The sequence below is a fragment of the Hyphomonas sediminis genome (assembly GCF_019679475.1).
Classification (GTDB): domain Bacteria; phylum Pseudomonadota; class Alphaproteobacteria; order Caulobacterales; family Hyphomonadaceae; genus Hyphomonas; species Hyphomonas sediminis.
On sequence record NZ_JAIEZP010000001.1, the window covers coordinates 3,319,140 to 3,420,000 of the forward strand.

The 100,861-nt window shown below is 62.2% G+C and carries 90 protein-coding genes, 1 tRNA gene, 2 rRNA genes and 1 other RNA gene (2 of these 94 only partly in view); 49 read left to right on the plus strand and 45 right to left on the minus strand.

Translation table 11 applies throughout. The annotated features are described in order from the left end of the window. On the minus strand, positions 1-5 hold the 5' end (the start) of the coding sequence (locus K1X12_RS16005; protein WP_220988604.1) for a phosphatidylglycerol lysyltransferase domain-containing protein. Its footprint begins 1,708 nt before the window's first position; 5 of the gene's 1,713 nt are visible here — the first part of the coding sequence; its start codon is at positions 3-5; the stop codon falls past the left edge of the window. 111 nt (positions 6-116) lie between these two features. Between K1X12_RS16005 and K1X12_RS16010 the strand changes: the two genes are divergently transcribed. Beyond that, positions 117-755, plus strand: a complete 639-nt coding sequence (locus K1X12_RS16010; RefSeq protein ID WP_220988605.1) for a DUF1345 domain-containing protein — start codon at positions 117-119, stop codon at positions 753-755. Here K1X12_RS16010 and K1X12_RS16015 read toward each other — a convergent pair. Together K1X12_RS16015 and K1X12_RS16020 are read right to left on the minus strand one after the other, a co-directional pair. Continuing rightward, the gene (locus tag K1X12_RS16015) at positions 739-1,620 is read right to left on the minus strand and encodes a lipid A-modifier LpxR family protein (protein ID WP_220988606.1); all 882 of its coding nucleotides are present in this window, start codon (positions 1,618-1,620) and stop codon (positions 739-741) included. The two genes, K1X12_RS16010 and K1X12_RS16015, sit on opposite strands and share 17 nt — an antisense overlap. A gap of 326 nt (positions 1,621-1,946) precedes the next feature. Then, positions 1,947-3,815 carry a ribonucleoside-diphosphate reductase subunit alpha gene (locus K1X12_RS16020; RefSeq protein WP_220988607.1) on the minus strand — a complete coding sequence of 623 codons (1,869 nt, stop codon included), beginning with the start codon at positions 3,813-3,815 and terminating at the stop codon, positions 1,947-1,949. 258 nt (positions 3,816-4,073) lie between these two features. Between K1X12_RS16020 and K1X12_RS16025 the strand changes: the two genes are divergently transcribed. Then, entirely contained in the window at positions 4,074-4,460 is a 387-nt protein-coding gene (locus K1X12_RS16025) for a hypothetical protein (RefSeq protein ID WP_220988608.1), read from the plus strand. Continuing rightward, a complete protein-coding gene (locus tag K1X12_RS16030) occupies positions 4,445-5,071 on the plus strand; it encodes a YiiX/YebB-like N1pC/P60 family cysteine hydrolase (protein WP_220988609.1) in 627 nt (208 codons plus the stop codon). The genes K1X12_RS16025 and K1X12_RS16030 overlap by 16 nt, the downstream gene beginning before the upstream one ends. A gap of 10 nt (positions 5,072-5,081) precedes the next feature. Here the strand turns inward: K1X12_RS16030 and ffs are convergent. Next, positions 5,082-5,174, minus strand: an RNA gene (ffs, locus tag K1X12_RS16035) — signal recognition particle sRNA small type. A gap of 149 nt (positions 5,175-5,323) precedes the next feature. Between ffs and K1X12_RS16040 the strand changes: the two genes are divergently transcribed. Next, complete coding sequence (locus K1X12_RS16040; RefSeq protein ID WP_220988610.1) at positions 5,324-7,408, plus strand: S9 family peptidase; 2,085 nt, start codon at positions 5,324-5,326, stop codon at positions 7,406-7,408. An 84-nt stretch (positions 7,409-7,492) separates the two neighbouring features. Here the strand turns inward: K1X12_RS16040 and K1X12_RS16045 are convergent, their stop codons facing one another. The 5 genes from K1X12_RS16045 to K1X12_RS16065 form a co-directional block, all read right to left on the minus strand. Next, a complete protein-coding gene (locus tag K1X12_RS16045; RefSeq protein ID WP_220988924.1) occupies positions 7,493-9,040 on the minus strand; it encodes an acetolactate synthase large subunit in 1,548 nt (515 codons plus the stop codon). Positions 9,041-9,322: 282 nt separating this feature from the next. Next, the gene (locus tag K1X12_RS16050; protein WP_220988611.1) at positions 9,323-11,191 is read right to left on the minus strand and encodes a feruloyl-CoA synthase; all 1,869 of its coding nucleotides are present in this window, start codon (positions 11,189-11,191) and stop codon (positions 9,323-9,325) included. Positions 11,192-11,318: 127 nt separating this feature from the next. Next, complete coding sequence (locus K1X12_RS16055; protein WP_220988612.1) at positions 11,319-12,728, minus strand: M20/M25/M40 family metallo-hydrolase; 1,410 nt, start codon at positions 12,726-12,728, stop codon at positions 11,319-11,321. A gap of 92 nt (positions 12,729-12,820) precedes the next feature. Next, on the minus strand, positions 12,821-13,411 hold the full coding sequence (locus K1X12_RS16060) for an HD domain-containing protein (protein WP_220988613.1): 591 nt from the start codon (positions 13,409-13,411) through the stop codon (positions 12,821-12,823). Next, entirely contained in the window at positions 13,408-14,748 is a 1,341-nt protein-coding gene (locus K1X12_RS16065) for a dihydroorotase (protein ID WP_220988614.1), read from the minus strand. Before K1X12_RS16065 ends, K1X12_RS16060 begins: the two co-directional genes overlap by 4 nt. Positions 14,749-14,870: 122 nt before the next feature. On the opposite strand from K1X12_RS16065, the gene K1X12_RS16070 reads away from it, so the two are divergent. From K1X12_RS16070 to K1X12_RS16095, 6 genes are all read left to right on the plus strand, one after another. Beyond that, the gene (locus K1X12_RS16070; protein ID WP_220988615.1) at positions 14,871-15,422 is read left to right on the plus strand and encodes a biotin transporter BioY; all 552 of its coding nucleotides are present in this window, start codon (positions 14,871-14,873) and stop codon (positions 15,420-15,422) included. 9 nt (positions 15,423-15,431) lie between these two features. Further along, on the plus strand, positions 15,432-16,250 hold the full coding sequence (gene ygfZ, locus K1X12_RS16075) for a CAF17-like 4Fe-4S cluster assembly/insertion protein YgfZ (RefSeq protein ID WP_220988616.1): 819 nt from the start codon (positions 15,432-15,434) through the stop codon (positions 16,248-16,250). Beyond that, positions 16,243-16,824 (plus strand): DNA-3-methyladenine glycosylase I, encoded by a 582-nt coding sequence (locus K1X12_RS16080; protein ID WP_220988617.1) that lies wholly within the window; start codon positions 16,243-16,245, stop codon positions 16,822-16,824. Before ygfZ ends, K1X12_RS16080 begins: the two co-directional genes overlap by 8 nt. Then, on the plus strand, positions 16,821-17,030 hold the full coding sequence (locus K1X12_RS16085; protein WP_220988618.1) for a hypothetical protein: 210 nt from the start codon (positions 16,821-16,823) through the stop codon (positions 17,028-17,030). Before K1X12_RS16080 ends, K1X12_RS16085 begins: the two co-directional genes overlap by 4 nt. Next, positions 17,027-17,305 carry a hypothetical protein gene (locus K1X12_RS16090; protein WP_220988619.1) on the plus strand — a complete coding sequence of 93 codons (279 nt, stop codon included), beginning with the start codon at positions 17,027-17,029 and terminating at the stop codon, positions 17,303-17,305. The genes K1X12_RS16085 and K1X12_RS16090 overlap by 4 nt, the downstream gene beginning before the upstream one ends. 139 nt (positions 17,306-17,444) lie before the next feature. Continuing rightward, positions 17,445-18,563, plus strand: coding sequence for a beta-ketoacyl-ACP synthase III (locus tag K1X12_RS16095; protein ID WP_220988620.1), 1,119 nt, complete (start codon positions 17,445-17,447; stop codon positions 18,561-18,563). A gap of 68 nt (positions 18,564-18,631) precedes the next feature. Here the strand turns inward: K1X12_RS16095 and K1X12_RS16100 are convergent, their stop codons facing one another. Then, positions 18,632-18,781, minus strand: a complete 150-nt coding sequence (locus K1X12_RS16100) for a hypothetical protein (protein WP_220988621.1) — start codon at positions 18,779-18,781, stop codon at positions 18,632-18,634. A gap of 193 nt (positions 18,782-18,974) precedes the next feature. On the opposite strand from K1X12_RS16100, the gene K1X12_RS16105 reads away from it, so the two are divergent. After that, a complete protein-coding gene (locus K1X12_RS16105; RefSeq protein ID WP_369426143.1) occupies positions 18,975-19,604 on the plus strand; it encodes a YfbR-like 5'-deoxynucleotidase in 630 nt (209 codons plus the stop codon). Further along, entirely contained in the window at positions 19,601-20,548 is a 948-nt protein-coding gene (locus tag K1X12_RS16110) for an NUDIX hydrolase (RefSeq protein WP_220988622.1), read from the plus strand. The genes K1X12_RS16105 and K1X12_RS16110 overlap by 4 nt, the downstream gene beginning before the upstream one ends. 331 nt (positions 20,549-20,879) lie before the next feature. Here K1X12_RS16110 and K1X12_RS16115 read toward each other — a convergent pair whose 3' ends face one another. The 12 genes from K1X12_RS16115 to K1X12_RS16170 all read right to left on the minus strand — a co-directional run bounded on the left by K1X12_RS16115 (position 20,880) and on the right by K1X12_RS16170 (position 34,288). Next, positions 20,880-22,274, minus strand: coding sequence for a M16 family metallopeptidase (locus tag K1X12_RS16115; RefSeq protein WP_220988623.1), 1,395 nt, complete (start codon positions 22,272-22,274; stop codon positions 20,880-20,882). Beyond that, entirely contained in the window at positions 22,274-23,632 is a 1,359-nt protein-coding gene (locus tag K1X12_RS16120; protein WP_220988624.1) for a M16 family metallopeptidase, read from the minus strand. The genes K1X12_RS16115 and K1X12_RS16120 overlap by 1 nt, the downstream gene beginning before the upstream one ends. Before the next feature lie 58 nt (positions 23,633-23,690). Then, complete coding sequence (locus K1X12_RS16125; RefSeq protein WP_220988625.1) at positions 23,691-24,188, minus strand: DUF3035 domain-containing protein; 498 nt, start codon at positions 24,186-24,188, stop codon at positions 23,691-23,693. Between the two features lie 32 nt (positions 24,189-24,220). Next, positions 24,221-24,757, minus strand: a complete 537-nt coding sequence (gene lspA, locus K1X12_RS16130) for a signal peptidase II (RefSeq protein WP_220988626.1) — start codon at positions 24,755-24,757, stop codon at positions 24,221-24,223. Between the two features lie 178 nt (positions 24,758-24,935). After that, the gene (gene ileS, locus K1X12_RS16135) at positions 24,936-27,968 is read right to left on the minus strand and encodes an isoleucine--tRNA ligase (RefSeq protein WP_220988627.1); all 3,033 of its coding nucleotides are present in this window, start codon (positions 27,966-27,968) and stop codon (positions 24,936-24,938) included. Between the two features lie 202 nt (positions 27,969-28,170). Next, complete coding sequence (locus tag K1X12_RS16140) at positions 28,171-28,740, minus strand: type III secretion system chaperone family protein (protein ID WP_225908010.1); 570 nt, start codon at positions 28,738-28,740, stop codon at positions 28,171-28,173. A 149-nt stretch (positions 28,741-28,889) separates the two neighbouring features. Continuing rightward, the gene (ribF, locus tag K1X12_RS16145; RefSeq protein ID WP_220988628.1) at positions 28,890-29,816 is read right to left on the minus strand and encodes a riboflavin biosynthesis protein RibF; all 927 of its coding nucleotides are present in this window, start codon (positions 29,814-29,816) and stop codon (positions 28,890-28,892) included. Next, positions 29,816-30,247 carry a MaoC family dehydratase gene (locus tag K1X12_RS16150; RefSeq protein WP_220988629.1) on the minus strand — a complete coding sequence of 144 codons (432 nt, stop codon included), beginning with the start codon at positions 30,245-30,247 and terminating at the stop codon, positions 29,816-29,818. The genes ribF and K1X12_RS16150 overlap by 1 nt, the downstream gene beginning before the upstream one ends. Positions 30,248-30,350: 103 nt before the next feature. Further along, positions 30,351-31,202 (minus strand): TIGR01459 family HAD-type hydrolase, encoded by an 852-nt coding sequence (locus tag K1X12_RS16155; protein ID WP_220988630.1) that lies wholly within the window; start codon positions 31,200-31,202, stop codon positions 30,351-30,353. Between the two features lie 33 nt (positions 31,203-31,235). Further along, complete coding sequence (locus tag K1X12_RS16160; RefSeq protein ID WP_220988631.1) at positions 31,236-31,772, minus strand: hypothetical protein; 537 nt, start codon at positions 31,770-31,772, stop codon at positions 31,236-31,238. Between the two features lie 107 nt (positions 31,773-31,879). Then, entirely contained in the window at positions 31,880-33,109 is a 1,230-nt protein-coding gene (locus K1X12_RS16165; RefSeq protein ID WP_220988632.1) for an EAL domain-containing protein, read from the minus strand. Positions 33,110-33,454: 345 nt separating this feature from the next. Then, on the minus strand, positions 33,455-34,288 hold the full coding sequence (locus K1X12_RS16170; RefSeq protein WP_220988633.1) for a fumarylacetoacetate hydrolase family protein: 834 nt from the start codon (positions 34,286-34,288) through the stop codon (positions 33,455-33,457). Between the two features lie 110 nt (positions 34,289-34,398). Between K1X12_RS16170 and K1X12_RS16175 the strand changes: the two genes are divergently transcribed. After that, on the plus strand, positions 34,399-36,060 hold the full coding sequence (locus K1X12_RS16175; protein ID WP_220988634.1) for a DUF262 domain-containing protein: 1,662 nt from the start codon (positions 34,399-34,401) through the stop codon (positions 36,058-36,060). Between the two features lie 18 nt (positions 36,061-36,078). Here K1X12_RS16175 and K1X12_RS16180 read toward each other — a convergent pair whose 3' ends face one another. Continuing rightward, the gene (locus tag K1X12_RS16180) at positions 36,079-36,603 is read right to left on the minus strand and encodes a YciI family protein (protein WP_220988635.1); all 525 of its coding nucleotides are present in this window, start codon (positions 36,601-36,603) and stop codon (positions 36,079-36,081) included. 390 nt (positions 36,604-36,993) lie between these two features. On the opposite strand from K1X12_RS16180, the gene K1X12_RS16185 reads away from it, so the two are divergent. From K1X12_RS16185 to K1X12_RS16205, 5 genes are all read left to right on the plus strand, one after another. Next, positions 36,994-37,761, plus strand: a complete 768-nt coding sequence (locus K1X12_RS16185; protein WP_220988636.1) for an SDR family oxidoreductase — start codon at positions 36,994-36,996, stop codon at positions 37,759-37,761. After that, positions 37,761-38,132, plus strand: a complete 372-nt coding sequence (locus tag K1X12_RS16190) for a tRNA-binding protein (protein WP_220988637.1) — start codon at positions 37,761-37,763, stop codon at positions 38,130-38,132. The genes K1X12_RS16185 and K1X12_RS16190 overlap by 1 nt, the downstream gene beginning before the upstream one ends. Next, a complete protein-coding gene (locus K1X12_RS16195) occupies positions 38,129-38,602 on the plus strand; it encodes a PaaI family thioesterase (RefSeq protein WP_220988638.1) in 474 nt (157 codons plus the stop codon). The genes K1X12_RS16190 and K1X12_RS16195 overlap by 4 nt, the downstream gene beginning before the upstream one ends. Before the next feature lie 211 nt (positions 38,603-38,813). Next, a complete protein-coding gene (locus K1X12_RS16200; RefSeq protein ID WP_220988639.1) occupies positions 38,814-39,338 on the plus strand; it encodes a hypothetical protein in 525 nt (174 codons plus the stop codon). Between the two features lie 21 nt (positions 39,339-39,359). Then, positions 39,360-39,845 carry a hypothetical protein gene (locus tag K1X12_RS16205; protein ID WP_220988640.1) on the plus strand — a complete coding sequence of 162 codons (486 nt, stop codon included), beginning with the start codon at positions 39,360-39,362 and terminating at the stop codon, positions 39,843-39,845. Here K1X12_RS16205 and K1X12_RS16210 read toward each other — a convergent pair whose 3' ends face one another. Together K1X12_RS16210 and K1X12_RS16215 are read right to left on the minus strand one after the other, a co-directional pair. Further along, on the minus strand, positions 39,846-40,733 hold the full coding sequence (locus K1X12_RS16210; RefSeq protein ID WP_220988641.1) for a DUF1499 domain-containing protein: 888 nt from the start codon (positions 40,731-40,733) through the stop codon (positions 39,846-39,848). A gap of 127 nt (positions 40,734-40,860) precedes the next feature. Further along, positions 40,861-42,486 carry a long-chain-fatty-acid--CoA ligase gene (locus tag K1X12_RS16215; protein WP_220988642.1) on the minus strand — a complete coding sequence of 542 codons (1,626 nt, stop codon included), beginning with the start codon at positions 42,484-42,486 and terminating at the stop codon, positions 40,861-40,863. Positions 42,487-42,606: 120 nt separating this feature from the next. Here K1X12_RS16215 and K1X12_RS16220 point away from each other — a divergent pair, with 120 nt between their 5' ends. Continuing rightward, entirely contained in the window at positions 42,607-43,590 is a 984-nt protein-coding gene (locus K1X12_RS16220) for a glycerophosphodiester phosphodiesterase family protein (protein ID WP_225908011.1), read from the plus strand. Positions 43,591-43,989: 399 nt separating this feature from the next. After that, the gene (locus K1X12_RS16225) at positions 43,990-44,355 is read left to right on the plus strand and encodes a hypothetical protein (RefSeq protein WP_220988643.1); all 366 of its coding nucleotides are present in this window, start codon (positions 43,990-43,992) and stop codon (positions 44,353-44,355) included. A gap of 72 nt (positions 44,356-44,427) precedes the next feature. On the opposite strand, the gene K1X12_RS16230 is transcribed toward K1X12_RS16225, so the two are convergent. Beyond that, positions 44,428-44,811 carry a DUF4345 domain-containing protein gene (locus K1X12_RS16230; RefSeq protein WP_220988644.1) on the minus strand — a complete coding sequence of 128 codons (384 nt, stop codon included), beginning with the start codon at positions 44,809-44,811 and terminating at the stop codon, positions 44,428-44,430. A 274-nt stretch (positions 44,812-45,085) separates the two neighbouring features. On the opposite strand from K1X12_RS16230, the gene K1X12_RS16235 reads away from it, so the two are divergent. Then, positions 45,086-45,535: a glyoxalase superfamily protein gene (locus K1X12_RS16235; protein WP_220988645.1), complete on the plus strand. Its 450-nt coding sequence runs from the start codon at positions 45,086-45,088 to the stop codon at positions 45,533-45,535. A 31-nt stretch (positions 45,536-45,566) separates the two neighbouring features. Here the strand turns inward: K1X12_RS16235 and pdxH are convergent, their stop codons facing one another. Beyond that, on the minus strand, positions 45,567-46,226 hold the full coding sequence (pdxH, locus tag K1X12_RS16240) for a pyridoxamine 5'-phosphate oxidase (RefSeq protein WP_220988646.1): 660 nt from the start codon (positions 46,224-46,226) through the stop codon (positions 45,567-45,569). A gap of 84 nt (positions 46,227-46,310) precedes the next feature. Here pdxH and aroC point away from each other — a divergent pair, with 84 nt between their 5' ends. After that, on the plus strand, positions 46,311-47,402 hold the full coding sequence (aroC, locus tag K1X12_RS16245) for a chorismate synthase (RefSeq protein ID WP_220988647.1): 1,092 nt from the start codon (positions 46,311-46,313) through the stop codon (positions 47,400-47,402). 74 nt (positions 47,403-47,476) lie between these two features. Here aroC and K1X12_RS16250 read toward each other — a convergent pair whose 3' ends face one another. The 3 genes from K1X12_RS16250 to K1X12_RS16260 all read right to left on the minus strand — a co-directional run bounded on the left by K1X12_RS16250 (position 47,477) and on the right by K1X12_RS16260 (position 49,975). After that, positions 47,477-47,977: a porin family protein gene (locus tag K1X12_RS16250; protein ID WP_220988648.1), complete on the minus strand. Its 501-nt coding sequence runs from the start codon at positions 47,975-47,977 to the stop codon at positions 47,477-47,479. Between the two features lie 238 nt (positions 47,978-48,215). Further along, the gene (locus tag K1X12_RS16255; RefSeq protein ID WP_220988649.1) at positions 48,216-48,716 is read right to left on the minus strand and encodes a porin family protein; all 501 of its coding nucleotides are present in this window, start codon (positions 48,714-48,716) and stop codon (positions 48,216-48,218) included. A 161-nt stretch (positions 48,717-48,877) separates the two neighbouring features. Further along, a complete protein-coding gene (locus K1X12_RS16260) occupies positions 48,878-49,975 on the minus strand; it encodes a class I SAM-dependent methyltransferase (RefSeq protein ID WP_220988650.1) in 1,098 nt (365 codons plus the stop codon). A gap of 124 nt (positions 49,976-50,099) precedes the next feature. On the opposite strand from K1X12_RS16260, the gene K1X12_RS16265 reads away from it, so the two are divergent. Together K1X12_RS16265 and K1X12_RS16270 are read left to right on the plus strand one after the other, a co-directional pair. Continuing rightward, positions 50,100-50,864 (plus strand): glycine zipper domain-containing protein, encoded by a 765-nt coding sequence (locus tag K1X12_RS16265; protein ID WP_220988651.1) that lies wholly within the window; start codon positions 50,100-50,102, stop codon positions 50,862-50,864. Between the two features lie 94 nt (positions 50,865-50,958). Then, positions 50,959-51,525, plus strand: a complete 567-nt coding sequence (locus K1X12_RS16270) for a copper chaperone PCu(A)C (RefSeq protein WP_220988652.1) — start codon at positions 50,959-50,961, stop codon at positions 51,523-51,525. 3 nt (positions 51,526-51,528) lie between these two features. On the opposite strand, the gene K1X12_RS16275 is transcribed toward K1X12_RS16270, so the two are convergent. Further along, positions 51,529-52,281, minus strand: a complete 753-nt coding sequence (locus K1X12_RS16275) for a TlyA family RNA methyltransferase (protein ID WP_220988653.1) — start codon at positions 52,279-52,281, stop codon at positions 51,529-51,531. A gap of 142 nt (positions 52,282-52,423) precedes the next feature. On the opposite strand from K1X12_RS16275, the gene K1X12_RS16280 reads away from it, so the two are divergent. From K1X12_RS16280 to K1X12_RS16290, 3 genes are all read left to right on the plus strand, one after another. Then, positions 52,424-53,917 (plus strand): amidase, encoded by a 1,494-nt coding sequence (locus tag K1X12_RS16280; protein ID WP_220988654.1) that lies wholly within the window; start codon positions 52,424-52,426, stop codon positions 53,915-53,917. 163 nt (positions 53,918-54,080) lie between these two features. After that, complete coding sequence (locus K1X12_RS16285; RefSeq protein WP_220988655.1) at positions 54,081-55,157, plus strand: efflux RND transporter periplasmic adaptor subunit; 1,077 nt, start codon at positions 54,081-54,083, stop codon at positions 55,155-55,157. After that, positions 55,154-58,381, plus strand: a complete 3,228-nt coding sequence (locus tag K1X12_RS16290) for an efflux RND transporter permease subunit (protein WP_220988656.1) — start codon at positions 55,154-55,156, stop codon at positions 58,379-58,381. The genes K1X12_RS16285 and K1X12_RS16290 overlap by 4 nt, the downstream gene beginning before the upstream one ends. 10 nt (positions 58,382-58,391) lie before the next feature. Here K1X12_RS16290 and K1X12_RS16295 read toward each other — a convergent pair whose 3' ends face one another. Both K1X12_RS16295 and K1X12_RS16300 read right to left on the minus strand, forming a co-directional pair. Then, positions 58,392-58,673 carry a hypothetical protein gene (locus K1X12_RS16295; RefSeq protein ID WP_220988657.1) on the minus strand — a complete coding sequence of 94 codons (282 nt, stop codon included), beginning with the start codon at positions 58,671-58,673 and terminating at the stop codon, positions 58,392-58,394. Positions 58,674-58,758: 85 nt separating this feature from the next. Then, positions 58,759-59,184: a hypothetical protein gene (locus K1X12_RS16300; RefSeq protein ID WP_220988658.1), complete on the minus strand. Its 426-nt coding sequence runs from the start codon at positions 59,182-59,184 to the stop codon at positions 58,759-58,761. 186 nt (positions 59,185-59,370) lie between these two features. Here K1X12_RS16300 and K1X12_RS16305 point away from each other — a divergent pair, with 186 nt between their 5' ends. Further along, entirely contained in the window at positions 59,371-60,351 is a 981-nt protein-coding gene (locus K1X12_RS16305; protein WP_220988659.1) for a Gfo/Idh/MocA family protein, read from the plus strand. Here K1X12_RS16305 and K1X12_RS16310 read toward each other — a convergent pair whose 3' ends face one another. Then, positions 60,352-62,241 carry a DUF4332 domain-containing protein gene (locus tag K1X12_RS16310; RefSeq protein ID WP_220988660.1) on the minus strand — a complete coding sequence of 630 codons (1,890 nt, stop codon included), beginning with the start codon at positions 62,239-62,241 and terminating at the stop codon, positions 60,352-60,354. It lies immediately after the preceding gene. 251 nt (positions 62,242-62,492) lie between these two features. Between K1X12_RS16310 and K1X12_RS16315 the strand changes: the two genes are divergently transcribed. Further along, entirely contained in the window at positions 62,493-63,857 is a 1,365-nt protein-coding gene (locus K1X12_RS16315) for a tryptophanase (protein WP_220988661.1), read from the plus strand. Between the two features lie 28 nt (positions 63,858-63,885). Here K1X12_RS16315 and K1X12_RS16320 read toward each other — a convergent pair whose 3' ends face one another. Both K1X12_RS16320 and K1X12_RS16325 read right to left on the minus strand, forming a co-directional pair. After that, the gene (locus tag K1X12_RS16320) at positions 63,886-64,800 is read right to left on the minus strand and encodes a class I SAM-dependent methyltransferase (protein ID WP_220988662.1); all 915 of its coding nucleotides are present in this window, start codon (positions 64,798-64,800) and stop codon (positions 63,886-63,888) included. 216 nt (positions 64,801-65,016) lie between these two features. Further along, on the minus strand, positions 65,017-66,357 hold the full coding sequence (locus K1X12_RS16325) for an acyl-CoA dehydrogenase family protein (RefSeq protein ID WP_220988663.1): 1,341 nt from the start codon (positions 66,355-66,357) through the stop codon (positions 65,017-65,019). A 252-nt stretch (positions 66,358-66,609) separates the two neighbouring features. Between K1X12_RS16325 and K1X12_RS16330 the strand changes: the two genes are divergently transcribed. From K1X12_RS16330 to K1X12_RS16345, 4 genes are all read left to right on the plus strand, one after another. Then, positions 66,610-66,903 carry a DUF8200 family protein gene (locus tag K1X12_RS16330; RefSeq protein WP_220988664.1) on the plus strand — a complete coding sequence of 98 codons (294 nt, stop codon included), beginning with the start codon at positions 66,610-66,612 and terminating at the stop codon, positions 66,901-66,903. A gap of 124 nt (positions 66,904-67,027) precedes the next feature. After that, positions 67,028-67,444: an NUDIX hydrolase gene (locus K1X12_RS16335; protein WP_220988665.1), complete on the plus strand. Its 417-nt coding sequence runs from the start codon at positions 67,028-67,030 to the stop codon at positions 67,442-67,444. Positions 67,445-67,747: 303 nt separating this feature from the next. Continuing rightward, the gene (locus K1X12_RS16340) at positions 67,748-68,962 is read left to right on the plus strand and encodes a hypothetical protein (protein ID WP_220988666.1); all 1,215 of its coding nucleotides are present in this window, start codon (positions 67,748-67,750) and stop codon (positions 68,960-68,962) included. 28 nt (positions 68,963-68,990) lie between these two features. Next, positions 68,991-70,637 (plus strand): ShlB/FhaC/HecB family hemolysin secretion/activation protein, encoded by a 1,647-nt coding sequence (locus K1X12_RS16345; protein ID WP_220988667.1) that lies wholly within the window; start codon positions 68,991-68,993, stop codon positions 70,635-70,637. Here the strand turns inward: K1X12_RS16345 and K1X12_RS16350 are convergent, their stop codons facing one another. After that, on the minus strand, positions 70,638-71,807 hold the full coding sequence (locus tag K1X12_RS16350) for an aminotransferase (RefSeq protein WP_220988668.1): 1,170 nt from the start codon (positions 71,805-71,807) through the stop codon (positions 70,638-70,640). A gap of 392 nt (positions 71,808-72,199) precedes the next feature. On the opposite strand from K1X12_RS16350, the gene K1X12_RS16355 reads away from it, so the two are divergent. The 5 genes from K1X12_RS16355 to K1X12_RS16375 all read left to right on the plus strand — a co-directional run bounded on the left by K1X12_RS16355 (position 72,200) and on the right by K1X12_RS16375 (position 77,922). Further along, a complete protein-coding gene (locus K1X12_RS16355; RefSeq protein ID WP_220988669.1) occupies positions 72,200-73,792 on the plus strand; it encodes a phosphoenolpyruvate carboxykinase in 1,593 nt (530 codons plus the stop codon). 160 nt (positions 73,793-73,952) lie between these two features. Continuing rightward, a complete protein-coding gene (locus K1X12_RS16360) occupies positions 73,953-75,161 on the plus strand; it encodes an acetyl-CoA C-acyltransferase (protein ID WP_220988670.1) in 1,209 nt (402 codons plus the stop codon). Positions 75,162-75,314: 153 nt separating this feature from the next. Next, complete coding sequence (locus K1X12_RS16365; protein WP_220988671.1) at positions 75,315-76,052, plus strand: TlpA family protein disulfide reductase; 738 nt, start codon at positions 75,315-75,317, stop codon at positions 76,050-76,052. A gap of 4 nt (positions 76,053-76,056) precedes the next feature. Beyond that, positions 76,057-76,572, plus strand: coding sequence for a hypothetical protein (locus tag K1X12_RS16370; RefSeq protein ID WP_220988672.1), 516 nt, complete (start codon positions 76,057-76,059; stop codon positions 76,570-76,572). A 150-nt stretch (positions 76,573-76,722) separates the two neighbouring features. After that, positions 76,723-77,922, plus strand: coding sequence for a hypothetical protein (locus tag K1X12_RS16375; protein WP_220988673.1), 1,200 nt, complete (start codon positions 76,723-76,725; stop codon positions 77,920-77,922). Positions 77,923-77,932: 10 nt separating this feature from the next. On the opposite strand, the gene trhO is transcribed toward K1X12_RS16375, so the two are convergent. The 5 genes from trhO to K1X12_RS16400 form a co-directional block, all read right to left on the minus strand. Beyond that, the gene (gene trhO, locus K1X12_RS16380) at positions 77,933-78,871 is read right to left on the minus strand and encodes an oxygen-dependent tRNA uridine(34) hydroxylase TrhO (RefSeq protein ID WP_220988674.1); all 939 of its coding nucleotides are present in this window, start codon (positions 78,869-78,871) and stop codon (positions 77,933-77,935) included. 75 nt (positions 78,872-78,946) lie between these two features. After that, on the minus strand, positions 78,947-80,374 hold the full coding sequence (locus K1X12_RS16385) for a Do family serine endopeptidase (protein WP_225908012.1): 1,428 nt from the start codon (positions 80,372-80,374) through the stop codon (positions 78,947-78,949). A 90-nt stretch (positions 80,375-80,464) separates the two neighbouring features. Further along, positions 80,465-81,910 (minus strand): MFS transporter, encoded by a 1,446-nt coding sequence (locus K1X12_RS16390; RefSeq protein ID WP_220988675.1) that lies wholly within the window; start codon positions 81,908-81,910, stop codon positions 80,465-80,467. Between the two features lie 37 nt (positions 81,911-81,947). Then, positions 81,948-83,171 (minus strand): acyl-CoA dehydrogenase family protein, encoded by a 1,224-nt coding sequence (locus K1X12_RS16395; RefSeq protein ID WP_220988676.1) that lies wholly within the window; start codon positions 83,169-83,171, stop codon positions 81,948-81,950. Positions 83,172-83,186: 15 nt separating this feature from the next. Then, on the minus strand, positions 83,187-83,477 hold the full coding sequence (locus K1X12_RS16400) for a putative quinol monooxygenase (protein ID WP_220988677.1): 291 nt from the start codon (positions 83,475-83,477) through the stop codon (positions 83,187-83,189). A 197-nt stretch (positions 83,478-83,674) separates the two neighbouring features. On the opposite strand from K1X12_RS16400, the gene K1X12_RS16405 reads away from it, so the two are divergent. The 11 genes from K1X12_RS16405 to K1X12_RS16455 all read left to right on the plus strand — a co-directional run bounded on the left by K1X12_RS16405 (position 83,675) and on the right by K1X12_RS16455 (position 97,779). Continuing rightward, positions 83,675-84,727, plus strand: coding sequence for a glycosyltransferase family 2 protein (locus K1X12_RS16405; RefSeq protein WP_225908013.1), 1,053 nt, complete (start codon positions 83,675-83,677; stop codon positions 84,725-84,727). A 68-nt stretch (positions 84,728-84,795) separates the two neighbouring features. Then, positions 84,796-85,707 (plus strand): metallophosphoesterase family protein, encoded by a 912-nt coding sequence (locus tag K1X12_RS16410; protein WP_220988678.1) that lies wholly within the window; start codon positions 84,796-84,798, stop codon positions 85,705-85,707. 68 nt (positions 85,708-85,775) lie between these two features. Then, the gene (locus tag K1X12_RS16415) at positions 85,776-86,363 is read left to right on the plus strand and encodes a polysaccharide biosynthesis/export family protein (RefSeq protein ID WP_220988679.1); all 588 of its coding nucleotides are present in this window, start codon (positions 85,776-85,778) and stop codon (positions 86,361-86,363) included. Between the two features lie 351 nt (positions 86,364-86,714). Then, entirely contained in the window at positions 86,715-87,410 is a 696-nt protein-coding gene (locus tag K1X12_RS16420) for a sugar transferase (RefSeq protein WP_220988680.1), read from the plus strand. A 116-nt stretch (positions 87,411-87,526) separates the two neighbouring features. After that, positions 87,527-88,441 carry a family 16 glycosylhydrolase gene (locus K1X12_RS16425; protein WP_220988681.1) on the plus strand — a complete coding sequence of 305 codons (915 nt, stop codon included), beginning with the start codon at positions 87,527-87,529 and terminating at the stop codon, positions 88,439-88,441. A 132-nt stretch (positions 88,442-88,573) separates the two neighbouring features. Then, positions 88,574-89,266 carry a prepilin peptidase gene (locus tag K1X12_RS16430; protein ID WP_220988682.1) on the plus strand — a complete coding sequence of 231 codons (693 nt, stop codon included), beginning with the start codon at positions 88,574-88,576 and terminating at the stop codon, positions 89,264-89,266. Between the two features lie 168 nt (positions 89,267-89,434). Next, positions 89,435-90,046, plus strand: a complete 612-nt coding sequence (locus K1X12_RS16435; RefSeq protein ID WP_220988683.1) for an RNA polymerase sigma factor — start codon at positions 89,435-89,437, stop codon at positions 90,044-90,046. Between the two features lie 51 nt (positions 90,047-90,097). Continuing rightward, positions 90,098-91,111 carry a FecR family protein gene (locus tag K1X12_RS16440; RefSeq protein WP_220988684.1) on the plus strand — a complete coding sequence of 338 codons (1,014 nt, stop codon included), beginning with the start codon at positions 90,098-90,100 and terminating at the stop codon, positions 91,109-91,111. 126 nt (positions 91,112-91,237) lie between these two features. Continuing rightward, a complete protein-coding gene (locus K1X12_RS16445; RefSeq protein WP_220988685.1) occupies positions 91,238-93,661 on the plus strand; it encodes a TonB-dependent receptor plug domain-containing protein in 2,424 nt (807 codons plus the stop codon). A 14-nt stretch (positions 93,662-93,675) separates the two neighbouring features. Further along, positions 93,676-94,968 carry an aminotransferase class V-fold PLP-dependent enzyme gene (locus tag K1X12_RS16450; RefSeq protein ID WP_220988686.1) on the plus strand — a complete coding sequence of 431 codons (1,293 nt, stop codon included), beginning with the start codon at positions 93,676-93,678 and terminating at the stop codon, positions 94,966-94,968. A 144-nt stretch (positions 94,969-95,112) separates the two neighbouring features. Beyond that, the gene (locus K1X12_RS16455) at positions 95,113-97,779 is read left to right on the plus strand and encodes a TonB-dependent receptor (RefSeq protein WP_220988687.1); all 2,667 of its coding nucleotides are present in this window, start codon (positions 95,113-95,115) and stop codon (positions 97,777-97,779) included. A 260-nt stretch (positions 97,780-98,039) separates the two neighbouring features. Here K1X12_RS16455 and K1X12_RS16460 read toward each other — a convergent pair. From K1X12_RS16460 to K1X12_RS16470, 3 genes are all read right to left on the minus strand, one after another. Further along, positions 98,040-98,116, minus strand: a tRNA-Met gene (locus K1X12_RS16460). 183 nt (positions 98,117-98,299) lie between these two features. Next, positions 98,300-98,414: ribosomal RNA gene (rrf, locus tag K1X12_RS16465) — 5S ribosomal RNA — on the minus strand. A 90-nt stretch (positions 98,415-98,504) separates the two neighbouring features. Then, a 23S ribosomal RNA gene (locus tag K1X12_RS16470) occupies positions 98,505-100,861 on the minus strand (it continues 417 nt past the right edge of the window).

The window sequence follows — 100,861 nt, forward strand, 5'->3', positions numbered from 1 at the left end:
GCCATCCTGAAAGCTCCCTCACCGGCGGGCAGTTTATCGCCGGGCGCGGCCTGTTCCATCCTGAAACTTCAGGATAACCTCGGCTGAGCCGACGATAGAGCCGAAGGGGGCGCGCAATGAACCGGCTGCCACACCCGCGTTTTACAAGCTTCCTGCTGATCTTTGCATTGGTGGGCACGCTTGCCCTTCCGGTGCTGCCGCCCGAGCGCGCGCTGATTGCCGGCTTCGACCTGGCCGCCACGGCGTTCATCTTTTCCTGCATTCCGCTCTGGTCCGAACGCGACCCGGCGGCGGCGCGCCAGCGCGGCGCGCGCGACGATGGCGGCCGGGTGCTGCTGCTGATCGTATCGACGGCGGCCTTCCTGAGCGTGCTGATTGCCACGGGCATGTTGCTGTCAGGCAACTCCCGGCTGGAGGCGGCAGACTTTGCCATCTGCGTGGTGACGCTGGTGCTGGCATGGATCTTCTCGAACCTGATCTTCACCTTCCACTATTCCCACCTGTTCTACGATCAGGCGGGCGGCAAAGACCTGCAGGGCCTCGTTTTTCCCGATACGGAAGAACCCGACTTTGCCGATTTCTGCTACTTCGCCTTCGTCATCGGCATGACGTTTCAGGTTTCCGATGTGGTGGTAAACGACAGGCGGATGCGCCAGACCGTGCTGGCGCATGGCGTGCTCGCCTTCTTCTTCAATCTGGGAGTTCTGGCGCTGGCCGTGAACCTGGCAGCGGGCCTGCTCAGCGGCGCATCGTGAAGGAAATGCCGGCGAAGTCTTCCGTATCCTGAAGCGACCCGTTGCGATCGCTGAACTTCATTTCGCGGCGGATATAGGAGAGCGACAGCTCTCCTCCGGCCCGCTGGATGGAAACACCGGCCTGAAGATCGCCTACGGTGACCTGATCAGTGACCTGGACATCGAACACATCGCCCAGGCTGGGCGAGGAATCGGTATCCCAGACGAGCGCTTCGCCATCGGCGCCGACAAAGAAATACCAGCCTTGCGGCTGCCCCTTCTTGTCGAGCAGGTTCAGCCCCTGACCGAGTCGGAGCTCACCCCCGAGACGCTGGCTGGTAAGATCGCCGTCATCCCGGATGCTGACGCGCGGCGCGAGGCCGACATCGAAGCCGAGGCCGGTGGCCTCACCCGAAGCGGCGAACGAGACGCCGAGGGACATGTTCTGCGTGACATCCACCGGCTGGCCGGCGGCGCGGCGAACGGACAGTTCGGCCGCGACACGCGCGAGGGCGGAACTGCCGCTCCAGCCGAGATTGGCATCCACGAGCGAGGGAACGCTGGCGCCGGAGCCGGTGAGGCTGAACGCCTGCGGCGGGCCGGACACGGCGACGACGCTGATCGGCGCATCGGGGCTGGTGAGCTGGGTAATCACGGTGCCGGACGGCAGGGCCGAGGAAGAGAGTTCCGAGGACGCCTGCGCGGAGGGCGCATTCATCGGGCCGCCCCCAAGGAGGCCTGGCACGGCCAAGGTCATTCCACGAGAGGGTTCGGCAGCAGCGGAGACCTGATAGTAGGCATCGTCGAAGTATGCGCTGCCGGATACGCAGCCCTGACAGGCTAGAGACGCCAGACTTGTCGCAAACGCCATCATCATGAACTTCACGCCTCTCAAGGTCGATCCTCGCCATGTTTATGAAACGAGGTTCTGCCTGATCAGTTCCAATATCATGAATGCAAAACCCGCCCAACACGGATTCTGGCCGCAAATGATTAACAGACCGAAGGGTTCGCCGGATGCGCTCAATTGCACGCAAGAACCTGATTTAAATCAGTTTTCCATCCCCATTTCTGAATAGGCCAACGCCTTGTTTTTATTAACGGGAAAAGAAAATTGTTCAAAACATGGCAAGCTGCCTGTTTACCGGGCAACAAAAAAGCGCCCACCGGGACCGGCGGGCGCTTTCGGGAACTTTCTGGCCTGAGACCGGGTTATTGGCAGGCAAGGCACTCGTCATAGTCGGTGCGCTCGACCTTCATTTCGCCCGCTTCGGCTTTCTCCGAACCGGCAAAGGCTGCGCGCTGAACCGACTTGGAACGGCAATAGTAGAGCGATTTCAGACCCTTCTCCCACGCCGTCCAGTGCAGCATGTGGAGGTCCCACTTGTCGATGTCGCCGGGCAGGAAGAGGTTCAGCGACTGCGACTGGCAGATATAGGGTGTGCGGTCGGCCGCAAGCTCGACGATCCAGCGCTGGTCGAGTTCGAAGGCCGTCTTGTAGATGTCCTTCTCATGCTCATCCAGGCAATCGAGGTGCTGGACCGACCCCTCATGCTCGAGGATCGAGGTCCAGATCTCGTCGGTGTCGAGCTCTTTCGAGCGGAGCAGTTCCTGCAGCTGCTTGTTCTTCACCGTGAAGGAGCCCGACAGGGTCTTGTGGGTGTAGACGTTGGCCGGGATCGGCTCGATGCCGGCCGAGGTGCCGCCGCAGATGATCGAGATCGACGCGGTGGGCGCAACGGCGAGCTTGTTCGAGAAGCGGGCCATCATGCCGACATCGCGGGCGTCTTCGCAGGGGCCACGCTCCTTGGCGAGCTTCACCGACGCAGCGTCGGCACCCTGGCGGATGTGCTTGAAGATCTTGAGGTTCAGGGCTTTCGCCGTGGCGCTTTCCAGCGAGACATTCATCGCCTGCAGGAAGGAGTGGAACCCCATCACGCCGAGACCGACAGAGCGCTCGCGCTTGGCCGAGTAGACGGCGCGGGCCATTTCTGGCGGGGCGCGCTGGATGAAGTCTTCCAGCACGTTGTCGAGGAAGCGGAAGATGTCCTCAAGGAACATCGGCTCTTTCGACCACTCAAGGAAGGTTTCAGCGTTGACCGAAGACAGGCAGCAGACAGCCGTACGGTCCGTTCCGCGATGGTCCACGCCGGTCGGCAGGGTGATCTCGGAGCAGAGGTTGGACTGCGTGACCTTGAGGCCAAGGCGCTTCTGGTGGGCCGGCATGGCGTTGTTCACGGTGTCGGTGAACAAGAGGTAGGGCTCGCCGGTCTGCATGCGCAGCTCGAGGATCTTCTGCCACAGCTTGCGGGCGTTGACGTATTTCAGCACTTCGCCGGATTTGGGCGAGATCAGCGGGAACTCTTCATCATTGCGGACGGCTTCCATGAAGGCGTCGGTGATGTTGAGGCCGTGGTGCAGGTTCAGGGACTTGCGGTTGAAGTCGCCCGAAGCTTTGCGGATTTCGAGGAACTCCTCGATTTCCGGGTGGTGGATGTCGAGATAGCAGGCCGCCGAGCCGCGGCGCAGCGAGCCCTGGCTGATCGCCAGCGTCAGCGAGTCCATCACGCGGATGAACGGGATGATGCCCGAGGTCTGGCCGTTCTGACCGACTTTTTCGCCGATCGAGCGGACATTGCCCCAATAGGTGCCGATGCCGCCGCCATTGGAGGCGAGCCAGACGTTCTCGGTCCAGGTTTCAACGATGTCGTCGAGCGAGTCGCCGACCTGGTTCAGGAAGCAGGAAATCGGCAGGCCGCGCTCTGCCCCGCCATTCGACAGGACGGGCGTGGCCGGCATGAACCAGAGTTTCGAGACATAGTCATAGATGCGCTGCGCATGGTCGGCGTCATCCGCGAAGGCGGTGGCAACGCGTGCGAACATGTCCTGATAGGTCTCGCCCGGCAGCAGATAACGGTCATCAAGGGTCTTCTTGCCGAACTCGGTCAGCAGCGCATCGCGCGATGGGTCCGTCTTCACCTGGGTGACCGGAACGAGCGATACTTTCGCATTGCTGCCAGCTTTCGGCTTGCCTTTGCGAGCCTGATCAGCGGCGACAGATTTTGCGTTGGTTGCCGACATGGCCACCCTCCTCGATCTTCCTGCATATATAGGGATATTGCTGAAGTTCAACCAGATGTGGTCTCACCCCTTTGCCCCGACACAAGATATAGTGTCCGAAGGTTAATTTCCGGTCAACGGGCGTTTTCGCAAATCCGTTAAGAAGACCGTGGAAATCGGGTAAACAAACGGTTAACGCGATGCCCCTGTTCCAGTGATTGCAGGCGATTCAGCGCCATTGTAGCCTGCCTTCACGGACGCATGAAAGGGCTAGATCCAATGAAATATCTCGTTGCCGCCATACTATCTGTGGGGATCGCGATCCCGGCGCTGGCACAAGTTACCCAGACCCACAAAGACCAACAGGCCCGCGCGCAGAATGCCTGCCCCGGCCTTATCAAACGGCACGATGCGGCCGTCGCGGCAGGGCTTTCGAGCTACTACGCGCCCGCTGAAGACTGCGCCTGCATGGTCAACGTGATCACCGAGCAGGGCTGGGATGACTACAATATGGAGTATACTGGCCAGTATATGTCGCAGGCCGATGCGATTCTCGTCGCCGACACGATTTCCTCCGCCGGATCGATCGATGACGCGGTTTCCCTGATCTATGATTCGATCTCGACCGACGGATCGGCGGTGCTTTCCAATTGTTTCGGCAAGTAAGTGCCGCGCTGATCCTGGCGCCCTGCCTGTTCTTCGGGCTGCTGGTGGGCGCCAGGGAGGCAGGGGCGGAAATTCTGCCCGCTGCCCTGCCCGCGCTGGCGCCCGGAGACCTTCTGTTCAAGGGCGCCGATACGGGCGCAGGCACGCAGCTGGCAGTCGCCTGGTCGCTGGGCGACAAACGCTGGGGCCATGTGGGGATCGTTGTGGGCAATCCGGATGGCAGCCTCGCTGTGATCCACGCAGACACCGGCGCGCGCCGGGAGATTGGCCATGTACGCCGTGTCTCGCTGGCCGAATACCTCTCCGACGTGTCTGGCCTTGGCGTCTATGGCATCGACCTCGAGGGCAAGGCGCGGGCGGACTATCTCGCCTATGCCGAGTCGGCGGTGGGGCGCCCCTTCGACAAGGCGTTCTCCATCGAGTCGGAAAACAGCCTCTATTGTTCCGAGTTGGTCTGGCGGGCGATGTCCGCCGGCCTCGGCGAGGACGCCATTCCCGAAAAGAGCGAGCGGCTGGGCCGCATCTATGTCTCGGTCTCCGACCTGGCAGACCACCCCCGCGTGCATGAGCGGGCCGTCATCAAAGCGGCAGCAGCAACAGCGTCACATTGAGGGGAAAGGGTGGAGACAGGCAAACGACCCGAGCTGAAGCTCGTTAGGGCTGCTCGGTTCCCCGCCTGACCCGATTGGCGAGCGGCTCGTCCGCCACCTGCCTCCGAGGGCTATATGCGTTCGCGCCTTTGCCGGTGCAAGCAAAAGAATCTGCGGCCCGTCGCCCCTTGCCCGCCCGATTCGTTCTGCTTTTCCCTCTGCCGCCAGCATGTTACGCCAAAGGCACAAAAAAATGCGGATGGAGGGGAAATCATGATCTGCCGCACTCTGGCCCTTGCCGGGCTTTCTCTGCTGCTGGCCGGAACACCGGCGATTGCAGACACCGCCAAAGACAAAGCAAAATCCAAGCGCTTCACTGCTGAACGCGTGTTCGACATGGAATACGCCTCCGATCCGCAGCTTTCGCCGGACGGCAAGACGCTGGTTTATGTGCGCCGCTCGATGGACAAGCTGAGCGACCGTGATGTGGGCCAGCTGTGGAGCATCGACACAGGCACGGGCACGCACCGCCCGCTGGTGGTCAGCCCGGAAGGCGCCTCCAATCCGCGCTGGTCGCCAGATGGCTCGCGCCTGATCTATTCGACCTCTGCCGCCGGCAAGGCGGAAATGCGCGTCTTCTACCCCGACACGGGGCGCAGCCACCCGTTGGCCCAGTTCGAGCAAGGCCCCTCGCAGGCCGTATGGTCGCCGGATAGCAAATACATTGCCTTCTCGATGTTCGTACCCGGCGAAACGCCGAGCTTTGCCAAGGCCCCGGCAACGCCCGAAGGCGGCAAATGGAACGCGCCGGTAAAAGTGTTCGACCGGATGCAGTTCCGGTTCGACGGCGCAGGCTATCTCAAGGATGGCACGACGCAGGTGTTCGTTCTGCCCGTGGATGGCGGCACGCCCCGGCAGGTGACTTTCGAGGATGCTGACCTCGGCGGCCCGGCATGGCTGGGCAATTCCACGCTGCTGGTTTCCGGGAACCTGGCCGAGGACGCAGACCTCGACCCGGTGGAAAGCGAAATCTATGCGGTAAGCCTCGCCGACCTTTCCATCCGCCCCCTGACGAGCCGCGATGGCCCGGACTATGGCCCGGTGGTTTCGCCCGATGGCAAGACGATTGCCTATCGCGGATTTGACGACAAGGTCCTCTCCTTCCAGCAGGACAATCTTTACCTGATGAATGCCGATGGCAGCGGCGCGCGCGAACTGGCCGCCGACTTCCCCGGCAGCATTGGGCAGACCGTGTGGACGCCCGATGGCAAGAGCCTGCTGGTATTGTCTGAAGACTATGGCGTGCTGAGCCTGTTCCGCATTGGCCTTGACGGCAAGGCGACGAAGGTCGTCACCAATATCGGCGGCGCCTCCATCGGCCGGCCGTATGCGGAAGGCAGCTTCTCCGTCGGCGGCGGGCGCAAGCCGATGGTGGCCTACACCGCCGGCTTTACCGAGAAGCCTTCGGAAGTCGGTATGGCGGCGATTGACGGCAAGGACGCGAAAGTGCTGACCGCCCTCAATGACGATGTGCTGCCCTATCTGGAGATGGCGCGCGTTGAGGAGATCAAGGTGGCCTCCAGCCATGACGGCCTTGAGATTGAAGCCTGGGTGGCCCTGCCCCCGGACTTCAAGGCCGATGGCAGCTTCCCGATGATCCTGGAAATCCATGGCGGCCCTTACGCGATGTATGGCCCTTTCTTTGCCAGCGAGATCCAGCGCTTTGCGGCTGAAGGCTATGTCACCGTCTGGTCCAACCCGCGCGGCTCGACCGGCTATGGCGAAGACTTCGCCCTGGCCATCGACCGGGCCTATCCGGGCAATGACTATGATGACCTGATGACGGTCGTCGACGAACTGGTGAAGCGCAACTATGTGAGCAAGGACCGGTTGTTCGTGACCGGAGGATCGGGCGGCGGCATCCTGACCGCCTGGATTGTGACCAAGACCGACCGCTTTGCCGCAGCCGCCTCGGTCAAGCCCGTGATCAACTGGATGACGATGGCGCTGGCCGCCGACATCGCCCAATATGTGCGCCGCCACTGGATACGCGAAGACCCGTGGTCCAACCCGGAAGCCTTCCTTGAGCGCTCGCCGATCCGCTATGTCGACAAGGTGAAAACACCGACGCTGATGATGGTGGGCGAGCAGGACTGGCGCACGCCCGCCTGGGAAGCCGAGCAGTTCTACACCGGCCTCAAGATGAACGGGGTCGACACGGCGCTGATCCATGTGCCGGACTCGCCACACTACATCGCCTCACGCCCGAGCCGCCTGATTGCCAAGACGGACAACATCATGGGTTGGTTTGCGAAATACGATCCGGCGAAGAAGAAGGACGAGGCAGAGGAGGAATAAACCGCCCGGCCCTGCTTGAAACAGGAAAGCCCCGGAGCGCGCTCCGGGGCTTATTCAGTTCTGGTGTCCGGTTTGGCGGCGCGATCAGCGGGCCGGGACATGGGCGGCGATCAGATGCGGCCCCGGCTCGGAGAAGGCGCGGGCGAGCGCGGCATCAAACTCTTCCGCCGTCGTTGCATTGACGGCCTGAACGCCCTGCGCTTCGGCAAGCTTCACCCAGTCGATCTCCGGCCGGCCCAGGCCGAGCAGGTCTGCCGCGACGCGGCCCGGATTGCCGGCGCCGGTCCGCGCCAGCTCGATATTCAGGATACGGTAGGAATGGTTGACGAATACGACGTTGACCACATCGGCGCCCTCGCGCGCCATGCTCCACAGCGCCTGATTGGTATACATGCCCGCGCCATCGCCCGAGAGGCAGAGCACCTTGCGGCCCTTGGCGCCGATGGAGGCGCCGAGCGCCAGCGGCATGCCCTGGCCAATCGCGCCGCCGGTCAGCATCATCCAGTCATGCGGGCGGGCGCGGCCCGTCATCAGGAAGCTCGGCAAGCCATTGGAAACGCCATCGTCGGAGACGAATGTGCCTTCCGGCATATGGCGCGCGATGGAGGCGCCGACCGTCGCTGCGTTGAGTTGTCCGGTGGGCGCGTCCGGGATTTCCAGCGTGGGCGCAGGCGCAGCTTCCGTGAGGCCGAGGGCATCGGCGAGGGCTTCGAGGATCGCGGCGCTGTCGCTTTCCGGGCCGCCGATGACCAGCGGCGTGCAGCCTTCCGGCACCAGCAGGCTGGGCTTGCCGGGATAGGCGAAGAAGGCGACGGGAACCTGCGTGCCGGCGACCAGCATCAGGTCCGTGCCTTCAAGGTCAGCCATCGCGCCTTCGGCGAAATACTGCATGCGCTCAGGCGCGAAGATGCCAGCGCCGCGCACCTGGCGCGGGAAGAACGTATCCGTCAGCACACGGATTCCAGCGGCCTTGAGGCGAGCAGCATGGCCAAGGCCGGGGCCGGTGAGCGCGCTGCCGCTGATGAGGATCATCGGGCGCTTGGCAGCCTTCACGGCCTTGGCAGCCGCCTCGACCAGCGCCGCATCGGGCGCACGCAGGAAGGGCTGGGCGCGCGTCTTGCCGGGCTTGCCGCCTTCATTCCAGGCCGAGTCTGCCGGGAGGATGAGCGAGACCGGGCCGGGCACCGGGCCGAAGCTCGCCGCCCAGGCTTCGGCAGCCAGATCGCCGGTTGCGGCAACATTGTCCGCCGACTTGATCCAGACGGAGTTGGGTCCGGCAAGGCCCATGATGTTTGACGTAAGCGGCGCATCATAGCGCAGGTGGGGTACGGAGTGATCGCCGATGACGTTGATCATCGGTGTCCAGGCGCGCTTGGCGTTGTGGATGTTGGCCCCGCCATTGAGGAAGCCAGCGCCCAGATGCAGCAGCGTCATCGCCGGGCGGCCCGTGACGCGGGCATAGCCATCGGCGGCGCCCGTCGCCACGCCCTCGAACAGGCAGAGCACCGAGCGGATGCGCGGCTCCCGGTCGAGCGCGGTGACGAGGTGCATCTCAGACGTGCCGGGATTGGCGAAACAGGCGGTGACGCCGTGATCTGCCAGCGTCGAAACAAGTGCCTCAGCACCGGTCATGCTGGTGGTGGTGTCGGACATGGACGAAACTCCCCTTGATCTGTTCTGGCGTTCCCTAAGCGGTTTTCCGCCGGAGCGCAAAAGTAAAGCGGGCCACAGGCAATCGTGGAAGCAAGGGGAGCCTCCAAGACTATCTGCAACCCGCCGCGAGCCAAAGGGGAATGGCTGAAGCCCCCGGTTACCCGAGAGCTCTGGGGCATAATTAAGCAAATCGGGACAGGAATCGAGCCCCCGCAAGGCTGGTTTCCGCAGAAGAAACCCGTCAGCGCGCAAAAATTTCCGCTAAATCAGGATTTTCCCAACTGCGTTTTCATTGGAATACAGCAGGTCCATCTGGTCGCCCCGGAGGGCCTGGGTGCGGGATTGGTTGATATAGCCTTTTTCGGTGATCTCACCCAGATCGCCGCGCGGCTCGACCGGTTGCAAAAGAATGCGCGCAATGCGTGCGGCCGCATTGGGATGGGCCTTGTTGTGCGCGGCAAGGCCGGCGCGGACAGCGTCCTGCACCTTCGGGTGGGCAACCAGCTCTTCCGCCGGCAACGCTGCACCGACAAGGCGCTGGCACCAGGCGAGGTTGAGGAAGCCGAGCAGGCCGATCTCGTCCTTGTTCAGTCCGCAGACCACCGCATCCGACAGCGCGCCGCCGCAAGCGGCGACCGACGCCACGCGCACCGCGCCGGCAGACACCCATGTGCCGCTCGCCAGCTTGAACTCTTCCACCGTGCGCCCGTCGAAGGCGAGGCCGCGTTCGGGCTGGGCCGGATCGACGAACTTCACCGCATCACCCAGCTTGTAATAGCCTTCCTCATCGAAGGCTTCGGCGGTCTTCTCCGGATTGCGGAAATAGCCGGGGGTGACGTTGACGCCCTTCACGCGCAGCTCAAGTTTTTCGCCCGTGGGCACGAGCTTGAACGTGTTGCCTGGCAGCGGCAGGCCGATAAGCCCCATCCGGTCGTTCGGCCAGTGGACGTTCGAGGCGGTCGGCGAGGTTTCTGTCGCGCCGTAGCCGGCAGAAAGCGAGATGCGCTCGCCGGTGATCCGCACAGCAACTTCCTGGATGCGTTCGTAGATGTCCTGCCCCATCGAGGCGCCGCCATAGGCCATGGAGGTGAGCCGCGAGAAGAACACTTCGGCGAGTTCGTCATCCTGCTCCAGCGCCGTGGCCAGCGCGGCCCAGGCCTGCGGCACGGTCGTGTGCTGGGTGGTGGGAATTTCCTTCAGGTTGCGGATCATTTCCGGAAGGCGCGCAGGCGTGGGGGCGCCCTGGTCGATATAAAGCGTGCCGCCCCAATCGAGCATGTTGTGCAGGATCGAATGGGTGCCATAGGTGTGGCTCCAGGGCAGGAAGTTCACCATCACCTGCGGGCCGCCGGTAATCTCGTCGAGGCGTTCCTCATCCCAGACGGAGCGGATCATCTTGGCGTTGGCCGCCACCATGCCATGCGTGTTGATCACGGCCTTGGGCTCACCCGTGGAGCCGGAAGTGAGCATGTATTTGGCGACCGTCTTTGGCGTGAGGCGGGCATAGGCTTCGTCCACCGCCGGGCCGGTCTGGCCGGCAAAATCTTCCAGGCTGACCGCACGCGGCACATCCGGCGCATTGCGCGAATAGATGACGAGGCGGCCTGTCAGGTCGAGACTGTCGAGCGCGCGCTGGTATTCGCGGCCATCCTCGACATAGATGAAATTCGGGGTCGTCAGCTGGTCGATATACCGGAAGCGGACGAGATCCTGGCTGAGCGTCGCGTAAGCCGGCGTGACCGGCACAGCGGGGCTGGACGCCCACATCGCGCCATACATCACCAGCGCATTGTCGATCGAGTTCTTGGAGAGGATCATCACCGGCGCATCCTGCCCGGCGCCTTCGCTGAGGAAAGCGGCGGCGATGCGCTGCACGGCGGCGAGCCCGTCAGCATAAGTCATCCGGCGCCAGTCATCCGCTGCCGGGTCCTCCGGCCAGCGCTCGGCCAGCCAGACCTGATCGGGCCGCTCCGCCGCCCACTTTACCAGCGGCGCCAGCATATGCGGCGGATGAGCCTTCAGCGGCTGGCCATTGTCCAGATAGATCGTCCCGTCCGGGCGACGATCCAGCTTCAGCTTCAGCGGCAGGTACGGCACCTCACGGAACGGGATATGCGCGGTCTTGCTCATTGGCGAATTTTTCCTCCCGCATGGCCGGTCTCGCGCCGCCATGGATATTCTTGTCAGCCGTGATTGCTCGCGCAGGCCGCAGAAAAGGGCAAGCCCCCGCCTGCGGCCCGAGCAGGCAAGGCTCTGCCTAGTCTTCCGAGGCCAGCTCTTTCAAGATGATGTACCAGTGATCGAGCCCGCCATAGAAGGAATCGACCAGCACACGCTCGTTCAGGCCGTGCGCGAATGTGTCATTCGGCTTTGCGCCGCCGCCGCCGATCCCGAGCGTGTCATACCCCAGATTGCGGTAGAACATGCCATCGGTGCCACCGGAGGACATGGACGGGAAAACCGGCAGGCCTTCCTGTCCGCGTGCCGCCAGCGCCTTGCCGAGCGCGGCCATTACATCTTCCGGGAGGCTCGATTCCGGGCTCTCCACGAGATCGGAGATGAGCTTGAACTTCACCCCGTCATTGCCGATCACATCCTTCAGCGCCTGCTCGGTCGCCTCGATGCCAACGCCGGGGAAGATGCGGCAGTTGACCGTAGCAGTCGCGCGCTGGGGCAGCGCGTTTTCGGCATGGCCGCCGCGCAGCATGGTGGCGATACAGGTCGTCCCCGTGGTGCCAACCGTAGACGGATCAGCCCGCAGCGTGGCAACGGCGGCGGCGTCATCCGGATTGGCCGCAAAGGCCAGCATTGCCTTGCCCAGCTCGCCCGGCGTCTGCTCGCCCGCCGCTTTCAGCGACGCGCGCGTCAACGGGCTGGACATCACCGGAAACTTGTACGCCTCGATCTTCTTCAGCGCGTCCGCCAGTTCATAAATCGCGTTGTCCGCACGCGGCGCAGAAGAATGCCCGCCGGGATTGGAGACGGTCAGCTCGAAGGTCGCATAGGTCTTCTCCGCGCCCTGCACGGTGTAGAATAGCGGCGTGCCATCCATATCCAGCGACAGGCCGCCGGCATCCGCATTCAGCACATAGGCGGGGTCAATATTCGCGGCGACAAACTGAGCCTGCGCGCGCGTGGTGATCATGCCAGTTTCTTCATCTCCGGAGAGGACGAGGACGAGATCGCGGTTGGGCTTGAAACCTTCCGCCTTGAGACGCAGGAAGGTGGCGACGAGGCTGGTCACGCCGTATTTGTTGTCCGCCGTACCACGCCCGAAGAAATAGCCATCCTCCTCGATCAGCTCGAAGGGGTAGCGCGTCCAGGTGTCGGGCAGCGCATCGACCACATCCATATGCGCCAGCAACACGATAGGCTTTTTGCTCGACGCGACTTCAGCGCGATACCACACCATGAGGCCCTGCACTTTCTCGCCGTCGATCTCGTGATCGGTGACAAGGATGTCTGCAAAGCCTGCAGACTTCAGCTCACTGACGAGATAGTCGACCAGTTCGGGAATCTTGCCCTGCCCCTTGGCCGTGCGGATTTCCACGGCGGTCTGGTAGATCTCGCGGGCCTGAAGCTCGAACGGGGTCCGCTCCTGCGCAGAGGCAAAAGGAGCAATGAAAAGCGCTGCGGCGGACGCCAGCAGGCAAGATTTGATGCGCATGGATGCCCTCTCCAAATGCGAAACAGATTTCGCGACAGGCAATTGCTTGCGCAGTCCGGCAAAAAGGGCAAGCCCCTCGCGGGGTCAGCGGCTCAGTGCAGGGTTTCGAGGCCGGCAATCGCGCGCGACAGGTTCAGCCGCGCCTGCCCGTCCCAGGCGGTGTGGGCTGTCTCCGTCATGTAAAGCCGCTCGCGCGCGAGAAACCCTTTCAGGATAGCGCCGCGCCCCGCCCGGTATGCCTCTATCGGAACGAAAGCATATTCCTTGCGGATGTCGGCTTCATAGCGATCATAAACGGCCTCGGGCGCCCCAAGGATTGAAAGGTCAAGATCCAGGAAGAGCGCCGTATCGGCACTGTCTTCCGGGCTCAGCCCTTCGGGCACCTTGTGGACTGCCGTTGCGCGAACAATGGCAGCCGCAAGCGCCAGCTCGTCCGCCGGCAGATGGCCTTGTGCATCCTGTTCCAGCAGGCGCGCGCTCAGCTCTTCATTATCCTTGGCGCGCGGATCATAGATCGCATCATGCCAATAGAGCGCCCAAAGAACAGGCTGGGGACGATGGAACTGTTCCTTCCACCGCTCATAATGGCGCAGCAAGGCTTCGATATGATGCCAGCTGTGATAATGCCGCTGAGGCTCATCATACCGCGCACGCAGCGCGCTGATCAGCGGCGCAGGGATCAAGCCTGCGGCTCCAGCGTTTCGTTGAAGCGGACGGGCTGGCCGCCGCCCTTCTGGACGATTTCGCCATCGCGCATGACGAAGCGTCCGCGCACGATGGTGGCGACCGGCCAACCCGTTGCCTCGAAGCCGTCAAACTGGGTCCAGCCGCATTTGGACTTCGACCATTCCTTTGTGATCGTTTGCTTGCGCTTCAGGTCTACGATGGTGAAGTCGCCATGATAGCCTTCGGCGATGCGGCCTTTGTCGGCGAGGCCGAACACGCGCTGCGGGCCGGCGCTGGTCAGCTCGACAAAGCGCTGCAGGCTGAGCTTTCCGTCATTCACATGCGTCAGCATCACCGGCACCAGCGTCTGCACGCCCGGCATGCCCGAGGGCGACGCCGGATAGGGGCGCATCTTTTCTTCAATCGTATGCGGCGCATGATCCGTCGCCAGAACATCGACGATACCGGCATTCAGCGCGCGCCACAGCGCCTCGCGGTGGCGCGCCTCGCGCACAGGCGGGTTCTGCTGGGCAAAGCCCTTCAGGCGCTCATAGCAATCGGGCGCAGCCAGCGTCAGGTGGTTGGGCAGCACTTCAACGCTGGCCACATCCTTGGCGTTCACCAGCAAGTCCATCTCCTCGGCGGTGGAGATGTGCAGCACGTGGATGCGCTTGCCGGTCTTGCGGGCAAGGTTCAGCAGGCGGCGCGTGGAGCTGACGGCAGCCTCCACATCGCGCACGACGATATGGCTCTGCCAGTCGCCCGTGACGGCAAGGCTGCGGCGTTCTTCAAGGCGGTATTCGTCTTCGGAGTGGAAGGCGGCGCGGCGCTTGATGGCGCGCAGGACAGCTTCGACGCCGGCATCGTCCTTGATCAGAAGATCGCCGGTCGAGGCGCCCATGAATACTTTCACGCCGCAGCAGCCGAGCATCCGCTCCATTTCCGGCAGCAGCGCCACATTGTCATGCGTGGCGCCCGCATAGAAGGCGTGGTCGATGTCCATCCGGCCCTTGGCGCGGGCGAGCTTGTCGAGCATCGCATCTGGCGTGATGGTCGAGGGATTGGTGTTGGGCATCTCGAACACGGCGACAACGCCGCCGAGCGCGGCCGAGCGCGCCTCTGTTTCAAGGTCTGCCTTGTATTCGAGGCCCGGCTCCCGGAAGTGCACTTGCGTATCGATCACGCCGGGCAGGATGTGCAGGCCCGTCGCGCCATAGATTTCACCGGCCGCTGCCTTGGAGAGGTCGCCGATGCGGGCGATGCGCTCGCCGATTATGCCGATGTCGGTCTGGATTTCGCCGCCGGGAGTGACGACCGTGCCGCCGCGCAGGATGAGATCGAATACTTGGGTCATGGAGCGCGTTATGAGCCTCGCCGCGCCAAAAGTCACGCCATGAGGCGCTGTGGCAGATGCGCTTGACCTGCGCCAGATGGGCCCGGACAAGCGGCATTGAACGATCGAAAGCCCTGCCCGTCATGACGCCATTTCCTCCGCCTGCCCGCGCTGCGCTTGCCGCCTGCCTGGGCGTTGCCGCGCTGACGGCGGCCTCCTACGCGTCCGTGCCGATGTATCCGGTGCCGATGACGCTGCAGACGCTGGCAGTGCTGCTGGCCGGGGCGCTGGCGGGGCCGCGGCTGGGGGCCGCGATTGTGGTCGCCTGGCTGGCGCTGGCGCTCGGCGGCGCGCCGGTACTTTCGGGCGGCAAAGGCGGCTTGGCAGCGCTGACCGGGGGCACGGCGGGGTTCCTGCTCTCCTTTCCGCTGGCAGCGTATCTGGCAGGCCTGTTGCCCGCATGGCGGGGCGCGGGCGGGTTTGCGCGGCTGGTGGCGGCGTTCCTGCTGCTGCACGGGCTGATCCTGCTGGCAGGCTGGGGCCGGCTGTCGCTGATGATCGGGGCGGAGGCCGCGTTCAGCGCGGGCGTCGGCCCGTTCCTGCCGGGCGCAGCGGTGAAAAGCGCCCTTGCCGCGCTGATCGTCGTGATGCTGCCCGCACGCGCAGGCATTGCGGCGCCCCGGCGCGAGGCTTAGATCAACGCCATGTTACGCATCCCCCACCGCGCCATTCTCCGCCTTTCCGGTCCTGACACGCTCGCCCTGCTGGAGCGAACGGTAACGCACAAGGTGATGGACTGGACCGAGGGCGAGCTGCGCTATGGCGCGCTGCTGACCCCGCAAGGCAAGATCATCGCCGACTACCTCGCCAAGCGCGTGGATGACGGCGTGCTGATCGATGTGCATGAGGACGCCGCCGCAGACCTGCTGAAACGGCTGACGATGTTCCGCCTGCGCTCGCAGGTGCAGCTGACGATTGATGAGAGCCTGGCCGCCGTGACGGATGAAACCGGCCATGACGATCCGCGCAGCGGGGCGCTCTATCTGCGGGACATTGTGCCCGCCGCTGATGTGGACGGCGTGGTGGACGGCGCCACCTGGGCCGCCCGGCGGATCGAGGCCGGCGTGCCCGAATGGGGCGCGGACTACCGCGCGGCGGAAGTCTTCCCGACCGACATCAACATGGATCTGATGGGCGGGGTGGATTACAAAAAGGGCTGTTTCATCGGGCAGGAAGTGGCCAGCCGGATGAAGCGCAAGGGCCTGATCCGCAAACGCACGGTGCGTATCGCGGGCGCTGGTTTCACGCCGGGCGCGGAGCTTCGCGCGGGCGCAGCGCTCATCGGCAACATCACCAGCGTTGAAGGCAATCAGGCCCTTGCGCTGGTGCGCACGGATCGGGTGGCCAAGGCGCTGCAGGCAGGCGAACACATCACGGCGGGCGACCTGCCCGCAGAGATATACCAGCCCGACTGGCTGGCCGCTGAACTGGCGGCGCATGTGGAGGCCCCGGCCAATGAGTGACCCCCATTCCTGCGGCTGGGCGCCGATGACAGATGCGCTCTACCGAGCCTACCACGATGAGGAATGGGGCGTCCCCGAGCGTGACCCGCGCGCCCTGTGGGAGAAGCTGCAGCTCGACGGGATGCAGGCGGGCCTCAGCTGGATCACCATCCTGCGCAAGCGGGACAGCATCCGCGAGGAGTTCGACGGGTTCGACCCGGAAAAGCTCGCCCGCTGGACGCCGAAACGCGCCGAAAAGGCCCTGCAGAACCCCGGCATCATCCGCAGCCCCAAGAAGATCGACGCGGTGATCGGCAACGCGCAGATCTATCTGGGCATGATGGAAAGCGGCGAAGACTTTTCCGAATACTGCTGGAGCTTCGTCGGCGGCAAGCCGATCGTGAACAAGTGGAAGCACTACCGCGACGCGCCCACCTGCACGGACTGGTCCGAGAAGATGTCCAAGGACCTGAAAAAACGCGGTTTCAAATTTGTGGGCCCCACAATCGTCTACGCATGGGGACAGGCAGTTGGCATGGTCAACGACCATGAGGTAGGGTGCCCGCGACACAAGGCTGTGCGGGAGAAGGCATGAAGACGTTGATGATGATTGCGGCGGTGGGGATGCTGTCGTCGCTGGCAGGTTGCCAGTCGAGCGCCCCGTCGAATGCTTACGCCAATCCGCTGGATGCGTGCGCCAGCATCCAGGACGAGGATGACCGCGCCCAGTGCATGCGCAACGTGGTGGCCGATGTGGCCCTGTCCACCAAGCGCGAAAAAGACCGCAAGAAAGGTCCATGATGCGCACCCTCGCCGCCGCTGCCGGAGCCCTGCTCGCCCTTCTGCCCGTTACGGGCTGTGCCACATGGCAGGACCGGGCAGAGGCCAAGGCGCTCGATCTCTGTGAGGACAAGGTTGACGCCGAAGAGCGCCGCCTTTGCCGGGAGACCGTGCTGGCAGCGGAAAAGGTGAAATACGACAAGGAATCAGAGGCGTGGGAAGAAAGCGTCCGCGCCGCTGAGGACCGTGAGCTGCAACGCAAGGTCTATGGCGGCCCTGGCCAGGTCGACAAGTGATTGCGGGCGCCCCGGTATACTGGCTTGGTATGAAGGCCAGCCTTGTGCTGGCCCCGCAACGCGCGTTACAGCTTTCAAAATAAGGATATAGCAAGAAGGGCCTGACGCCTTCGGCGGACGGGCGCCGCCGGAGACCCCTATGCCGAGCCCCGTCATTTCCGCCACTGGACTGTGGACCCCGCCCAATTCGATCTCAAACGCAGAGCTGGTCGAGAGCTACAACGCCTGGGCCGACACCTGGAATCTTGAGAACGCCGCCGATATCAGCTCCGGCCTGCTGGAGCCCAAGCCGCATTCCTCCGTCGAGTTCATCGAGAAGGCCTCGGGCATCAAGGCGCGCTATGTCATCAACAAATCCGGCGTGCTGGACCCCGATGTGATGACGCCGCGCATTCCCGAGCGGCCCAATGAACAGATCTCCGTAATGGCGGAAATGGGCGTCCATGCCGCCCGCGAGGCGCTGAAGCGTGCCGGCCGGTCGCCGGAAGATGTGGACGCAGTGATCTGCGCCGCCTCCAACATGCAGCGCGCCTATCCGGCGATGGCGATCGAGATCCAGGAAGCCCTTGGCATCAAGGGCTTTGCCTTCGACATGAACGTTGCCTGTTCCTCCGCCACGTTCGGCATCCAGACGGCGGCGGATTTCGTCCGCTCGGGCAACGCAAAGTCGGTGCTGGTCGTGAACCCGGAAATCTGTTCCGGCCACCTGAACTTCACTGACCGCGACAGCCATTTCATCTTCGGCGATGTGGCCACCGCCGTTCTGGTGGAAGCAGAAGACATCGCCCCGGCAAAGCATTGGAAAATCCTCGGCACCAAGCTGAAGACCCAGTTCTCCAACAACATCCGCAACAATTTCGGTTTCCTGAATCGCGCCGCGCCTGAAGGCGTGGGCACGCCGGACAAGCTGTTCGTTCAGGAAGGCCGCAAGGTGTTCAAGGAAGTCGTGCCGATGGTGGCCGAGATGATCACCGCGCATCTGGGCGAGCTGGGCCTGCAGTCCGACGCGCTGAAACGCATGTGGCTGCACCAGGCGAACGCCAACATGAACCGGCTGATCTCATCGAAGGTTCTGGGCCATGAGGCCAGCGAAGCCGAAAGCCCGACCGTGCTGGACACCTATGCCAACACATCGTCGGCCGGATCGATCATCGCCTTCCATCTGCACTCGGACGATTTTGCCGCCGGGCAGAAAGGCCTGATCTGCTCCTTCGGTGCGGGTTATTCTGCCGGCACGGTGTTCGTGGAGCGCACCTGACCTGCCCCATAACGCGACATCCCCGCGCGAGCGGGGATGGACGGGGCGTCAGTTGACGCGGGGTCAGACTATTCGTCGAAATCTTCGCTGAAGATATCGCCCCACAGGGCACGACGGCTGGCCTTCGTGGCTTCGATGACAACAATCAAAGCACCAAACGCCAGCACAGCCGTGGGAAATCCGGTTCCGGTTGCGAATTGGTGCAGCATGTCGATCATAGGCAGTTACCGTCACTCTACTTGTTGTTATGGCAGCCCTGATGAACAAAAACCGGGCCGTCTCTGGTACTGCAAGCCTTATGCCTGAGAGGCCTTAATGCGTCATTGGCAAACCGGGGCAGAAACAAGACGAGTTTGTAACCGTATTGCCCCGGTTTATTTACCCGTCCTACCAATCACTTAAGATACCCCCATGGAGCCTGTCCCTTTGAAGCGTTCTGTTAAGCCCCCTCGCGTCTGGCAGCGTATGTTGTCGGGTCGTCGCCTGGACCTGGCGCACCCCTCGCCCATGGATGTGGAAATCGAGGATATTGCCCATGGCCTGGCCAGGGTTGCCCGCTGGAATGGGCAAACCAAGGGTGAACACGCTTTCTCTGTCGCCGAGCATTCGGTGGTGGTGGAGCAGATCGTGCGCAAGCTGGAGCCGGGGCTGGGGCCGGACGCCTGGCTGACGGCGCTGCTGCATGACAGCCCGGAATATGTGATCGGGGACATGATCTCTCCGTTCAAGGCGCTGCTGGGGGAAAGCTACAAGGATATTGAAGCCCGCCTGCAGGAAGCCATCCACATCCGCTTTGGCCTGCGGCCCGTCACTTCGGGCGCGCTGAAAAAGGTGATCAAGAAGGCCGATCATATCTGTGCCTGGTTTGAGGCCGTGCAGCTGGCCGGGTTTTCGGAGGCAGAATCCAACGGCTTCTTCGGCAAGCCGCCCGAGGGCATGAAGTTCCGCCTGAAGCCGCTTTCGGCGCCGGAGGCGCAGCAGCTGTTCCTCGAGCGCTTCGAAGCGATCCAGGCGGCGATGACGGCGGAGACCGCGCGATGAGCCAGCCGACACTGCTGATTGGTCTTTCGGCGGTGATGGTAGCCATCGCGGACGGCGAGCCGCATGTGCTGGTGACCCAGCGGCCAAGCGGCGAGGAGGCCCTGCCCTTCGGCCCGTTCGACCCGGTGAACCACCGCACGTTCGACCTGTCGCTGAGAGGCTGGGTTCTGGAACAGACCGGTTTCGAGCTTGGCTATGTCGAGCAACTCTACACCTTCGGCGACAAGAACCGCGACACGCCGGAAGCCACCGTTGTGGGTGCCCCGGCAGATGCACGGGTGATTTCCGTTGGCTATCTGGCGCTGACGCCGGAGGAGCGGCCCGTGGCGGCAAAGTTCGAAGCGCGCTGGCGCAGCTGGTATCAGTATTTTCCGTGGGAAGATCATCGCGCAGGCCGCCCTGCCCTGATCGACGCCGAAATTGCCCCCCGCCTGAAGACATGGGCCGCCGGCAATGACCGGCGCCTGCAGCGGGCGCGCACTGCCTTTGGCCTGGATGGCGCGCGCTGGGCGGAGAACCAGGTGCTGGAACGCTATGAACTCCTCTATGAGGCGGGCCTCGTTGCCGAGTGCGCCCGCGATGCGGGGTTGCCGGATGCGGGGTTCCGCCTCGGCCTGTCCATGGCATCCGACCACAGACGAATTCTTGCCACCGGCGCGGCGCGCCTGCGGGGCAAGATCAAATACCGCCCGGTGGTGTTCGAGCTGATGCCCGAACGCTTCACGCTTTCCGAGCTGCAGCGCGCCACCGAGGCGATCCTCGGCCTGCAACTGCACACGCAGAACTTCCGCCGCGCCCTGGAGAAGACGGGGCTGGTAACCGGCACAGGCCAGATGGAAACCTCAACCGGCGGGCGCCCGGCTGAACTCTTCACCTATTGCCGCGATCCGGCAGGCAGCTTCTCAGCACCCGGCCTTGCAACCCCGCGAAAGTCTGCTGACTGATTTCAGATCAGGAAAAATTCTGCTGACTGGATGGGTATAAGCCTACCGGTTGGCTTGTCCTGCCGGACAGGCGGGGCGCGACCTGTTGCAAATGCGCAGAACGGGCCGTGGAGAGGCAGGCACCTGTCCATCAAATGGGGCAGATTGCGCCGGGCACGGACAGGAACTTTCCGTGTCAGTTTGTGTATTTTTGAGGACAATCTGCGTCATTCCGGTATCGATCAGCGCGCGGCGAGATACCGGTTGATGCCTGTTTGCGCCCGTTTCGCTCTCCCGCCAGCCTGACACAGGCAGACCGGCAGGAGAGGAAAGACGCGGGGCGCGCGCCGGCTTACTCTGCCGACAGGCCTTCAGGCTCGCCGACGAGGAAGAAGCTGAAGCGTTCGGGCGCAAGATATTCTGCGGCGACACGGTTCACGTCTTCCAGGGTGACGGCTTCGATCAGGGCATTGCGGCGGTCGAAGTAATCGACGCCGAGTTCGTCCTGGCGGACGGACATGATGTTGCCGGCGATCTTGGAGTTGGAGTCAAAGCCGAGCGGATAGGAGCCGATGAGATAGGCCTTTGCATCGGCCAGCTCTGCCTCGGTCACGCCGCCTTCGATGAATTTCTGCATCTCGGCGCGGATACCGGCAACGAATTCACCGGCGCTCTCATTCTTGGTCTGACCGCCGCCCGACCAGACGAGGAAGGCGGGATTGGGATCGATGCTGGAGCTGACGCCATAGGTCAGGCCCTTCTCCACCCGCAGCGTTTTCATCAGGCGGCTTTCGAAGCCGCCACCGCCGAAGGTGTAGTTCAGCACATAGGCCGGGAAATAATCGGCATTGTCGCGGCCAAGGCCGGGGCCAAGGAAGCGCACAAGGCTCTGGGGCTGCGGCAGGCTGACGACCACCGGGTCAGCCGCGGCAACCGCCGGCAGCGTGATCGGGGTGACCGGCGAGAGGTCGCTGGTCTCCGGCAGGGCAGCAACGGCCGCATCGATCAGCGGGGCCAGCGCTTCGGGCGTGATGTCGCCCACGGCAGTGACGAGGAGGCGATCCTTCGTCATCAGCGTGCGCTGATGCTGACGCGCCAGGTCCGGCGTGAGGGCGGCAAGGCTCTCGGCGGTCACTTCGCGGGCGAAGGGATGGTCCGGATAGAGCGCCTGCGATTGGGCCCGCCACGCAAGATAGCCAGCTGAGGTTTCACGGGTTTTCAGGGCGACTTCCTGCTCACGCACGAAACGGTCGAACGGCCCCTGATCGAAGCGCGGCGCCGTGAAGGCGGAAGCGACCACCTCCATCGACGGCGCAGCGTTCTCTGCCAGCATGGTGGCCGAACAGCTGGTCCACTCTGCGGAGTTGGAGCAGCCGAAGCTCATATTCAGGTCTTCCATCGCCGTCTGGAAAGCGAGCGAGTCGAGATCGCCTGCGCCCTCATTCATGTTGTAGGTGACGGCATTGGAGAGGCCTTCGAGGCCGGCAGGATCGGACGTGGTGCCCGCGCGCCAGGCCATCTGTACCGAGACGATCGGGATCGACGGTTCGGTGACCAGCCAGACGGACACGCCGCCAGGCGTGGTCATCTGCTGGATGTCGACGAAATCGCCGTCATAGGTATCGATCAGGAAGACAGGCTCTGCCACGCTCACGTCGAGCGGATGAGGCGCAGGCACAGAGGAGCTGGCGCAGGCAGAGACGAGGAGCGCGGCAGCCGCGCCGGAGAAAAGCTGGAGTTTCAGCATCAGAGGTCTCCTTCAGCCGGCAGCAGGTGGGTGACGATATAGTTCTTGTCGGCGGCGAAGACCGCACGGACGGCGGCAAGCGCCTCTTCCACCGTAACTTCGCGCACCTTGTCGGGATAGGCGGCGATGGCGTCCAGCTCGAAGCCGAGCACCATGGCGGCGCCATACTGGTTGGCCATCGAGGCCTGGCTGTCTTTCTCGTAGATCGCGCTGGCGGCCAGCTTGTTGCGGGCGCGGCGGACTTCCTCTTCGGTGAAGCCGCTGTCCATGATGGCGTTGACCTCGGCCATGACAGCCGCTTCCAGCTCTTCCAGCGTCGTGCCGTCGACCGGCGTGCCGTAGATCACGGCCGGGCCTTCATCGTGCAGCGTGGTGAAGGCATAGGTGCCGATATTGATGGCCAGCTTCTGCTGCTCGACCAGCGACTGGTAGAGCCGGCTGGTCATGCCACCACCGAGGACTTCGAGGCCGACATCGAGCGCGAGGGCTTCATCATAATTGCGGCTGAGCGAGGTGCCGAGATAGTAGCGGCTCCACACCGGCTGGCGGACCTTGGGGTCTGCATGCGTGATCAGCTGGGTTTCGGCGATCGGGCTGACGGGCTCCCATTTGCGGGCGCCGTGAGCCACGCCGGTCGGCGCGATCGGGCCGTAATGTTCCTGCGCGAGCGTGCGCACTTCGTCTTCAGTCACATCACCGGCCACGACGAGGATCGCATTCTCCGGGCTGTAATATTCCTGATAGAAGGCAAGGCCGTCTTCCGGCGTCAGCGCGCCGACTTCTTCCATCTTGCCGATGACGGTGATTTCGTAGGGATGGCCCTTCCAGAGCGCAGAGAGCGCCTGTTCCTGCAGCAGCGCGTTCGGATTGTTCTCGATGCGCTGGCGGCGTTCTTCCTTCACGACATCGCGTTCGGAGATGAAGGGGCCTTTGGGATCGTCATTGATGGTGAGGTTCACCATCCGCTCGGCCTCAAGGCCCATCATCTTGCCGAGCTGGTCCTTGTGAACCCGCTCATAATAGGCGGTGTAGTCCCAAGAGGTGAACGCGTTGAGCTGGCCACCGGACCGCTGGACGATGGAGGTGAACTCCTCCGGGCCGATATTCTTGGTTTCCTTGAACATGACGTGTTCGAAGAGGTGGGCGATGCCGGACTTGCCGGGCGCCTCGTCAACCGCGCCGACCTTGTACCAGACCATATGGGTAACCACCGGCGCGCGGTGATCGGGCACCACAACAACCTGCATACCATTGTCGAGCGTGAAGCTCGTCGGCGGGTTGCCCTCTGGCGCAGCTTCCGCAGAAGCGCCAAGGGCTGCAAAGGCCATGAGCCCCGCAGCAATAAACATAGATTTCATGAGCAGCTCCGATCTGGAGTTTTGGAAGGTCAGGTCAGGTCAGGCAAGCAGCCCGGCATCAGGTGCCGGGAAGCTTGATACGGCTGCCGCCGCCGGCCTGTTCGATCACCACAGTCTGATTCCCGGTTGCATTGTCGGACGCTGCCGAGGCGGCGTCTTCCGGATTGTTCTTGCGCCAGAACAGGATGCGGTCAGCGATCGAGGGCGATTTGCGGATCGCCTTGGTCTCTTCATAATCGACCTGCGCACGCACGGCGGGGTTGACGGCATTGGCATGGGCCGAGGCGACCAGGGCGCGCTCCGAAGCGCTGGCCTGCTGGCCGAGACCGGCGCCAAACGCGGCCGTGGTGCCGCTGGTGGCTATTTCGACTTCAGCCGGAATGCTGGTGCCGGGGGCCGGCGGACGCAGGCTGTAATTCGGCGGGATGGCCAATGGCGGCTTGGTGACAACGCGGAACTCGTCGGGCGTGGCGCCGCCTGCGTTACCGTTGGAAGAACAGGCAGCCGTCACCCCGAGAGCGAGGCCGGCAGCGATGAGCGGTAGGGTCTTTTTCATGGGACTGTACGGGTTCCGCTTAGAGGGGAGAGTTAACCTTGTTCAAGGCTGTTAGCCCGTTTCGGGCGCGAAAGTAAGAACTGGTCTACAAACAGGAGAATCGCGCCGATGGTGATCGCCGCATCGGCCACGTTGAAGACCCAGGGGAAATAACCGGCGGTCAGCTCGTTCACATCGACGAAATCGACCACCGCGCCGAAGCGCACACGGTCGATCAGGTTTCCGATGGCGCCGCCGACGACAAGGGTGAGCGACAGTTTCAGCCAGCGGCCCTCAGCTTTGAGCAACCAGGCGAAGAAGCCAATGGCGATCGCCGCCATGATGCCCGCCAGTACCCAGCGCATGATGCCCTCAGACTGGAACAGGCCATAGGACATGCCCCGGTTCCACACCATCGACAGGTCTACCGGGCCGGGCACCACGATCTTGCCGCACAGCCGGCCATCGCCAAGGCATTGCAGCGCGTTCAGGCGTGGCTCGGCCAGGACCATCCATTTCGTCACCTGATCGAACAGGACAACGAGCGGAATCACCGCGAAGGGCCAGACTGTCTGCGGCGATAGTTTCATGGGGGTGAGATTGCAGAGGCTGGCGGAGGGATCAAGCACTTCTGTGCAGGGGTGATCGGGCTGAACTCGCCGGATTGAGGCTCATGGTGAGCGAAGTCGAACCACGAGCCGGGCGTTGCGCGCCCGCTCGATCCTTCGACTTCGCTCAGGATGAGCTCAAATGAGGCGCTTCCCGCCCCTATTCCACCTTGTCCCAGGCTTTTACGGCCAGCGCGTCGCGCGGGGTGATGTCCGGGAAGGCCGGGTCGGCGGTGGCGGGGTCGAAATACTTCCAGCTGCGGCGGCATTTGACGCCGGCCGCCTTCTCCGGAACGACCCAGATGCCCGGCGCATCGGCCAGCGTGAAGGCGCCTGCCGGGCCTTCGGTGGCCGAAACCAGCTCTGCATCCGACGTGATGAAGATATCGGCAGCGCTTTCGCCTTCGAATGCCTCGATCAGCGCCTTGTCGGCGATGAGGACGCGCGGGGACGCCTCCAGCGAGGCACCGATACGCTTCTCGCGGCGCTCGACTTCCAGCGCGCCGGTGACGACGCGGCGGACGGCGAAGATCTGTTCCCAGCGCTTGCCGAGGCCCGCGTCCAGCCAGCCTTCGGGCGTGGCCGGGAATTGCAGCAGGTGGACCGACGGGGCGCTGCCTTTGAGGTGGCTTTCGCCGAAGGCCTCATCGGTGGTGAACGGCATGACCGGGGCGAGCCAGGCGAGCATCCGCTCGAGGATCGCGGCCATGACCGTGCGCACTGCGCGGCGGCGGTCGCCCGAGGCGGCAGTGGCCGCGTCCCAACCCTTGGCGGTGGCAAAGGACGGGTCGCAGTAGAGGGAGTCCTTGCGGACATCGAAATAGACGGCCGACAGCTCGACGTTCACGAAGTTGATGAGCAGCGTCATCACGCGCTTGAAGTCGAAGCTGGAATAGGCCGCGCGGATCTGGCCGTCGAGTTCGGCCAGGCGGTGGAGCATGAAACGCTCCAGGCCGGGCATGGTCGCGGCGCTGACGGCTTCCTCCGCAGAGAAACCATCGAGCGCGCCGAGCAGGTAGCGCAGCGTATTGCGCAGCTTGCGGTAGGTTTCCACCGTGCCCTTGATGATCTCGTCGGAGATGCGCAGGTCGTCCATATAGTCGGCAGAGGCCGTCCAGATACGGAGGATCTCGATGCCGTAATCCTTCTGCACCTGCTGAGGCTCGATCGTGTTGCCGATCGACTTGGACATCTTCTTGCCTTCGGCGTCCACGATGAAGCCGTGGGTGACGACCTTCTTGTAAGGCGCCATGCCGCGCGTGGCGCAGCTTTCCAGCAGAGAGGACTGGAACCAGCCGCGATGCTGGTCGGAGCCTTCCATGTAAACGTCGGCCTGGCCGGTGGCGTTGTCGATGATGCCGCGCTTGCGCAGGGCGAAGGCGTGCGTCGTTCCGCTGTCGAACCACACGTCGAGAACGTCGGTGACCTTCTCCCAGCCTTCAGGCGAGACGCCGGTGCCTTCGAAGAAGTCGGCGTCGGGCGTGGCGAACCATCCGTCTACGCCGTTTTTCTCGATGGCAGCCTTGATGTTGGCGTTAAGCTTGTCGGCCTGTTCCTTGCTGAGCGCGGCGGTGTGCGGCTCGCCCTTGGCGTTGACGAACAGGGTGATCGGCACGCCCCAGTTGCGCTGGCGCGAGATCAGCCAGTCCGGGCGGCCTTCGACCATCGCCTGCAGGCGGTTGCGGCCTGTGGGCGGGAAGAATTCGGTATCGGCAATGCCTTTGAGGGCCAGCTCACGCAGCGTCTTGCCGCCATGCACGGGCTTGTCCATCGCGATGAACCATTGCGGCGTCGCGCGGCGGATGACCGGGGCTTTCGAGCGCCAGGAGTGGGCATCGCGGATCATGGTGACGCCGCGCGCGAGGAGATTGCCAGACTCGGCCAGCAGGCGGATCACTTCGTTGTTCGCCTTGCCCGCCTCGCCGCGCTTCTTGCCGGACGTGACAATGATTTCAAGACCCGCGAGCGGGGCCGGCACTTCATCCGTATACTTCCCATCGGGATCAACGATCTGGCGGATCGCTTGCGTCGTGTGGCCGGAGTTTACCCACACATCGAAGTCGTCCTCACCATGCGCGGGCGCGGTGTGGACGAAGCCGGTGCCGGCATCATCGGTGACGTGGGAGCCGGCGAGCAGCGGGATGGAGTGACGGAAGAATTTGTCGAACCCAGAAAGCGGGTGCCGGATCGCGGGAAGGTCTGCGGGATTGATGTCATCTACGCGTGACCACGCCTTTGCCTTGGCGGCGAGCAGCGCATCTTCTGCGAGTTTGTCGGCGAAGATGAGTTTGTCTCCCGCCTTCACATAAGGCGCAAATCCGAGTTCTTCCTCAGTGGCTACATCGGTGACTTCATAGAGTCCGTAAGAGACTTCCGGATTGAAGCTGACAGCCTGGTTGGCAGGAATCGTCCAGGGCGTGGTTGTCCAGATGACAACCGAAGCGTTGGCGTACTTTTCAACGAGTTCGGCAACGACATCAGGCCCACCTGGCCCGCGTGTGTATGCGGCAGGAAAATCGACCGGAAACTTCACCCAGATCACCGGCACTTTGCGGTCGTGATATTCCACTTCGGCTTCGGCGAGCGCGGTGCGCTCGACGGGGCTCCACATGATCGGCTTGGCGCCGCGCACGAGGCCGCCTTTCATCGCCATGTCGAGGAATTCCGAAACGATCATCGCTTCGCTCTCGAAGGCCATGGTCAGGTAGGGGTCGTTCCATTCGCCTTCGATGCCGAGGGCGCGGAACTCCGCCTTCTGAACACCCACCCAATGCTCCGCATAGGCGCGGCAGGCGGCGCGGAATTCAGCCGGGGGCACGCTGTCCTTCGGGCGGTTCTTGGAGCGGAATTCCTCTTCCACCTTCCATTCGATCGGCAGGCCGTGACAGTCCCAGCCCGGAAGGTAGGAGGCGTCAAAGCCCTGCATCTGGTGGGAGCGGACGATGATGTCCTTGATGATCTTGTTCAGCGCCGTGCCGAGGTGGATGTGGCCGTTCGCATAGGGCGGGCCGTCATGCAGGATGAAGGGCTGGCGGCCCTTGGCGTCCGCGCGCAGCTTCTCATAGAGGCTCAGGCCGTCCCAGCGCTTGATCCATTCCGGCTCGGCCTTGGGCAGGCCCGCGCGCATGGGAAACTCGGTTTTCGGCAGGAACAGGGTGTCGCGATAATCGCGCTCGGTCGTGGACTCGGTCATGATGTCTGGTCGATCAGATGGGGGCAGCGAAGGCACCGGTTGAAATCATTGGGGCAAACGAACTTTACCCGGCCACCGCTGAAACAAGGGTTCAGACGGCGGCCGGGCCGCTAATTCGTATGATTTTGCGGGCCCGTGCCTGTTTCATGGTCCGGGCGGTTAGCATGAACGGGCGGGGCCTGTCACCCCTGCCCGGCGGCGCTTACCATTCCTCGTCGTCATAGTTTGCGGGATCATAGTCGCCGACTTCCCAGATGTAATCGGCAACCGAGCGGGCAATCGCCTTCGCATTGGTCAGGTTATCGGTGATGTTCTGCATGTTCATGCCGCCATCGAGGATAACGTAGCGGCTGATGATCAGGGTCGAATCCGTGGTGCCGATGGTGCCCGAGGCGCTGACCGAGGTGGCCGACCAGTTGAGGTTGGCCGTGTTCAGCTTCTCATACGAGACCATCTCGTCGCCATCATAGCGGATCTCGATCTGGACGCCGAGGCAGCCGGGGCGGATCTCGTTTTCACAGACCGTGCCGATCACATGATAGATCAGGCCATCATCGGCGCTCGTCGCCTCGACCGAGACATCGCCGTTTTCGCCGATTGAGGAGATGGTGTCGCCGAGGTTCACGACCACGGCCTTCAGGTCTTCCAGGAAGACCGAGCGGACGAGCCGGTCCGAACGGGCCAGCGAGGTGTCTGCGGTAAAGTCGCCCTGCGCCAGAGCCGGCGCGGCAACCGCCATGGAAAGAGCAAGTGAAGCAAGTATCCGGCGCATGATGTCCTCCTTGAAGCGTCCCGTTCAACACGATCGCTGCGCCTATTTGCAGCCCGTGTGAAGCCCCAAGCGTCGATGCGAATTACGGAAATTTTATGGTGCATCCGGGGGTTGCTTGTGGCGCCGCCGAAGCGAGCAGAAACCGGGCCTCAGCGCCGCGCAGCCAGGATGTCCTTTGCCTGGGCGGTGTCGCGGTGCATCTGCTCGATCATCGCGTCCAGCGACGGGAATTTCAGCTCCGGGCGCAGATAGGTGATCAGCTGCACCTCGACACGCTGGCCGTAAATCTCGCGGTCAAAGTCGAAGATGAAGGTTTCCAGCAGCGGATCGCGCAGGCCGGTGGTCGGCGTGCGGCCGAAATTGGCCACCCCGTCACGCCAGTTGTCTTCGCCTTCAATCCGCAGGCGCACGGCATAAACGCCGTATTTGGGATGGATCAGGTCGCCCAGCGCCATGTTCGCGGTCGGGAAACCAAACTTCCGGCCGTTCTTTTCGCCCGGCTCGACAATGCCATCTGCCACCCAGGGCTGGCCCAGCATGTCTGCGGCCAGGCCCGGTTCACCGGCGACCAGCGCCTGGCGGATCGCGGTGGACGAGGCCTTGACGCCCTGCGCGGCGATTTCCTCGACGATGGTAACACCGAAGCCGAGCGCTCGGCCAAGGCTGGCGAGGCGCTGGGCATGGCCCATGCGGCCACGGCCAAAGCGGTAGTCGAAGCCGACCGAGACATGCGAAACGCCGAGCCCGTCGACCAGCACATGACGGACGAAGCCTTCATCCGTCATGGCGGCCATTTCGCCATTGAACGGCAACTCGAACACATCATCGGCGCCGGCGGCGAGGATCATGGAATTACGGCGTTCGGGCCGCAGGATGCGGAATGGCGGGTCGCCAGGGCGGAAATAGGCGCGCGGCGGCGGCTCGAAGGTCGCCACCGAGAACTTTCCATGCCCGGCATTGCGGGCGGCCTCCATCACGGCGCGGTGGCCGGCATGAAGACCGTCAAAATTGCCGAGCGCAACCGATGCGCCCCGCGCCGCGGCGGGAAGCCCGCGATATTCCGCATAAACGGCCATTACTTCTCCCGGCTGGGCGCCACGACGTCAGCTTCCCCGGTGATGACGCGCTTGCCCTCGACAATACACTCGACCTTCAGCGTCACGCGGTTGCCGCGGTCCTGCTTCTCGGCCACCTCGGCGCGCACGGTCACCGTGTCGCCGATATGGACCGGGCGCTTGAAGCGCATCGACAGGCCCACAAAGATCGCGCCGGGGCCCGGCAGGTTGTTGCCGAGGATGCCGGAGATATAGCTCGCCGTCAGCGCGCCATGGGCGATCCGCTTGCCGAAGATGGTCTTGGCCGCGAACTCGTCCGACATGTGCAGCGGATTATAGTCGCCGGAAACCTCGGCGAAGCGCTGGATGTCGTTCTCCGTGATCGTGTGCACGGTCTCGTGCGACTGGCCGATCTGGAGGTCTTCATACTTGTAACCGTCAAACTGGGTCATGCAGCCGGGTTTCTCCCTGATTCCTGTCTGAATTCCGTTACACGGGGCCGCGCAATCCGTCACCCCCGCTCGCCTGTCAGGCGGGCTGGGGCGGGCCGGCTGCCTACCATCTGAGCCCTGTCATCGCGTAAGTTGCCTCTTCACCGTAATCTGCAAGCAGATCGGTCACTTCCGCCTGGAAATTTGCGCCATGCTGCTTGAGGCCGGTGCCGACATAAAGGCTGTGGAAACCGTGGGTGCGGGCGCCGCGCACATCGGTCGCCGGGCTGTCGCCAATGCAGAGCACATTCTTCGGCGGCGCGCCCATCTGGGCCACGCGCTCCAGCGCCAGGTGATAGATCGGCGAATAGGGCTTGCCGGGATAGATCACCTTGCCGCCCAGATCCTCATACACATCCGCCAGCGCCCCGGCGCACCAGTAGAGCTGGCCGCCCACGCGCACCTGCTTGTCCGGATTGGCGCACAGCATTGGCAGGCCGCGCTGGACCGCGCCGCGCAGCTCCTCGCGGTATTGTTCGGGCTGGTCGTTCTCCATGTCCCGCAGGCCGATACACAGCAGAAGGTCTGCCTTCTCGCTGTCCTCGAATTTCAGGCCGAGGCCTTCATACAGGAACCGGTCATGCTCCCAGCCCTCATTGCCGCCAAGGCGCCAGACGGTCATGTCGCGGTGACGGGCCAGCTCGAACCGGGTCGCATCGCCTGAGGAAACGCACGCATCGAACGACGCGCGCGGCACGCCCAGCGGTTCGAAATAGCGGATCACCTGCGCCTCGGGCACCGGCGCATTGGTGATCAGGCACACCCGCCCGCCACCTGCCCGGAACTTCACCAGCGCGTCGCACGCCTCGGTGAAGGCCGCGCGGCCATTATGGATGACGCCCCAGACGTCGCAGAGGATGGTGTCATACTGGCCGGCAAGCTCGGAGAGGCCGGTCGGGAAGGATGGTGCTTTCATGGTCCAGCGAGCTAGGCCGGACGCCGGGCCGGGTCAATCACCGATGCCGCAGGCGGAGGCCGGCAGCGGGTTCAGCTGCCACAGCGTCGCGGTGGGAATGGATACAGATTGCGGCAGGAAACACCCCCTCAGGCGCCAGCGGGCACCGGGCGAATCCTCCGTCATCAGGCTGGCGTCATACTCGCAGGACAAAAGGCTTGCCGGATGGCTGGCCGGGCTGCCCAGCTCGGCATTGATCAGCATGTGATAGGAGCCAGTCGGCACAGACACCGCGCTCGCCTCCACCACGCCATAGTCGCAGCTTTCCACCAGCGCGTAGGTGCCGTCCGGCTGGCGCAGTGAGGGCGTCAGCGGCGCATTGATCATCAGGTCCAGCAGCAGCGGCTTGCCCTCTACGATCGGGTCCAGCACTTCAGGCGGCAGGCCTTCGCTGGGCGCATGTGGCAGGCTTGCCGAGAGGCGGACGAAACCGTCCTCCTCCGGCGCGATCGGCGCTTCGGCGAACGCAGCGGGCAACGCCGCCAGCGCGACCACCAATCCAAGCCCCAGCAATCCGGCAGATCCACGCATGACCGTCCCTCCTTGTCAGTGCAAGGATCAGGGAGCCTGCAAATTCCGGCAGAATCAAGACGGGCCCGAAGGCCCGCCAGATCTCAGCCCGTAAGGGTCAAAGACGATCAGTGATAGTTCGACAGCCGCTCGATCAGCTCGCGCGGGGGCGCGGTGTCTTCCATCAGGGAGGACTTGATCGGGCGCGGCGCGCTGAACACATGGCCCTGGCCGAAGGGAATCTCGAACTCGAGAATCTCGACGACGCTGGCCTCGTCTTCCATCTTCTCCGCGATCAGCATGATGCCGTAACGCGAGAACGCCGCGCCAACTTCATTCGACGCCAGCTTGCGGTTCAGCGCCGTCAGCGGGCGCGGGCCATTGGGATCGCGCAGCTGGTCGACCAGTTGGCTGCCATTGACCTTCACGAAGCGCACGCCCGCTGCCTGCAGGCGCGGCAGGTCGAGGTCGAGGCCGGTCACATGGTCGATGGAGAAGCGGAAACCGAGCGCGGTCAGCTTGTCCATATTGGCGCGCATCGCAGGCGAGCGCTGCTCGAACCGGTCGGCCCGGATCTCGAAGATCACCGAACCGGAGAGGTCGCGGTTTTCCATCATGAATTCGAGGAACATCGGGAAGAAGGTCGGGTCTTCCAGCGAAATCGACGAGATGTTGCAGAACACGCCGACGCGGCGATCCCGCTCGGCCAGGCGCCGGACGATCTGCACGCAGCGGAACAGCATGAAATTGTCGATGATGCCCATCAGGTTGGCGCGGCGGGCCGCGTCCAGGAAGTCTGCGGGCGTAATGTGGCTGCCATCGGGGCGGCGCAGGCGGGTGAAGCCTTCATAGAAGGTGACGCGGCGATTGGGCAACGACACGATCGGCTGCAGGTGCAGGTCCACCCGGCCATCTTTCAGCGCGTCGCGCACATCGCGCAGGGCGGCGTCTTCGGTCGGCTGCACGCGGGCCAGCGCCGAGCTGTCGGTCAGGCGCGTCTCGAAGCTGCGGTTCAGCTTGTCGATCAGCCCTTCGAGCTGGCGCATCTCGTTGACCAGCGCGTCGCGGCGCTCGGTCAGCTCGATCTTCACGGTTTCCTCAAGCGCCTCGGTGCGGGCATCCATGACGTTCATGCGGCGGCCGGTCTCGGTGACCTCACGCTCCACGCCTTCAATGCGCTGCTCGACGCGTTTCGCCATCATCGACGAACGGACCATGACATGGATCTGGGTGAGCACGGCCGACAGCACCGCTCCGCCCGCGATCGACAGGGGCAGGCCCACCGTCGTGAACGTGTAGAGGCCATAGCCGGCCCCCGCGCCCGCGGCGAGATAGAGGAGGAGCAAGAAAAAAGTCATCCGGTCAGCACCCGCAAACAGCCCATCAATCTTAACAATACGGCGAAATTAGTTAACGAAATGCTGGGAATTGTATTGATTTGCGTCTCCTTACAAGCCGGGCGCAAACCGTTGCAATTCAGCCACATTCGCCCTTTGCCTGATGTTCTGGCTACAGATCGCGCGTGGACACGTTCGTTTCCAAAGGTTAACCAGGAGACACACCCTGTATTGAGCGCAACCGGTCCGCGGCCAGTGCTGGCCGGAGCGGGGGCGATCTCGGGGGAGACTGGGGCCCTGCCCACAAGGCGGGGCCCCGTCGTTCCCTCGGAAGAGACGGGCGCTCCCTGAAAACAGACAGGATTTTCAACCGATTCGCATCGTGTCAGGCTCGGGAACGATCTCGTTCTCGATGTGGCCCAGTCCGTCGATCTCGATGCGTACACGGTCACCTGCCTTCAGCCATTTCGGCGGATCGAAGCCCGCCCCGACCCCCGCCGGCGTTCCGGTGAAGATCACATCTCCGGGCTCCAGCGTAAAGGCCGCCGTCAGATGTTCTATCTGCGCCGGAATGTCGTGAATCATGTCGCGCACACGCCCGGACTGGCGCTGCTCGCCGTTCACGAAGCTGCGTACTTCCAGGTTTGGCAAGTCCTCGATCTCGTCGGGCGTGACCAGCGCCGGGCCAAACGGCGCGTGCGTGTCAAAGCCCTTTCCCATGATCATCGTCTGGCTGGCCTTCTGCCAGTCGCGCACCGAATAATCGCAACCGATACAAAAGCCTGCGACGATCTCCCAGGCCCGCGCGCGGGGCACATGCCGGCCATGCTTGCCGATCACGATCACCAGTTCACCCTCATAATCGAGCTGGCTGGACACCTTCGGCAGGTGCACGGGTGCGAAGGGGTGGTTCACGGCCGTGGCCTGCTTGTTGAACCATTTCTGCACTTCCGGTTTGGCCGTGTTGATGAAGCTGACGCTCTCTGCGGCATGGGCGGCGTAGTTGACACCTATCCCCAGAATTTTTCGGGGCGCGGGCACCGGCGCCAGCAGCGTGACCACGCTGAGGGCCAGCGGCGCGCCCCGTTCATGCCCCTGCAGCGCCTCAACGAAGCTGTTGCCCGCAACAGGCACGACTGTATCGCCCTCGAGATGGCCGAACCGGACCTGCCCTTCAGCCTCAAATCTCACAAGCCGCATACGTTACTCTCCTGTCACACATGTTCCCAAAGAAGATTGCGCGGTGTTCATCTCGCGTTGTGGACCGCTTTGGCAAGGGCTAGGGAGGGGGCGAGTAGAGGGGTAGCCATATGCAACTTGGCGTGCGCGCGCAGGAAAGTTCACTGAGCGAAGTGTTTGCGCCGGGCGAACGCCTGCGCATGCCCCATTACCAGCGCAGCTATTCCTGGGGCGACCGCGAAGCGCTCGACCTGCTGGGCGACCTGATCGACGCCATGGACGCCGCCATTGCCCACTTCATCGGCGCGCTGGTCTTCGTGAATGGCGATGAGCCCGGCGAGCTTGAGATCGTCGACGGCCAGCAGCGCCTCACTACGCTCACCATCCTGCTCTGCGTCCTGCGCGACCTGGAAACGGACGAAGCCCGCTCCAGGGCGCTGCACAAGCTGATCGCGGATGAAGACCGCCCGCTGCTCGGCGAAGGCGCCAACTGGCGCATTGCCCTCAACTATGATGTCGGCGCCTTCTTCCGCGACTCGATCCAGACGCCCGGCGCCACGCTGAAACTCGACAACGAGCCCGGCGAAAGCGAAAGCCAGCAGAAGATCATCGCCAACGCCGCCGCTTTCTATCGCGAGCTGCGCGACATGCCGGCCGAGCGCCGCCGCGCGCTGGCCGATGTTGTCACCGGCGGCTGCGCGCTGGTGCGCGTCGTGGTCGACAACAAGGACCAGGGCTTCAAGGTGTTCCGCGTGCTGAACACACGCGGCAAGGAGCCCGGCGCCCATGACATCATCAAGACCGAGCTGTTCCAGCGCGCCAAGTTCACCACCGCAGAGGCAAACGCCTATGCCGAGCGCTGGGCCGAGCATGAAGCCCTGCTGGGCGGCGGCGCCTTCGACGACCTCTTGCGCCAGATCCGCGTGATCCATGACCGCTCGCCCAAGGGCGATCTCTATGCCGGTTTCCAGAAAGCGGTGCTCAACAAGATCGACCCGCGCAAATTCCTTGACGAGATGCTGCCCAATTATGTCGCCGCGTTCCGCATTGCCGAAACCGGGCAGGACACGCTGGGCATGGGCGCGCCGCAAAGCGTGCTCAACAGCATCAACCAGCTGCGCGCACTGGAACACAAGACCTGGCGTGCCCCGGCCATCCAGTTCATCGTCGAGCGCGGGCTGACCGATCCCAAAGCGCCCGAATTCTTCGCCGGTCTCGAACGCGTCTCCTACATCTCGCAGGTGATGGTGCAGGAGCGGGAAGCACGCAACAAGAAGCTCGCCCGTATCACCGAGGCCGTGCGCAACGACCGCGTGCTGTTTGCCAAGTCCGGCCCGCTCTCGGTCAGCCGGGATGAAGCGCGCAAGCTGCGCGACCGGCTCACCACACGTTTCGGCACCTATGGCCAGCGCCGCGCGATTGCTCTGCGCCTGTGCGCGGCCATCGCCGGCGGGCGCACCATTCCGCCGGAATCGGACGCAACGGTCGAGCACGTCCTGCCGCGCAACCCGCCCGAGGACAGCCACTGGATGATCACCTGGCCCGACCCGGTGAAGCGCCGCGAACAGTGCGACACGATCGGCAATTTCGTTCTGCTCACGAACAAGGTGAACCAGAAGGCCGACCGGCTGGACTACCGCGCCAAGAAGGAAATCTACTTCAACGGTGGCGGCGGGCAGGAGTTTGCCCTGACGCGCGACCTGATGGAGCAGGACGCCTGGACCTCCGATGTCGTCCGCCGCCGCACCGAGATGCTGGCCGACATTCTCATGCAGACCTGGGGCCTTGCCTGACAGCCCGCGAAGGCGGCTCTATTCCCCAATGCCCTTCTTCTGGATCGTCGGATGCACGTCATTGATGAGCATCAGCGCGGCTGAGCCGTAATACTTGCTGTAAGCCACGGTGAAGACGCCCGCCTCCACGCTGGGATCGGTGGCGACCCATTGCTGCGCCGTCTCGATGTCGGGCGTGTTGAGAATGAACAGCCCGCGCCGCCCGTCCTCGCCGCCCATCGGCCCGGCCAGCACGAGTTTCCCCTCCGCCGCCAGCCGCTCCATATTGGCAAAGTGCCCACGGAAGATTTCCGCCCGCGCGTCCTTGTCAGTCAGGGCGGCGTCCTGCGGCCCTGTCATCAGGATGGCCAGCACATAGGCGCGCATCCCCAGATCGTCCGCCCCCAGACGCTCGGCCAGCGCAGCGTCATATCCGGCAGGCGCTGAAATTGGCGCTAAAATTGGCGCAACCTCCGGCGGCGGCTCCCCCGTCGCCGTGCAACCGGGCAGGATGGCGGCGCAGCAAAGCAGCCCCGCAGAAGCAGACCGAATGGCAAAATGCATGAAACCCTCCCTCACAGGGCAGCAATCATGCGCCTCGCCTGCCCGGCTTTCAAGCCGCCAGCGATTGCGGCGCCAGACGCTCGCCTCCATGAGGCCATGCGCCGGTTCGCCCGCCCGTCCCGCATGAACCACGCCCGGCTCTGCACACGGATGGAGCGGATCGTTCCGCGCGCCGTCCAGCGTTGGTGCCGGGCCCGCGTTTTGGCCGCCTGCGCCTTTGCGGCGCCGGGCTGGCCGGGCTGGCCGGGGCATTTCCTGCCGCGAAAACCCGTGAAAAGGCCCCGGTGAGGCGGCATTCCCCTTACGGAACCCCTAGCGATTCTGACAGGCAGGCCCTAGCGTGCCGCCAGACAAAGAAACCCGACCATGATCCAAAGAGGAGCGCCCGTCATGAGCCTGTTCGATCTTTCCGGCAAAACCGCCATCATCACCGGCTCGTCGCGCGGCATTGGCCGGGCCATCGCCGAAGCCATGGCCGATCAGGGCGCCCGCGTCGTCATCTCCTCGCGCAAGCCCGGCCCGTGCGAGGAAGTCGCCGCCGAAATCAACAAGAAGCATGGCGACGGCACCGCCATCGCCATCCCCGCCAACATCTCCTCGAAGGAAGAGCTTCAGGCGATGGTGGACGAGACCAACAAGAGCTTCGGCAAGATCGACATCGTCGTCTGCAATGCGGCGTCCAACCCCTATTACGGCCCGATGTCCGGCATCGAGGACGACCAGTTCGCCAAGATCCTGCAGAACAACATCATCTCCAACAACTGGCTGATCCAGATGTGTGCGCCCCAGATGCGCGAGCGCAAGGACGGCGCGGTGATCATCGTTTCGTCCATCGGCGGCCTGCGCGGCTCGCCCGTCATCGGCGCCTACAACATCTCCAAGGCGGCAGACTTCCAGCTCGCCCGCAATCTCGCGGTCGAATTCGGCGTCGACAATATCCGCGTCAACTGCATCGCGCCCGGCCTGATCAAGACCGATTTCGCCAAGGCCCTCTGGGACAATCCGGACACGCTCAAACGCTCCCTCACCGGCACCCCGCTGAAGCGGATCGGCGAACCGGACGAGATTGCCGGCGCCGCCGTCTACCTCGCTTCGAAAGCGGGCGCCTACATGACCGGCCAGATGCTGGTCGTCGATGGCGGCGCAACGGTCAGCTGATGCACCTGACAGCCTCACCGGACGTGGCTCCGGCGCCTGAAATCACCTTTGATGACTTCCTGAAGGTAGACATCCGTGTGGGGACGGTCCTTGAGGCCGCCCCGCTCGAAGGCGCGCGCAAGCCTGCCCTCCGCCTGGTCATCGATTTTGGCCCCGGCGTCGGCACGAAGAAAAGCTCCGCCCAGATCACGGCACATTACCGCCCTGACGGCCTCATCGGCCGTCAGGTGGCCGCCGTCGTGAATTTCCCGCCCCGCCAGATCGGCAAGTTCATGTCCGAGGTGCTCACCCTTGGCTTTGCCGACACTGACGGCGCCATCGTCCTCTTCTCTCCCGACAAGCCCGTTCCGAATGGAGCAAGGCTCGCATGACCCAACGCACCGAAATGTCCGCCCAGCAACAGGGCTTCTTCCAGCGCCTGCGGTCTGGCGAATGGGAACTTCCCCCCGGCATCGCCAATCTCGGCATCCGCCCGCAGGACTGGCTGAAGGAAGTCTCCTACGGCCATGTCTATTATGAGTGGCCCAATGACGGCAGCCGCGACATTGGCCCGGACCGCGTGTTCGGCGGCTGGGTGGCCGGGCTTTCCGATCACATCGTTTCGATGACGATGGCCAGCGCGCTGGAGGAGGGCGAGTGGTTCACCACCACGGAGCTGCAGACCCGCATCTTCCGCCCGGTGCCCAACGGCCTCATCCGAATCGAGGGCCGCCTCATCTCGCGCGGCAAGACCTCCGGCTTCGTCGAGGCCGACTGGCGCGACGAAAAAGGCCGCCACCTCGTCCGCGTCTCCGCCGCCAAGGCCATCCGCACGATGGAAGAGCTGAACCTGAAGCGCTGACCGCGCCCTACACACCAACGCTCATCCTGAGCGAAGTCGAAGGATGCGCCACACAGCGCAGCGCCCGCCCTGGCTCGCGCTTAGACTCTCATCCTGAGCCAGCCGAAGGGCGCTCAGGATGGGCCGTTCGATAGGCCAGCACTCAGCATCAATCTGAAACTCTGGCCAAGTTCAGCGCGTTCTGGCAGCTTGCGCCCAAAGGAGACCTTTGATGCTTAAGCCTCTCGCCGCACTTGCCGCGCTTGCCGCAATATCGGCTCAGGTTGCTTTCGCATGCTCATGTCCGCCCTGCGAGCATTATGACGTCATGAACGACGAAAAGAGCGCAATTTTTGTCGGAGAACTCGTCTCCACGCAACGCCAGACCGTTCTCCGCAATGAAGTATCTTTTTTTGAATCGCCCATCTCCGAGGTGTTAGTCTCAGTTTTCAAAGTTACGCGCCCAATCAAAGGAGACCTGCCCCAATACGTTCACACCATCGTCGAAGCTGACCATGGAAATTGCCCGGCAATGGTTTCATATAACGGGTTGAATGCGATCATCGGAACGGAACTGTACCAGACTGGCAACTGGGGAACTGCATGGTACTATGTGAGTGAATGCCCTCAAAAATGCTGGTATGAAGAACAATTCAGATCGCTAGTGACGGAGCAAACAGTCCAAACCGAATATGTTGACAAGGTTTTGGCGGCAAATCAGAGAACGTATGAAGAACGGCAAGCTGCAAAAAAGTAGTTCGCTTGAAGGAATACAAACATGAAACAAGTCATGCTGAAGCCCCTCGCCGCCCTCGCCACGCTCGCTGCCGTCTCGGCGCCGGCTGCGCTTGCCTGCAGCTGCCTGCCCTGTGACCGCCAGCCCTCACTGCTCGAAAGCGAATACACCGCCGGCGCGTTCGTCGGCGAGCTGCTCTCGGTCCGCAAGCTGACCCCGGCCGACCTGCCCGCCGGCGCCGAATTCGGCATCCCGCAGCAATATGAGCTGATCCACCTCTTCAAGGTGACCCGCAGCCTCAAAGGCGACTTGCCGAAATATGTGATGGTCCGCTCCGCGTCGAACTCGGCCGCCTGCGGCGTCACCTTCAGCTTCGAACAGCTCAACGCCGTCGCCGTCTCGAAGGACGACACCGGCAAGTTCCACGCCGGTTCCTGCTCGCAGATGTGCTGGGGCGCAGAGCCCAATCGCAGCCTCATCACCGAAGACACGATGCAGACCTGGCGCGATCCCTTCGCGGAGGAATGATCAGCCCGCCGCGGCCTTGTTGAGGCGGACTTCCAGTTCGTCCAGCAGGTCGCGGACACGCTTGGCGTTCTCGCCCAGATCCGTCAGCCCTTCGCGGCTCGTCGCGCGGATGTCGATGCGCACGCCGGCCTCATCGGGGCGTACACGGATCATGATGTCATCCTTGAAGCCGAACCAGAAGCTCGTCGCGGTCGCTTCGATGCGGCCCTCCTCGGGCTCTTCCAGCACAATCGTCCAGCCCTTATCCTGCACAGCGGCCAGCGCGGCGGCATAGCCTGTCGCCATGTCGCCCGGCGCGACCAGCGGGGCCAGCCGCGGATAGGGCGTTGCCTTGGGCGATTTCTGCTCGCCGGGCACGAACTCGGCCTCTTCCTGCACTTCGGCCACGCGGCGCCCGGCCAGTCCCGGCCAGCGCGCTTCAGCGTCTGCCGCCACACGCGGATCGTCGAGGATCGGGTTTTCCGCGCCCACGGCCTCGCGCTGTGTCACCAGCGCGTCGCTCGGCGCAATCGGGTCGCCCCAGTCGGTCTGCACATCATGCAGCGGCGGCAGGCGTTCGGTTTGGCCCTCATGCGCCATCAGCCGCCCCATCGCGAGGCCTGAAACCAGCAGCGCGCCCATCGCCATCATGAAGGCCCGCTTGCGCGGCGCCTGGATCAGGGCCACGACCATCGCCAGCGCCGAAACGCCCACGGCAAACATCAGCAGCCGCCCGCCCGCCTCCAGCGTCAGCGTCTCCAGCCCGAAGCGCCAGCCCCAGAAACCCAGCCGCGTGCCGAGCGCAGCGACGCCAAACCAGACGAGCGACAGCAGCGCCAATGCCAGCGCCGCCCCGGCGAGTTTCCCCCGCCAGCCGGCCGATTCATTTCCTGTCATCTGCGTGCTCATCGGCGCCCTCATGCTTTCGCGCCGGACCCTATCCATTTTGCGCCGCCCCGCAATGAGGCGAGCTGTCAGGGTGAAGCCGCGGCCCCGGAAAGGCGGCGAAGCCTGTCCGGGGCCGGGCAAACAATTCTCAAGCCGTCGGCAGCTTGTAGTCCTTGAACAGCTCGCGCAGCGCCAGCTTGTTGATCTTGCCGGTTGCGCCCAGCGGGATGGCATCCACGAACTGCACGTCATCGGGCGTCCACCACTTGGCGATCTTGCCTTCGAGGCTTTTCAGGATTTCTTCCTTGGTCGGATTTTCCCCGGCGGCGGCCTGAACGATCAGCAGCGGACGCTCGTCCCATTTGGGATGGTAGATGCCGATTGCCGCCGCATTCGCCACCTTGGGATGGCCCACGGCGATGTTCTCGATGTCGATGGAGGAAATCCATTCCCCGCCCGACTTGATCACATCCTTCGCGCGGTCGGTGATGGTCATCGTGCCGATCTCGTCGATGGTGGCCACGTCCCCGGTGTCAAACCAGCCCTCCGCATCCAGAACATGCCCGCCGGCGCCCTTGAAATAGCCCGCCGCAATCGCCGCCCCGCGCACCAGCAGGCGTCCGGACGTATGCCCGTCGCGCGGCAGTTCCACGCCGTCATCGTCCACAAGGCGCAGCTCCACGCCGAAGGGCGGGCGGCCCTGCTTCAGCTTCTGTTTCATGCGCTCATCCACTGGCGCGCCCTCAAGATGCGGCGGCAGCGCGCCGAGCGTGCCCAGCGGTGAGGTTTCGGTCATGCCCCAGGCATGGACCACATCCACCTCATAATCTTCCTCGAAGGCCCGCAGGATCTTCTCCGGAATGGCCGATCCGCCGATGATCACGCGTTTCAGATAGGGCAGTTTCAGGTCGTTCTGTTGCAGGTGTGTCAGCAGCATCAGCCACACGGTCGGCACAGCCGCCGTGATCGACACTTTCTCCGTGTCCAGAAGTTCATAGATCGACGCGCCATCCATCTGCGCGCCCGGCATCACCATATTGGCGCCGGTCGCGGGGCAGGACATGGCCAGCCCCCAGGCATTGGCGTGGAACATCGGCACCACCGGCATTACCGAGTCTGCCGCGCCCATGCCCATCGCGTCCTTGCCCATGGTCACCAGCGTGTGCAGCACGTTGGAGCGGTGGGAATAGAGCACGCCTTTCGGATTGCCCGTCGTGCCAGAGGTGTAGCAGAGGCCGCAGGCGGTATCTTCCGGGAAGTCGCCCCAGCGCACGTTTCGGCTGCGCCCGTCGATCCAGATGTCGAAGGCAATCGCGCCGAGCGTATTCTCCGGCATCGTGTCGGCCCCGGCATAGATCACGAAGGTCTTCACTGTTTCCAGCTTGTCCTTGATGGCTTCCACGATCGGCAGGAAGGTCTTGTCGAAGATCAACACCTTGTCTTCGGCATGGTTGGCGATCCAGGCGATCTGGTCGGGGTGCAGGCGCGGGTTGATCGTGTGCAGCACGGCGCCGATGCCCATCGCGCCATACCAGCTGGCCATGTGCCGCTCGGAGTTCCAGCCCAGCGTCGCCACGCGGTCGCCCAGGCCAATGCCCTCATCCTTCAGCGCAGTGGAGACCTGCTTGGACATGTCGTAAAGCTGCGAATAGGTGACGCGCGCGATGTTTCCTTCCACGCGGCGCGTGATGATCTCGCGATTGCCATGCTGCAGGCGCGCATGCTCAAGGATCTTGTCCACCGTCAGCGGCCAATCCTGCATAATGCCTTTCATCTAATTCTTCCTCCGGAATAGGTTTTGTCTTCGCTGTCTCTGCGCAGGGTCGTGTCTTGTGATTTTTCAATGCCCTGTCTATTCGGGCGGGAGCGCTTACGCAAGGAAAGGACAAATTCCATGTCGAGACTTCTGCTGGCTGGGGTTTCCGCCCTCCTCCTTGCGGCCTGTAGCCAGGCTCCCGCCGCCGATCCCCTTGCCGAAGCTGACACAACGCCTGTGGAAATCGCCGATCCGGGCAGCCCGCCGCTGCCGATTTCGAGCGCGCTGACCTCGCCCCTGCCGGAATTCTTCAACTGCCTGCGCGAACATAACGGTGTGCTGGTCGCGGCCCATCGCGGCGGCCCGGCCATCGGCTATCCGGAAAACGCTATCGAGACGATGCAATATGGCTTCGACCGCGGCATCCGCGTCTTCGAGATCGACGTGGCCGAAAGCCGGGACGGGGTTCTCTTCCTGCATCATGACGACCGTTTTGGCCGCACGGTCGATGCCACCGGCTACAATTCCGACACCGACTGGGCCACCATCGCCACCTACCGCCTGAAGGACATCGATGGAGACCTGACGAGCTTCCATCCGCCCAAGCTCACCGACGCGCTGGTCTGGGCGCGCAAGACCGGCGCGATTGTCGAGCTGGACCGGAAGAAGACCACCTCCTTCGCCAATATCTGGGCCGCTGTCGTCGCCGCCGGCGCCGAAGGCAATGTCCTGATGATTTCCTACTCCGATGAGGAAGCCGCCGAGATCGCCAAGGTCGCCCCCGGCGCCATGATGACCGCCTCGGCCTTCGGCGGGCGCGACATCGCGCGCCTCGAAGGCCTCGGCGTGGACCGCAGCCGCGTCGTCGCCTGGACCGGCACGCGCGAGCCCGATCCCCCGGCCTATGCCCGCCTGCTGGCCGAAAGCGTCGAGCCCGCCTTTGGCACCCTCGGCCGCGCCGGCGAACGCCTCGACGACCAGTACTGGGCCGATGGCGATGGCAGCGAGTACCAGCGCCTCGTCGATGACGGCGTCGTCCTCATCGCCACCGACGAACCCTACAAGGTCGCCGAATGGCTCACCTCCGACGACGAAGGCTGGGCCACCTGCGCCGCGCCATAAGGCCGGCAGGCCCCGAACTGTCCCAAACTGTCCCTGAAATGCCTCAAAAATACACAGTCTGACACGGTTTGTACCCACAACGACGCCCCCAGACACAACGCGCCCCCTCTCCCTCCGGGAGAGGGCCGGGGTGAGGGCCTCCCGCCCTCTCAGCTTCGTCATCCCGGTTTCGCTGCAAGCGAAGACCGGGAGCCAGCAAAGCCCGCCCATCCGTCGACCTCATCCTGAGCCCGGCGAAGGACGCTCAGGATGAGCTCCGAAATGTTGCGCTAGAGAAGCTCATCCTGAGCGAAGTCGAAGGATAGAGCGGGCACGCCTATCCAACACCCATCGCCCACAAACACACCACAACCCGCAATCGTATCCACCCCCTCCGCCGGCTGACTTATACTGCCAGGCATGACACCCCAGATCGCCCGCCTCTACGCCCACGTATTGCCAGTCTTCTGGCCATACCTCTGGCTGCAACTGCGCGCGATCTTCAAGCGGCAGGATGTGGAGCTTCGCACGCTTCTCATCGCCGTCACCAAATGGGGCCGCATCCACATCGTCAGCATCGGCGACCACTGGCGCGCCTACAAGAAACCTACGCTCGTCAAAGCCCATTGGAGCGATCCCGTCTGGGAATCCGATCTCCCGACGAACCTCGCCCAAGCGCCGTTGGCGTTTTCCTGCAGTTTTTGGGAAGCCTCAAACACCCCATCCCCCGAAGCTCATCCTGAGCGAAGTCGAAGGATCAGCGGGCACGTCCCCGACACATCCTGAAACGCCGCCAAACCGAAGCAAATACCCCGCCGGCCACGCCCCAAAGCGTGCGTTCCGGACGCCCTCGCTGGCCTACGCCTTCGCGCGTTTCGCCACGAACCAGGCCAGCACCAGAACCAGCGGCGAGAACAGTTCTATGAACATGCCCGAATGCTGGAAATCGGCGCCCGGTCCCACCGCCATCTGCGAGAGGATACGGCCAACGCCCCCGACAAACAGCGCCACGCAGATCAGTGCCAGCGTCCAGAAATGTTTCTCGATGGTGGGAATGATGCGCCAGAGGATCAGCGTGACAACCACATACATGCCCGAAAAATAACGGAACTGGTTGTCGACCGCAGCGGCCACATGCCCCTCCGGGTCGAGCCCGCCCGCCCCGTTCGCCAGGCCCATCACGGCAAAGGCCAGCGGGATCAGCGAGAAAAGGCCGAGGATGATCTGCAAGGCGAGCTTCATGGTGTTTCCCCCTGGGGTTTGTGTTTTGTCACTTATCGTGACACCTTTTCGGGGATTCCGGCGCGCTTGGCAATTCTTGACGTTTCGCGCCGTCCGGCGTATCTGCCCGCCCAAGGTTCGGGACACCCGCCGCTCGCAAGGCTTTGGCCTCAAGGTGAAGATCCCCGGCGCCCTGGCGCACGATCAAGACAGCAGATGAGACCTCCTCTTCCTGCCGGTCCTGCAGCAATGCGAGCCCTGCTTTACTGAGACTGGCGGCAGAAGGACTCTCTCGATGTCTTCCCAAATTACCAATCGCGAGCAGGCCAAGGCCCGCGCCCGCGAACTGCGCGCCGAGCTTGCCGCGTCTGGTGCGCCTGTTTCCCACTCTCAGGCGCTCGAACTTGTCGCCCGCGAACTCGGCTACCGGGACTGGAACACCGCATCCGCCCGCCTGTCGAACGAACCCGAAGTACCCCTTCAGGTCGGCGACCAGGTGGCGGGCCGGTATCTCAAACAGCCGTTTGCCGGCCGCGTCCTTGCGGTGAGGGAAATCTATGACGGCGCGGCCTTTGAAGTGACGATCCACTTCGACGAACCTGTCGATGTGGTCGAGTTCGACAGCTTTTCGAACCTGCGCACGCGCGTCACCATCACCGTCTCACCCGGCGGCGTTTCGCAGGCGCGCACCAGTGACGGGGTGCCTCACATGATCGTGGAGCAGACCTCCGCCGCGCTCATCTGAGCTTGTGTTCGCTTTAAGGCGGGCGGCGGCGTTACGGGTAAAGCCGCACCGTCGCCCAGCCACCGGCATCCTTGCGGTAGAAGCGCAAGCGGTCATGCATCCGGAAGGCCTGGTCCTGCCAGAACTCGATCTCCGTCGGCACGAGGCGGAAGCCGCCCCAGTGAACCGGCCGGGGAATGTCCTTGTCGTCGCCATAGATCGAGGAGATCTCGGCCACCCGCTGCTCGAACACCGCCCGGTCCGCCAACGGGCGGGACTGATCAGACGCAATCGCGCTGATCCGGCTCTGGGCCGCGCGGCTGGCAAAATAGGTGTCGGCTTCTTCCGCGCTCACAAGGCTGACCGGTCCGCGGACCCGCACCTGGCGGCGCTGGCTCTTCCAGTGGAAACAGAGCGCCGCTACCGGATTTGCCGCCAGCTGGACGCCTTTGGTGCTCTCTAGGTTGGTGAAGAAGGTGAACCCATCCTGATCCACGCCCTTCAGCAGCACGATGCGCACATCCGGGCGTCCTTCGCCGTCCACGGTCGCCAGCGACATGGCATTGGAGTCGTTGGGCTCGCTCGCGCGGGCCTGCGCCATCCAGTCCTGGAACAGGCCGATCGGGTCGCCCGTCTCCGGCACCAGCGGACGATCGCCTTCGACCGCATAGTCAGCAGCGCTCGGGCTCGGCGGAATTACGGAAGAACTCATGGGCACGCCCACCTTTTCGCGGTTTGTAAGCCTTCATTTTTCATATAGGACGAGGCCCGCAACCGCGAGAGGATAGCCTGTCACATGTCGCACAACACATTTGGCCACCTGTTCCGCGTCACCACCTGGGGCGAAAGCCACGGGCCGGCGCTCGGCTGCGTCGTCGATGGCTGCCCGCCCGGCCTGCAGCTGGACGCGGCGTTCATCCAGCGCTTCCTTGACCTGCGCCGCCCCGGCACGTCGCGCTTCGTGACCCAGCGCCAGGAGGCCGATGAGGTCAAAATCCTCTCCGGCGTGTTCGAAGATGATCGCACCGATGGCCAGGTGACCACCGGCACGCCGATCTCGCTGATGATCGAGAATACCGACCAGCGCTCGAAAGATTACCGCGAAATCCGCGACCGTTACCGCCCCGGCCATGCCGACTATGGCTACGACCAGAAATACGGCGTGCGCGACTATCGTGGCGGCGGACGCTCCTCGGCCCGCGAAACCGCCGCCCGCGTTGCTGCTGGCGCGGTGGCCCGCAAGGTGCTGGGCGATGACATTCTCATCCGCGGCGCGGTGGTCCAGATCGGCCCAAACATGATCGACCCGGAAAGCTGGGACTGGGCGGAAACTCAGAACAACCCCTTCTGGTGCCCGGACGCCAAGATGGCGGCGGAGTGGGAAACCTATCTCGACAGCGTGCGCAAATCCGGCAGCTCGACCGGCGCGATTGTGGAAGTCCACGCCTCCGGCGTTCCCGCCGGCTGGGGCGCGCCGGTCTATGGCAAGCTGGACGCAGAACTTGCCGGCGCGATGATGAGCATCAATGCCGTCAAGGGCGTGGAACTCGGCGCAGGTTTTGCCGCCGCATCGATGAGCGGCGAAGAGAATGCCGACCAGATGCGCGCCGGCAATGACGCGCCGCGTTTCCTGTCAAACAACAATGGCGGCGTTGCCGGCGGCATTTCGACCGGACAGGATGTCGTCGTCCGTATAGCAATCAAGCCGACCTCTTCAATTTTGAACGAAGTACAGTCGATCACCCGAGACGGCGAGGAGGTGGATGTGCGCACCATCGGGCGGCACGACCCATGCGTGGGCATCCGCGCGGTGCCGGTGGCCGAGGCGATGATGGCCTGCGTGCTGGCAGATGCGAAACTGCGCCATCGCGGGCAGACAGGACGCTGATCGCCCACCCCATAAAAGCAAAAACCCCGGCGCGTTCTGCACCGGGGTAATCGTTTGATCGATTGCGGGGCCGCTTAGAAGCGAACCACAGCACCGATCGAGAACACGTCTGCGTCTCCGCCGTCGCCGTCATATTTCGTGAAGTCGCCGCGGATACCGAATTTTTCGGTCGCGAAGTATTTCGCGCCGACGCCGTAGGCGACGCCGTCGAAATCGCCAGAGGCCGAGCCGATGCCCGGTGCGCTGACCTTCATTTCCGTGTTGGCGTAACCAACTCGGCCAAACATGTGGAACTTATCAGAGACCGGGGCACGAACGACACCAAAGGCGCCAAACGAATTGTCGAGTTCGACCGTACCCAGACCAACGTCATCATCCTTTACACCGATGGAAGCCTCACCTTCGACACCCAGGTGACGGGTGAAGAAGTAGGAACCCCGAGCCGTGAGAGCGCCCACATCGGCGCTGCCGACGTCAACGTTCGAATAGCTGGCGTTCAGCTCGACATCGCCTTGAGCGACTGCAACCGGAGCGGCAGCCATGACGACGGCGAGGGAAGCAAGTGCAAGTTTCATTATACGCTTTCTCCATTTATGCGCTGAGCGCGAAGTGGAGGTAACAACGAAAACTCCGTGTTCCATCTTTCTTCGCTGTAATGTGACAGAAATGTTCAGCCCCTGTGTTGGAAAAAGCACGATTAATTACAGACTCGTAATGTTGCCGTTTCAGGCACACTCTGTTCACAGATAAAAAAAGTCCCGGTGCATTCTGCACCGGGACAAATGTTTGGGAGGAAATAGCTGTGGAATTACATTAGAAGCGCATGACGCCGCCAATGGAGACAACGTCCGCATCGGTGCGGTCGCCTTCGTGCTTGGTGAATTCACCGCGAATGCCGAACTTTTCAGTGGCGTTGAACTTGGCCCCAACGCCGTAAGCGACACCTTTGATGTCAGAAGCGGCGGCATTCAGTGCAGAGTTGTTCGCGCTCAGCTCGGTTGCGGAATAGCCGAGACGGCCGAACAGGCTGACGCGCTCGCTGACAGGGGCCTGCATCACGCCAAAGGCACCGAGCGAATGGTCGAGTTCAACCGTGCCGATGCCAAAGTCATCGTCCTTCACACCAACTGCAGCTTCACCTTCAACGCCGAAATTCTTGTTGAAGAAGTAAGTGCCGCGACCGGTCAACGCGCCGACTTCTGCCGGGCCGACATCATAATTCGAATAACCGCCGGAAAGCTCAACATCGCCCTGCGCAAAGGCGACAGGCGAAGCGGCGAGGACAACGGCGAGAGAAGCAAATGCAAGTTTCATTGTTAGTATACTCCTTGGTTTACGCAGGCCTTCTGGCCCGACGCGACGAGGAGGTAGGCACTAAACGTCCGTGTTCCATCTTTCAAAGCAGTCATTGATCAGCTTTGAAATCTCACTGTGTCCGGAAAAACACGATAAATGACTGACACTTCATCTTGTTGTCAGAGTTGTGATTTTCGCCAGGCAGTTACCTTCGTAAGGAAGGCAAGACTGCCACACTCCTTAACAAATCCAGCCTGCGTCAATGCGCCGTCCAGATCCCATGCAAGATAGTCCTTGTAATAAGGCTCATGGAATCCATGCGGGAAATATTCCAGCAGGCCATCGAGTTTTTCCCGATCCCCGAACTGCAGGCTGTCGGCGAGCACGAACAAGCCACCGGGTCTCAGTATGCGGAATATTTCAGCGAGGACCCGCGGGCGCACACGCGGCGGAAGTTCGTGAAATAGGAATATTGAGACGGCGATGTCCTGGCTGCCGGTTTCCACACACATCGCCTCGGCAGCGTCCTGAATGATTTCGACCTGACGCCAGGGCGCAAGGCGCGCACGCGCCGCCTCTGTGTATGACGGCGACAGATCCAGCCCTGACGCGTTCAGGCGCGGCCAGACCTCCAGCACTTTTTCAAGGAACCGGCCATTGCCGCAGGCGATGTCCATGAGGCGCACCTGCCGCTGGTCGCGCCCCTTCATTTCCCGCGCGATTTCAGCGAGCGCGGCGCGCCGCATGGCATCCGCCGTGCCCGAGAACAGGGCTTCGACCTGCGTATCGTAAAGCCCGGCGCTTTCATCGGTGAACCAGCCGCCGGTCTGATAGTGGAAATTCTGGAGGTAATAGTCGGGATACCGGTTGGCATTCCGTTGGAGGAAATCGCCACCTGATTGGAGTTCCCGTTGGAGTTCCTGTCCATCGCGCGCAAGGCGCCGCTGGTCGACAGCCTGCACATCCTTCTGGAAGGCGCGGGCCGCCTTCAGGGCGCCCGGCAAGCCTGCAAGACCCAGCTCTTGTGGAGGTGGATAGAGGCCAGCTTCGATATTCGCCCGGTCCTGCAGGAACAGCTCGAAAAAGGCGCGGCGCAGCTCAGCCATGTCCGGCCGCCCCCGGCTGGGCTCAAATGCCGGCTCGCCCGGCCGATTGAAGCCCTCTGCCCGGCTGCGCGCGGCCTGCATCTGCGCCGTATACCAGGCAGACCGTACGGCTTGCCCGGCGACATACCGGGCGCGTCCTGCTGTCGTTGCGGCTTTCCTGCGCCATCCCATAAGCAGAATATGATCCCCGCGGCCCGCCCCGTCCAGCCCATTTGCCTTCAGGTCCCGTTCAGCTTGACGGCGCCATTGTGGCACCGAAACGGGCGCACTGCGCCCTGAAACAAGGAGCTTGGTGATGATGAAATCGGTGATCCTGGCAAGCGGCCTCAGCCTGCTGGCCGTTTCCCTTCCGGGCCAGGCCCATGCACAGTACGGGTCGCCGTATGGACGCGGGTACGACCCGTATCCGCCACCCGCTACCAATGTGCAGTGTGAACGCCAGAAATCTTCGGACGGCACCGGCGGCGCGATTGTCGGCGCGATCGTGGGCGGCCTGATCGGCGGCGCCATCGGCAACAATATCGACAACGACCGCTACTACACGCGATATCGTCGCCATGGCCCCCCGCGCACTTATAAAGAGAGCCGCTCCAATTCCGGCCAGGTGGCCGTTGGCGCAACGCTCGGCGCACTGGTGGGCGGCATGGCCGGCAGTGACATGGCCAAGAAGTCTTCCGGCGACTGCCAGGTGGCCTATGCACCGGCTTACAACTACTCCTCGGCGCCTTACGGCTCGATCCCGCAAAACACGCAAGGCCTCTATGGCGGCGCCGAGGTGATGCGGGGCGCACCGAACAGCTATCCGCAGCCCGCGCCGCAGCCTTATCCGGCATCCGCCTACCCGCAGGCCCAGCCGCAGGCGCAGTACCAGTATGGCGGCGGCGCGCCCGCCAGCGCCGGCCCGGCCAACTCTGGCCCGGATTGCCGCGTGATCCACCGCGAAACGCAAATGCCTGACGGTCAGGTGATGCGCGATCCGGTAACCGCCTGCTGGAACGATAATACGCGCCAATGGCAGATCCAGGACGGCTGGAGCGACGAAGAACTTTACGGCTACTGATCGCGGCAGGCTGACGCGCGGCGCGAAAGTAAGTTGCCCGTGATGGGAAGCTGAGGTTCACTTCCGGTGAAATCGGATTTGAACGGAGTTTCCCATGCGCCTGCCCCTGATCGCCTCTGCAAGCCTTGCAGCGCTGCTGCTTGCTGCCTGCGCGCCAGCCGCGGAACAGCCCGCAGCCGAGCCGCCGGCAGAGCCCGCCGCCGAGATGAACCATGAAGATCATGGCGGCGTGCATGGCGACGCGCCCGCTGACGAAACGGTCGATCGCGGCGAGATCAACGGACCGGTCGTGTTCCTTGAAGGCACGATCCTTCCGCCCCCGGCTGGCCGCGACATTGCAGCTGGCTTCGGCACCTTTGCTGCAGGCTCGCAGGCCGTGACCATCACCGGCGGGCAGGCCGCCTTCGCACAGGCCGTTGAGCTGCACACGCACGAAATGAGCGCGGACGGCAAGATGGCGATGCGCCAGGTTGAGTCCTTCGCCGTGCCCGCCAATGGCGACCATGCCCTCGCGCGCGGCGGCGATCATATCATGTTCTTCGGCGTAGCCCCGGACAGCCTGACACCGGGCGCGTCGGTGACGGTCACCTTCGACATCCAATTGGAAGATGGCACCACGCAAACCGTGGACGCGCCGCTGACAGTCGCATCGGCCGAATAGGCCTCAGGCGCCCCGGCGCGCCACAAACAGGTATTCGCGGTTCCCGTCTCCGCCCTCAACCGGGCTGGGGATCGGGGCCTCGGACCTCCATCCGCATCCTGACAGGAATTCCGGAAAATCCGCGAGCGCCCGCTCGACAGCTTCCTGATCTGTCACGATGCCGCCCTTGCCGACATGATCCGGGCCGACCTCGAACTGCGGCTTGAACAAGGCAACCAGCACAGCCCCCGGCGCCGACAGCGCAAGCGGAACGGGCAGCACCTTGTGCAATGACACAAAACTCAGATCACAAACGATGATTTCCGGCGGGGCGCCAAGGTCATCCGGCGTCAGGTCCCGCGCATTGAGACCCTCCCGCGACATGACGCGGGAATCTGCGGCGATCTTGGGGTGCAGCTGGCCATGACCCACATCGATGGCGGTGACATGCGCCGCGCCGGCCTGAAGCAGAACATCTGTAAACCCGCCGGTCGACGCGCCCAGATCCAGGCAGCGTTTTCCCGACACATCGACGCCAAACACGTTCAGCGCATGGGCAAGCTTGATGCCGCCGCGCGAGACATAAGGGTGAGCCGCTTCTGCCTCGATCGCTGCATCACGCGCGATGAGTTCGGATGGCTTGCGCACGGGCTGGCCGCCTGCCTTCACCCGGCCCGCAGCAATGGCGGCCTGCGCGGACGCCCGGCTTTCAAAATGGCCGAGCGCCACCAGCATCCGGTCGGCACGGTCTTTCTCGGGAAGGTCTGAAGCGCTCATTGATCCTGCAGCCTGATTGTGCCCCTCCTTAAACCGGGAGAAGGCTCCTGTGCCAGCCCTGTCGCTGCGCGGCTCTTGCGTGCGCGCCATTGGCCAGCCACGATGGCGGGCGAAAAGATAACGCACCGGAGGAATACACCAGATGATGAGATTGACCCGCCGCGCCGCCCTTGCTGGCGGCGCCGCAACGGTGGCGCTGGCTGCATGCAGCCCGAAATCGATTGAGCCGGAAGCTGCGCCCAGGGCCGAGCGACCCGCCTTCAAGGACGGTGTGGCGATGGCGGCGGCAATCGCAGCGGGCGAAACAACCGCGCTCGCAGAAGTCGAAGCCGCCATTGCACGGGCACGCGCCGTTGACGGCGAGATCAATGCCATCGTCTCTGAAACATTCGAGAGCGCACGCTCCGATGCAAGCGGGGTGCTTTCGGGATCGTTCGCAGGCGTCCCGACTTTCATCAAGGACCTCATCGACTGGCGCGGCGCGCCGACACTCAAAGGCAGCCGGGGGCTGGCGGGACATGTCGCCTCGAGCGACAGCGTTTTTGCTGCCAAATGGCGCCAAGCCGGGATCGTCTCGCTCGGCAAATCGGCGACACCGGAAGCCGGGCTCATCTCATCAACCGAGCCGCTCTCGCATGGGCCAACACATAACCCCTGGGATCTCTCGCGCATTCCGGGCGGGTCGTCCGGCGGCGCGGCGGCGCTGGTGGCGGCGCGCATTGTTCCTTTCGCACACGCAAGCGACGGCGGCGGCTCTATCCGCATTCCCGCCTCCACCTGCGGCGTGTTCGGCTTCAAGCCCTCGCGCGACCGCCTGCCCTACACCCAGCCCGGCGCCACGCCGCCCCCGCTGCAGATTTCCGTGAACCATGCAGTGACCATCAGTGTACGGGACTCTCTGGAGCTCTTCCGCATGGCAGAGGCTGCGGATGGAACCTATCCGCCACTTGGCGAGGTTCAGCCCCTGAAACGCCGCCTGCGGATTGGTTTTGCCCCTGAACCCATTGGCGGCACAGCGCTGAACCCCGACACAAGAGACGCTATCGAGAAAGTCGCGCAGCTTTGCCGGGAACTGGGCCATACAGTTGTTGACTATACGCTCCCGATGGACGGGCCAAAGTTCACCGACGCATTCATTCTTTACTGGGCCGCCGGGGCCGCAGACTTCGCGCGGCAGGTCAGCGAATTCTCGGGCAAGCCAATTGGACCGGACATTGTGGAGCCCTGGACTCTCGGTCTTGCGGCCATGGCAGGCGCCCGGCAGGCGGAGATCCCCGACACGGTCGCTTACCTTCTCGGGTTTGAGGCGCAGTATGCAAGCTTCTTCGACAATCTGGACGTTTTGCTGACGCCGGTCACGGGCAGCCCCGCTGTTCCCATCGGCGAACAGGCACCCGATGGCGATTTCGACACCGTTATGAGCAGCGTACTGAATTTCGTCGCTTATACATCGCCGATGAACGTTGCCGGGGCCGCCTCGATGAGCGTGCCGCTGGAATGGTCGCCGGCGGGCCTTCCCATTGGCGCGATGTTTTCAGCCCGGAGGGGAGAGGACGCGCTCCTCTTCGAACTGGCGCTGGAACTGGAAGGAGCGCGCCCCTGGGCTGACCGGAAACCGCCACTTAACGCGCTGTAATATTCGCAAGAATTAACCAGGCAGAACAGTCGATTAACCAAAGTGTTCCGGTCCTTTGCCGGGTGGAAACAGGTGTCGTGCTAGAAATCTTTTAGCACGAACCCTGACTCTTGCGTTCGGATAACCTATTTTACCGTCCGCCCTCCCAAGAAAGACCTGTCACGTGAACCGTTCTGTCCTGATCGCAGCCATCATTCTGGCAGCCATTGTTGGTTATTTTGGTATCCGCAGCATTATGCGCGGCAGCATAAGCTCTGACCATTCGGTGGCTCAGGCGGCGACCAGCGATGAAATTCCCGAAGCGCTGGTGGTGGAAGTCAGCAGCCAGCTGCATACGGTCCGCATAGCCGTCAAAGGCCGCACCGCGCCGGACAAGGCTGTGACGCTGAAATCAGGCACATCCGGCACAGTCGTCTCAACACCCGTGCGCGAAGGCACGTTCGTCAAAAAGGGCACCCTGCTTTGCGGGCTGGACGTGGAAGCACGCAGCGCCCGCCTGAAGGAAGCAGAAGCGGCCCGTGACGCCGCCAAGGTGGATTATGAGGCCGCCATGGCCCTCGTCGCCAAGGGCCTGACCCCTGCGAACCGCGAAGCGGCAACCAAAGCAAGCCTGGATGCAGCCGAAGCAGCCGTGAATTCAGCCCGCGTGGAACTGGGACGCACACAGATCCGCGCGCCATTTGATGGCGTATTCGAGCGCCGCATGGCGGAGGCTGGCGACTATCTTTCCCCTGGCGGCGCCTGCGGCCTGCTGGTCGATCTTGATCCGGTCATCATCGCGGCTGAAGTGACCGAAGCGCAGGCGGGGCTGCTCTCGAACGGTATGTCGTCCGAAGCCGTGCTCGCAGACGGTCGAAAATTCCCGGCCAGCCTGCGTTTTGTCGCCCGCACCGCCAATGAGCAGACACGGACATTCCCGATCGAAGCGGAACTCACAACCGCAGACGCCCTTGTTGCCGCTGGCATCACATCCTCGCTGACCATTCCAGCTGGCGAAGTGCAGGCGACATTGGTGCGCCCATCCCTTCTGACGCTTTCTGACAGCGGCGAACTTGGCGTGCGGCATGTGACCGATGGCAATATTGTTACTTTCGCACCTGTCACGGTGATCGACGAGACCCCGCAAGGCGTCTGGGTTGCCGGCCTTCCGCCGCGCACGACCCTGATCGCCATGGGCCAGGATTATCTCAGCGACGGCGTGAAGATCAAACCGGTGCCCGCCGAGGGAGCGTCCAAATGACAGGCGTCGTCGATTGGGCAATCGGCCGGGCGAGGATGATCCTGACCATCCTCGTCTGCGTACTGATGGCGGGTACGGTCACCTACATAAACATGCCGAAGGAAGCCGATCCGGATATTCCGATCCCATTCGTTGCAATCACCGTTCCGCTGGCCGGCGTGACACCAGAAGACGCCGAGCGCCTTCTGGTGCGCCCCATCGAACAGGAGATCCAGTCACTGGAAGGCCTGAAAACCTTCGATGCCTATGGCGCCGAGGGCGCTGCCCAACTCGTGCTCGAATTCGAGATTGACGCTGACATCGATCAGGCCGTGCTCGACGTAAAAGACAAGGTGGACATGGCGAAACGCTATTTCCCCGACGACGCGCGCGAACCCATTGTGATGGAGTTCAACGCAGCGCAGTTCCCGGTGATGGTTGTCAACGTCTTCGGCGATGTTCCCGAGCGCGGCCTTGCCCGCATCGCGGAGAACCTGAAGGACCGCCTGGAAAGCAACGGCACCATTCTGGAAGCCCGCGTGCAGGGAAAGCGCGAAGAGCTTCTGGAAATCATCGTCGATCCGGTAAAACTCGAAACCTACAACATCTCCTATCAGGAGATCATGTCGGTCGTTTCCGCCAACAACCGGCTGGTTGCGGCAGGCTCGATCGAAACCGGAGAAGGCAGCTTTGCCGTCAAGGTGCCCGGCATTATCCGGAGCGGCGCTGACGCGCTGGCGTTGCCAGTTAAGCGCACCGATAATGCCGTCGTCACTCTGGGCGACGTGGCCGAAGTGCGCCGTACGTTCAAGGACCCAACAGGCTTTGCCACGTTCAATGGCGAAAACGCGCTGCTGATTGAAGTGGTCAAGCGCAGCGGCGCCAATATTCTCGATACGGCTAATTTTGTGCGCGAGGCGATTGCCATTGAGCAGGAAAGCTGGCCGCCGACGGTGAAAGCCGTTGTGACCTCCGATACATCAGAGATGATCGGAACTCAGCTCGGCCAGCTGCAAAGCTCCATCATGACCGCCGTGCTGCTGGTGATGATCATCGTCGTTGCTGCGCTCGGCCTTCGCTCTGCGGCCTTGGTTGGGATCTCGATCCCGGCCACCTTTGTTATGGCATTCATCCTGCTTGCAGCGTTCGGCTACACGATCAACATGATGGTGATGTTCGGCCTCGTGATCGCGGTCGGCATGCTCGTCGATGGCGGCATCATCGTGGTTGAATATGCGGACCGGAAAATGGCCGAAGGCTTGAACAAGCGTGACGCCTACGCAATGGCTGGCAAGCGCATGTTCTGGCCGATCGTCAGCTCTGCGCTCACAACACTCGCTGCCTTCGTGCCGTTCCTGTTCTGGAACTCGATGCCCGGCAAGTTCATGGCGTATCTGCCAATTACGCTGATCTTTGTTCTTACGGCTTCTCTGATCTCTGCACTGATCTTCCTGCCTGTGCTCGGCTCCGTCTTTGGCGCACGCCCTGACGGTAAAAATGAAGACCTCGCCGCACTCGCCGCAGATGCCGATCCGCGGAAGGCGAAAGGTTGGCTCGGCGCCTATGTGAAGGTTGTCAGCCAATCCATCCGCCGCCCGTTCCTGACCACAGGAATTGCCTTTGCCGGCGTCTTTCTGATCTTCATGTGGTTTGGTTCCGAACAACACAAATCGGAGCTTTTCCTGGATATCGAGCCCGAGCAGGCCTACGTCTTTGTTCAGGCACAGGGCGCTCTCTCGGCTGCCGAGCAGGCAGACCTGGTCCGCCGCGCCGAAACAGAGATCGCAGACCTTGACGGGATCACCGCCATTTCCACCCGCGCTGGCGGTTCCAGCGGCGGCGTGCAAATGGACGCTGCAGGCGGCATGCCGGCAGACACGATCGGCCAGATCCTGATCGACCTGAAAACGAGCGCAGACGGTCCCTATAATGGCCGCCAAACGCTCGAGATCGTCCGTGAGCGCCTCAACAATGTTCCGGCGCTGCGCTTCCAGATCAGTCCGCGCGAACAGGGCCCGCCTGGCGGCAAAGACATTCAGGTCGCCCTCCTGGGCCTCGACAGAGCAGCCCTGGACCAGACCGCCGACCTTCTCCGGGGTTGGCTGGAAGCCCGCAGCGACCTGCGTGAAATCGATGACTCGCGGCCCCTGCCCGGCGTTGAATACCAGCTGACGGTCGACCGTGCCGAAGCAGGCAAGTTTGGTGTGGACGTCGCGCAGGTCGGCGCGGCCGTTCAACTCGTGACCAACGGCATTCTCGTCGGCCGCTACCGCCCGGACGATTCGAACGATGAACTCGATATCCGCGTTCGCTTCCCAGCCGACTCGCGTTCCGCCTCGGCAATCGACAGCCTGCGGATTGCAACACCGCAAGGCAACGTGCCGCTGTCGCTGTTCGTTGACCGGGAACCGGCGCCGCGCGTCTCAACCATTGAACGCCGTGAAGGCAAGCGCGTCATTTCCGTTCGCGCCAATGCGAAAGAACAAGGCGCAGGCGCCGCTGTGGTCGCTGAAATGAAAGCGTGGATTGATACACAGGACCTGCCGGCAGGTGTCGAAGTCCGCTTTGAAGGCGCCGATGAAGACACGGCTGACGCAGCCGCCTTCTTCGGCGGGGCCGCACTTGCCGCGCTATTCATGATGGCGGTTATCCTGCTGTGGCAATACAATAACTTCTGGCAGGTGATCCTGACACTTTCGGCTGTAATCATTTCAACAGCGGGCGTCCTGGTCGGCATCAACCTTATTCTGCCTTATGTCAGTATCCTGATGATTGGAACCGGCATCGTCGCGCTGGCAGGTATCGTCGTGAACAACAACATCGTGCTGATCGACACCTACAACCGGCTTCTGTCTGATGGCCGTGATCCTGAGGAAGCTGCGCTTGCAACGGCGGCGCAGCGTATTCGCCCTATCCTGCTGACTACCGGAACGACGGTTTGCGGCCTTCTGCCAATGATGCTGATGCTCAGCGTCAATTTCCGCGAAGGCGCCATCAATGTGGGCGGCGCGAGCGCTGAATGGTGGGTCCAGCTTGCCACCGCTGTCGTGTTTGGCCTGGCGTTCTCAACGACCATGATCCTGCTGGTAACGCCGTCCTGGCTTCTGGTGCCCTACCGCGTCCAGAGCCGCCTGAAGAAGATCTTCAGAAACCGCAAGCCGAGCGCAAGTGCGTCTTCCAGCGGTGAGGGGGCTGCCGAGGAAACGCAGGACAAGGACGGACATATCCTGCCTGCAGCGGAGTAACCTGCGAAGGTTATTCCGCCGGCCGGATGCGGTAGACGACCGTTGCCGTCATCACGACGCCACCAGGCCCGCTGGCCGATCCGCTGGTGAAGAGGATCGTGCGGGTCTTGCGATCGATGCGGGGCGCATAGGTGAGATCCGCCGCGCTGCTGGCGGTTGCCGACAGGTCCAGCGTTACAGAAACCAGATCGAGTTCGTCAGGCGCGCATTGCGCTTCGGCATCGGCGCGGATCGCCTGCATCAGGCGCACGGCGATGGCTTCATCGGCGCGCAAGGTGTCGGTCGTGGTCATGAGCTACCCTCGTCAGTCCTGACGAGGGGCTGTAGCGGTCTTGAGCTGAGTTGAAAAGACCGGCCCGTACGTCAGGCAGTCGAGGTCAGGCAGCGCGGGCGGCAGCAGCGGCGGCTGTTTCACCGTCGTGCGCAATGATGGCGCTGAGCGTGCCCATGCCTTCAATGCCATAGGTGTCTTTCATCCAGGCACCGATGACGGGCAGCATGCGCGCAAGACCATCATGGCCAAGGCCAGCATCCAGCAGCGCGCTGAACATGTCTTCTACAACGCAGCGGCGTCCGCCAGGCGTGCGCTCGATGAGGCGGGCAATCTCGCCGGTCGGCGCGCCGATCTCGGCCCCGACCTGCGCAGACAATGCCCGCGTGCCGGGAATCGACCGGAATACCGCTTCTGCAAGCGGAGCACCCTGACGATCTGCAGAGTTCAGCAGGATGCCGAACGCCTTGCTCGCGAGGGGTGCCTCGAGACCATTGGTGTTAGCGATGTGCTCTATGAGATCAGTCATCATGGGCGAAGGCACTCCTAAGGTCCGATGGCCTCGAGACCTGCTACTAAGCTCAGGTGTGGTTTCCGATTTCTGAATCAGATGAATCTTTTTGGGCCAGCGATGAAGAAAGAGATTAAGCGCTGTTAGGCCGGGGTAAACAAAACAACTCCCCCTGTTTACCTATGCCACTCACAACGAGGCCCGAACATGATCCGCATCGGCATTCTCGGCGCGGCCAAAATCGCCCCGAAGTCATTGATTCCACAAGTGAAGCGGCGCTCTGACTGTATCGTTTCCGCGATTGCCGCGCGAGATACAGAGCGGGCACGCGCGTACGCACAAAGCCATGCCATTCCAGAAGTTGTGGAAAGCTACGAAGCACTGATTTCGCACCCCGAGATCGACCTCATCTACAACGCCTTGCCGCCACACCAGCACGCGAGCCTCTCCATCGCCGCTCTGGAAGCGGGCAAGCATGTCCTGTGCGAGAAGCCCTTTGCGATGAATGTCAGCGAAGCTCGCCAAATGGTGGACACCGCTACACGCGCAGACCGGCATCTGATCGAAGGGTTCCACTATCGCTTCCATCCGATGTTTCTCGACATTCTGGACAAGGTGCGCAGCGGAGCAATCGGACGTCTCTGCGCCATGAAGGCAGAGTTCTCGGTCGCCATTCCATTTTCCACCGACGAGCTGCGTCACCGCCCCGATCTCGGTGGCGGTGCCATAATGGATCTTGGCTGCTATCCCTTGCATTGGCTGCGGACGGTCGCGGGAACCGAGCCCCGCCTCATCTCGACCGACATGACGCAAGGCGCGCCCGGTATCGACCTGGTGACAGAAGCGCTGATGGAGTTTCCCGGAGGCATCCCAGCCCGCCTGCGGACCTCAATGAAGCCCGACCAGAAGTTCCGCGCCGTCCTGGCAATCAAGGGCAGCGAAGGCATACTCCGCGCAAACAACCCGATCCATCCAACTCTCGGAAACTCGATTTCTATCCAGCGCGGAACGGACATAACGCGTTATACCACAGACGGAGAAACGACCTTCGACTACCAGCTCGCGCACGTCCTCGACGTAATCGCGGGGAAAGCTGAACCGCTTACAGGCGGCGAAGACGCCGTTGCGAACATGGCGATGATCGATGCGATCTATGAAGCTGGCGGCCTGAGCCCCAGAGGCCTGTGATCAGGCGCTGTCCTGCGCCAACTCGATCCACTCTTCCACTTCGTCCTCTTCCAGCGTTTCGCCAGGTCGCAGCACACGGGAGCCTTCGGAGGTCTGCAGGAACTCCATTGCCAGCTCGAAGATGGTTGTGGCTGAGGCGTTGGCGAGATCTTCGCGGGAGGAAATCCCCGCCCCAACCAGCAACTGCACATCATGCACGCGCAGACCGGGCACTTCCATCATCAGCGTCGCCTGCATTTGCCAGGTCTCGATTGCGTCTACGGAAATGTAGCGCACATCGACCAGCTCGGCTGTCTCGTCGGGATCGCAAATGATCAGATCACCAACTGTTTCGATCCCAGCCTTGGCGAGGTAAGCGGCCGTTTTCGGACCAATGGAAGGCGCTTCGACAACGGGCGATTCAAATGTCAGCGAAGCGCGGCGGTGACTGGCGGAAACCGGCGCAACGATTGCGGGCGGCGGCGCGGCCTCGTCCTCCTCATCCAGACCTTCTTCAGTAGAGGCCTCCTCGTCGGCCTCTGCATCAAATTCCTGTTCGTCATCCTCTTCGTCTTCAAAGTCTTCGGCTTCCGCGTCGAACTCTTCTTCGTCGTCTTCTACATCATCCTCATATTCGGCTTCAGCTTCGTATTCGTCTTCTTCGCCGACGTCCTCATCGTCAAAGTCCTCATCCGCTGCGTCGTCGATCTCTTCTTCCAGATCGTCGTCGCCTGAGGCTCCGTCTTCGAACTCCTCAGCGTCATCGTCTTCCGAGAGCTCGGCTTCGTCTTCAGCCGCGACATCCGCTTCTTCGATGTCGGCTTCTTCAGCTGCGGCTTCTTCTACGACATCGACTTCTTGGATTTCCTCGACAAGGGTGACAACCTCTTCCTCAACCACGTGCTCCGCCTCGCCGGCATCAGCGCCCTCGAGAATCGACTGAATGTTGCCGTCACGCTCCGTTCCGATCGGCTGGATGGGCTCAGCATTCAGCGTTTTCATGGAAATGCGGCGGACTTCCTTGGCGTGCATCTCACGGACCGCCTTGTCATCCTCCGGCAGGGCACGGATGACCTTCCCTGTCTTCTGGAATTCCTTGTACATCTTCTCGACCTGGGCGCGGTCGCCCATGTCTTCGAGCTTCGCCGTGATCCAACGCAGCGGAATATCCAGTGTCTCGATATAACCCTGCAGTATCAGGTGCACCTTGGGCGGGGCAACGGCGGCTTCCTCAATGGCGCGCGTCATGATCTTGGCAAAGCCCGCCGTCGCATAGGACACAAGGTCGGCAATGGCCGCGCGCATCGTCTCGTCCAGGCCCGACGGCGGATCGGAAACGCCGGCGTCGAGATCGTAATGGCCGATGAACACATCATAGTATGCGTGCGACCGCAGGGCGCCGATGCGCACCATGTCGGATACGAAGCCGAGCCCTTCGGGAACTTCGACTTCCGGATAGCCATTCTTCGCAATCCGCGCATCGGTATCGGCACGTGACTTGGCGATGCTCCACTCTACCGCCCGGTGGATTACGTTTTCCGCCTCGGTCTGGCCGGTGTGAAATGGCTGGATCGGGTCAGCATAATAATGGCTGAGCACACCGAACGCCCAGGCTGCGTCGCTCCAGCGCTTGCGGCGCAAAAGGTCTACGGAAATCGCATACCACTCGGCCGCCTTGGCGCGTGCGCCGCCCCACTCGCCCTCGCCCACATGCAGCACATGGTTCTTGAAATCCTTGAACGTATCGTCGGGCGCCTTGGCGCCTTTGAGCAGGTGTTCATGGTGGACCAGCATGAGCGACTTCCAGCCCTCTGCACTATCCCCTTCGATCAGGGACAGCGCATCAAAGGCGATGAAGTGATGGGTCGAGCGGCAGCGGTGGCCGCGGATCACGCGTTCAAGCAGGGTCATGGTCTCATCCTGAGAGCAAATCAACAGACCATTCCTCACCTGAATTGGTGAACGCGTTGTTAACCTTATGCAGCCCGCAGCGCTTGGCAGGGCCGCCTTTCACATGCTAGTTCCCGGTCATCGCAACAGGCGCTGAGCGCGGCCGTCTGCCGGTTTTCCGGAGAGGCAACCGCGGCGCGACCAGTTCCTGTGCGCGGGGCATGTGCCAACAAGGCCCCACTCCCAGGGACGTTTCAGCCGGGAGTGCCCCCATGAAGACCATCATCGAACCTTTCCGCATCAAATCGGTAGAGCCGATCCGCATGACGACCCGCGCAGAGCGCGAGCGCCTGCTGGCCAAGGCCGGCTACAACCTTTTCAAGCTGCATTCCGATGATGTCATCATCGACCTGCTGACCGACAGCGGCACTTCGGCCATGAGCGCGGCCCAATGGGGCGCCGTGATGACGGGCGATGAAAGCTATGCCGGCGCGCCGAGCTTCTATCGCTTCGAGGCGGCGGTGAAGGACCTGATGGACTTCGCCCACATCATCCCCGCCCACCAGGGCCGGGCAGCCGAACACCTCCTCTTCACGCTGATCGCCAAGAAAGGCGACCTCATCCCCTCCAACACCCATTTCGACACCACCCGCGGCAATATCGAAGCAATGGGCGCCGAGGCGCTGGACATTCCAATCGCTGAAGGCCGCGTCCCTTCGCTCGACCATCCCTTCAAGGGCAACATGGATCTCGTCGCCCTGCAGAAAGTGCTGGAGGAACAAGGCGCGCGCATTCCCGCCGTGATGATGACCATCACCAACAATGCCGGCGGCGGCCAGCCCGTCAGCCTGGAAAACATTCGCGGCGCCGCCGCCCTCGCCAAACAGTTCGGCAAGGCCTTCTATATCGATGGCTGCCGGTTTGCGGAGAATGCGTGGTTCATCAAGCTGCGCGAAGAGGGACAAAAAGAGCGCTCCATCAAGGACATCGTCCGGGACACCTTCGCCCTCGCCGACGGCATGACGATGAGCGCCAAGAAGGATGCCTTTGCCAATATCGGCGGTTGGCTCGCGCTGAACGACGATGCCTTGGCAGAGCGCGCGCGCACGCTTCTGATCCAGACCGAAGGCTTCCCGACCTATGGCGGCCTTGCGGGACGTGATCTGGACGCCATCGCGCAGGGCCTCAAGGAAATCGTCGACGAAGATTACCTCCGCTACCGGGTACGGACGAACTCCTATATCGCAGAGCGGCTCGATGCGCTGGGCGTGCCGGTGGTGAAGCCCGCTGGCGGCCATGCCGTGTTCATCGATGCCCGCGCCTTCCTGCCCCATATCCCGCCACTGGAATATCCCGGCCAGGCGCTCACCTGCGCCATGTATGAAACGGGCGGCATCCGCGCCTGCGAAATCGGCACTGTCATGTTCGGACGCAAGCCCGATGGCAGCGAAGCCCCCGGCGCGATGGACCTCGTCCGTCTGGCCATGCCACGGCGCGTCTACACCCAGAGCCATGCCGACTATGTTGTTGAAGTCCTCGAAGAAGTCGCCGCGACGAAGGAGAAGCTGAAAGGCCTGCGCATCGTGAAGGAGCCACCGATGATGCGCCACTTCACAGCTGAATTCAGCCCGCTCTGACCATCAGGCGTCCCACCACAGGACAGGACTATCCGCGGCGGCTAAGGCGGCCGCGGAGCTTGTTTTTCAGATTACGGACAAACAGAACGACCGGACTGTAGCGAATGCCATCAGCAACGGCCCAAAAGGCGCCCTGTAGGGCGCTTTGTTCCACACGCCTGTAGTAGAACATGAAGTTGCGCACCTTCTCGAGGCGGAACCCGAGACGGCGCATAATCCTCAAATAGGGATAGTGACTGTCCATCACATGCCAGCACATCTGCTGGTCCTTCGTCCGGAAATCGATATCGAAAACGAGTAGCCCGCCGGGCTTGAGCGCATTCCTCAGCCGTTTGACAGTCGGCGCAACATCGACAACGTGCGCCATCGTATTGAAACCGGCGATCACATCGAAACGGCCTTCCGGCAACGCTTGCGTATTGAGGTCAATAATCGGGATATCAGCGCCATAGTGTTTGAACCGCCATGCGGCGAAGTCCATGAGCGGCGCAGAAACATCCGCCGCCGTAACGCTCCAACCGATGCGATCAAAGAGCAGGCTCGCCGTTCCCACGCCTGCCCCGAAATCGAGGAAGGCACCAGCTGGAACATCGCGCAACTCTTCGGCAACGGTAGCAGGCAAAGGCGGGTAGTCTCCTTCCGCCTGCCTGGCATGATAGCTGAGCGTCCCAAACACCCAATTCGAGACTGATTCATAAAACTGCCGAACGCCTTCGGGTGTCGACCGATCCGCCTCTGCCCATTTCTGGGCGGTAATACTACTTGAGTTTGCGGCGATCTCTTTCACCTCGTCCAGAGAGAGACCGCTATATTCACAAAGCTGCAGAAAAACGGATTCAGATGGCGTGACATCACGCCCCTGGGTCAGGATTTCCCGCCAGGCCCGCCAGGCTTCCTGTTCATTCATTTCCGCTTCTCCGCGATGAGCGTACAGAATGACCATGCGATCATCCTGCGAGAAACGTAATACATTTCGCTCCCGGCGGCCTCCAATAGAGGTGTTTTCGCGTCAAACGCGATCTGAATGACAAATTTCCGAGCACGGAGCCAGTCGCCACCGCAATTTCTGCGTATTTCAGAAAAAGGCGCCCGTTGGCTCACAATAGCGAGAGAACGGGCGCCTGCTGATTATTGCGGTCGTTCTTGCCGAACGCCCCGACTAGCGAACAGCGAAGTCGGTCGGCTCCGCGCTCTTGCCGCCCTTGCCGGTTTCGCCTTTGGGCTGGCCGTGCTTGCCGGGGCCCATGAAGCCGAACATGTGCCCGGCGACCTTACGAATCTGGATCTCCTCGGAGCCTTCCGTGATGCGATAGCGACGATGGTGGCGGTAGATGTGCTCGAACGGCTTGTGGCGGGAATAGCCAATACCACCATGCACCTGCATCGCACGGTCAGCCGCTTCGCACACAAGGCGGTTGGCATAGTAGTTACACATGGAGACCTTGTCGGAGAGCTTGATGGCCACTTCCGGCTTGGACATCTGGTCCATTTCCCAGGCCGTCTTGAAGATCAGCAGCCGCAGCATCTCTGCCTGCGTCGCCAACTCCACCAGCGGGAACTGGATCGCCTGGTTGGTCGCCAGCGCTTTGCCGAACGGCTTGCGCTCCTGCGCATACTTCACGCTCTCATTGATGCAGTAGATTGCAGCACCGCAGGAAGATGCCGCCTGGCGAATGCGGTTTTCATGCACAAAGTGCTGAGCGAGCGCGAGGCCACCTTCCGGCGGGCCGAACACGGCGTCTTCGGGAACCCACACATCCTTGATACTGAGGCGAGGGTGATCGGTCGGCATATTGAAAGTCCAGAGGTACTCTTCAATGATGACACCCGGATCGTCGGCCGGAACCAGCAGACATGTGATCCCTTTGGCGTCGCCATCGTCACCGCTGGTACGGCAGAAGAGCATAATGTGGCTGGCGGCGTGCATGCCAGTGATCCACATCTTCTCGCCATTGATGAGCCAGCCATCCTTGCCGTCTTTCTTATGGCGAACGGCGCGGGTTTCCATGTGGGTCGCATCAGACCCGTGATGTGGCTCAGTCAGCCCGAAGCAGGCGCGGAACTTTCCTTCCAGCGCCGCAATGGCGAGATGTTTCTGATCAGGACGCGCGAAGTCGCGCAACATCAGGATCTGCGGGAAATTGCCGACAATGGAGTGCTCATTCTGCAGGTCGTTGTGCAGGCCGAGGCCCTGCTTGGCGAAATGCTCACGGATGATCGCCATGCCAAGATTGGTGCCGTCCTGGCCGCCGAACTCCTTGGGCAGTGCGTAGCGCAGGTGGCCTGCCTTGTCGGCCCGGCGCTTGGCTTCACGCAGCAGCTCTTCCCACTCTTCGCGCGGAAGGCCGCCATTCTCGAAGTCGGTCCGCGCCCATTCGCGGCGATGATCAAAGAAACGCTCGTTATCGTCTTGTGCCTGCAGGGGCTTGATCTCGTCCTCGATGAACTTGTCGAGCACGACCAGATAGTCGGCGATTTCCTTTGGGATGTTGAAATCCATGGGCGTTTCCTCGTCTGCGTCAGTTTGCGCCCACCTTACGCAGACCTGGCCGCTGGACAATTTGTGCCGCCGGGGCAATGAGACCCGCAGAATGTGCTGCGCCGCAGCAAATGGTACGAACCGTTCTCCAAAATCCTGAATTCAGCACTCTGAACGCTTGACGAAACATTCAGCGTTCGCTAGCCTAAAAATCAGGCAGCAATGCTCCACCGAAAAAATTCAGCAGCAACAACAGAACCAAGGCACCCTCCCATGCTCCGTTCCGCACTCGCCGCCGCCGCTTTCGCCGGCCTCGCCCTGCCCGCTTTCGCTGGCTACACCTTCGAAACCGCTAACCCGGTCAAGGAAAAGCGCGTCATCGCTGAAAGCGTTGTCTGGTCCTGCGACGGCACCGTCTGCACCGGCGACCTGAAGCGCAAATCCCCGACTGTGCGCGTCTGCAAGAAGATCGCGAAAGAAGTCGGCACGGTCACCTCGTTCCGCAACGCGGACGCTGAACTCACCGCTGAAGAGCTGGTTGAGTGCAACTCCGTCGTGAAGAAATAAGGCTACACCTCTCCAGAGCCTTCCCTGCAAAGCCGCCGCGAGACCCGTGGCGGCTTTTTTTATGCCTCGCGCGTGTCAAACCGTGTCAAAACGCGGACAGTTTGTGTCATTTCGGGGCTTTCCAATGTCAAAACCAGTCGAAGCGGGCTGCGGGGCGGCCATCACGGACACCGAAGGGCGCATCCTGCTCATCCAGCGCCTCAAAGAACCCGAAGCCGGGGCCTGGGGCCTACCTGGCGGGAAGGTAGACTTTGGGGAGCGCGCCGAGGACACCGCCCGGCGAGAGATCCACGAAGAGCTGGGCGTCGAAATCGAACTGACGGGCCTCGCCTGCATTGCCGAGACAATCGACGCAGGCGACGGGCGCCACTGGGTGGCCCCTGTCTACTCGGCCCGTATCCTCGCCGGGACGCCACAAGTGATGGAGCCGGAGAAGCATGGTGGCTGGGGCTGGTTCGCGCTGGACGCCCTGCCAGCGCCGCTGACCAGCCCGGCGAAGGACTGGCTGAAATCAGCCCTAAAACAGGCCGGAAAAGGTTAAGCAGACCCCGAAAGTCTGCCCCTCAAGGGTTCAACTTACAAAACACTCCTATTTTTAGTAGATATTTCAAGCCAACTGCTTGCGCGGGAGAAAGCCCCCGCATGCAGATGATTTCTATTGGGTTTTTCTCCTGTTGCGCTGCAAAATATGGGGTCTTGGTAAAAAAAAACACGCAAATCCCTAAGCTCCGGCCAAAATTTAGAAAATGGTATTCTCTTAAAGATAGGAATGCTGGCACCGGAGCGTCCCCCAACAGCTACCCCTCCGGTTGGGCCAGATATCGATCCACGGAGGAGTGATCAAATGCCCAGACTAACCGTTTCCGCCATTGCGCTCGCCGCAATCGCGCTCGCCGCTTGCGAATCTAACGGACACACACGCTATGCGAGCGTCGGAACTGTTGGCCAGAAAGGCCCCCCCGGCGCCCAAGGCCCGCAAGGCCCCGCAGGACAAGATGGCCAGGACGGTCAGGATGGTGCGCAAGGTCCCGCTGGTCCGGCTGGCCCTCAAGGTGAGCCTGGCGGCAACTTCGCGACCGGCGATACCGGCATGATCGCAACAGGCGGCCTTATCGGCCCCAGCGGCGTGGGTGGCACCGGCCTCCTGGCCAATCTGGGCGATCCGTCCACCAGCATCCCCGTCGTTTCTGACACAGCCTCATCGGGCGGCACGCTGCTGACCTCGACCGCTACAGGCATCGACACCCTGATTGCCCAGACCGACCTGCCGGACGAAATCACGTCCGTTACCGGCGCGGTTACAGAAACGGTCGCGAATGTCGGCGATGCCCTGACCGGTTTCGGTGAAAATGGTGAACCGCTGGTCGATGGCGTGACAGGCGCAGTTTCCCCGATCCTGACTGCCAGCCTTGGCGGCGGCACATTGGCGGGCGACAGCGACGGCTCCTCCCTCATTGGTCTGAGCATCCTGTCTCCTGAACAGGAAACCGGCACGCTGGCCGAAGTTGGCGTTGCCACGGACGGCACGCTGCTGAACCTGGACCTTGCCACCGGCAGCGACACGGCACTTGAAGTCGGCGACCTGGCTTCGGTTGACCTTGGCCCGGTTACAGATGGCGTCAACGACCTGCTCGACACAACCGGCCTCTCCGAAGTGACCGACGCAGACGGCGCCGTTGGCGGTCTGCTGGCGGAGGTGACCGATCCGCTGAACGACCTTCTGTCAGGCGACACCGGCGGCCTGGACGACGTGGCCGATCCGGTTACGGACCTTCTGGCAGACGCCACGGACCCGATCACCGACCTGCTTTCGGGCAACGCTGACGGACTTGGCGATGTTGCCGGCCCCGTCGAAGACCTGCTGTCTGGTGACCTCGGAGACATGGCCGACCTTGGTGGCCCGGTTGAAGATCTCGTTACCGGGGTGAGCGCCCCGTTGTCCGACCTCACAGACCCGCTTGCCGACCTGACCGGCGGCGACAGTGAAGAAGACACTTCGTCCCCTCTGGACCCAATCACGGGCGGCCTTCTGGGCTTGCTCGGTGGCGGAGGCCGCTAATCAACCATGAAACATCACGGATAACTGCATGAAGCGCTGCGTTCAGCTGAAACCTTACCTGCTGCTGAGCGCGGCGCTTTCATTGGGATCGGTCCAATCGGTGTTCGCCGAACCGCAGACCGTTCCGGAGGATCGGCTGGACCCCGGATACGAAAGCGAAACCCCGGTTATTCCGCCATCTGATACATCGAACCTGGAGCGGGCGGCGGCTGACGTCGCCCCTTCAACTGCGCCAAGCGCCACCATTCAGGGCATCCAGTTCGTCGGCGCGGAAGTTCCCGCCATTGTTGCCGCCTCGACCGAACCCTTCCTTGGACGCCCCGCCGATACGGCAACCCTGAAAGAACTCGCCGCCGCAATGACGTCGGCCTACAAGAAATCCAATGTCGTTCTGTTCACGCTGGCCATTCCGGCGCAGGACCTTTCCGATGGCGTCGTAGATATTCTGATTGCGGAGGGTTATGTCCGCGATGTGATCACCGCTGCTGAAGGCAAGCGGATCGACGAGCGCCGTCTGCGCGGATACCTCAAGCCCGTGATTGGCGAACGCCCCGCCAGCCGGAAGAATTACGAGCGCGGCATGACGCTGGCCCGGCGTGAGGAAGGCTTCAAGGTTACCCCAAGGCTGAGCACACTGAAGGACGAGCCCGGCGCAGTCGCGCTGGTGCTGAATGTGGAAGAGAAAGAGAACGGCTTTGCCTTTGGCTATGACAGCCGGGAATCGAGGCTGGTGGACGCCGGACGCATCAGCGCCTCAGGCTTTGCCTATTCCACGTTGCGCCGGGGCGACGCCCTGCGTGGACGCCTGACCCTGACACCGGACGGAACGCAATCCCGCTCCGCAAGCGTGCAATACGCCACGCCGATCGGCGAAGACGGACTGAAATTCGCCGCCGCCGGCGCCTATCAGGAAACCCGGCCATCTTCCGTGCCGATTGAAGGCAATGCCAACTTCCTGACGGCGAGCCTTTCCTATCCCGTGCTTCTGAACTTCAATCAGGAAGTCTCCCTGAACGCCGCAATCGACCGGACCGAGAGCACGAATACGGCACTTGGCTCCGTGCTGGCGAACGAGAACATATCTGCTGCGCGGCTCGGCGCGCGCGCGTCCTGGGTGTCGGCAAAACGGTCTTCCACGCTGGGGCTGACCCTGGCGCAGGGGCTGGACCTGGGCGACGCCAACACGACCGTTGCCGGCGGGGACACGGGCTTCACCAAGGTGAAAGCCACGGCCAGCATTGTGCAAAAGATGGGCGACGACCTGTTCCTGCGCCTGAAGGCAAGTGGGCAGTGGTCGGATGATATTCTGCCAGCGAATGAGCGGCTGATGATCGGCGGTATCGAATATGGGCGCGGCTTCGACAACGGGCTTGTCAGTTTCGACAAGGGCTATGCCCTCTCCTTCGAGCCCGCCTGGCGGCCGTTGGATGAAGGCTCTTTTGCAAAGAGCGAAGTCTATCTGTTTGCCGACTATGCCGACGGCAGCATCGTGGTGAGTAACCTTGGCGCGCAGACATTTGATCTGAGCTCCGCCGGAATTGGCACGCGCATATCCTACAAAGACTACGCGACGCTTGGACTGGAATGGGCCGAGCCACTGAGCCGGCCTGTTCCGGGGCTCGACAACAACGGCATCTTCACGGTGACATGGGCGCTGCGCTACCGGCCAGACTGATCACTTGCCACCTATCTTGGCCGCAAGCCGGCTGATCGCGTCCTCAAGCACCTTGTCCTGCTTGCAGAAGCAGAAACGAACCATGTTCTGCGGTGGCGCCTCGCCCGCATAGAAGGCACTGCACGGGATGGCGGCAACGCCGGCCTCTACCGTCAGCCAGCGGGCATAGGCTTCGTCGCTTTCCAGCGCCGGGCCGATGCCATCGGTCAGCACCGTGAGGAAGTATGTGCCGTCTGCTGGCAGGACCGTGAAGCCGATGCCGGCGAGCCCCGAGGCCAGACGGTCCCGCTTTGCCTGCAAGGCGGCGGCGAGCCCCTGATAATAGGTGTCATCCCGGCCAAGGGCATAAGCAATGGCGGCCTGCAGATCCGGCGGGGTGGTGAAGGTGAGGAACTGGTGAGCCTTGGCGACGGCGCTGATGAGTTCGCGCGGGCCACTGACATAGCCGACTTTCCAGCCGGTGAGCGAGAAGGTTTTCCCCGCAGAGCCGATGCGCAGCGTGCGCTCGCGCATACCCGGCAGGGCAGCGATAGGCTGATGGCGGGCGCCATCAAAGACAAGGTGTTCGTAAACCTCATCGCACAGGAGATACGCGTCATGCCGGCGGGCGAGGATGGCGATCTCGGCCAGTTCTCCGCCCGCGAACAGTTTTCCCGTTGGGTTCATCGGCGAGTTGATGAGGACGAGCTTGGTAGCGGGCGAGAAGGCGGCGGCGAGCGCATCCGGCGGAATGCGCCAATCGGGCGCCTCAAGGCGCACAATCTTCGGAATGGCGCCGCACTGGCGGATGATCGGCAGGTAGCTATCATAAAGCGGCTCGAAGAGAACAACTTCATCCCCTGGCGAGAGAAGCGCAAACAGGCAGGCGGCGAGTGCCTCGGTCGCCCCGGACGTGACGAGGACTTCATCCTGCCAGTTATAGGAGAGACCGTAGAAGCGCTGGTCATGTGCGGCGACCGCCTGACGAAGGGCGGGCAGGCCAGCCATGGGGGGATACTGGTTGGGCCCCGCCATCAGCGCATCAGCAGCTTTCTGGCGAATGTCGGCCGGGCCGTCCTCATCCGGGAAGCCCTGACCGAGATTGATGGCGCCATGCTCCACGGCGAGGGCCGACATGGTGGTGAAGATGGTGGTGCCAAGGCCGTCGAAGGTGGGATTGAGCGCTTTCATGGATGCAGGGTTACAGAAGCGTCCGTGTCGGAGCAATTGAGGGCAGCGCGCAAGCAGGGGGCGAGCGCACCTCCGCGATTCTGCCGGCGGGCGAGAACTGGCCGCTTGTCAGCGTTGTCATGGTTTCGTGGAGCCTCGACCCGGCGCGCAGAGGGGCTGCCGCGATATGCAAAGCTGTGCCAGTTCGGCGCGCAGCCGGAGGACAAATTGACGCCACCCCCAATGACACCGATGGACATTCCTGTTCTGTCCAACTAGCCGTCCCGAAATGCTGCGGCGCAGCCAATCTTGGATGGGCACGGATGTTGCAAAAGCTTCGCACGAAGCGCTAATGGGCGCAGATGGTGGCTGGGCCGGGCGCCCGTAAGTTTCGCGAAATCGAGGACAGCGTAATGAGCGATACCGTAGCAATCCTGGCTGAGCTGGGCGTGCAGACCAAATCCGTAAAGAAAAACTGGAACGAGGCACGCCTTTACGAGACGGCCGTGGCGACGGGCGAAGCCCGCGTTGCCAAAGGTGGCGCGCTGGTCGTCGAGACCGGGCAACACACCGGCCGCTCCGCAAAGGACAAGTTCACGGTTCGTGATGCCCTGACGGAAAACACCGTGTGGTGGGACAACAACGCCTCCATCACGCCCGACCAGTTTGACGCTCTGTGGACGGACTTCAAAGCCCACCTGGCGACGAAGGATGTCTACGCCCAGGAACTCTTCGGCGGCGCAGACCTCGACTACCGCCTGCCCGTCACCGTGGTGACCGAGTATGCCTGGCACTCCCTCTTCATCCGTCACCTGCTCCGCCTTCCGACGACGGACGAGCTGTCTGGCTTCAAATCCGAATTCACGATCATCAACTGCCCGAGCTTCCGCGCCGACCCGGCCAAGCATGGCTGCCGCAGCGAGACGGTGATCGCGGTGAACTTCGCCAAGCGCCTCGTGCTGATCGGTGGCACGTCCTATGCCGGCGAGACCAAGAAATCGGTCTTCACGATCCTCAACTACCTGCTGCCGAACCAGGGCGTCATGCCGATGCACTGCTCGGTCAACACCTCTGACAAGGACGACGCGGCGATCTTCTTCGGCCTGTCGGGCACCGGCAAGACGACGCTGTCGGCAGACGCTTCGCGCACGCTGATCGGCGATGACGAGCATGGCTGGTCGGAAAACGGCCTCTTCAACTTTGAAGGCGGCTGCTACGCCAAGATGATCAAGCTGTCGGCCGAGGCCGAGCCGGAAATCTACGCCACCACGAAGCAGTGGGGCACCGTGCTTGAGAACGTCGTGATGGACCCGACCACGCGCGAGCTGGACCTCGACTCCGCGGCGCTGGCTGAAAACTCCCGCGGCGCCTACCCGATCGAAGCCATTCCGAACGCTTCGCTGACAGGCCGTTGCGGCCAGCCGAAAAACCTCATCATGCTGACGGCGGACGCCTATGGCATCATGCCGCCGATTGCCAAGCTGACCCCGGCGCAGGCGATGTATCACTTCCTCTCGGGCTACACCGCGCGCGTTGCCGGCACCGAGAAAGGCGTGACCGAGCCCTCGGCCACCTTCTCCACCTGCTTTGGCGGCCCGTTCATGCCGCGCCACCCGTCGGAATACGGCAACCTGCTGCGCGAGCTGATCGCGCGCTACAATGTCGATTGCTGGCTGGTCTCCACCGGCTGGACCGGCGGCCCCTATGGCCAGGGCAACCGGATGCCGATCAAGGCAACCCGCGCCCTGCTGAACGCTGCTCTCGATGGCTCGCTGAACAATGTCGAGTTCCGCAAGGACGAGACCTTCGGCTTCCTCGTTCCGGTCGCTGTTCCGGGCGTTGACGCCAAGATCCTCGACCCGCGCAGCACCTGGGCCGATGGCGCCGCTTACGACAAGCAAGCGGCAAAGCTGGCCGAGATGTTCGTCGAGAACTTCGAGAAGTTCGAAGCCTACGTCGACGAGGCGGTAAAAGCCTCTGCGCCGAAGCCGAAAGTCAGCGCGTAAGCGCAAGGCCTTTCAGACATAAAGTTCAAAGCCCGCTGGTTGCGCCAGCGGGCTTTTTGCTGCGACCAACAGACGTTGACGTAAAGGGAAGGCTTCCGTCCGGGCAATTCCCTTACTAGGGTGCGCCGCACAAACAGGTAAGCACATCCAGGAGGAAGCCATGCGTGAAGCCGTAATCGTTTCAACAGCCCGTACTGCCCTGACCAAGGCCGGTCGCGGCGCGCTCAATGACACCCATGGCATCACCATGGCAGGCCACGCCATCAAGGGCGCGCTCGAGCGCGCTGGCGTCGAAGCCGCTGCCGTGGAAGACGTGTTCCTCGGCTGCGCCGCGCCTGAAGGCGCCACCGGTCACAACGTCGCTCGCAACGCCGCACTGGCAGCTGGCTGCCCGTCGAGCACCTCGGGCGCCACCATCAACCGCTTCTGCTCCTCGGGCCTGCAGGCAATCGCCAACGCTGCGCACACCGTGATCAACGAAGGCGCAGCCGTGACCGTCGGCGGCGGCGTGGAAAGCATCAGCCTCGTCCAGGGCTCGGGCCATTCCAACCGCTACAAATACTTCGACCCGGAACTGGCCAAAACCTGGCCGGCGATCTGGATGACCATGATCGAAACCGCCGAAATCGTTGCCGAGCGCTATGGCGTCAGCCGCGAATACCAGGACGAGTATTCGGTCGAGAGCCAGCGCCGCACCGCCGAGTTCCAGCAGAAGGGCTATATGGCACAGGAAATCGTGCCGCTGAAAACCCGCATGAAGCTGGTGAACAAGGAAACCAAGGAAGAAACCTTCCAGGACGTGATCGCTGACCGCGACGACTGCAACCGTCCGGGCACGACCTATGAAATGGTTGCCGGCCTGAAGCCGGTCTTCTCCGGCGGCATGGTCGTCAAAGAAGGCAAATACGTCACCGCGGGTAACGCCTCCCAGCTTTCCGATGGCGCCGCCGCTGTGGTCGTCATGGAAGCCAAGGAAGCCGCAAAGCGCGGCCTGAAGCCGCTCGGTCGTTTCGCTGGCTTCAACGTTGCCGGTTGCGATCCGGACGAAATGGGCATCGGCCCGGTCTTCGCCGTTCCGCGCCTGCTGGAGCGTCACGGCCTCAAGGTTGACGACATCGACCTGTGGGAACTGAACGAAGCCTTCGCCTCGCAGTGCCTTTACAGCCGCGACCGCCTCGGCATCGACCCGGCGAAATACAACGTCAATGGCGGCTCGATCTCCATCGGCCACCCCTTCGGCATGACCGGCGCCCGCTGCACCGGCTCGATCCTGCTGGAAGGCCAGCGCCGCAAAGCGAAGTGGGGCGTCGTGACCATGTGCATCGGCGGTGGCATGGGCGCTGCCGGCCTGTTCGAAATCTACAGCTAAGCCTGATTTTCCGGCACTTCGCCGAGTGATCAGCGGTAAATTGCGAAGGGCGGCCCCAAAGGCCGCCCTTTTGCTTATGGGTCGGTTGAGCTGAGCTGCCTTTTTCCCGACACCCACAGGTGGCACGCTCGACAAAAGTCAGGAGCCTGCCAGATGAAATATGCTGCCCTTGCCGCCGCCTTTATCCTCAGCGCCTGCGCGCCCGCCGCAGCGCCGCCTGCACCAGAGGAGACCGCTTCGGCACCTACAGTAACGGACGTGGCCGATGGCCCAAAGGCGCAGGGCTTCATCACCGAAAATACTGCGCCCCCACCCGGCGCGCAGGACAATGAAGACGGCACCTATCGCGACGCGGACGGGCGCCCGTTCCAATATGCCCTGCTGGGCCAGCACTTGCCCGAGTTCACCGCGCCAACTTCTGACGGCGGAACATTCAGCTCGGCAGATATCAAGCACTGGACCGTGATTGATGTGTGGGGCGCGTGGTGCGGCGACTGTGTCGCGGATGGGCCGTATGTCGAAGCGCTCTCGCGCGCGATTGCGCAGGATCCCGATCTCGAATTCGTGTCGCTGCACACGCCGGCCAACGCCAACCGGACAACACCGGAAGAACTCTTCGGCAAGTATGGCTCGCTGGAGAAATACTTCGAAGCAGCCGGCTATTCGATCCCGTCCGTCGTGCTGGACAATGACGCGAGCGTGCGCAACGCGCTGCAGATCCGCTGGACGCCGAGCTATCTGCTCGTCTCGCCGGACGGTGTTGTGCGCGGCTTCCGGACCGACCTTTCCGTGGTGGAAGACCAGCCGATCAAGACCTTCATCCAGGATATTGCCGAAGTGAGAAAAGAAGTGAGAGACCTTCTCTCATCGGACATTTCCGACATACAATGAGGCCATGAGCCGTGCCTCCTGCCTTGCCTCGATCCTGCTGCTGACCGCTTGCACAGCGCCAGAGGGAAAGGCTGGGCCGGGCGAGGCGGATGCCCCTTATCGCATCGGCCCTGACGGCGCCGCAGGCCTGACCGAAGCGGCGCCTTTCACCGTGCCCGCGATGGAGCGGGCGTTCGAAGGCCTGGAAGTGGTGTCGCTGCCTGATCCCGATCTGCCTGCATTTGAAGCGCGTATTCCCGCAACCGGGGCCCCGCTCTATGTCGTGACGCCCGACTGGTCGCGCGGATATACGGGCGCTGTCTCCACCAGCGCGGCAGATGTGGCGGGGCCGGGCGGCATCCGGGCCGGACGCAGCCGCCTCAGCGATGTGGCTGAAGAGCTGAAGGCCGCCTGCGCGCCGCCGGAGGAAGCCGGGGAGATAGTGCTTGTGTGCGAAAGTGACCGGTTCCGGCTGGAATTTACAGGTGAAACGGGAAACCCACTGCTCGCCCGGCAGACATATCTGCCGCCGCTGCCCTGATCTTGTTCGCCGGAGCAGGGAAATATGGTTCACAAAATCCTGCTGTATTTCCGGAGCATGCAGCATGGATGCAAGGTTTGAATCTTCTGCGCTGACCGGCTAGTTCTAGTGGCAGGTGATGTGAACAACGGATGAGAAGGCGGGAAAAGAATGCTGCATCCTTCGACCAAGAAGCTGATCGACAAGCTGGGCGAGATGACGCGCAAGCAGCGCGTCTCGTGGATCGAGGGGGAGAACGGCACCATCGTACACGATACCGAGGGCTACCGGGTCGTGCTGACACCGGAGCCGCACGGCGTGGTGCTGACCGATGCGCTGGGCCGCGAGATCGAGACCTGCTCTCCTGAAGAGATTGCTGACGAGAAGGACGCCGCCGGACGACCCTATCCGCTGTTCGTGCGCGAGCTGTTCCATGACGCGCACCGCTATGCGCGCGGAACGGAGAAGGCGATCCGCACCCTGCTCGCAGGGCTGGAGGCTTCCGAGGATGAGCCCGAGACGGTTGCCGCCGCGCCCGCCCCCGAGCCTGAGCCGGAACCCGAAACAGTGACCGATGAGACGACTTCGTTCGACGGCGAAGGCGCGATCACGGCGGCGGTCGCCACGCTGGCAGACCAGATCAACAACACGGCGCCGATGGCGGGTCCGGAAGTCGCGACTGCGGCGCCCGAGCCTGAGTTTATCGCGGACGCTGAGCCGGAATTTGTGGCTGAGCCTGAGGCCGTGGCTGCGCCGGAGCCCGAACCCGTTCCGGAGCCTGTGATGGCGGCGCCAGAGCCTGAGCCGCAGCCCGCGCCGCTGCCGGCGGCCTATGCCGAAGTGGACACTGGCCCGGTCGAAGAAATCGAGGAAGAGGCCGAGCCGGCGATGCCGGAACAGACGATGGAGGAGGCCCCTGCGCTGGCTGCCCCTGAACATGCGCCGGAGGCCGTGTTTGAAGCGCCAGCGGAGACTTGGGCTGCACTGGAACCTGAACCTCAGCCTGAGTCGCAGCCTGAACCTGTCGCGGCGGCGCCAGAATCCATGGCTGAACAGGAAGTGCAGCCGGAGCCCGCGCCGGAGGAGCCTGCCGCGCCGAACCCGATGCAACAGCGCTTCTCACTGTCGGGCATTCCCTATGGTGTTGGCTTTGCGGGTACCCAGCCTGTGGCCGCCCCGCCGGAGAAACCGGTAGAACCAGCTCCAACGGAGCCGCGCACGCTGATCATCGATGGCACGGAAGATCTGCCCGAAACCGTTCCCGGCGTAGCGGAGGAAGAGAGCTTTGCAGCGGCCCCGGCCCCGCACCGTGAAACGGGCGAGGAAGACGGCACGCCTGTGATCCCGCGCCGCTTCAATCCCTGGAACTAAAAGCGCTGGCTCAGCCGGCCTTCGCCGCCGCGCGGGGGCCGACATGCGCCTCGCCGCGCTGCCGTGCCAGATCTATCTGGCGCTGGCGCTCGGCAAAGCGGGCGCGCTGAGCATCCGTCATCGTGCCGATGCAATGCGGGCAGGAGACGCCCTCGACATAAGCCGCGTCCGCCTGCTCGCTTTCCGAAACCGGATGGCCGCAGGCATGGCAGAGGACATGGCTGCCGGGGGTCAGGTCGGCATTGACCGAGACGCGCTCGTCAAAGACGAAGCACTCGCCGCGCCACAGGCTGTTTTCCTGGGGCGTCTCTTCGAGATATTTCAGGATGCCGCCTTCGAGATGGAACACGTCCTCGATGCCTTCGGCTTTCACGAAGCTCGTCGCCTTTTCGCAGCGGATGCCGCCGGTGCAGAACATGGCGATCTTCGGGGAGCGACCTTCCGCCTCGAGTTTGGCCCGGAACTGGCGGAACCATTCGGGAAACTCACGGAAGGTTTCGGTCTGCGGGTCGATGGCGCCTTCGAACGTGCCGATGGCGACTTCATAGTCATTGCGCGTGTCGATCAGCACGGTGTCGGGATCTGAGATCAGCGCGTTCCAGTCTTCCGACTTCACATAGGTGCCGACGAGGCTGTTGGGATCTGTGCCCGGCACGCCCATGGTGACGATCTCGCGCTTCAGGCGCACCTTGAGGCGCAGGAAGGGCATCTTCTCGGCTTCGGCGAACTTCGCTTCCAGCGTTTCATTGCCGGGAATGGCGCGCAGGGTGGCCAGCGCCGCCTCGATGCCTTCATGCGTGCCTGCAATCGTGCCGTTCACACCTTCTTCGGCGATCAGCACCGAGCCCCGGATACCAAGGCTGCAGAAGCGCTGGGCGATCTCGGCGCGGCGTTCCTGGTAATCCGGGAAGCGGAAGAATTTGTAGAAGGCGGCAATACGGTAGGTCATGGGCGCCTTATGACAGAAGGCAGCCGGGCGGAAAATGGGGCAATCCCTTATATGCGCCGCCCGGCTTAATCGCTGTCAGGTGCGGACCTTGCCACGCACGACACGGCCGTTGCGCTCCAGCTCGATGTCCCATTCGCGGGCATTCTGCTTCAGAACATCCTGAATTTCCTTGACGGTCTTGGTCTGCTTTCCGTTCACGGACCGGATGATGTCGCCCGGGCGGAAGTAGTTCCGGGAAATGGTCCCCCGAGTGACCGAGTGGACATAGATGCCCGAACCACGGGTGAAGGGATCAAGGCCATTCTCCTCAGCGAGGCGCGGGGAAAGCTCGATCACGCGGGCACCGTTGAAGACGGACTGGCCGGTGAGCAGCACCACATCGGCCTCGGTTGCGCCCGGCGGAGGCGCGACCTTCACGCTGAAAGTGCTTGTCTTGCCGCCGCGCAGGACAGAAAGCGCAGCCGTTTCACCGGGATTGCGGATCGCGGCCAGGAATTTCAGGCCCTTTTCGTCGAACACTTCGCGGCCATCGATGGCGGTGACGAGATCGCCGCGGCGCAAGCCTGCTTTCTCAGCCGGGCCGCCGGGATAGACTTCCGTGACCATCACGCCGATCGGGCGATCGAGCCCCTGGGCCTTGGCGATATCGTAGCTGACCGACTGGCCAGCGAGGCCGAGCCAGGGGCGCACAAAGGTGCCGCCATTGACGGCAGCGTCCACCACGCGCTTCACCATCTCTGCCGGGATGGCAAAGCCGATGCCGACTGATCCGCCGCTGCGCGAATAGATGGCGGTGTTGACGCCGACGAGCTGGCCGCGCGTGTTGACCAGCGCGCCGCCGGAGTTGCCGGGGTTCACGGCCGCATCCGTCTGGATGAAGAAGGAGTAGTCGTTGATGCCGACATCGGTGCGCGCGGTGGCGGAGATGATGCCGTTGGTGACGGTCTGGCCAACGCCGAAGGGGTTACCGATCGCGAGCACAAGATCGCCGACCTGCGCGTCGCGCGTATCGGCAAAGGGCAGAACGGGCAGGCGCTCGCCTTCCGTGTTGATCTTCAGGACAGCAAGGTCGGTGCGTTCATCTGCCAGCAGCAGCTCGGCAGCGTATTCGCGCCGGTCGCTGAGCACGACGCGGAACGTGTCTGCGCCCTGAATGACGTGATTGTTGGTGACAACGATACCGTCCGCGCCGACGACAACGCCTGAGCCAAGCGAGTTCTGAACGCGGCTCTGCGGGGCGACGCCAAACATCATCTGTTCCAGCGTCATGCCGCGCTGGGTAACGTTCTTCTCGGAATAGACGTTGACGACAGCCGGCGAAGCCTGGCGGACGAGGGGCGCGAAGGTGAGACTGATATCGCCTGTCGACTGGGGCACGCGCTCCTGCGGCGCGCCCTGCGCAAAGACGGGCATGAGGGCCATTGTCAGCGCCATGAGCGCCGCAACAAAGGCCGCTGCAAGCAGTTTGGAAACGTGTCGGGTCATGCTGCGCAGATGGGTCATGATAATGGCTCTATTGCGGAGCGAATTATGGCGCAATCGCGCCGACATGACATTTCAGTCAGGTAAACCCTGGGGGTCAGGATGCGCCGCTTAGGACGCATCCTGACCTGATTGCAGCGCTTTCAGCCGCGCGAGGTTATCCGCATGGCTCTCCCGGCTGATGCGATAGAAACTGATGCAGATGATCATCAGCGTCCAGGCTGTCAGTAGCGAGATGGCGTAACCCCAGCCGAGGCTGCGCACCGATTCTTCGGTTGCCGCCGCCGCGCCGCCGCCCTGGGACATGTTGGCGACATGCAGGACGATGGACGCGGTGAACACCCCCGCCCCCTGTGACAGTTTGCGGATGAAGCTGATGCCCGCGAAGAAGATGCCTTCCGACCGGCGGCCCGTCTGCAGCTCAGAATCCTCCACGATGTCGGCCACCATGGAGCCCATCAGCATCTGCGTGGCGATGATGAGCGACAGGTCGAAGATCGTGATGGTCAGGATGATCGGGAAAAGTTCCGGCGAGCCATTGGGTGGCAGAAAGCCCAGCAAGCGCAGGATCACGGGGAGCGGCGCGATGGTAAAAGCGAGGATGCCGATGGTGATGGCGCCGCGCTTCTTGCCAACCGTCTTGCCTACGATGGGCGCAATGATCAGCGCCAGGATCGCCGAGATGTAGACGCCCATGGTGAGGTTGGCGATCTCGGTATTATCGAACTCCCAGAAGATGGTGTTGATATACTGGTTGAGCGTTGCTGAAATGCCGGTGGCGACAAGCCCGCAAAGCGTTGCCAGGAACAGCGCCCGGAAGGACGGGTTCGAGATTGTCTCGAAGATCTCGCGGAAAATGCGACCCAGCGTCAGCTGTCGCGCCGCCGGTGGCGACTTGAGGTTTGGTATGTGGCTGTGTGTGCCCGCGCCGCAAATAAGGACAGCGCCAAGAATGCAGAAAGCCGAGATGAGACCATACGTGTTCCAGCCGGCGATGTTGAACACGCCGATGGGCGTTTCCTCCGTCGGCACCAGCAGGAAGCGGAACAGCAGGATCTGGATCGTGAGCCCGCCAAACCAGGCAAAGAAATAGCGCAGCGACATGAGCGAGGTGCGTTCGTCATAGTCCTGCGTCAGCTCGGCAGCGAGGGCGGAGCTGGGCACTTCGTAGAAGGTGAAGGCAAGGCGCACACCGATGGTGGTGAAGACCAGCCAGGGGAACAACTCGTTGGCGGTGAGCCCGGCGGGCGGGTTCCATGTGAGGAAGTAGACGACCGCCGTGGGGATCAGCGCCGCATAGATGAACGGGTGGCGACGGCCAAAGCGTGTGCGGAGATTATCCGACCAGTAGCCGACCACAGGATCGGACACCGCATCAACCGCAAGCGCGATCATCAGGGCGGCGCCGACAAGGCCCGCATCCACCCCGAGAATGTTGCTGTAGAAGAACAGAAGAGCGTAATCGAACCCGTTATTCTTGATGCCGTCTGCCGCGCCGCCGATCCCAAACGACAGGCGCGTCAAGAAGCCCGGCTTAACCGCATCGGTTGCCGCCATTCATTCCTCCCAAATGTGTGTGCGGATGCGCTCGGCCTCAGAGGCCGAGCACTGCCTTGGCGATGATGTTACGCTGGATCTCGTTGGACCCGGCATAAATCGACGTCTTGCGGTAATTGAAATAGCTCGGCGCGGCGGTCAGCGTGTGTTCCGGCGTCGGGCAATCCACATTCGAGCCAGCCTCGGCCAGCGCGAGCGTGTCGTGCATGAAGGGATGGCCGTAGACACCGGCGGCCTCAAGGGCGAGTTCGGTGATCTGCTGCTGGGTTTCCGAGCCCTGGTATTTCAGCATCGAGCTTTCCGGGCCGACATTCTGACCGGCCGAAAGCGCCGAGAGAACCCGCTGCTCGGTTGCGTCGAGCGCTTCGATGCGGATTTCGGTCTGCGACAGCTTGCGGGCAAAATCGGGATCACGGATGACGGGCGCTTCGCCGTTCATTTCCTTCGAGGCGATCTTCTTCACCTTGCGCAGCATGTTGCGCAAACCGGAAGCGTAGGCGTTGCCCCGCTCGAATTCGAGCAGGTATTTCGCGTAAGTCCAGCCTTTATTCTCTTCGCCGATAAGCGCGTCCTTGATCTTCACCCGGACGTTTTCGAAGAAGACCTGATTGATTTCCTGGCGCCCTTCCGGCGGGCCGTCGAGCGTCGGCAGCGCGCGGACCGAGATGCCCGGCAGATTCATCGGGAACACGATGAAGCTGATGCCTTCCTGCGGCTTGCCCGATTTGTCGGTGCGCACGAGGCAGAAGATCATATCGGCCCACTGGGCGAGCGTCGTCCAGATCTTCGAGCCATTCAGCACATATTCGTCACCGTCGCGGACGGCCGACATCTGAAGGCCGGCAAGATCGGAGCCTGCGCCCGGCTCGGAATAGCCCTGACACCACCAGACTTCCGAAGAAAGGATCTTCGGCAGGTGCTGCTTCTTCTGTTCCTCATTGCCGAAGGCCATGATGACCGGGGCGACCATCGAGACGCCGAACGGGGCGACGTTGGGTGTGCCGGCGCCGGAAAGCTCCGCGTGAAGAATGTGGCGTTGAGCCGCCGTAAGGCCGGGGCCGCCATGTTCCTTCGGCCAGTTCGGCGCGATCCAACCCTTCTCATACAGCTTCTGCTGCCACTTCACCTGGGTCGGCTTATCGATATAGCCGTTCTTGGTAAGCGACATCTTGCGGCGCATGTCATCGTCGAAGTTTGCGGCGATCCAGTCGCGCACTTCTTTCTGGAAAGCTAGGTCAGCTGGAGAAAGGGAGAGATCCATGACGGCGCGGCCTTCTTATTCAACGATGTCGTAATATTGGATTTCCGGCGCGCCGGCGAGGACGGCGCCGAGCTTGGGACCAGCGGCCTTGAAATACTCTGTCTGGCCGTGCGATTTCAGGGCATCGGCAGAGGCATACTGTTCCATGAAGATATAATCGGTGGACGAGCCTTTGGCCTTGTAGAGCTGGTAGGTCAGGCAGCCTGGCTCATTCGCCTTGACCTTGGCCATGAGGTCCTTGGCGACCTGTTCAAATTCGGTCTGCTTACCGTCCTGAATTTTCAGCTTTGCGACAACGCCGATCATGCTTTCCTCCCGGGGATTATCGTTCTTCGTTACAGTATGGACTACGTGCGTGGCGGCAAGCCTTTCGCTAGGTCACCCACAGGAGAATTGATCGCTCCTGGGGCCGCGCCTCCTGCGCGGGTGAGGCGTCTTGGTTAATGTACCCATCCTGAACCTGCGGGCATACATTGGAACGGAACTTGCTCCTGTGAGGCGAAATGCAGGAACCCACCGGCCCGAAACCCATGCTGAAGCAGATCAACACCGCCTCTTTCAAGCCCGCCCCGCTGGGCGTGGACCCGGCTTCCATTCTCGCCGTTATCCCGGCGCTGAATGAGGAGCGCCATATTGAAGCCTGCATCCGCTCGCTGATGCAAGGCAGCCCGATCCTGCGGCTGGTGCCGCTTGTGGTGGCCGATGGCGGCAGCACGGATGGCACAGCTGATATCGTCAAACGCCTGACGGCCGAGTTTCCGAACCTGCGCCTGATGAAAAACCCGAAAAAACTGCAATCGGCGGCCATGAACTTTGCTGCCGGCACCTTCGGCGGCTCCAATACCCGCTGGCTGGTGCGGTGCGATGCCCATTCCATCTATCCGCAGAACTTCATCCTGCATGTCGCCGAGGCCCTGCAACAGACTGGCGCTGCTTCGGTCGTGATCCCAATGGATGCCGTTGGTGAGACCTGTTTCGAAAAGGCCAATGCGTGGGTAGTCGATACCCTGCTCGGCTCTGGCGGCTCGGCCCATCGCGGCGGGCGTCGGTCGCATTTCGTTGACCATGGCCACCATGCCGGATTCGACATTGCCTGGTTCCGCCAGATCGGCGGCTATGACGAGACCTTCTCGCATAATGAAGATGCCGAATATGACCATCGCCTCGGCCTCGCCGGCGGCAAGGTCTGGCTGGACGCCGACATCCGCATTGAATACGTGCCCCGCGGCTCGGTCCGCGCGCTCGCCCGCCAGTATTTCAATTATGGCAAAGGCCGCGCGCGGAACCTGCGCAAGCACAAGGGCCGTTTGAAACTGCGCCAGGCAGTGCCCATCTTTGCACTGGCTGGCAGTATTTTCGGGCTGCTCGCGGGCATTTCCTTCTGGCCTGCCCTGGCGCTGCCGCTCGGATATCTCAGCATTTTGGCGGGCGCCTCTGCGGCCATCGCCATTGGCCGCAAATCGCTCTGCGGCCTTTATTCAGGCCTGGCCGCCGGCACCATGCACATGGCCTGGGCAGCAGGCTATTGTTGGGAAAGTGTTGCCGGGAAGGATTGAATTACTGACCGGGTTTCTTGGAATTACAAGGTTAATCGGATAGTTTCGGCAATCCGGGGATACGCAGAATGGCTCTGACCAGAGGAAAACTTGCAGACGCGCTCAGGACGCGGTTCGGCCAGTTCACACGGTCGGCCGATGCTGCGCGCCGTTCACTACTTTCCGGCTTCCGCGTTCTGCAGGCCGGCGAAGAAGCAGCCAGCGAACCGGTTGAGGCTGAGCCCCCACGCATCACCGAAGCCCCCGAAGGGGTCTGCCTCTATGCCGTCGGCGACATTCATGGCCGCATGGACCTGCTGACGCGCCTTGTCGAAATCATCGACGCAGACGCTGCCCAGCTGCCAGAAGGCGTGAAGCCCCAGATCATCTTCCTGGGCGACTATATCGATCGCGGCCTGCAATCGCGCGATGTGCTGGAGTATTTCTCCAGCGGCGCGCTCGACCGGTATGACCCCGTCTTCCTGCTCGGAAACCATGAAGAAGCCCTGCTACGCTTCTTGAAAGAGGTCGGCTTCGGCATGCAGTGGACCCGGTTTGGCGGCGCTGAAACACTCTATTCCTATGGCTTTGCCCCGCCGAATGCGCGCGCGAGCCTCAATTCTCATGACGACATGGCCAAGGTGCGCGATGCTTGGGCCAAGCTCTGGGAAAACTTCCGGGAGCGCCTGCCGGAAAGCCACCTCAAATTCCTGCAAGCCCTGAAGCCCTATCATGTCGCGGGCGATTATCTGTTCGTGCATGCCGGGCTGCGCCCAGGCCTCAGCCTGGACGAACAGTCCCAGCGCGACATGCTCTGGATCCGCGACGAATTCCTCGAGGACGGCGCCCGATTCGATCACCTGGTCGTGCACGGACACACACCAGAAGACGCAATCCACCGCGACAATCGCAGGATCGGCCTCGACACCGGCGCGTTCCTCACCGGGCGTCTTTCCGCGGCGCGCCTTTTCGGCACAGATGTTGCTTTCCTTAACACCTGAAACTTAGTCAAATGCACCGGGCGGCACTCATTCCGCCCCTCAAATTCAAATCTGGGAGACCCTGCAGCATGCTGACGCTTCGCTCCTTCCTGGCCATTGTGGCCCTTGCTCTTGGCCTGATGGTTTCTGCCTGTGGCACGACCGGCGGCACCGCGGGCGCCCGCGATGCGGACCCGGTAACCACCTCTCAGGTCGTCACCCCCTACAAGCTCGGCTCGAGTGATCGACTGCGGGTGACTGTTTTTGGACATCAGGATCTGTCTGGCGAATTTGAAGTCGACGGTTCGGGCGCCATTTCCATGCCGTTGATCGGCGAGGTTAACGCTATCGGCCTTTCGGCGCGCGAACTTGAGGCCTCAGTCGCTAGCCGGCTGTCCGATGGTTACATCCTGAACCCGCGCGTTAGCGTCGAGGTGATCAACTATCGCCCCTTCTACATCCTGGGTGAGGTTGGCCGTCCGGGCGAGTATCCCTTCACCAGCGGACTGACCGTTCAGAACGCCGTGGCCGCTGCGGGCGGATACACTTACCGGGCGAACAAACGGGTCGTTTACATCAAGAGCATCGATGCTCCGGCAGAGGTTGCCTACGATCTGACAGCAACGACGGTCGTGAAACCCGGCGACACGATTCGGATCGGTGAACGGATCTTCTGATCCCGCGAATTCTGCACCAGAATCGATCAAAAGCGCCGCGATCTGCGGCGCTTTTTTTGTCTCGCCTCACCAAAATTTGGGGGGCCGTTGCCCTCTATTCAGGTTTAACCAACCATAAACCAATGAGACTGCTCAGGCGGTCGGCATCGTGTGCCATTATTTGACGAATACTTTCGCTTGTGGGGAGAAACTTTCGGAAAGGCCTTATTTCGCAAACGGGAAAGTGGTATACGAATTGCAAACGCCAATACATGAGCCCCGCGCGGCCCGGTCAAAAGGGGACCACGGCTGAGGAAGCAGCTGCGCGGGAAAACGAATGTATAGCGGCGTAGAGTACAAAGGGGACTACCAATGGAATTCCGGATCACCGACGCTTCTGGCGGTGTCGATGAGCAGACGCTTGTCATCAGCGAACCGAGACGCCCTAATCCGCGCAACTCGTTCACTGCCAAGCGCGCTTTCGACATTCTCGTTGCCTCGATTGGCCTGATCTTCATCGCTCCGCTGCTCCTGACGGTCGGCCTTCTGGTTCGCCTTCAGGATGGCCAGAGCTCGATCTTCGCGCACAAGCGCTACGGTCAGAACGGACGTGTATTCAGCTGCTACAAGCTGCGCTCGATGGTCCCGGATGCGGATCTTCGCCTGCAGCATCTGCTGGAAACCGATCCAGAAGCAAAGCGCGAGTGGGACCTGACGCAAAAGCTGGTTAACGACCCGCGCGTCACACCGCTCGGCCGCTTCATCCGCGCCACCTCGATCGATGAACTCCCGCAGCTCATCAATGTGCTGAAAGGGGACATGTCGCTCGTCGGCCCGCGCCCGATCTCGATGTCCGAGCGCAGCCGGTATGGCGAAAACTTCGCCGACTATTGCAGCGTCCGCCCCGGCATCACAGGCCTGTGGCAGGTCAGCGGCCGCAGCAACACCAGCTATCCCGAGCGCGTGCGTCTCGATACGGCCTATGCCAAGGGCCGCACCTTCTGGGGTGACATCATGATCATCCTGAAGACCGTTCCGGCAGTCGTGAAGTCTGACGGCGCCTGCTGAATAAAAAAGGAAAGCAGAAAGGCGGCCACCGGCCGCCTTCTTCATTTCCGAGGGCGTATTTACGGGTGGGAGCCGGGCGCTTCGGGGAGCGCGCCTGGAAGTTTGGGGGCAGGTTGATGGCGAGCTGGGCAAAATTGCGGGAACCGGAAAGTAACTGGCTTGGCGCAGTCCTTGGATTGGCTGCAATCGCCTTGCTCGCAGGGTCTGTTCTGACCGCGCCAGTTGTCGTGTCAGCGGGTTGGGACGCGCCTCATTCAGAGCCGCCCCCCAAAGCAGAGCCCTACCCGCCGATAGCGCCCGACGCAGACGCGGGGGCATCCTTCATCCACAATTTCGGGGACGGGCACGACCCGACCCGCTGGTACAAATCCAATTTCAGCTACCCCTCCGCTCACCCGGCCTGGCTGGCCCGGCAGATACATTTCTACGATGACCGTGTTGAGCTGGAACTGCGTCGCAAGCGCGTTGGCGACAAGATTTTTGCCGGCGCCGAATACCAGCGCCGCGGCTTCTATTCCTTCGGGCGCTATGAAGTGGTGATGACCCCCGCCCCAGGCTCCGGCACCGTCAGCTCGATGTTCACCCACACGGACGGCAATTTCGACGAGCCCCATGACGAGATAGATATCGAGTTCCTTGGCAAGGACCTCACCATGGTGACGGGCAACTATTTCACCGATGGCGCGACCTATCGTTATCTTGAACTACCCCTTGGCTTTGACGCCAGCAAGGAAGTGCATCTCTATGCGTTCGAATGGACCCCCGACGAGATCCGCTGGTATGCCAATGATAAGCTGCTGCACACAGCGACCGCCGCCGAACACCCCATTCCGCAGACACCCGGGCGTATCATCATAAATTTGTGGACCGGCTCGAAATGGCAATATGACTGGCATGGCCGGCCGACATTCCCGGATGGCACACGCGCGGCCTATTATTGCCTGAGCTTCCTCAAGGCGGGCGATACCGGCCCGCAATGCTCTGACAGTTTCGATCCGGTAGCCGCCAATGCTGCCGTGCCGGGGAAATGACCGCTCCAACGGAGCCGACAGTCAACGCCCCCCTTCCCCCCATGTCCACTGACGGACTATGACGTAAGCATGCCGAACGAGCCGTCCTCCTCCGCAGCCCGACGGAACAACCCGCCGTGAGGAGCGCTCGCTGTGACAGGCATTGAACTCATTTCAGCTGCCGGCTTCACAGCTGCCGGGCTTTTCGTGGGGGCTTCCATCAACACCGCCACCCGCAGATTGCAGGGCGGCCAGAGCGGAATGAGCCCCGGCGGGCAGGATGACAGGCTGCCAATTGGCCGCGATACTGTCCTGGCCAGCCTTGCCGGCGGCCTGATCGCATTGGCGGCCGTTGCGCGCCAGGCAGGCTCCCCCCTGGAGATGACTTTCACAGCACTGTTTGGGTGGCTGTTGCTTGCGCTCTCGATCGTCGATTTCCGTACCTTCATCCTGCCGGACCGGCTCAATCTGGCCGTCTTGCTGCTGGGCGCAGTTATGGTGGCTCTCTATGCTCCAGAGCGTTGGCCCTGGCATTTAGCGGGGGCAGCGGCAGGCTACGGCATCCTGTGGATCGTCGAAGTAGGCTACCGCACGATCCGCCGGCAGGACGGTCTCGGACGCGGTGATGCGAAACTGCTCGGCGCGATCGGCATGTGGGTTGGTGTTCTGGGAATTCCGCAAGTTTTGATGATCGCATCCCTGAGCGGAATTCTGGCCGCACTTGTATCGTCCTGGCGGAGGAAAGAGCCGCTAAGCGGCCACTCCGCCATTGCATTTGGTCCCTGGATCGCGCTTGGCGGATATTGTGTTTGGTTGTTTCCGGCGCTGCTTATCCCCGTCTTATGACCTCACCGGGTAAAGCTGGGCGCATTGCTTCCCGCGACCTGCCTTGTCTCGCCGCGCTACACCAGGCGCGCGGCGCTGGGGCATGGCCGTCAAGAGAGCTTCAACAAAGCGTCACAGAACCGTCGCCGATATCCCCCAATAGCGGGCGAGCAACCGACGGGACAAACAATGCCGGCGAAGAAAGAACTCTATGATGGCGGGCTCGACCGGGTGGCACAACCCACGCCGCCTGTTTCCACAAACGTTCATTCTTTTCCGTCAGACCGCTCGGGCGCCGATCGACAACGCTTTCTCGCGGGCTTGTTCCGCAATCACTATTCCGAGCTGATCGGCAGATTGCGCAAACTTTATGGTGTCGGCCCCCCCGAACCTGAAGACATTGCGCAGGCGGCCTTCTCAAGGCTGGCCGGGCTGGAGGATCTGAGCCAGATCCACTCGCCACGCGCTTTCCTTTTTCGCACGGCGGTCAACTTGGCTCTCAATTCGATCGACAGTGTGCGCCGGCGGAATGCGTTTGTAACCCGGCATCTGACGCTACACCTTTCCGGCATTGTGGAAGAACACACGCCGGAATCTGTCTTCATAGGCAAACAGGATCTTGAACGGGTCGCGCGCGCCATTGAGCGTCTGTCGCCGAAGCAGAAAGAGATCCTGTTGCGGACGAGGTTCAAAGGGCAGACATATGCACAGATCAAACGGGAAACCGGATGGAGTCAGGCGGACATCTCGCGCCAGCTCAAAACGGTGCTCGATCTTCTCTCGGCAGAACTGGACAGCTGAGCCACCGTCGACCTGGCCCGATGTCCTGCCCTTTAACAACAAGTCTCCCCGATGATCCGACAACGCCCCCCGCCTTCCCGTTCCGATACGCCCTCGAACGATGCTGCCAGCGAAGAGGCGCGCGCGTGGGTCGCCCGTCTTGCGTCAGGTGACATAACGGCCGAGACGGATGGCGCGTTCCGGGCTTGGCTCAACGCATCTGCGCACAACCGCAGCGCCTTTGTTCAGGCAAACGGACTGTGGGACAATCTTGTCGATGTCGACGCGGTTGAGACCTTGCTTGCAACGCGCGGCGACGTTCTGTCGGCGCGCCGGGTATCGCTGTCACGCCGTGCTTTTACAGGCGCCGCCGCGGCCGCTCTTCTTGCCAGCGCCGCCGCCGTTGGCTTGATGGCTGTGATGCCGGCTCCGGTCGATACGATCCTGATCGAAACCGGCACCAGCCAGATCGAAACCTTTACATTGTCCGATGGCAGTATGGTCACACTCGGCGGCGCAAGCCGGGTATCCGGCCGGATGACCGACGCCGCACGTGAGCTTGAACTTGTCGCGGGCAATGCCTTCTTCGATATCGCGCGTGACGAAACCCGGCCTCTCACTGTCACGGCGGGTGGATACGCCGTACACGTCCTGGGAACGCGTTTCGATGTCAAGATGCAACCCGATTGGGTGTCGGTGGCGGTTGACCATGGCCATGTCGAGGTCACGGCCCTGGGGCAGGAAAAGCGACAAGCGCTGATGGCTGGCGACAAGATCATTGTCAGTGCGGCCTCCGGCTTCGGGCCGGTTCGCACCTTCGATGCCGATCAGGAGTTCTCCTGGCGATCGGGCCGCCTATCCTTCGTGGATGCGTCATTGCGCGATATCATTACCGGGATGAACCAATACAGCGCCCGACCGCTGACACTGGCGCGCGACGCGCCGGCAGATCTACGTTTGACGCTGTCTTTCCGGACAGACCAGATAGATCAGGTGCTGACAGGCCTGGAGAGCAGCTACCCTGTGGGCGTGTCATCGACCCCGGAGGGCGTGGTAATTTCGGGACGCGCAGATGAGCCGCGATGAACCTTTTGTGAAGATTGAAGCCGGCGTGAAACACGCTGCCGGATGATCTGTCTTCCCCCTGACCACGCGGACGCGTGGCGCGGATGTGAAACCTCACACCGCCAGGTATTTCTTCAGGGGTAACTCATGACTTCTCCCATCCTGTTGCGCAAAGCGCTTGTGCTGTCGGCGTCCGGCGCCGCGCTGTGCCTAAGCAATACTGCCCTGGCCGAACCGGTCGACATTCAGGACGATGTCAGCGTTCAGGAAACCGTTATCGTCACGGGCACGCGCGGCGCGCCCCGCACAACCTTTGACAGCCTTGCTCCGGTGGATGTCATTTCCGATCAGGCGATCGATCTGACGGCTTCCGACGAAGTCATGGACACCCTTGCCCAGCTGGTGCCGTCCTTCAATGTGAAGCGTCTTCCGATGGCTGACGGTCAGGTCTTCGTGCGCCCGGCCAGCCTGCGTTCGCTGTCGGCCGACCACACCCTGGTGCTCGTGAACGGCAAACGGTTCCACAGATCCGCGCTGCTTGGTTCGAACGGCGCGCAGGCGCCCGACCTGGCACAAATCCCCTCCTACGCCATCAAGCGCATCGAAGTGCTGCGCGACGGCGCTTCGGCCCAATACGGTTCTGACGCGATCGCTGGCGTGATCAATGTCATCCTTGACGACGCCGCCGGAACCAACGCCTTCGCTCAGGCTGGCCAGTATTATGAAGGCGACGGCGAGCAGTACCGGCTCGGCGCCCAGCAGGGTTTCGTGTTCGGAAACGGCTTCCTGAACCTGTCTGGAGAGTATACCGACTCCCAACAAACCTCGCGCTCGCGCCAACGTCCGGATGCTGAGCAGCTGCAGGAAGACTTCCCGGAACTCAACGTCCCCAATCCCGTTCAGCACTGGGGCCAACCGGAGCGACAGGCCTACCGGTTCGCGGCAAACGCCGCCTATGACCTGGGCGTGGGCGAAGTTTACGCCTTCTCGACCTATGGCTGGGGCGCGGGCGTGTCGGACTTCAACTGGCGCAACCCGGTTTCCACCAGCGCCTATGGCGATAGCGTCATCGACCCGGACTATGATCTCTCCGCGATCTATCCTGCGGGCTTCTCGCCACGTTTCGGCCAGGATGACACCGACTTCTCGATCACCGGCGGCTACCGCAGCGCGGGCGACGGTCCCTTCTCCTATGATCTGAGCGCCAGCTATGGCCGCAACCAGATCGACTATTACATGCACACCTCGATCAACGCCTCGCTCGGCTCGGCCAGCCCGACATCTTTTGATATCGGCACGCTGACGCAAAGCGAGCTGAACCTGAACGCGGACTTTGTCTATCTCGCCGAGCTGGATTTCCTGTCGGACGATCTGACCTTTGCCTTCGGCGCAGAACGCCGCAAGGAGACGTACCGCATTGGGGCCGGTGAATACGCCTCCTATGCGGTCGGTCCGCTTGCCGCAGAAGGTTTCCCGTCCGGCTCGAACGGCTTCCCGGGCTTCTCGCCCGACCAGTCAGGCTCGTCCGACCAGACAAGCTTTGCCGGTTATGTTGACATTGAAGCTCCGGTTACGGATCGCTGGACCGTTGGCGCAGCAGTCCGTTATGAAGACTTCTCCGAGTTTGGCAGCAATACGACCGGCAAGGTCTCGACGCGGTTTGAAGTGACCCCGAACCTCGCCGTCCGCGCGACGGCCTCGACCGGTTTCCGTGCGCCGACACCGGGCCAGCTGTTCTCCGAGCGTACGTCCCAGGGCCTCGACACCACGACGCTGAACATCTTCACCAGTGGTCGCTTCAGCCCGCAAGGCGCGGTCGCGGCTGTGATTTCCCAGCGCGACGGCGTCGAGATTTCCCCGCTCGAGCCAGAAGAGTCTGAAAACCTGACTGCCGGCATCGCCTGGAATACCGGCTTTGGCCTCAACGCCACACTGGACATCTACCAGATTGACGTAACAAATCGCCTGAGCACATCGGCTACCTTTGCCGTGACAGATGCAGAGCGTGCCCAGTTCGCTGCCCTCGGCGTCGCCGGCGCTGAAAGCATCACGCGCGTCAACTTCTACCAGAACGACTTTGACACGCGCACCAAGGGTCTCGATCTGGTCGTATCCTACGGTCGGCCCGTTGGCCCGGGCGATCTCACGTTCACCGGCGCCTACAACTACAACAAGACGGATGTAACGGGCGGCGCTTTTGCGGCCAATGCCACAGGCGCTGACCGGTTCGAGAAGACCATTCCGGAGCACACTGGCAACCTTCAGGCGTCCTATGCACTTGGAAAATGGGACGTGTTCGGTCGCATGCGCTATTATGGCGCCTGGCGCGACTATTCGGGTAACGCCACAGGCGACATCTTTCAGGATTTCGGAAGCATGGTCCTGTTTGATATCGGCGCGTCCTATGCCGTGAACGACGCCCTCTCCGTCCGCGTTGGCGCTGAGAACGTTTTTGATCAGTATCCGGATGAGGCGACCTATCAGGCCAGCCGCGGCCTGATCTATTCACGCAATGCGCCGTATGATACCGATGGCGGTCAATATTACGTCCGCTTGGATGTCAGCTTCTGATCTCGGGAAGAGACATGAACGTTACCAGACGTCTGGTTATGAAGGGCGCCGCTGCTGCAGCGGCGTCCTTTGCCGCCGCCCCCAGCCAAGCGGCGCCCGCGCCGGCCCCGGCGCAGCGTTTGCCTGGCGATATCGCCCGGGATGAAGCCTACTGGCGCCATATTGCGGCCCAGTATGATGTGACCGGCGACGTGGTGAATTTCGAGAACGGCTATTGGGGGGTGATGGCCCGCCCGGTGATGGAGGCATTCTTCAGACACACCGAGAAGGTAAATCGGGACAATTCCTGGTACGCCCGCCGAAGCTACTATGCTGATCTGCAGCCGGTCCAACAGCGGCTGGCGAACATGCTCGGCGCAAACGATGACGAAATTGTCTTCACGCGCGGCGCGACAGAGGCGCTCCTCGCGCTGGTTGGCGGCTACCGCTCGCTGACGAGCGATGACGCCGTGATGTATTCCGATCTCGATTACGATTCCATCCAGACAGCTATGGAGACACGCGCCGAGCAGGCCGGCGCTGCAGTCATTCGGATCGAAATGCCCGAGCCTGCCACACATGAGTCTATTCTTGAAACTTACCGGCAGGCGCTCGCGGGCAATCCGTCCGTCCGATTGCTGTTGCTGACCCATATCAGCCACCGGACAGGGTTGAAGATCCCCGTACGAGAGATTGTGGAGCTGGCGCGTGGTTTCGGTGTCGACTGTATCGTCGATGCTGCGCACTCTTGGGGGCAGACCGATTTCCGCATTGATGATCTTGGGGCGGACTTCATAGGTTTCAACCTGCATAAATGGATTGGCAACCCGATTGGCGCGGGCCTCCTCTACATCCGGCGTGGCCGGGAGGCGGATATCAGCCCGAACATCTCCGAACGCCCGGACGGCACCGGCAAAGCGTTCCACAGAATTCATACGGGCACGACCAATTTCGCGACGTTCCTGACGATCAATGACGCCCTTGATTTTCACGACCTGGTGGGCGCGGCGAACAAGGCGGCCCGCATTGCCCATCTGCGGGATCTATGGGTCAACGACCTGCGCGATGATCCCCGTCTCGACATCCTCACGCCTGAGGACCAGCGCCTGCATGCAGGCATTACGTCCTTCCGCATCCGGGGCCGCGGCAGCGTAACGGAAAACAAGGCGATCGTGGAAAAGCTGGCGACGGCGCACGGTGTGTTCACGACCCACCGGGCGGGACCAGCCAACGGCGCCTGCGTCCGGATCACCCCGACGCTCTACAACACGCCGGCCCATTGCGTTCAACTCGTGGGCGCGTTGCGGTCTGTTCTGGATGAATTCTAAGGGCGGACCGGTCTGGCTTCTGCGACATTTCTACGTCACCTGCCGAGGAACTGACGCCGCCGCTCGTCTTGTCATCAGCCTGTCATCGCCATCGGCTTGTAAGGGGATCAATCACCACCGTTTTTCTGATCCCCTGATTGGCTCATGCGTTCGCTGGTCCTGATCTGCTTGTCTTGCCTGCTGGCGCCCGGTTTCGCTGAGGCGCAGAGCGTCCCGCTTTCTGTGCCTGCCTTGCCACTGCCAGACGCCCTCAATCGCCTGTCGGAACAGACCGGCCATGTCATCATCGCCAGCTCAAGCGATTTACCCGATATTCAAACACGCCCCCTGAAGGCGCGCATGACGCCGGAGGCAGCGCTCGCCTATTTGCTTGAAGGCACCGGGCTCAAGGCGCAGCAGCAGTCGGGCGGCGCGTGGGTTGTCCGTGCCCTGCCACGACCGCGCACGCTTCCCCCGACAGGATCGCGCCCGCCCCTCTTCCCTGCGCCGGCAGACAAGGTGAGGGTCTATGAAACCGTCATTGTCACCGGATCTCGCACCGGCCTTCCGGCAATCGAAAGCATGTCGCCTATACAGGTGCTTGGCCCTTCAGATATTGCGGCGCCGGTCTCCGACGATTTGACGGATGTGATGGCCACTCTGGTGCCCGGCTTCTATGTTCAGCGTCGCCCACTCAGCGACGGCGCGGTGTTTGTGCGCCCCTATAGCCTGCGCAATCTCTCTGCTGATCACACGCTTGTGCTCATCGACGGGAAACGTCGTCACCGCTCGGCAATGTTGAACACGGGTGGCGCTCAGTCGTCTGATCTTTCAAAGCTTCCGACGAACGCAATCGGCCGTATTGAAGTCCTGCGCGATGGCGCCTCGGCCCAATACGGTTCGGATGCCATCGCCGGGGTGATCAATGTCATCACCCGTCAGGACGCCGCACCCGACGCTTATGGGCAATACAGCCAATACTATGCCGGAGATGGCATCCAGAAACGCTTCGGCGCCGGCGGCGGCATGGACACCGGCGATGGGAGCTTTCGCCTCGCCTTTGATTACAGCGACGCGGCGCCGACATCGCGGGCGCGCCAACGCCAGGATGCGTTGGACTATCTTGAAGCCCATCCGGACGTCGCTTTGCCCGACCCGGTGCAGAAATGGGGGCAGCCTGAACGGGAAGATTTCCGCACGCTGGCAACGGCAAGCCATGAAACGCCTCTGGGCCGCGTCTACGCGCTCGCCAGTTATAGCTGGGGTCAGGGTGTTTCCGATTTTAACTGGCGCAGTCCGAATGCGTCGAGCGCCTACGCCATCAGCCCGGCGTTTGACGGATGGTCTTTGAGGGATCTCTACCCACACGGGTTCAAGCCTCAGTTCGGCCAGGACGAACAAGATGGCTCGGTCATGCTAGGCCTCAAACATACTACGGCGAAAGGATTGTCTTACGATCTCAGCTTCGGCGCGGGGGAAAACAGCATTGGCTATTTTCTCTACGACACGATCAACGCCTCGATGGGGCCGGAAAGCCCACTCAGCTTCAATGCGGGCGGCCTGCGTCAGCGGGAATATACTCTGAATGCTGATTTTCAGAAAACCTTGTCCCCGGGCATGTTGACTTCGCGCCCCATCGAGTTCGCATTTGGCTTCGAGCACCGCCTGGAGCGGTACAGCATTCGCGCGGGCGATTCGGCCTCTTACCAAATCGGACCGGGCGCAGCCGACGGGCTCACCTCCGGTTCCAACGGTTTCCCCGGATACACCGCACTACAGGCCAGGACCTATGGGCATGCCAGTTCGGCGGCCTATATCGATACGGTCATCCAGCCAAGCGAGACGACGCGGCTTGGCCTTGCCGCACGATTCGAGGAGTTCGACTCGTATGGCGACCGGCTAAATGGCAAGCTATCCGTGCGCCAGGATATTGGCGGCGGCCTGATCGCGCGCGCCACTGTCTCGACTGCGTTCAAAGCGCCCACGCCCGCCCAAAGCTATTCGGAGCGGACGTCCCAAGGGGTTGATCCTGAGACGCTCGATATCTTCACCAATGGCCGGTTTGCGCCAGTCGGGCCGGTGGCAAACATTCTGAGCCAGCGTAGCGGCACGCGTATCGATTCGCTCCGGCCCGAAACCTCCACCAACCTCTCTGCAGGTCTCGTCTGGCGACCACAGGGCGCGTTTACGGCAAGCCTTGACGTCTACAGCATTGACGTGCGCGACCGCATTTTCAATTCTGAGACTTACACGCTGACGGATGCGGAACGATCGAGCCTCGCGGCCCTGAACATCCCTGGCGGAGAAAGCATCACACGGGTTCAGTTTTACCAGAACGATTTCGACACCCGCACATCGGGGTTCGATCTATCGCTTGATCATGACCGTCCATTTGCGGGCGGCGAGCTTAGCCTGCGGATCCTGGGCAACTATAACGAAACGGAAGTGGTGAACGTTGCTGCCAGCGCGTCGTCACTTCGGATTGAACAATTTGAACGGATCTTCCCCAAATATGCTGGGATATTCTCTGCTGAGTATGCGCGCGGCCCGGTTCGCCTGGACAGCCGGGTTCGCGTGATCGGGCCATGGGCGGACTATTCCGACCAGACAGGCACGGTCGTTCAGACCTTCGGCACAGAGTTGTTTGTTGATGTCGGCGCTACCTTGGACATCGGCGCACAAACCACCCTGCGCATCGGCGCAGAAAATCTTTTCAACGAATATCCTGAAGAGGCGCGTCTCGAAGCCAGCAAAGGCCTGATCTACTCGCGCAACGCCCCTTACGATACCGATGGCGGGCAATACTATGTCCGACTAAATGTCAGGCTGTAGCGGTCGTCGATGCCATTTACCGGCCCCAAGCCCCGGCGCTGTGCCCTTTGGGCGTCGTTTTGTGCAAGAGGGTGGCGACGAACTCCTCTTCGGCGACTGCCTCCCCCCTTCGCGCGCATTGCGCGCCGACAAAGCGGCGGGAAACGGCAACATCACGGGCGAGAAACAAACCTAACGAACCGCCGGAAATCTGGCCGATAAGACCTCGCCCGGAATCAGAAAACCCCCGGTTCCGTTTCCGGGACCGGGGGTTTCCTTTTTGGGTGCGGGAACAGGATTTGAACCTGTGACCTTCAGGTTATGAGCCTGACGAGCTACCGGACTGCTCCATCCCGCGTCAGCTAACTTGTTCGTCCCCGGAGAGTATCCCCTGAAACGAAAATCCGGCCCGCCGCTTTCGCCGGGGCCGGACGGAGCCGCATCGATCGAGTGATCTTTGCGGCAGACCGCCCTTAAGCGGTCTTCGTAGTAAGAGAAAGACGTGTCTGCAAGTATTACAATCGCCAACTGGGCTCGGCAGACCCGGCAGCGACCTACTCTCCCATGCCTTAAGACATAGTACCATCGGCGCAAGGGGGCTTAACGACGGAGTTCGGGATGGGATCCAGTGGGGACCCCCTGCCATAACCACCAGGTCGGCGGAAACCAGTTTGCGATTGTAAGAAACCAAAATGTCTTGACTGAAGTGTCGTTAAAAGACTGCGCTTTCAACTACACATGAGTTTCGGATCAAGCCGATCGAGCAATTAGTATCAGTTAGCTTCATGCCTCGCGGCACTTCCACACCTGACCTATCGACGTCCTGGTCTTGGACGGCTCTCAGGGATACCTGGTTTTGAGGTTAGTTTCCCGCTTAGATGCTTTCAGCGGTTATCTAGTCCACACATAGCTACCCTGCAATGCGGCTGGCGCCACAACAGGTCCACCAGAGGTGTGTTCATCCCGGTCCTCTCGTACTAGGGACAAATCCTCTCAAGTATCCAACACCCACGGCAGATAGGGACCAAACTGTCTCGCGACGTTCTGAACCCAGCTCACGTACCACTTTAATCGGCGAACAGCCGAACCCTTGGGACCTTCTCCAGCCCCAGGATGTGATGAGCCGACATCGAGGTGCCAAACGATGCCGTCGATATGGACTCTTGGGCATCATCAGCCTGTTATCCCCGGAGTACCTTTTATCCGTTGAGCGATGGCCCTTCCACTCGGGACCACCGGATCACTATGACCGACTTTCGTCTCTGCTCGCTCCGTCGAGCTCGCAGTCAGGCAGGCTTATGCCATTGCACTCAACGAGCGATGTCCGACCGCTCTGAGCCTACCATCGCGCGCCTCCGTTACACTTTGGGAGGCGACCGCCCCAGTCAAACTACCCGCCACACAGGGTCCCGGCCCCATCCAGGGGCGCGGTTAGACATCAAAGAAGACAAGGGTGGTATTTCAAGGTTGGCTCCACTCCAGCTGGCGCCAGAGCTTCAAAGCCTCCCACCTATCCTACACATATATTCTTTAATGCCACTGTGAAGCTGTAGTAAAGGTTCACGGGGTCTTTCCGTCTGACCGCGGGTACCCCGCATCTTCACGGGGAATTCAATTTCGCTGAGTCTATGTTGGAGACAGTGGGGAAGTCGTTACGCCATTCGTGCAGGTCGGAACTTACCCGACAAGGAATTTCGCTACCTTAGGACCGTTATAGTTACGGCCGCCGTTCACCGGGGCTTCAATTCAATGCTTGCACATCTCCTTTTAACCTTCCGGCACCGGGCAGGCGTCAGACCCTATACGTCATCTTGCGATTTCGCAGAGCCCTGTGTTTTTGATAAACAGTCGCAACCCCCAGTTTTGTGCCCCTCAGTACTGGTTGCCCAATATGAGGCCTCCTTCTCCCGAAGTTACGGAGGTAATTTGCCGAGTTCCTTCAACATAGTTCTCTCAAGCGCCTTGGTATGCTCTACCAGTCCACCTGTGTCGGTTTAGGGTACGGTCTAATGTGGGAGGCTATTTCCAGGGACCCCCAGGCTGCACTCACAATCCAGTAAGTTCGTACAGCTTTCGGAATCCGTCACTCATCCCACGGCCCACGAATATTAACGTGGTTCCCATCGGCTACGCCTTTCGGCCTGACCTTAGGGGCCGGCTAACCCTGCGCAGATTAGCTTTACGCAGGAACCCTTGGACTTTCGGCGAGCGGGTCTCTCACCCGCTTTGTCGCTACTCATGTCAACATTCTCACTTCCGATACCTCCAGCAAACCTCACGGTTCACCTTCACCGGCTTACGGAACGCTCCGCTACCGCTCTTACGAGCCCGCGATTTCGGCGCATAACTTTAGTCCCGATACATTTTCCGCGCAGGATCGCTTGATCAGTGAGCTGTTACGCTTTCTTTAAAGGATGGCTGCTTCTAAGCCAACCTCCTGATTGTCTCAGCAATCCCACATCGTTTCGCACTTAGCTATGACTTGGGGGCCTTAATCGGCGGTCTGGGTTGTTTCCCTTTTCACGACGGACGTTAGCACCCGCCGTGTGTCTGCCACGTATAACTTCCAGGTATTCGGAGTTTGATAAGGTTTGGTAATCCGGTGAGGACCCCTAGCCCATTCAGTGCTCTACCCCCTGGAGTCTCAACCGTGACGCTCTACCTAAATAGATTTCGCGGAGAACCAGCTATCAGCAAGTTTGATTGGCCTTTCACCCCTAGGCACAGGTCATCCGAGAATTTTTCAACATTCAACGGTTCGGCCCTCCAGTGCGTGTTACCGCACCTTCAGCCTGCCCATACCTAGATCACTTGCCTTCGGGTCTAATGCTACGTACTCAGTCGCCCTATTCAGACTCGCTTTCGCTGTGCCTACACCTAACGGCTTAAGCTTGCACGCAACACTAAGTCGTTGACCCATTATACAAAAGGTACGAGGTCACTCCGAAGAGCTCCCTCAGCTTGTAGGCATCCGGTTTCAGGATCTGTTTCACTCCCCTCATCGGGGTTCTTTTCATCATTCCCTCACGGTACTTGTTCACTATCGGTCGGTAAGGAGTACTTAGGCTTGGAGGGTGGTCCCCCCATGTTCAGACAGGATTTC

Coding starts and splice junctions, on each gene's coding strand:
- K1X12_RS16010 (WP_220988605.1), top strand. CDS start 117: ATGAACCGGCTGCCACACCCGCGTTTTACAAGCTTCCTGCTGATCTTT.
- K1X12_RS16020 (WP_220988607.1), bottom strand. CDS start 3,815: ATGTCGGCAACCAACGCAAAATCTGTCGCCGCTGATCAGGCTCGCAAA.
- K1X12_RS16025 (WP_220988608.1), top strand. CDS start 4,074: ATGAAATATCTCGTTGCCGCCATACTATCTGTGGGGATCGCGATCCCG.
- K1X12_RS16040 (WP_220988610.1), top strand. CDS start 5,324: ATGATCTGCCGCACTCTGGCCCTTGCCGGGCTTTCTCTGCTGCTGGCC.
- K1X12_RS16045 (WP_220988924.1), bottom strand. CDS start 9,040: ATGACCGGTGCTGAGGCACTTGTTTCGACGCTGGCAGATCACGGCGTC.
- K1X12_RS16050 (WP_220988611.1), bottom strand. CDS start 11,191: ATGAGCAAGACCGCGCATATCCCGTTCCGTGAGGTGCCGTACCTGCCG.
- K1X12_RS16055 (WP_220988612.1), bottom strand. CDS start 12,728: ATGCGCATCAAATCTTGCCTGCTGGCGTCCGCCGCAGCGCTTTTCATT.
- K1X12_RS16065 (WP_220988614.1), bottom strand. CDS start 14,748: ATGACCCAAGTATTCGATCTCATCCTGCGCGGCGGCACGGTCGTCACT.
- K1X12_RS16070 (WP_220988615.1), top strand. CDS start 14,871: ATGACGCCATTTCCTCCGCCTGCCCGCGCTGCGCTTGCCGCCTGCCTG.
- ygfZ (WP_220988616.1), top strand. CDS start 15,432: ATGTTACGCATCCCCCACCGCGCCATTCTCCGCCTTTCCGGTCCTGAC.
- K1X12_RS16080 (WP_220988617.1), top strand. CDS start 16,243: ATGAGTGACCCCCATTCCTGCGGCTGGGCGCCGATGACAGATGCGCTC.
- K1X12_RS16085 (WP_220988618.1), top strand. CDS start 16,821: ATGAAGACGTTGATGATGATTGCGGCGGTGGGGATGCTGTCGTCGCTG.
- K1X12_RS16090 (WP_220988619.1), top strand. CDS start 17,027: ATGATGCGCACCCTCGCCGCCGCTGCCGGAGCCCTGCTCGCCCTTCTG.
- K1X12_RS16095 (WP_220988620.1), top strand. CDS start 17,445: ATGCCGAGCCCCGTCATTTCCGCCACTGGACTGTGGACCCCGCCCAAT.
- K1X12_RS16100 (WP_220988621.1), bottom strand. CDS start 18,781: ATGATCGACATGCTGCACCAATTCGCAACCGGAACCGGATTTCCCACG.
- K1X12_RS16105 (WP_369426143.1), top strand. CDS start 18,975: ATGGAGCCTGTCCCTTTGAAGCGTTCTGTTAAGCCCCCTCGCGTCTGG.
- K1X12_RS16110 (WP_220988622.1), top strand. CDS start 19,601: ATGAGCCAGCCGACACTGCTGATTGGTCTTTCGGCGGTGATGGTAGCC.
- K1X12_RS16115 (WP_220988623.1), bottom strand. CDS start 22,274: ATGCTGAAACTCCAGCTTTTCTCCGGCGCGGCTGCCGCGCTCCTCGTC.
- K1X12_RS16120 (WP_220988624.1), bottom strand. CDS start 23,632: ATGAAATCTATGTTTATTGCTGCGGGGCTCATGGCCTTTGCAGCCCTT.
- K1X12_RS16125 (WP_220988625.1), bottom strand. CDS start 24,188: ATGAAAAAGACCCTACCGCTCATCGCTGCCGGCCTCGCTCTCGGGGTG.
- lspA (WP_220988626.1), bottom strand. CDS start 24,757: ATGAAACTATCGCCGCAGACAGTCTGGCCCTTCGCGGTGATTCCGCTC.
- ileS (WP_220988627.1), bottom strand. CDS start 27,968: ATGACCGAGTCCACGACCGAGCGCGATTATCGCGACACCCTGTTCCTG.
- K1X12_RS16140 (WP_225908010.1), bottom strand. CDS start 28,740: ATGCGCCGGATACTTGCTTCACTTGCTCTTTCCATGGCGGTTGCCGCG.
- ribF (WP_220988628.1), bottom strand. CDS start 29,816: ATGGCCGTTTATGCGGAATATCGCGGGCTTCCCGCCGCGGCGCGGGGC.
- K1X12_RS16150 (WP_220988629.1), bottom strand. CDS start 30,247: ATGACCCAGTTTGACGGTTACAAGTATGAAGACCTCCAGATCGGCCAG.
- K1X12_RS16155 (WP_220988630.1), bottom strand. CDS start 31,202: ATGAAAGCACCATCCTTCCCGACCGGCCTCTCCGAGCTTGCCGGCCAG.
- K1X12_RS16160 (WP_220988631.1), bottom strand. CDS start 31,772: ATGCGTGGATCTGCCGGATTGCTGGGGCTTGGATTGGTGGTCGCGCTG.
- K1X12_RS16165 (WP_220988632.1), bottom strand. CDS start 33,109: ATGACTTTTTTCTTGCTCCTCCTCTATCTCGCCGCGGGCGCGGGGGCC.
- K1X12_RS16170 (WP_220988633.1), bottom strand. CDS start 34,288: ATGCGGCTTGTGAGATTTGAGGCTGAAGGGCAGGTCCGGTTCGGCCAT.
- K1X12_RS16175 (WP_220988634.1), top strand. CDS start 34,399: ATGCAACTTGGCGTGCGCGCGCAGGAAAGTTCACTGAGCGAAGTGTTT.
- K1X12_RS16180 (WP_220988635.1), bottom strand. CDS start 36,603: ATGCATTTTGCCATTCGGTCTGCTTCTGCGGGGCTGCTTTGCTGCGCC.
- K1X12_RS16185 (WP_220988636.1), top strand. CDS start 36,994: ATGAGCCTGTTCGATCTTTCCGGCAAAACCGCCATCATCACCGGCTCG.
- K1X12_RS16190 (WP_220988637.1), top strand. CDS start 37,761: ATGCACCTGACAGCCTCACCGGACGTGGCTCCGGCGCCTGAAATCACC.
- K1X12_RS16195 (WP_220988638.1), top strand. CDS start 38,129: ATGACCCAACGCACCGAAATGTCCGCCCAGCAACAGGGCTTCTTCCAG.
- K1X12_RS16200 (WP_220988639.1), top strand. CDS start 38,814: ATGCTTAAGCCTCTCGCCGCACTTGCCGCGCTTGCCGCAATATCGGCT.
- K1X12_RS16205 (WP_220988640.1), top strand. CDS start 39,360: ATGAAACAAGTCATGCTGAAGCCCCTCGCCGCCCTCGCCACGCTCGCT.
- K1X12_RS16210 (WP_220988641.1), bottom strand. CDS start 40,733: ATGAGCACGCAGATGACAGGAAATGAATCGGCCGGCTGGCGGGGGAAA.
- K1X12_RS16215 (WP_220988642.1), bottom strand. CDS start 42,486: ATGAAAGGCATTATGCAGGATTGGCCGCTGACGGTGGACAAGATCCTT.
- K1X12_RS16220 (WP_225908011.1), top strand. CDS start 42,607: ATGTCGAGACTTCTGCTGGCTGGGGTTTCCGCCCTCCTCCTTGCGGCC.
- K1X12_RS16225 (WP_220988643.1), top strand. CDS start 43,990: ATGACACCCCAGATCGCCCGCCTCTACGCCCACGTATTGCCAGTCTTC.
- K1X12_RS16230 (WP_220988644.1), bottom strand. CDS start 44,811: ATGAAGCTCGCCTTGCAGATCATCCTCGGCCTTTTCTCGCTGATCCCG.
- K1X12_RS16235 (WP_220988645.1), top strand. CDS start 45,086: ATGTCTTCCCAAATTACCAATCGCGAGCAGGCCAAGGCCCGCGCCCGC.
- pdxH (WP_220988646.1), bottom strand. CDS start 46,226: ATGAGTTCTTCCGTAATTCCGCCGAGCCCGAGCGCTGCTGACTATGCG.
- aroC (WP_220988647.1), top strand. CDS start 46,311: ATGTCGCACAACACATTTGGCCACCTGTTCCGCGTCACCACCTGGGGC.
- K1X12_RS16250 (WP_220988648.1), bottom strand. CDS start 47,977: ATGAAACTTGCACTTGCTTCCCTCGCCGTCGTCATGGCTGCCGCTCCG.
- K1X12_RS16255 (WP_220988649.1), bottom strand. CDS start 48,716: ATGAAACTTGCATTTGCTTCTCTCGCCGTTGTCCTCGCCGCTTCGCCT.
- K1X12_RS16260 (WP_220988650.1), bottom strand. CDS start 49,975: ATGGGATGGCGCAGGAAAGCCGCAACGACAGCAGGACGCGCCCGGTAT.
- K1X12_RS16265 (WP_220988651.1), top strand. CDS start 50,100: ATGATGAAATCGGTGATCCTGGCAAGCGGCCTCAGCCTGCTGGCCGTT.
- K1X12_RS16270 (WP_220988652.1), top strand. CDS start 50,959: ATGCGCCTGCCCCTGATCGCCTCTGCAAGCCTTGCAGCGCTGCTGCTT.
- K1X12_RS16275 (WP_220988653.1), bottom strand. CDS start 52,281: ATGAGCGCTTCAGACCTTCCCGAGAAAGACCGTGCCGACCGGATGCTG.
- K1X12_RS16280 (WP_220988654.1), top strand. CDS start 52,424: ATGATGAGATTGACCCGCCGCGCCGCCCTTGCTGGCGGCGCCGCAACG.
- K1X12_RS16290 (WP_220988656.1), top strand. CDS start 55,154: ATGACAGGCGTCGTCGATTGGGCAATCGGCCGGGCGAGGATGATCCTG.
- K1X12_RS16295 (WP_220988657.1), bottom strand. CDS start 58,673: ATGACCACGACCGACACCTTGCGCGCCGATGAAGCCATCGCCGTGCGC.
- K1X12_RS16300 (WP_220988658.1), bottom strand. CDS start 59,184: ATGATGACTGATCTCATAGAGCACATCGCTAACACCAATGGTCTCGAG.
- K1X12_RS16305 (WP_220988659.1), top strand. CDS start 59,371: ATGATCCGCATCGGCATTCTCGGCGCGGCCAAAATCGCCCCGAAGTCA.
- K1X12_RS16310 (WP_220988660.1), bottom strand. CDS start 62,241: ATGACCCTGCTTGAACGCGTGATCCGCGGCCACCGCTGCCGCTCGACC.
- K1X12_RS16315 (WP_220988661.1), top strand. CDS start 62,493: ATGAAGACCATCATCGAACCTTTCCGCATCAAATCGGTAGAGCCGATC.
- K1X12_RS16320 (WP_220988662.1), bottom strand. CDS start 64,800: ATGGTCATTCTGTACGCTCATCGCGGAGAAGCGGAAATGAATGAACAG.
- K1X12_RS16325 (WP_220988663.1), bottom strand. CDS start 66,357: ATGGATTTCAACATCCCAAAGGAAATCGCCGACTATCTGGTCGTGCTC.
- K1X12_RS16330 (WP_220988664.1), top strand. CDS start 66,610: ATGCTCCGTTCCGCACTCGCCGCCGCCGCTTTCGCCGGCCTCGCCCTG.
- K1X12_RS16335 (WP_220988665.1), top strand. CDS start 67,028: ATGTCAAAACCAGTCGAAGCGGGCTGCGGGGCGGCCATCACGGACACC.
- K1X12_RS16340 (WP_220988666.1), top strand. CDS start 67,748: ATGCCCAGACTAACCGTTTCCGCCATTGCGCTCGCCGCAATCGCGCTC.
- K1X12_RS16345 (WP_220988667.1), top strand. CDS start 68,991: ATGAAGCGCTGCGTTCAGCTGAAACCTTACCTGCTGCTGAGCGCGGCG.
- K1X12_RS16350 (WP_220988668.1), bottom strand. CDS start 71,807: ATGAAAGCGCTCAATCCCACCTTCGACGGCCTTGGCACCACCATCTTC.
- K1X12_RS16355 (WP_220988669.1), top strand. CDS start 72,200: ATGAGCGATACCGTAGCAATCCTGGCTGAGCTGGGCGTGCAGACCAAA.
- K1X12_RS16360 (WP_220988670.1), top strand. CDS start 73,953: ATGCGTGAAGCCGTAATCGTTTCAACAGCCCGTACTGCCCTGACCAAG.
- K1X12_RS16365 (WP_220988671.1), top strand. CDS start 75,315: ATGAAATATGCTGCCCTTGCCGCCGCCTTTATCCTCAGCGCCTGCGCG.
- K1X12_RS16370 (WP_220988672.1), top strand. CDS start 76,057: ATGAGCCGTGCCTCCTGCCTTGCCTCGATCCTGCTGCTGACCGCTTGC.
- K1X12_RS16375 (WP_220988673.1), top strand. CDS start 76,723: ATGCTGCATCCTTCGACCAAGAAGCTGATCGACAAGCTGGGCGAGATG.
- trhO (WP_220988674.1), bottom strand. CDS start 78,871: ATGACCTACCGTATTGCCGCCTTCTACAAATTCTTCCGCTTCCCGGAT.
- K1X12_RS16385 (WP_225908012.1), bottom strand. CDS start 80,374: ATGACCCATCTGCGCAGCATGACCCGACACGTTTCCAAACTGCTTGCA.
- K1X12_RS16390 (WP_220988675.1), bottom strand. CDS start 81,910: ATGGCGGCAACCGATGCGGTTAAGCCGGGCTTCTTGACGCGCCTGTCG.
- K1X12_RS16395 (WP_220988676.1), bottom strand. CDS start 83,171: ATGGATCTCTCCCTTTCTCCAGCTGACCTAGCTTTCCAGAAAGAAGTG.
- K1X12_RS16400 (WP_220988677.1), bottom strand. CDS start 83,477: ATGATCGGCGTTGTCGCAAAGCTGAAAATTCAGGACGGTAAGCAGACC.
- K1X12_RS16405 (WP_225908013.1), top strand. CDS start 83,675: ATGCAGGAACCCACCGGCCCGAAACCCATGCTGAAGCAGATCAACACC.
- K1X12_RS16410 (WP_220988678.1), top strand. CDS start 84,796: ATGGCTCTGACCAGAGGAAAACTTGCAGACGCGCTCAGGACGCGGTTC.
- K1X12_RS16415 (WP_220988679.1), top strand. CDS start 85,776: ATGCTGACGCTTCGCTCCTTCCTGGCCATTGTGGCCCTTGCTCTTGGC.
- K1X12_RS16420 (WP_220988680.1), top strand. CDS start 86,715: ATGGAATTCCGGATCACCGACGCTTCTGGCGGTGTCGATGAGCAGACG.
- K1X12_RS16425 (WP_220988681.1), top strand. CDS start 87,527: ATGGCGAGCTGGGCAAAATTGCGGGAACCGGAAAGTAACTGGCTTGGC.
- K1X12_RS16435 (WP_220988683.1), top strand. CDS start 89,435: ATGCCGGCGAAGAAAGAACTCTATGATGGCGGGCTCGACCGGGTGGCA.
- K1X12_RS16440 (WP_220988684.1), top strand. CDS start 90,098: ATGATCCGACAACGCCCCCCGCCTTCCCGTTCCGATACGCCCTCGAAC.
- K1X12_RS16445 (WP_220988685.1), top strand. CDS start 91,238: ATGACTTCTCCCATCCTGTTGCGCAAAGCGCTTGTGCTGTCGGCGTCC.
- K1X12_RS16450 (WP_220988686.1), top strand. CDS start 93,676: ATGAACGTTACCAGACGTCTGGTTATGAAGGGCGCCGCTGCTGCAGCG.
- K1X12_RS16455 (WP_220988687.1), top strand. CDS start 95,113: ATGCGTTCGCTGGTCCTGATCTGCTTGTCTTGCCTGCTGGCGCCCGGT.